Genomic DNA, 109,121 nt, shown 5'->3' on the forward strand with positions numbered 1-109,121 from the left:
TATAACCTCACCGATCCTTCCGTGAATCTGCCGGCGGTCATCAGTATCCAGAGTCAGAACAATGCCGTGCATTCGCCGACCGCTTGGAGGACCAAGGGCGACGACTACAACCGCAATCCTGTCGGCACCGGTCCCTACATCCTGAAATCATGGACCGCGGGCGACCGCATGGTGCTGGAGAAGAACCCGGACTACTGGAACAAGGGCCATCCCTATCTCGATCGCATTATCCTGAAGCCGCTGCCGGATGCGCAGTCGCGGTTCGCCTCGCTGCAATCGGGCGAAGCCGACATCATCTGGGACGACGAGAACGACGCCGACAACATCATGAAGGCGCAGAAGGACCCCAAGCTGACCGTGCACACCTACAAGGGTTCTGGCGCGCAGGTCTACGCCTTCAACACCAAGGTCGCTCCCTTCGACGACGTCCGCGTGCGGCAGGCGCTGGTGATGGCGATCGACCGGCCGAAGATGTCGCTGGCGATCAGCAACGGCCTGAGCCGGCCCGCGACCAACCCCTATGGCGACGGCTCCTGGGTCAAGTGCAAGGACGACGGTGCGCTGCCGTTCGACGTCGAGAAGGCCAAGGCGCTGCTCAAGGACTACGGCAAGCCCGTCGACTTCAAGGTGCTGGTCACGGCGACGCCGCGCGGCCGCATGATCGGGCAGGTGCTCCAGCAGTTCTGGAAGCGGATCGGCGCCAACATGGAGATCGAGCAGGTCGACCAGGCCACGATCCCGCCGCGCGCCTTCATGCGCCAGTTCCAGATGACGCCGTGGCGCATCGTCGACCTCGCCGATCCCGATCCGCAGATGTATGCGAACTTCCGCAGCGGCAGCCCGCTCGCGCTCGCCAGCTTTGCCGATCCGGAGCTCGACCGGTTGCTCGACCATTCGCGCGTCACCCCCGACACCGACAAGCGTATCGAGGACTATTGCGCGATCAGCCGCCTGATCAACAAGGAGGCGATCTGGTTCTGGACCTTCCAGAACACCTACTACGCGCTCTCAAGCGCGAAGCTGAAAGGCTTTCCGAAAATCTATAACGGCGTGATCGACGTTTCGGACACCTGGCTGGACTGAGCGCAAATGCTCGCCTTCGTCATTCGGCGCCTCGTTCATCTCCTGCCGGTGCTGGCTGCCGTCTCGCTGCTCACCTTCCTGATCGCCTCGCTTCTGCCTGGCGATCTCGCCTACGTCATCCTCGGTGACCAGGCGACGCCGGAGAAGGTCGCAGCACTCCGCCACGACATGGGGCTCGATCAGCCACTCTGGTGGCGATACCTGAGCTGGCTCGGCCACGTACTCCAGGGCGATCTCGGCCGCTCCTTCCGCACCGGGCAGACGGTGTTGCAGGCGGTCGCCGAGCGGGTGCCGGTGTCGATCGAGCTGATGCTGCTCGCCGAATTTCTGGGACTGTTGATCGGTTTGCCGCTCGCGATCGCCTGCGCCGCGCGCGCCGGCGGCCCGTTCGACCGCTTCATGACCGGCGGCGCGTTCGCTATGCTGTCGGTGCCGTCGTTCCTGTCGGCGATCCTCCTGATCTACCTGTTCGCGGTGGAGCTGCACTGGCTGCCGGCGACTGGCTACGTGCCCTTCACCGAGGACCCGGTCGCCAATCTGCGCTTCTTCGTCCTGCCGGCGCTGACGCTGGCGCTCGCGGAATGGCCGGGCATCATGCGCGTGCTGCGCTCCGACATGATCGCCACCTTGCAGGAGGACTACATCGCGCTAGCCAAGGCCAAAGGCCTGAAGCCCTCGCGCATCCTGTTCGTGCATGCGCTGAAACCCTCGTCGCTGACGCTGGTGACCGTGACCGGCATCAATATCGGCCGCCTGATCGGCGGCACGCTGATCGTGGAATCGATCTTTGCGCTGCCGGGCCTCGGCCGGCTCCTGGTCGGCGCGATCTATACCCGCGATCTCATCATCCTCCAGGGCGTGGTGCTGCTGGTCGCGTCCGGTTTCGTCATCGTGAACTTCATCGTCGACATGCTCTATGCCGTCCTCGATCCCAGGATCCGCCATGGCCACGCTTGAGCTCTCGCTTCAGGAAGAGGCGGCGCCGGAGCCGGTGCGCCGTAGGCGCCGGCTCGGCCTGTTGTTCTGGATGGCGATCACCTGGCTCGCCGTGGTATTTGCGCTCGCGATTCTGGCGCCGCTGCTGCCGCTGCAAAGCCCGACCGACATGGACATGCTGGAGCGCAGAGCCGCGTTCTCGGCCGAGCACTGGCTCGGTACCGATGGCCTCGGCCGCGACGAGCTCGCGCGCCTGGTCTTCGGCGCGCGCGTATCGCTGACGGTCGGGCTGTTTGCGCCGATGATCGGCCTCGCCGTCGGCGGCGGGCTCGGCCTGCTCGCCGGTTACCTCCGCGGCCGCTTCGAGACGCTGGTGGTCGGCAGCATGGACGTGCTGCTCGCGTTTCCGCCGCTGGTCTTCGCGCTCGCTGTAACTGCCTATCTCGGCCAGTCGATCCCCAATCTCACCTTCATCCTGGGCGTGCTCGGAATCCCTGCCTTCATGCGGGTGGCGCGTGCGTCCACGCTGACGCTGGCGCGGCGCGAATTCGTGATCGCGGCCGAGGCGCTCGGCGCCACGCATGCACGCATCCTGCTGCGCGAGCTGTTGCCGAACGTCATTCTGCCGCTGCTCGCGTTCTTCCTGCTCGCCGTCGCCGTGACCATCGTGGTCGAGGGTGCGCTGTCGTTCCTCGGATTGGGCGTGCCGCCGCCGATGGCGAGTTGGGGCAGCATGATCGGGGAGGGGCGCGAAAGCCTCGATATCGCGCCGCGGCTTGCCTTCCTACCGGCAACCGCGCTGTTCCTCACCGTGCTGGCCTTCAACCTGATCGGCGACACTTTGCGGGCGCTCACCGACCCGCGTCAGGGGGCGCTATGAGCGCACCGTTGCTGTCGATCGAGGACGTCGCGGTCGAGCTGCCGACACCGCGCGGCAATCTGCGTGCGGTGGACCATGTCGATCTTGCGCTGGAGGCGGGCCGCACGCTCGGCATCGTTGGCGAGTCCGGCTGCGGCAAGACCATGCTGTCGCGCGCCATCCTTCAGCTTCTGCCGAAGAAGGCGAAGCTTACCGGACGCGTCATGTTCGACGGCCAGGATCTGGTGCGGCTTGATGCGGAGAGCCTGCGGCGGCTACGTGGGCGCGACCTGGCTGTCGTGTTCCAGGATCCGATGACCTCCCTCAACCCTGTGCTGACCATCGGCACGCAATTGATGGAGACGATCCAGGAGCACCTCGAGCTCGACGCGCCGGCCGCGCGAAAGCGCAGCATCGAGCTGCTCGCGGCCGTCGGCATCCCCGCGCCGGAGCAGCGCCTTGCGCAGTATCCGTATCAATGCTCCGGCGGCATGCGCCAGCGCATCGCGATTGCCATCGCGCTGTCCTGCGAGCCAAAACTCCTGATCGCGGACGAGCCGACCACGGCGCTGGACGTGACCATCCAGGCGCAGATCCTCGATCTCCTGGCGCGCGAGCAGCGCCGTCGCCACATGGCGATGATCCTGATCACCCATGATCTCGGTGTCGTCGCCGGCCGCGCCGACGAGGTCGCGGTGATGTATGCGGGCAGGGTGGTCGAGCGCGCGCCGACGCCAGCGCTCTTCAAGCGGATGCACATGCCCTATACCGAGGCGCTGCTGGCCGCGATCCCGAAGCTCGAGACCGCGCCGCATACGCCGCTTCCGGCGATCTCGGGCCGCCCGCCCGATCCGACCCGACCCCTGCAAGGCTGCTCCTTCGCGCCCCGCTGCCGCTATGCCGCCGGCCGCTGCCATCAGGCGAAGCCGGAACTGACAGGCGCTGAAGTGCCCGGGCACCTCTACGCCTGCTTCCATCCGATCCAGATGGCCGAAGGTCTTGACGCATGATGCAGGTCGCCGCCCGCGCGAAGTCCGACGAGCCGCTGTTGAAGGTGGACAATCTGGTCGTTGAATATGGCCTCGGCAACAAGATTGTGCACGCGGTCTCTGGCGTCAGCCTGGACGTCGCGCGCGGCGAGACGCTGGGGCTGGTCGGCGAGTCCGGCTGCGGAAAGTCGACGCTCGGGCGCGCGGTGCTGCAACTGCGCCGCGCAACGTCCGGTCGTGTGCTGTTCGACGGCGAGGACCTGACGGCCATGCAGGGCGAGCCGCTGCGCAAAATGCGGCGCCGCGTCCAGCTCATCTTCCAGGATCCGATCGCCTCGCTCAATCCGCGCCGGCGCATCGGCGACATCGTCGCAGAGCCCCTGATCATCGCCGGCATCAAGGATGCGGAGAAGCGCAAGCAGCTCGTCCACGAGGTCCTGAGCGCGGTCGGCCTCGATCCCGATCTCGTGGTCGGCCGCTTGCCGCATGAGTTCTCCGGTGGCCAGTGCCAGCGCATCTCGATCGCGCGGTCGCTGGTGCTCAATCCCGAATTCATCGTCTGCGACGAGCCGGTCTCGGCGCTCGACGTGTCGATCCGCGCGCAGATCCTCAATCTGCTGGAGGAGATGAAGGCGCGGTTCGGCCTCACGCTGCTGTTCATCGCGCATGATCTGGCGGTGGTCAAAGCCGTCAGCGACCGCGTCGCAGTGATGTATCTCGGACGGCTCTGCGAGGTCGGGCCATCAGAGCAATTGTTCGCGAAGCCCGCGCATCCCTACACGGCGCTGCTGCTCGAGGCCATTCCGGTCCCCCATCCCGACGTGCGGCCCGCCGAGAGTGTCGCCACGGGCGAGCCCCCTTCGCCGATCGCGCCGCCGTCCGGCTGCCGCTTTCGCACCCGCTGTCCACGCGCGGATCAGCAATGCGCAGCGCAGATGCCAGAGCTGCGCGAAGTCGCGCCGGGCCAGCTCGCGGCTTGCCATCATCCGCTGACGTAACCCGGGACAGCGCCGTTTGTTTTGCGCCGCAGGACGTGGCAAGGTTGCGCTTGAAAACAAGAATTGAGCGGGAGAGACGCCATGAAGAGCTTCAAGGTCGCGGATTTCAAAGCGCCGCTGAAGGAATTCGATGAGCCGACACCGCAGCCCTCGGGCACGCAGGTGCTGATCAAGGTAAAGGCGGCCGGCGTCTGCCATAGCGACCTGCACATCTGGGAAGGCGGCTATGATCTCGGCCATGGACGCAAGCCGCTCTCGTTGAAGGACCGCGGCATCGCGCTGCCCCTGACGATGGGCCATGAGACGGTCGGAGAGATCCTGGCCTTTGGTCCCGACGTGAAACCGTCGGACCAGGGCGACCTGAACAAGGGCGACGTTGGTCTCGTCTATCCCTGGATCGGGTGCGGCAAATGCGCGACGTGTCTGGCCGGCGACGAGAACATGTGCCTGACGCCGCGCTCGCTCGGCGTCTATTGCGACGGCGGCTATTCCGATCACATGCTGGTGCCGCATCCGCGCTATCTGCTCAATCTCAGGGGGTTGGATCCTGCCACCTCCGCGCCCTACGCCTGCTCCGGCGTCACCACCTACAGCGCGCTGAAAAAGGTCGAGCAGCATTTCGATTCGCCGATCGTGATGTTCGGCGCCGGCGGCCTCGGCCTGATGGCGCTGTCGCTGCTCAAGGCCATGGGCGGCAAGGGCGCGATCATGGTCGATATCGATGCCAAGAAGCGCGAGGCGGCCGAGAAGGCGGGCGCCCTCGCCACCGTCGATCCCAAGGCGCCGGATGCGCTGGAGCAACTCGCCAGGAAGGCGGGCGGCCCGATCCGCGCGGTGGTCGATCTCGTCGGCAACGCGGCGACAACGCAGCTCGGCTTTGACTGCCTGACCAAGGGCGGCAAGCTCGTCATCGTCGGCCTGTTCGGTGGCGGCGCCACCTGGGCGCTGCCGCTGATCCCGATCAAGGCGGTGACGATTCAGGGCAGCTATGTCGGCAATTTGCGCGAGACCCAGGAATTGCTCGACCTTGTTCGGTCAAAGAAGGTGCCGCCGATCCCGGTGACGCCATTGCCGCTCAACAAGGCCAACGACGCGCTCGTGCAATTGCAGCAGGGCGCGGTGGTTGGACGCACAGTGCTGACGCCGTAGTGAACGCTCGTCCTTCGTCATTGCGAGCCAACGGGGCCGCGTCGAGGGCGGCCCGATGACAGGCTCCGCGAAGCAATCCAGACTGCCTCCGCGGATGCATTTCTGGATTGCTTCGCTTCGCTCGCAATGACAGTGTGGCTCCGGTCTTTGCTCAGGAAATCCCATGTCTGCAAACAACGCGTTCCACATTGCCGTGCTCGCCGGTGACGGCATTGGTCCCGAAGTCATGGCGCCGGCGCTGGAGGTGCTGCGCAAGGTCGGCGAGAAGGCAGGGCTCGGCTTCCGCTTCACCGAGGCGCCGGCCGGCGCCAACAACTATCTCGCCACCGGCAAGTCGATGCCGGATTCGACGATCAAGCTGTGCGAGGCGGCCGATGCGATCCTGCTCGGGGCCTGTGGCCTGCCGTCGGTGCGCTATCCCGACAATACCGAGATAATGCCTCAGGTCGAGCTGCGCTTTCACTTCGATCTCTATGCCGGCGTGCGCCCGGCGCGCCTCATTCCGGGCGTGCCGAGCCCGATCGTCGGTGCCGACGCGCGCGGCATCGATCTCGTCGTGATCCGCGAGTCCACTGAGGGCCTGTTTGCGTCGATGGGAAAGGGCATCGTCACGCATGAGGACGCACGCGAGACGCTGGTCATTACGCGCAAGACGTCAGAGCGTCTGTTCGAATTCTCCTTCCGTCTGGCCGAACGGCGCAAGTCGCGGGGTAAGCCGGGCGCGCTCACCTGTGTCGACAAGGCGAATGTGTTCAAGGCCTTTGCCTTCTTCCGCGACATGTTCGACGAGGCGGCGAAGCACCACCCCGCAGTGAAGGCGGATCGCCTCTATGTCGATGCCTGCTCGGCGATGCTGGTGAAGCGACCCTGGGATTTCGACGTCATGGTGATGGAGAACATGTTCGGCGACATCCTCTCCGACCTTACCGCTGGCCTGATCGGCGGCATGGGAATGGCGCCGTCGGCCGACATCGGCGACAAGTATGCCGTGTTCCAGCCTTGCCACGGCACCGCGCCCGACATCATGGGGCAGGGCAAGGCCAATCCCACCGGCATGATCCTGTCGGCCGCGATGATGCTCGACTGGCTCGCCGACAAGCACGGCGTGGAAAGCGCTGCGGAGGCCGGCGAGCAAATCGAACGCGCGGTGGATCAGGTCTATGCCGGCGGCATCAAGCCGATGGAATTCGGCGGCAGCAACGGCACCGCAGACATCGCGAAAGCGGTGCTTGCCGCGCTCTAGGCTTTTGTATCCAGAATTGTGTCCTGTGATGTCCGCTTGTTCGCGGACAGCGGCTTATTAGCCGATGTCGCTGGAGGTCGCCGAAGGGGTCACGCGCGGACATCCGGGATCACTCAATTCTGGTTCCGATTTACTCTCGGGAGCCGACGCCTCAGCATTGCTTTGGTCAGGGCCCAGAAGGCGACCTCTGGAGCTGCATCGCGGACGCTCGTTTAGATCAGCGAATGCAAAGCTCTGACTGCGGCCTCGCGGCTCTCCACAGGAACAAACAAATTTACCGAATGGGGGGACAGAACATATTTGTCGACGATGATTCCGTGCTGTTTCAGAATCTGAATCGCCTTAAATGGCAAGGCTGAAGAAACGGCGCCGAAGCAAGTGAGGCTCACCGAGCTTAAGGTCTCACGATGTTTACGCAAGTCGTTGCTCCGCTCGAGCGTGCGCAGCAGAGTGTCGAGAGACTCCGAATCGCTAGAAAGCATAATGCGCGTTTTTCCGGCGGCGAAAGCAGAGGCGAGGAGTTGTGGCCAGGACAAGTCGTGTTCTTTGAGATGCTGCGCGAATCTCTCAAAGCCCTGATTGAGATCCGTCGAATCGATCTCTACATGTTCAATGCGCGCCAACGAGTTGACCGCCAAGGCTTTTCCTGTTTCCATTCCGATGACCTCTTTGATCACTTGCGTGCTGTATTCGGCGCCGCCCCATTTCTTCAGACTCAAGACCACGTTTTGGCTTTGTGCCAGCTCCACGCTACGAAAATGCAAAACTTTGGCGCCCCAAAAGCACATTTCGGATAGACACGCGAAATCCAGCCGACGCAAGGGCTCTGCATTCGGCACGATGCGCGGATCGGCCGAGCAAACTCCATCGACCTCCTTGATGATTTCGCAGCACTCGGCCTTCAGCGCCGCGGCCATGGCGACCGCTGTGGTGTCACTGCCGCCGCGACCCAATGTGGTGATTTCTCTTGTCACCGGATTCACGCCCTGAAAGCCCGCCAAAACCACGATTCGTCCGCGACCGAGTTCGTCGAGCACGCGAGTGGGCCGCACATCCAAAATGCGCGCGGACGAATGGGAGTCGTCGGTCATCACTCCGGCCTGACTGCCGGTAAAGCTGATGGCCGGCACACCAAGGTCGGACAGTGCCATGCTCATCAAGGACATGCTGATGCGCTCGCCGGTCGTCAGCAACATATCCAGTTCACGGCGGTTGGGATGCGGGCTTACCTGATAAGCCATCCTGACCAGGTCGTCGGTGGCCTTACCCATCGCTGAAACGATCGCCACGACGCGATAACCACGGCTGCGCAAATCTGCCAGACTACCTGCCACCGCACGGATCTTTGCCGGTGTTTCAAGACAAACGCCGCCGAATTTTTGCACGATGATGGGATTGTTGAGCATGCCGGTTGCAGACAATAACGAGGCAGGACGCCGACGGGTAATCCAGGCTTCTCACTGGATCATAGCACATCTCGATTGGCAGGAGAGCACTGCCCCGCGGCGACGTAGTCAAATGCACGGTTCGGAAAGGCCGCTGAGTTGCTGCCGGCGCACACGCGCCGCATCGCCTGAGGTTAGGTTCAAGAGTTGGGCCAAACGGACCGTTTTCCTACGTCGGCTCCTGGAGCAACATCGAGAACGTTCATGACGGCGGGACCTGATCCCTATCGCGCCCAATAGGAACGATCTTCTTCCTCTGCCGTTACGGCGGCGAGGAGGAGTGCCAATGGATGACGACAAGAAGCTGCCGAGCGAGCAAGAGAATACAGAGCGCACAGACGAAGCGCGGAAGATCGTGGAAGAATACGCCGAATCGCAACGTCTGATCGCGGAAAGGCTCCGCAAGAAGATGAACTAGGACAGTCGCCTCAGGCGGGGGTCAACAAGGAAAAGGGGCCCGTTAGGCCCCTCTGTCGATCACCAGCGGCGCCAGTGACGGTGACCCCAGCCCCACGGGCGAGGTCCGAAGCGGCGCGGACCATAAAAGCCGTAGGCGCCATAAAAGTTCGGTCGCCAGAAGCAGCGGCCCCAGGGGTTACAGACCCAGCGCACCTGATCGACATTGGCAGCCGGGCCGCTGGCGATACGATCGGCCGGCGGAATGCCATTTGGCATTGCTGCAAGAGCCTGCCCCGACGCGAGCGCAACACCGCCCATGGCCGCCAGGCCAAGCACAGCAAACCTGAGTTTCATCACAATCTCCCTCGTTGGTGCCGAGAGAACCCTCGCGCGATTAGTTGGTTGCACTGTGCGCACAGGTCCGGGAGGAATTTAATCTTCCTGAATATCGGTTCACGTCATCTGACGTGTAGGCGGTTCCAAACCGCGATGCTCTCCACATCGGCAATGACGGAGGTTGGAGGCGAGCGCGAGTCCAACTCGCTCCAGGTGGGCGGCGGCTCCGACCAGAGAGGCAGTCGTCACCGCCCCCGGAACTGCGGCTTGCGCTTTTCCATGAAGGCCTGCCGGCCCTCACGAAAATCTTCGCTGTCCATGCAGGCGGTGCCGATGGCCTTGATTGCGTCCATGTCGCGCTGGCTCTCGTCCTTCAGCACCTGGGAAATGGTGATCTTGGCGGCCTTGATTGCGAGCGGTGCATTCTCGGAAATTGTCTTGGCGATCGCCATGGTCTCGCCCCAGAGCTCATCGTCGGGGATCACGCGTTCTACGAGCCCGATCCGCAGCGCTTCTGCCGCATCGATCCGCATGCCCGTGTACATCAGCAGCCGCGCCCAGGAAGGTCCGACCAGCGAGACCAGGTGGCGCAGGCCGTCATAGCCATAGGCGATGCCGAGCCTTGCCGCGGGGATTCCGAACTGGCTGCTCGCTGCAGCGATGCGGATATCGGCGAGCATTGCGACCTGCATGCCGCCGCCGAGGCAAAAGCCCTGGATGCAGGCGATCGTCGGCTTGGGGTAGTCCGCGAGCAGCGCCCGCTGCGCGGCGCTGCGCTTCGCGTAGTCTTCGGAGGCTGCCGCGTTGTGGCGCTGCTTCTCGAACTGGCTGATATCGGCGCCCGACACGAAAGCCTTGCCGCCGGCGCCGCGCAGGATCACCACGCGCACCGCGTCATCGTCGCGCAAGCTCGTCAGCGCCTCGCCAAATCCCTCCCACATCTCGAGCGACATCGCATTGCGCTTGTCGGGATTGTTGAAGATGATCACGCCGACGCCGTCGGTGGACGATTTTAGGATCTTGCCGTCGGCGTAGGACGTGTCAGTCGTGTTGGACGTATCCGGCATCGCTCACCCGCTTGTCGTTGGCGGGAGCAATGTGCGGCAGGCGCTGTGGCAAGGTCAACCGTCGCGGGCCCAGTCTTGGACAGGCCACGGTTGTCTTTTCGTGGATTGCGCGATGATCGACTATTGCCCCTGACTTGCCCGACGTGTCAAGCGCATTTCGCTAAATCCGTAGTCGATCGGCAGCCGCCCCGCTACTTTGCATGGGGTTGTTTTTCAGATTTTGGTTCGAGCGGCCATACCGCGCCTACTGCGCCATATGCGCGGTCAGCGGGTGGTTGGCGGCAATGCCGAAGAACGCAGCCTCCTCGGCGGTCGCCTCCAGCAATTGCTCGTCCTGGTTATAGACGTCGTTGCGGAACTGGATGGTCTGGTCCTTGGTCATCCATGCCGTGAGATAGATCCAGGCCACTGGCACCTTCTTGGCCATTGTGACTTCCAGGTGTTGCCCGGTGGCAATCTCGGCGTCGATCGCGGCGCGGTTCCACTTCGGCTGGTCCTTGAGCAGCCAGGCCGCGAGATCGCGGACATTGTCGACGCGCGAGCAACCGTGGGAATCGAAGCGATAGTCGTCGCTGAACAGATTGCGCTGGTTGGTGTCGTGCATGTAGACCGAATAGGAGTTCGGCATGTCGATCTTGACCGCGCCGAGCGCGTTGAACGTGCCGTTCTGCTGGCGCACGGTGAAGTTCGGCGTGTGCGTGCCCGACCAGTCGACCGAATGCGGATCGATCGGATTGTCGTGGCCGTCGAGCACCTCCATATGCATGCGCGACAAATAGGTCGGATCTTTCCGCATATGCGCGGAGATTTCGGTCTTGGCGATCGAGGAGGGCACGGTCCAGGTCGGATTGAGGACGACGCCGGTGATCTCGGCCGTCAGCGTCGGCGACGGCTTTTCGGTCTTGCCGACGATCACACGATAGCGCCGCACCACGACGTCGTTCTCGACTGCCTCGGCAAAGGCCGCGGGGATGTTGACCACGACATAGCGTTGCCCGAAGCCGAAGTTGGTGTTCTGGAGCCGCTCCAGCGACGCCTCGAGCTGCCGGATGCGCTTTTGCACCGAGACGTTCATGGCCGCGATCGTGCGCGGTGTCATCGTGCCGGTCGATGCCAGACCATGGCGCGCCTGGAAGCGCTTCACGGCCTCAGTCAGATCCTGGTCGAAGGCGCCGCTTGCCTTGTCGGCGGCGAGGTCGCCGGAGAGGATGAGGCGTTTGCGCAGCAGCTCGTCGTTGGGTCCTTGCGTGCCAGCCGCGAACTTCGCGTCTGCAGGAATCGTCGGCCAGCCGCCGCGCACGGCGAGGTCGGAGTAGCTCAGCGCGGCGTCCTTGATCCGCTGGGCCGAACCTTCATCGAAGGTCGGCTCATGCGACAGCGCAAGCGCGGCGGCTGAGCGTGACTCCGGGGTCGAGGCAGGCGTTGTAGCGGCCTTCGGCGCCGCCGTGTGGGCCGGATTGGCCGTCGCGGGCGTCGTGCCGGCCGGCGCTCCGGCAGCGGGCCTTGCGGGGCCGGCCTGGCCGGTGGTTTCGGTTTGCGCAAGAGCCGACGCGCTCGCGAACAGGCCAACCGCAACGATCATCGCTTGGCGCTTCAACATGTCTCTGATCTTCCCCTTGGAAAGTCGAGGCCCGGACGGGCGCTCGCGTGATGGTCTTGCAATAGTGCCGCGGGCGCGGCTTTCGGCGATTCGCGAGGCGGCGGCAGGCTAGGGCATGGGGATTATGGTCCGATTAAACGCAGGCGTCCCGGCCCATCCCCCTTCGATTTGGTCGTTCGACGGCTCGGATCGGTTCGTGAAAAACGCGCCGGAAACGGACGAAAAGCAGCAAGGGGACCCGTTCAGAAGGAGGCCCCAAAAAAGCAAAAGCCGCGCGTCCGGCGCGCGGCGAAGTCCCGTCCAATCCAGCCGCGCCCCCGCGACGCGGCGGATTGAACATCAAGTCCGATGGACGGCCGACTGCCCAGCCGTCGATCGCTCAGCTTTCGTTCGCCGCGATCGATTCCATCAGCGAGACGAGCTGACGCTGCACCGTCTGGTCCTTGATCTTGCTGTAGGCGCGCAGCAGCCGGAGGCTGAAGGCGCTGTCGAGGAACAGAAGGCTCTCGACTTCGCGCGCCTTGTTGTCGCCGTCATAGAAGAAGGTGACGGGCACGTCGAGCGCCGAAGCGATCTGCTGCAGACGGGCCGCGCCGACACGATTGACGCCCTTTTCATACTTCTGGACCTGCTGGAAGCTGACGCCCAGCTTCTCGCCAAGCTCAGCCTGCGAGATTTTCATCTCGACGCGCCGCAACCTGATCCGTTTGCCAAGCTCAATGTCCGGCTTGCCGGCACTGCGCTGCTTCATTCTCTTCGCCGCTGTTTTCATACTTTTTCTCACCGTTCTTCGGTTGAAAATCCCCCGAAGAGTTGGGTCAGGGGTTCGCCCATGTACACTTCCTTGAATTCGCGCGGATGCACGAATTCATCCTTGAACCACGGGAAGCGAGCCGGATTGAAGGCTTCGATCAGCCAGTCAATCATGTGCCGCACCCTTGGAATCCGGCCGCTACCTGGATGGTAGGACAACCAGATATCCAGCGGTCGGTTCAACGCGACCTCCAGTGGTATCAACTTCCCGCCGAGCGCGATGGCATAGCTCGGGAATACGCCGATTCCGGCACCGTTCGCGACAGCCCAGTAGTTGGCGCTTGAGACGTTGGTCTTCATGACCAGAAGGTCACGCTCCGCAACGCCCGGGAAGAAGCTCTCGAATGTTTCCTTGGCCGCGATCTGGTCGGCGAATTGCAGCACCAGGCGGTGCTTGATCAATTCGTGAGCCGTGCGCGGCGCGCCATGTTTCTGAATGTATCTTTCGGCCGCCCAGAACATCAGGTGCATGCGGCCGAGCCGCACCAGCTTGATGTCGAGCGCTGAGGGGCGCGACAGATGGATGGCGACGTCGGCCTCGTGCCGGGAGACATCGGCCGAGCGCATCGCGCAGTGCAGGTCGACGAGGATGTTGGGATAGCTCTGCTGGAATTCGACCAGCCGCGGCGCCAGCCAGAAGGTGCCGAGTCCCTCGGTGACCGCGACCCGAACCTCGCCGGACGTGCCGGCGAGCGTGTCGCTGGCGCGCAGCACGTCGAAGGTCGCGGCCTCCATCCGCTCTACGGCCGAGACCACCATCGCTCCTTCGTCGGTCAAACGGGTGCCGTGCACGTCCCGGGTGAACAGGGTGGCGCCGATCTGGCGCTCGAAATCGTCGATCTTCCGACGGACGGCATTGATGGAGAGCGAAAGGCGCTCGGCCGCTGAGCGGAAGCTGCCGCAACGTACGACCTCAAGGAATATCCTGGCCGCATCCCAATCCGAGAGGCCGCCGAGGAGTGCTTTCTGGCGTTCTTCCAGAGGAACGCCCCTTTCCGCCATGAGGTGCATACAAGTCCTTTCAGCTGGCTAAACTGGCAGAATCTTGGGCAAACCACAACCACGGCGGGTTGCGGGGGTGGCGAGTTTTTAACGCCATACTTACCGTGTCGTGGGAGGTATTGGAGTGCGCCAGGGGCTGGGAATCGGGCAGTCGATCGTCCGGATGAGGGGTGTCGCGTGCGTTCAGTTGCGAGCCTTGAGAACACTGCGTGGATATCGGGCTCTCCGAAATCGGAGGGCATGGGTCGCAAGTCCGGCTTGGCGCCCGTCTTTCGATTGTCCCTCGCAGAACCAACATTGCCGAAAAATCCAATTATGCTGACGCGCCGTGCTCTGGCGGTCACGCATAGCTTTTCTTGCAAGGGAACTGCGATTTTCGGGCCCGGACGCGCTGAAATCGTGTTCGAAGGCTTGGATTCGTCGTGCTATCTTCGCCCGCAACTAGGGGCCGCGGGGATCGTTGCCATTCATTCTCACAGGTTGAACTAACGAAAGAACTCCGGTGTCGCATTCAGATGAACAATTGCAGTCGGTGCTCGAAACGCTCCAGGAGTGCCGTCGGGTTCTCGGTGAGAACCAGGTCCGCGAGACGGTCGATTTGCTCTCGATCGCAATTCTCGATTTGCGGATGAAACTCAAAGGCGTCGACAATACCGAGCTTCGGGCGTTGTGCGACGAAATGCTGCGGGGCGCTGCCAGCGAATCCGCCTCCCGTTCCAAGCAGACGCAGGACCAGCCCCGGCGTCCGCTGCTCCGCGTGGTGAAATAACCGCGCCGCCATCTCTCGCATCCGCGAGATTTGTGCGTGTCCCGATGCCGCATCTGTGATCACAGGCGGCATCGGGAGGAGCCTTGGTTTCCCCCACCTCTGTTGCGCATTGCCCTGCATCGGTTACACCAAGGGCTGTTAGGCCCAAATTCCGGCGCGCTTCCCCTTGCGCGCGGTGCGGGCCTTGAGATGGCCCCGACTGCATCATGCAAAATGTTTCGATCACGGCGGCGCTGCTTGCTGGCCTCGTCAGCTTCCTCTCGCCCTGCGTTCTGCCCCTGGTTCCGCCCTATCTGATCTATCTGACCGGCGCCACGATCGAGCACGTCGAGAGTAACGAGCAGCCGTCCGCCTCCAGGCGCGCGGTCATGATGTCGGCGCTGCTGTTCGTGCTTGGCTTCTCGACCATCTTCATTGCGCTGGGCGCCAGCGCCTCCCTGATCGGCAGCGTGATCCGCGCCTGGTCGGCCGAGCTCTCGATCCTCGCCGGCGTCGTCATCATCGTGATGGGCCTGCACTTCCTCGGTTTGACGCGCATCAGCCTGTTGATGCGGGAAGGGCGGCTGCCGATCCCCAAGCCGGTCGGCCTGTGGGGCGCCTATATCATGGGGCTTGCCTTCGCCTTCGGCTGGACGCCGTGCATCGGGCCGATCCTCGCTGCGATCCTCTCGATCGCCGCTGCGGAGGCGACGGTGACCAAGGGAGCCGGCCTGCTAGCGGTCTATTCCGCGGGGCTCGGCATTCCCTTCCTGATTGCAGCACTCCTGATCGAGCAGTTCTCGGCGCTGTTCGCGCGCCTGAAGGGCCATCTCGTCAACGTCGAGCGTGCCATGGGCGTGCTGATGGTGATCACCGGAATTTTCTTTCTCACCGGAGCGATCAGCAACATGAGCATCTGGCTGCTCGAGACCTTTCCGGTGCTCCAGAGCATCGGCTAGGACCGGTCGCTACCGCGGCCGTCCAGCGCGCAGCTAATCGTGTAGACGACGCCGCGCGGCAGGAAGTCCACCGTCGCTTCGCCACCGAGCTGATCGCGTGCGCTGCGCTCGATCAGGCGGGAGCCGAAGCCGCGTTGCACGGGAGCCGACACAGGCGGACCGCCGCGCTCGGTCCAGATCAGCCGCAGCCGCGGCTTGGGCATAACCGCGGTGACCTCCCAGTCCAGCGCAACCGTTCCGGTCTCGTTGGACAGCGCGCCGTACTTGGCGGCATTGGTCGCCATCTCGTGCACGATCATCGACAGCACGACGGCTAGGCGCGGCGACAGCGGCACCGCTGGTCCGTTCATCCGGATGCGGTCCGGATTGTTCAGCAAGAACGGGTCCAGTGCGCGGGCAACGACCTCCTTCAGATCGGAGCCCTGCCACTTCTCCTGGCTGAGGAGATTGTGCGCTTCTGCAAGCGCGCCGAGGCGCCCCTCGAACTTGGTGCGCTCGTCGCGGCTTGCGCTGCGGAACGACTGCACCGCGATCGCCTGCATCAAGGCGAGGGTATTCTTGACGCGATGGTTGAGCTCTTCAATGAGCAAATTATGCAGCATTTCGCCGCGCGCGATGGTGGCGGCCATCCGCAGGGCAAAGCCAAGCCCGGTCAGGAGCAGCACGCCGCCGATCAGGCTCGTGATCGCGATGTTGCGCCAGAGCGGCGCGACCAGCGAGCTTTCGGCGACGCCGGCAGCAACCGTCCAGCCTGTCAGCCGCGACCGCGTATAGGCAGCACTGAGCGGAACGTTGTCGAGCGAGACCGCCGACAAGGACGCCTCGCCCTTGCGGAACATCTCGTCATAGAGCGACGACGTGGCGCGCTTGCCGAACGTGTCGCCCAGGTTGGGCGCGCGTGCGAACACGATGCCCTTGCTGTCCAGCAGCGACACCGTCCAGTGTTCGTCGGGCCGTTGCTTCTCGACCAGCGTCTGGAAGATGTCGAGCGGCGGGCTGAAGGTGAGAGCGTAGATCACCTCGCCGTCGCGCAGCACGGGGACTTCCACGGTGACGACCTGGCGCTGCTTGATCGCGCCGCGGAACAGGTCGGAATATTGCGGCAACCTGGTTGCGAAGACCTTCTCCACGATTTCGGTGTTGTTGCGCTGTGGCAGGTCCGCGGTGTCCTCTGTGACCGAGGAGAACAACAGCCGTCCCTGGCGGTCCGAGACCAGCACGACGCCATCCTTGCCGTACTGGTCGAGAAAGCCTGAGGCGATGCGGCGAAAGCCCTGGAAGTCGCCGCTGCGCAGCGCGTCGGTGAGCGCGAGCACCTGCAAGCCCCCGGTCATCCGCTGCACCTCGGCATCGAGCACCAGGCGTATGCTGCGCACCGTTTCCAGCACGCGGCGGTTCGCATCGCTGCGGTCCTGTGCGTAATTGTAGAAGACGATGCCGACGGCGAAGACGATCAAGGGCAGCATCGTCCCCATGACGAGGAGCGCGAGCCGTACGGGCAGTGTGAACTTTGACAACGCGGGCGCCCTGGTTCCGGCGCGACGCCGCCGGATCATGCAGGAGCATACGGGCAGCGTCCGCGTTGCGCCACGGGTTTTCCATTCTGTCGAGAAATCCTGGTCGAGCGATTTTGCACCGCATTCCGCGTCCAGATCGGAGATTGAACTTCGCGCTGCTGAACGTTCACGACGGTTCGTTCATTGCGAAATGATCCCTAGGGAAACATTGGCAAAGGAACGATCCGCCAGTTTTTCCTGTTGTCGAATTGCCGAAACCAAAAGGTTCGGCAATTGGAGGAGAGGAACAATGAAACTGAGGATCGCAACCGCGGCGGTGATGATCGCTGCCTTCGTCGCGCCGGCGTTGGCGGCCGACGGGTTCTACGTCGTCCAGGACGTCAAGACGAAGAAATGCACCGTCGTCGACAAGAAACCGACGGAATCGTCGATGACCGTCGTCGGTCCGGCCGGCACTGTCTACAAGTCGCGCACCGAGGCCGAGACTGGCATGAAGACCGTCAAGGTCTGCACGTCGAACTGAGGGAGGTCACGATGCCACCAGTCTTCATCCTCTGGGCCGTGCCCGCTGTTCTCGTGATCGGTGGCGGTATTTATCTGATTGGTCACATGCACTGAGGCCGACACGTCAGGGCCACGGCGAGAATTCGCCGAGGCCCTTTTCTCGTGACCAGGCAATTCTGCAGATTGCTCTCGGTGATTGCGCAGCGGCGGATGCCGGTGCGTCGGATTTTGCACCGCATTCTGTTTCGTCACTCGCGTGACACCGCGCCACTGTTCAGCCTGCCAAGGGCGTATTAGCCTGCGCTGGATTCCAACCTCGCTGATCGCGGCCAACGAGCCCAGGCCGGGTTTGGGAGCGAGCGCCAATGAAGCATTGGATCCACTGGCTGCCGGGGCTCGACACACTCCGTCGATATGAGGCAGCGTGGCTTCGGCACGATATCTTCGCCGGAATTGTCCTCGCGACAATGCTGGTCCCGGTCGGAATCGCCTACGCCGCGGCATCGGGGTTGCCCGGCATCTATGGTCTGTACGCAACGATCGTGCCGCTACTGGTCTACGCGTTGTTTGGCCCAAGCCGCATTCTCGTCCTTGGCCCGGACTCCGCTCTGGCAGGGGTTATCCTGGGCGTTGTCGCTCCGTTGTCCGGTGGTGATCCCCTGCGGGCCGCGACGCTCGCGGGCATGATGGCGATCGTTTCAGGGATGGTCTGCATTCTGGCGGGTCTCGCGCGCCTGGGCTTTGTGACCGAGCTTCTCTCCAAGCCGATACGCTACGGTTACATGAACGGAATCGCGTTGACCGTATTGATCAGCCAGCTGCCGAAGCTCATGGGCTTCTCGATTGAGAGCGAAGGACCTCTGCGAAGTCTGTTGGCGATCGGCGGCGCAATTCACGATGGGCGGACAAACTGGGTCGCGTTTGGGATCGGGCTCGGCACGTTGATCGTGATCCTGCTTCTCAGGAACAGCAAGCGGCTCCCGGGCATTCTGATAGCGGTCCTTGGCGCGACGGTTGTCGTCGGCGCGCTGGGTCTCGCAGCGCCTTATGACGTGAAGGTCCTGGGTCCCCTTCCTCAGGGGCTGCCGGGCTTCGTCGTTCCCTGGATCAGCTACGGTGACATGGTCCCTGTGCTGGTCGGAGGTTGCGCAATAGCGCTGATATCATTTGCAGATACCAGCGTGCTTTCACGGGCCTATGCGGCACGATTGGGGACGCCGGTCGACCCTAACCAGGAGTTGGTGGGCCTCGGCGTCGCCAATCTGGCGACCGGCTTTTTTCAGGGGTTCTCGATCAGCAGCAGCAGTTCGCGCACACCCGTTGCGGAAGCTGCCGGTGCGCGCACCCAGCTCACCAGCGTCGTTGGCGCGCTTGCCATCGTCGTGCTGTTGCTGGCGGCGCCAAACCTCCTTCAGCATTTGCCGAGCGCGGCATTGGCCGCTGTGGTCATCACCTCGGCGATCGGCTTGATCGAGGTGGCCGATCTGAAACGAATCTATCGCATTCAGCGGTGGGAGTTTTGGTTGGCGATCGTCTGCTTTGTCGGTGTGGCAGTGCTCGGGGTAATTCCAGGAATAGGGCTGGCAATCGCGATCGCCATTGCCGAGTTCCTCTGGGACGGTTGGCGCCCGCATTCTGCCGTATTGGGGCGCGCCCACGGCGTCAAAGGCTATCACGACATCACAAGATATCCGGATGCACGCCGAATCCCCGGGCTTGTCCTGTTTCGATGGGATGCGCCTCTGTTCTTTGCCAACGCCGAATTCTTCAAGGAACGCATTCTGCATGCCATAGCGACATCGCCGACGCCCGTACGCTGGCTGGTCGTTGCAGCAGAGCCGGTCACGAGCGTAGACGTCACAGCCTGCGACATGGTCGCCGAACTCGATGAAGCGCTGCACACGCAGGGGATCGAGCTGTGCTTTGCCGAGCTCAAGGACCCTGTCAAGGACAAGCTGAAGCGATTTGGCTTGTTCGCGCAGCTAGGCGAGAAATACTTCTTCCCAACCATCGGGGTCGCGGTGTCTCGTTATCTCGAGATCAACGACGTGGCGTGGGAGGACTGGGAGGACAAGGCCGAGGATGGAGCGAACGGGCCTCCGCGTTGAAGCGCCGAGGCCCGCCCAATGGTGCGGTTACAGATTGCTCTCGGTGATCGCCGCGTAGACCATGCTGCGCAGCTCGCGCCGGATCGGATAGGCGCTCGACGGCAGCACCTGCGTCATGAAGATCGTGATCAGCTCCTCGGCGGGGTCGATCCAGAACGAGGTCGTGGCCGCGCCACCCCAATTGTACTCGCCAGGGCTGCCGGCGATCAGCGTCTCTGCCGGCCGCATGGTCACGGCGAAGCCGAGGCCGAAGCCGATGCCATTGTAGGTCGCCTCAGAGAACAGCGAGCGGGACACGTCGGGCAGTGTGCGTCCGCCCGGAATGTGGTTGGTCGTCATCAACGCCAGCGTCTTCGGCCCGATCAGCCTGACACCGCCGAGTTCGCCGCCATTGAGCAGCGCGCGGCAGAAGGTGAGGTAGTCGGCGACTGTTGAGCACAATCCGCCGCCGCCGGAGATGAAGTCTGGGGGCGACAGGAACGAGCTCGTCATCGGGTCGTCCTGGAGCGTCAGGCCCTGGCGGCGTTGGCCGGCATGGAAGGTCATGCCGCCTTGCGGGTCAGCGGAATAGCAGGCCGCGAAGCGATGCGCCTTGGAGGCTGGCACGTGGAAATCGGTGTCGGTCATGCCGAGCGGATCGAGGATGCGCTGCTTCAAGAACTGCTCGAAGGGCACGCCCGAGATCTTGCCGATGAGATAGCCGATCACGTCGGTGGAGACGGAGTAGTTCCAGGCATCGCCAGGCGAGAACTCCAGCGGGATCTTGGTCAGCCCCTCGATCATGGTCTGCAGCGTGCCGGCCTTCTCGACCTCGCCGATCTTCTGCTCGCGATAGGCGGCATCGACATTGGAGCGCTGCTGGAAACCGTAGGTCAGCCCCGAGGTGTGCCTCAGGAGGTCGACGATCTGCATCGGCCGTGACGGCGGCCGGGTCAGGAACGCAGGGTTCGTGCCGGCAACGAAGACGCCGAGGTCCTTCCATTCCGGAATGTATTTGGCGACGGGCTCGTCGATCGCGACGAGGCCTTCCTCGACCAGCATCATGAAGGCGACGCTGGTGAGCGGCTTGGTCATGGAATAGATGCGGTAGATGGTGTCGTCCTTGACTGGCACCTCGCGCTCGACATCGGCACAGCCAAGCACCGAGCGGTGGGCGATCTTGCCGCGGCGATAGATCAGGAGCTGCGTTCCCGGGAAGCGGCCGGCATCGATATACCGGTTCCTCAGATGCGCATCGACGCGGTCGAGCGCGGCCTTGGACATGCCGACGGATTCGGGCGAGGCGGGGGTGGGGGCGAGCATCGGAAACGTTCCTCCGGAGTGTTCTTGTGAGGACGTGATAGCCGAAATGAGGACCCTATTCCAAGCCGGTCGCGCTTAACGCGGCCTCCCCGACTGGTGTAGGCTCCGCGGCGGAACGCCGTCAGGCCAAATAACGAGAAAATCGGACAGCGGGAAAGAGAAATGACCCAATTCAACGAGACCGAGCTCACGGAAGCCGTCGTCAATAGCTTCGACAACACGCCCAATCCGCGTGCAAAATTCCTGCTCCAGGAATTGGTGAAGTCGCTGCACGATTACGTGAGCAAGACCGGTCTCACCTTCGAGGAATGGGACTATGCGATCGATTTCCTGACCCGCACCGGCCAGAAGTGCACCGATACCCGCCAGGAGTTCATTCTGCTATCCGACGTGCTCGGCGTCTCCATGCTGGTCGACGCGGTGAACCACCGCGACCGCGACGGCGCCACCGAGACGACGGTGCTCGGTCCTTTCTATGTCGGTGAGCACAAGGTGACCGCACATGGCACCGACATCTCGCCTCATAACGTGACCGGCGAGAAGATGTTCGTTCAGAGCCGCGTCACGGATCTGAACGGCAAGCCCCTCGCGAACGTTCCCGTCGACGTCTGGCACGCCGACGACGATGGTTTCTACGATTCCCAGAAGCCGAACTACGACGAGATCGGCGCCTCGGCGCGGGCGCGCTTCGTCACCGATTCCGACGGTCGCTTCTTCTTCCGCACCATTCTGCCGTGCAGCTATCCGATTCCGACTGACGGCCCGGTGGGCGAGATGATCGTGCAGACCAACCGCCACCCGATGCGGCCCGCGCACGTGCACTTCCTGGTCAACGCCAAGGGCTATGAGCCCCTGATCACCCACGTCTTCATCGGCGGCGACAAATATCTCGATTCCGACGTGGTGTTCGGGGTCAAGGACGAACTGATCGCCAAGGTCGAGAAACGCGCTGATCCGGCGATGCCCGACGGCGGCAAGGCGGCCGCGCCCTGGCACCTGATGACCTATGAATTCCGCCTCAAGCCGGGTAGCGGTTTGGCCCCCAAGCCGCTCGGGGTGAAGGCCGCGGAGCACGCCTGAGCACGGCCTCTCCAGCGCCTGCCTAGTTTATGTGCGGCGCACAAAAGCTGTGCAGACCGCAAACTCCGCGTGCGGAACAGAGGCCTGCGACAATCTGTTCCCATGCTTTAATGCCTTGAGTTTTAAGACAGATTCGGCTCGTTCCGCTTGGCACAAAGCTTGAATAGTTTGTGTCTGTCTCTTATACACATCATGTGTATAAGAGACAGCACCGCTTCTGCAACGACGCAAAGGACGACACGACCTATGACCAAGCGCATTCGCCGCCCCTCCGAGAGCGGCCTCAGCCGCCGTCAACTGTTGAAGGCGACCGGCAGCACCGCCGCACTTCTCGCCACCGCCAAGCTGAATTTCCCCGCCGGTGCCTTCGCCCAAGATGCAGGCCCCGAGGTCAAAGGCGCCAAGCTCGGCTTCATCGCGCTGACCGACGCGACCCCGCTGTTCGTTGCCAAGGAGAAAGGCATCTTCGCCAAGTATGGCATGCCTGACGTCGAGGTGCAGAAGCAGGCCTCGTGGGGCACGACGCGCGACAACCTCGTGCTCGGCTCCGAAGGTAACGGTATCGACGGCGCGCACATCCTCACGCCGATGCCCTTTCTGATCTCCGCCGGCAAGGTGACGCAGAACAATCAGCCGACGCCGATGTACATTCTGGCGCGACTCAATCTGAACGGTCAGTGCATCTCGGTCGCCAAGGAATATGCCGACATCAAGGTCGGCATCGACACTGCGCCGTTCAAGGTCGCACTGGAGAAGAAGAAGGCCTCCGGCAAGGCCGTGAAGGCCGCGATGACCTTCCCCGGGGGTACGCACGACCTCTGGATCCGCTATTGGCTCGCCGCCGGTGGCATCGATCCCGACAAGGATATCGAAACCATCGTCGTGCCGCCTCCGCAAATGGTCGCCAACATGAAGGTTGGCACCATGGATTGCTTCTGCGTCTGCGAGCCCTGGAATCTCCAGCTCATTCATCAGGAGATCGGCTACACCGCCATCACCACCGGCGAGCTGTGGGACAAGCATCCGGAAAAATCGTTCGGCATGCGCGCCGCTTTCGTCGACAAGTATCCGAAGGCGACGAAGGCGCTGTTGATGGCCGTCATGGAAGCCCAGCAGTGGGCGGAGAAGATCGAGAACCGCGAGGAAGCAGCGACGATCTGCGCCAAGCGCCAGTGGATCAACTGCCCGGTCGAGGACGTCACCGACCGCATGAAGGGCAAGTTCGACTACGGCACCGGCCGTATCGTCGAGAACTCGCCGCAACAGATGCGCTTCTGGAAGGACAACGCGTCCTATCCGTTCCAGAGCCACGATCTCTGGTTCCTCACCGAGGATATCCGCTGGGGCAAGTACGAGCCTGGCTTCGACACCAAGGCGCTGATCGCCAAGGTCAACCGCGAGGACCTCTGGAAGGACGCCGCCAAGACGCTCGGGGTAGCAAGCTCCGACATCCCGGCCTCCACCTCGCGCGGCAAGGAGACCTTCTTCGACGGCAAGGTGTTCGATCCGGAAAATCCGGCCGCCTATCTGAAGTCGCTCGCGATCAAGCGCGTCGAAGTCTGATAGCTCCCGCGGCCGCCCATGGGCGGCCGCATTGCCATTGCAGCCGGAGAAAAATTTCGATGAACATGCCTGTGAAGAAGATCGGCGCTGAAGGTGTTGCGCCTTCCGCCGGCGCCACCGCGCCGGTCGTCGCGATGACGCCGAAGCGGCCGCCGCTCGCCGAGACCTCTGCGCGGATGGCAAGGGAGACCGCGGTCCGCGTCATCCCGCCGCTCGTCGTGCTCGCGCTGTTGATGCTGGTCTGGGAGCTCATCTGCCGCCGCGCCGGCTCGACGCTGCCGCCGCCGTCAAAAGTGTTCAAGGATACGAAGGAGCTGATTCTCGATCCGTTCTTCGACCATGGCGGCATCGACAAGGGCCTGTTCTGGCATCTCTCCGCCAGCCTCCAGCGCGTCGCCTATGGCTACTCGATCGCAGCCGTCGTCGGCATCGCGCTCGGCACGCTGGTCGGGCAATCGGTCTGGGCGATGCGCGGACTCGATCCGCTGTTCCAGGTCCTTCGCACCATCCCGCCGCTCGCCTGGCTGCCTCTCTCGCTCGCCGCCTTCCGCGACGGACAGCCCTCGGCGATCTTCGTCATCTTCATCACCTCGGTGTGGCCGATCATCATCAACACCGCGGTCGGCATCCGCAACATCCCGCAGGACTACCGCAACGTCGCGGCCGTCGTGCAGCTCAATCCGCTGGAGTTCTTCGGCAAGATCATGATCCCGGCGGCCGCGCCCTACATCTTCACCGGCCTGCGCATCGGCATCGGCCTCTCCTGGCTCGCGATCGTCGCGGCCGAGATGCTGATCGGCGGCGTGGGCATCGGGTTCTTCATCTGGGACGCCTGGAACTCCTCGCATATCAGCGAGATCATTTTGGCGCTGTTCTATGTCGGCATCATCGGTTTCGTGCTCGACCGCCTGATCGCGGGCCTCGGCAGGTTCGTCACCCACGGCACCGCGCAGAACTGAAGGAGAGGGCACATGACCGCCTATCTGAAGCTCGATCACATCGACAAGATCTTTACCCGCGGTGCTGCCACGACCGAGGTGCTGAAGGACATCAACCTCACCATCGAGAAGGGCGAGTACGTCTCGATCATCGGCCACTCCGGCTGCGGCAAGTCGACCCTGCTCAACATCATCGCGGGTCTGACCGGCGCCTCGACGGGCGGTGTGCTGCTGGAGAACCGCGAGGTCAACTCGCCCGGACCCGATCGCGCCGTGGTGTTCCAGAACCACAGCCTGCTGCCGTGGCTGACCGTGTTCGAGAACGTCAAGCTTGGCGTCGACAAGGTATTTACCAGGACCAAGACGCGGGCCGAGCGCGAGGCCTGGGTGATGCACAATCTCAACCTCGTGCAGATGGCCCATGCCAAGGACAAGCGTCCGTCGGAAATCTCCGGCGGCATGAAGCAGCGGGTCGGCATTGCCCGCGCGCTCGCGATGGAGCCGAAGGTGCTCCTGCTCGACGAGCCCTTCGGCGCGCTCGACGCGCTGACCCGCGCGCATTTGCAGGACTCGGTGATGGCCCTGCATCAGAAGCTCGGCAATACCATTTTGATGATCACGCACGACGTCGACGAGGCCGTGCTGTTGTCCGACCGTATCGTGATGATGACCAACGGGCCGAGCGCGCGCATTGGTGAAGTGTTGGATGTGCGGCTCACGCGTCCTCGCAATCGGCTCGAGCTCGCGTCGAATGCCACTTACTTGAAGTGCCGCCAGCGCGTGCTCGAATTCCTTTACGAGCGTCATCGCTTCGTCGAGGCAGCGTAGTCCAGATGAGTGACGCCGGAAGCATTGGTGTTGAACCAAAGCGCCGGCGCCGCGACCAACGGGTTTCTCTTTGCCACGTCATGAAGGAAGTTGAGATGAATCCGACGCAAATCAAATTGGTCCAGGACAGTTTTGCCAAGGTCGCACCGATCGCGGATACGGCCGCTGTCATTTTCTATGATCGTTTGTTCGAGGTCGCGCCTTCCGTGAAGGCGATGTTTCCGGCCGACATGACTGATCAGCGCAAGAAGCTGATGGCAACGCTCGCAATCGTCGTCGGCGGTCTTTCCAATCTTGACTCGATCCTGCCCGCCGCGAGCGCTTTGGCAAAGCGTCACGTCGCTTATGGCGCGAAGGCGGAGCATTATCCGGTAGTTGGCTCCGCACTGCTCTGGACGCTGGAAAAGGGCCTGGGCGAAGCCTGGACGCCCGAGGTCGCTGCCGCCTGGACCGCGGCCTTCGGCGTGCTCTCCAATTTCATGATCACTGAGGCCTATGGCCGGCCGCAAGCAGCCGAGTAGGAGCATCATCGGCAAAGGGCGTATGGCTCGCGCGAAGTGCGGCATACGAGCCTATGCGCGCGTCATCGTTTCGCTGAAGCCCGCGTAAACGCGTCGTTAACCTGTGCACGGCGCGCCCAAATAATCGACAGCTAGCTCAATCTTTGTGCGTCGCACAAGGATTGAGCGAATCGCAAAATTTGCATGCGAAAATGGCCTGCGAAGATTTCGGGCCGTACGAATAACTCGCTGAAATCCCTGTATTTCCTGACCGGGCGCAATTGGCATGGAATTTGAAATGTCATTTTGCGACGCCAACGACGACGTCCCCAGACATCATCAATCAGCATCGTGAACTCGCCACCGGGGATCGAGCCTCGGAGCGCACCTCCATGCCTGGAGGCTGAGCCTGCAACGACGCAGCGGTGAGACCAAGAGGGATTATCAATGACGACGAATCCGACGCGAAATCCGACGTGGATTTCAGACTGGCGCCCCGAGGACGAGGCGTTCTGGAATGCGACTGGCAAGACTATCGCGCGACGCAACCTGATCTGGTCGATCGTGGCCGAGCATATCGGCTTCTCGGTCTGGCTGATCTGGAGCATCGTCACCACCAAGCTGCCGCAGGCCGGCTTCCACTACACGACCGACCAGCTGTTCCAGCTTGTCGCCGTACCGGGCCTGATCGGCGCCTTGATGCGCTTCCCCTACACCTTCGCGGTCACGACCTTTGGCGGCCGCAACTGGACCATCTTCAGCGCGGCGATCCTTTTCATCCCGACGCTGTCGCTTGCCTATTTCGTGAGCCAGCCCGACACGCCGTTCTGGCTGATGCTGCTCGTTGCGTCGACCGCGGGTCTCGGTGGCGGCAATTTCGCCTCCAGCATGACCAATATCTCCTTCTTCTTCCCTGATCGGATGAAGGGATCGGCGCTCGGTCTCAACGCCGCCGGCGGCAATATCGGCGTCTCCAGCGTGCAGCTCCTGACGCCCATCCTGATGACGCTCGGTGTCATCAACCTGTTCCAGGCGACGCCCGTCGACGGCATCTTCCTGCAGAACGCCGGGCTGATGTGGGTGCTGCCGATCGCGATCGCCGTGTTCGGCGCCGTGTTCTTCATGAACAACCTGACCTCGGCCAAGTCGTCGGTGAAGAACCAACTCGCGATCGTCAAGCGCAAGCACACCTGGATCATGGCCTACCTCTATATCGGGACCTTCGGCTCCTTCATCGGCTACTCGGCGGCCTTTCCGCTGCTGATCAAGACCCAGTTCCCGCACATCACGATCGCGATCGCCTTCCTGGGTCCGCTGGTCGGCTCGCTGTCGCGGCCGCTCGGCGGCTGGCTTGCCGACAAGGTCGGCGGCTCCATCATCACCTTCTGGAACTTCATCGCGATGGCGGCCGCCACGATCGGCGTCCTCTATTTCGTTGGCCAGAAGGACTTCATCGGCTTCCTGGCGATGTTCCTGATCCTGTTCGTCACGACGGGCATCGGCAACGGCTCGACCTACCGGATGATCCCCTCGATCTTCCGTGAGGAAAATCTGTTCAAGGTGCGCGGCAAGGGCGATGCAGCGCGCGCGCTGGCGCTGAAGACGGCGAGCATCGAGAGCGGCGCGGCGGTTGGCTTCATCGGCGCGATCGGCGCCGTTGGCGGCTATCTGATCCCGACCGGTTTTGGCAAGTCGATCGCGCTGACTGGTGGGCCGCAGCTCGCGCTCGCGATCTACCTTGGCTTCTACGCCTCCTGCCTCGGGCTGACCTGGTGGTTCTACCTGCGTCGCGGCCCGCAGGCCGAAGGTGCGCCGAGCCTTGCCGAAGCACGGGTCTAGAGCATGATCCGGAAAAGTGTGCAGCGGTTTTCCGCGAAGATCATGCTCCAACAATAGAGACTTGGTACGAATCTCGCTTCTCCCCGTACGCGGGGAGAAGTTTTGCCGGAGAGTTTGACCCATGAACCTTATCCGCAATGGCGCGGACAAAGGCAGACTTCAAACCAGCAAGGAGACCAACTATGACGCCCGAACAGATCAACCTCGTCCAGCAGAGCTTCGCCAAGGTCGCGCCGATTTCGGAAACGGCCGCGGTGTTGTTCTACGATCGCCTGTTCGAGGTCGCACCATCGGTGAAGACGATGTTTCCTGCTGACATGACCGAGCAGCGCAAGAAGCTGATGGCGACGCTAGCCGTCGTCGTGAACGGTCTGACCAATCTCGATTCGATCCTGCCGGCGGCGTCAGCGCTTGCGCAACGTCACGTCGCTTACGGCGCCAAGCCCGAACACTATCCCGTCGTCGGCTCGACCCTGTTGTGGACGCTGGAGAAGGGTCTCGGCGATGCCTGGACGCCCGACGTCGCAGCGGCGTGGACCGCAGCCTACGGGCTGCTGTCGAATTTCATGATTTCCGAGGCCTATGGCGCGCGGCCGCAGGCCGCAGAATAGGAGAGCAAAGTGAGTGAGCCGCTCGTCATCGTCGGTAACGGTATGGCCGCCGCGCGTCTGGTCGATGAACTCGCCAAGACCGCGCTCGGCCGTTACGCAGTCGCTGTGATCGGCGAAGAGCCTCGGCTCGCTTACAACCGCGTGCTGCTCTCGTCCGTGCTTGCGGGCGAGACCGGCTCGCACGAGATCGAGCTCAGGCCGGCCGACTGGTGGCGCCAGCGTGGCGTCACCGTGCGCTACGGCTATCGCGTCACCGAGATCGATGTCGGCCGCCGCGAGCTGAAGATCGCGGGCGAGGAGAGCATGGAATATTCAAAGCTCGTCCTCGCCACCGGCTCGACGCCGCTGCGGCTGAACGTGCCGGGCGCCGACCTCACAGGCGTTCACACCTTCCGCGACAGCCGCGATGTCGATCTGCTCCTGACACTCGCGGCCGCCAAGAAGCGCGTCGTCGTGGTCGGCGGCGGCCTCTTGGGACTCGAGGCGGCCTACGGCCTTGCGAAGGCCGGCGCGCCGGTGACGCTGCTGCATCTCATGGACCGCCTGATGGAGCGCCAGCTCGATCTACCGGCGGCCGAGTTGCTCAAGACGCTGGTCGAGCGCAAGGGCATCCATGTCGTTCTGAACGCGAGCACCAAATGCATTCATGGCGACGGCCACGTCGAGGCGATCGAGCTTGCCGACGGCAGTCGCATCGAGGCCGATGCCGTGATCTTTGCGGCTGGGATCCGGCCGAACGTCGCAATCGCGAAGGAGGCCGGGCTTGCCGTCAATCGTGGCATCGTGGTGAACGATTGTCTCCAGACCAGCGAGTCCGACATCTTCGCGCTCGGTGAATGCGCCGAGCATCGCGGCACCGCTTACGGGCTCGTCGAGCCGGCCTATGAGCAGGCGCGCGTGCTGGCGCGGCATCTTGCCGGGAAGAGTGCCGCCTATCAGGGCAGCGTGGTCTCGACCAATCTGAAGGTGTCGGGCGTCAGCGTGTTCTCGGCGGGCGATTTCGTCGGCGGCGAGGGCAGCGAGAGCCTCGTGCTCTCCGATCGCAGGCGCGGCACCTACAAGAAGCTGGTCATCGCCGACGGCAGGCTCACCGGCGCCGTGCTGATCGGCGATACAGTGGACGCGCTCTGGTATCTCGAGCTGATCCGCAATCGCGAGGCGGTCGCCGCGATCCGCACCGACATGATGTTCGGCCGCGCGCTCGCGCTTCCGCCCAAAGCTGCTTGATGGATGCCGCCTGAATGACTGCGATCGATCCGACGCTCCGCACTACCCGAACGACGTGCCCCTATTGCGGCGTCGGCTGCGGCGTGCTGGCAACGCCCGACGGCGACGGTGGCGCTGCGATCGCCGGCGACCCCGAGCATCCTGCCAATTTCGGCCGGCTCTGCTCCAAGGGTTCGGCGCTCGGCGAGACCGTCGGACTCGAAGGTCGTCTGCTCTATCCGATGATCCGCTGCAAAGGTGTCCTGGAACGTGTTGCCTGGAGCGATGCGCTCGACCATGTCGCCCATCGCATGCAGCATATCGTGGCGCGCGACGGCGCGGATGCGGTCGCTTTCTATCTTTCCGGCCAGTTGCTGACCGAGGACTACTACGTCGCCAACAAGCTGATGAAGGGTTTTGTCGGCACGGCGAATGTCGACACCAATTCGCGACTCTGCATGTCGTCATCGGTCGCCGGCCATCGCCGCGCCTTCGGCGCCGACACCGTCCCCGGCTGCTACGAGGATCTCGACCAGGCCGACCTGCTCGTGCTGGCCGGCTCCAATGCGGCCTGGTGCCATCCGATCCTGTTCCAGCGCATGCGCAGGAACAAGGAGGAGCGCGGCGCCCGCATCATCGTCATCGATCCGCGCCGCACCGATACTGCGAGCGACATAGACCTGTTCCTTGGCGTGAAGCCAGGCACCGACACCGCGCTGTTCTCCGGCCTGTTCGTCCATCTCGCGGACAGTGGCGCTCTCGACAAGGACTACATCGCGAACAACACCTCGGGCTTCGACGATGCGCTCGCGCGTGCCCGCAGCATCGCCGGCAGCGTCTCGGCGACGGCGCTCGCGACCGGTCTGTCGGAGCAGGACGTCGCGGCATTCTTTGCGATGTTCCGCGAGACGGAGCGCGTCGTCACGCTGTACTCGCAGGGCGTCAACCAGTCGGCGCAGGGCACCGACAAAGTCAACGCCATCCTCAACTGCCATCTCGCCACTGGCCGCATCGGCAAGCCGGGGGCCTCGCCGTTCTCGCTCACGGGACAGCCCAATGCGATGGGCGGGCGCGAGGTCGGCGGGCTCGCCAACCAGCTCGCCGCGCACATGATGTTTACGCCGCCCGAGGTCGATCGCGTCCGCCGGTTCTGGAAGGCGCCGCGCATCGCAACCCATGAGGGGCTCAAGGCGGTGCAGCTGTTCGAGGCGATCAACCGCGGCGAGGTCAAGGCGTTGTGGGTGATGGGCACCAATCCTGCGGTGTCGCTGCCGGATGCCGATCTCGTACGCGAGGCGCTGAAGAAGCTCGAGCTGTTCGTGGTCTCGGAGAACGTACTCTCCAACGACACGGTCGAGGCAGGGCCGCATGTGCTTTTGCCTGCGCTCGCATGGGGCGAGAAGTCGGGCACGGTGACCAATTCCGAGCGCCGCATCTCCCGGCAGCGCTCGTTCCTGCCGGCGCCAGGCGAGGCGCGGCCGGACTGGTGGATTCTGAGCGAGGTCGCAAAGCGGCTCGGCTTCGGCGAAGGCTTCAACTACAAATCTGCCGCCGAGATCTTCCGCGAGCACGCCGCGCTCTCGGCGTTCGAGAACGATGGCAGCCGCGACTTCGACATCGGCGCGCTGCAATCGGTCTCCGACGAGGCCTATGATGCGCTGGTGCCGCTGCAATGGCCGGCGCGCGAGGGACAAGAGGGACCTGGCGCGCGCTTCTTTGCGGGCGGCGGCTTCTTCACCAATGACGGCAAGGGCCGTTTCGTCGCGCCGGAGGTGCCGGCGCTGCGCAGCGAGACCAATTCGGCGCGTCCGCTGCGGCTCAACACGGGACGCATCCGCGACCAGTGGCACACCATGACCCGCACCGGCCTCAGCCAGCGGCTCGGGGCACATCTGCCAGAGCCGTTCGTCGAGATCCATCCGGATGACGCCGGCAAATACGGCGTCGTCGACGACAGCTTTGCCCGCGTCACCACCGACTACGGCCAGTGCATCCTGAAAGCCGTCGTCAGCGAGCGCCAGCAGCGCGGCACGCTGTTCGTGCCGATTCACTGGAGCGCGATGAATACCTCGCATGGCCGCATCGGCGCGCTGGTGCAGTCGTTCAACGATCCGTTCTCGGGGCAGCCGGAAACCAAGGCAACTCCGGCCGCGATCGCGCCGTACGAGTACGTTTTCCGCGGCTTCGCGCTCTCGCGCAAGCAGCTCGCGCTGCCGCAGCATCTGTGGTGGGCGCGTGCCGCGATCGGTGGCGGCTATGGTTATCTTTTTGCCGACAACGCGGATCTGTCGCGCTGGCCGGCCTGGCTCCAGGGGATCGCGGGTGAGGATATCGCGGAGTACCGCGATTTCGGCGGCGGCGTCTATCGCGCCGCATCCTTCGTCGGCGATCGCATCGAGACCTGCCTGTTCATCGGGCCTGCCCATGATGCCGGCGACTGGGAGGTGGTGAAGAGCCTGTTCGCGGCAGACCGCGTCAGCGACGAGCAGCGCCGCCTGTTGCTGTCCGGCAAGTCGACCGAAGGCGTCGCCTCGACCGGTCCCGTGGTCTGCGCCTGTTTCGGCGTCGGGCGCTCTACCATCTGCGACACCATCGCCGCCGGCGCGCGCAGCGCGGCCGAGATCGGCGCAAAACTCAAGGCCGGCACCAATTGCGGCTCCTGCATTCCCGAGCTGAAGCGGCTGATTGCCGAGACGGGTGGGGCTGCGAAGGAGGCAAAGTTCGCCGGCGCTGCGGGTTAGCGCCACAACTCTCCGGCGTCATCGCCCGGCTTGACCCCGTGACGTCCGGGATAAATCGATAGGCCGCGGCGTACTGGACGCCCCGGTCAAGCCGGGCGACAGGGGGGATAGTCGCGACGGCCTTCCAGCATCTACCAGCTTGATCTAAATCATCGCTCCGCAGCGCACTCACTGTCATCCTCGCCGCCCGCGCAACCCGCCCGGCGTTTTTCGTGTCCGTGTCCGACGTTCCCATTCGGCCCTTTCTGATCGGCTTTCCCGCCGCCGGGCTCGTGTTCGGTTTCGTGCTGCGCGCATCCGGCTTTTCGGCGTGGGCGGATCTGGTCTGGGCGATCGCGACGCTGCCGGTATTGCTTGCACTCCTGGTCGAGATCGTGCGGAGCCTGAGGCGCGGCGATGTCGGGCTCGATATCGTGGCTGCGCTTTCGATGACGTCGGCACTGGTGGTCGGCGAGGAGCTTGCGGCCGCCGTGGTCGCGCTGATGTATGCCGGCGGGCAATACCTCGAGGACTTTGCCGAGGGCCATGCGCGGCGCGAGATGACGGCGCTGCTCGCCCGAGCCCCGCGCAAGGCGATGCGTCATTGCGACCATCGGCTCGAGGAGATCGACGTCGAGCTCGTCGCGACGGGCGACCGCCTGCTGATCCGCCAGGGCGAGATCGTGCCGGCCGACGGTACGCTCGCAAGCCCGCTCGCCGTGCTCGACCAGTCTGCGCTGACGGGGGAATCGCTGCCGGTACAGTGTAGGGACGGCGACGCCCTGATGAGCGGAGCCACCAATGCCGGCGAAGCCTTCGATATCATCGCCACGCGTCCGGCGGCGCAAAGCACTTATGCGGGTATCGTCCGCCTGGTCGAGGCCGCGCAGCGCGCCAGGGCGCCGATGGCTCGGCTCGCCGATCGCTATGCGATCGTGTTCTTGGTCGCAACGCTCGCGATCGCGGGCGCGGCCTGGGCCTGGACGCGCGATCCGATCCGCATGGTGGCGGTGCTGGTTGTGGCGACGCCATGCCCGCTGATTCTCGCTGTGCCGGTTGCCATCGTCGCCGGCCTGTCGCGCGCGGCGCATCACGGTATCCTGATCAAGGGCGGCAAGGCGCTAGAGACCATGGCGCGCATTTGTTCGCTCGTGGTCGACAAGACCGGCACGCTCACCGACGGCAGGGCTAGGGTGGTTGCGGTCCACGCCGCGGAAGGATTTGGCGAGGACGACGTGCTCCGGATCGCCGCATCGCTCGATCAGGCCTCCAGGCATGTCATCGCGCAGGCGCTGGTCGCCGAGGCGCGACGCCGCAAGCTTGCCCTGTCGATTCCGGCCGATGTCGCGGAGACGCCCGGCGAAGGCGTCAAGGGACGCGTGCAGGGGCGCTTCGTCGCCGTCGGCGGTCGCCGCTATGTGCGATCGCAACTGCCCGATCCGAGCCAGGGCGCGACTGAGCCCGCGCTGACCGCGCCGGGCGCCGTCGCCGTTTGGCTCGCGCTTGACGGCCGGCTTGCCGGCCGGATCGTGCTCGCCGACGAGTTGCGGGCCGGCATCGAAGGGCTGCTTGCCAAGGTGCGGCGCCTTGGCATCGAGCGCATCGTGCTCGCGACTGGCGACCGCCGCGACGTGGCCGAGGCCGTCACGGCCGGTCTCGGCCTCGATGCGGTTCGCGCCGAGCTGACGCCGGACCAGAAGGTCATGGTGGTGCTCTCCGAGCGCAAGGCGGGTCCAGTGATGATGGTGGGCGACGGTGTTAACGACGCCCCCGCGCTTGCGGCTGCCGATGTCGGCGTCGCCATGGGTGCGACGGGTGCTGCCGCGTCGGCGGAAGCAGCCGACGCCGTGCTGCTGGTCGACACGCTCGACCGCATCGTGCCCGCGATCGAGATCGCGCGCCGCGCACGCTTCATCGCGCTTCAAAGCGTCATTGCCGGCATCGGCCTGTCGACGCTCGGCATGATCGCCGCCGCCTTCGGCTACCTGACGCCGGTCGAGGGCGCGATCTTGCAGGAGGTGATCGACGTCGTCGTGATCCTGAACGCTCTGCGGGTGCTACGCGACCGGTGAAGGCCGTTGAAGAGTTCGTAGTCCCAACGTCATTGCGAGCGTAGCGAAGCAATCCAGAATCCCTCCGCGGCGAAAGTCTGGATTGCTTCGCTGCGCTCGCAATGACGGGCTTTGTGGAGACGTGATAAGCGATTTCTCCCCGCGTCGTCCCGATGAAGGGCTGGACCCATACCCGGGTCAGTGTCGTCGAAGCGCGCTGCGGCCACTGGCAGCGTGCTGGTCGCGGATATAAGTGAACTCTTAGCGCTCGATAATTGTTATGTGACGAATGCGAGCGGCGCCCGTTCGCCTCTCCCCGCGTGCGGGAGAGGGAGAATAGACATCGGAGCAAACATGAACAAAAAGCCCTTCGGCCGCACCGGCGCCAATGTTTCCGTGATCGGGCAGGGCACCTGGTATCTCGACCACGGCGACCGCAAGCGCGCGATTGCGGCGCTTCAGCGCGGGCTTGATCTCGGGATGACGCATATCGACACCGCCGAGATGTATGGCGATGCGGAGCTCGTCATTGCGGATGCGATTGCCAGCCGCCGCGACGAGGTGTTCCTGGTCTCAAAGGTGCTGCCGAGCAATGCTTCGCGCCGCGGCACCATCACCGCCTGCGAGCGCTCGCTCAAGCGGCTGAAGACGGACCGGCTCGACTGCTATTTGCTGCACTGGCGCGGCTCCTATGCCCTGGAGGACACCGTTGCCGCGTTCGAGGAGCTGGTGAAGGCCGGCAAGATTAAATCCTGGGGCGTCTCCAACTTCGATGCCGACGACCTCGACGACATCCTCGACGTCGCCGGCGAAGGCAAGATTGCCTGCAATCAGGTGCTGTACCATCTCAAGGAGCGCGCGATCGAGCATGCAGTGATCCCGTGGTGCGAGCGGCTCGGTGTCGCGGTGGTGGCCTATTCGCCGTTCGGCCATGACGATTTTCCGGCAGCGACGAGCAAGGGCGGCGCGGTGCTCGCGCGCATCGCAAAGGCGCACGGCGCGACGCCGCGTCAGGTTGCGCTCAGCTTCCTCGCCCGTGCAACTACGGTGTTCGCGATCCCGAAGGCGTCGTCCGCCGAGCATGCTGGCGAAAACGCGGCAAGCGGCGATCTCGTGTTGACCAGGGATGACATCGCCGCGCTGGACGCGGCGTTTCCGCGCGGGAGCAAGCCGCGCAGCCTGCCGATGCTGTAGTGCAAAAAAAAAGCGCATTTTATTAACGGAGCGTTCACATGCGTGCCCATCAGCGCATATCGGCTTCCTGTTTTCGGGCGTTGTGAACGCGTCGCAATTGTCGTTTTTATAGGCTCTTACGATTCGCATTTTCCCGAGTTCCAGCCGTGACACCGCCGCCCGCCGCAGCCGCAAGGCTCGACAGTATTTCCGTGCCTATGCCAGCGAAGAAGCAGGCCGCACGCCGCGCACCTGCGCGTGTCGACCATCCCTTCAAAGGCATTGCGCTGGTCCTGTTGTCGACAGTGTTCCTCGGCTGCTCCGACGTCACCGCGAAATACCTTTCGACGAGCCTGCCGTCGATCGAGATCACCTGGATCCGATTCCTGACCTTTGCGCTGATGTTCACGCCGGTGATGCTGCCGGCCTCGCCGCTCTATGCGATGCGTACCGAGCGGCTCGGCCTTCAGTTGATGCGCGGCGCCGCACTGCTCGGCTCCTCGCTGTTCTTCATCACCGGCTTGCGCTTTCTCCCCATCGCGGAGGCCTCCGCCACCGGCTTCGTCTCGCCGCTGTTCGTCACCGCGCTGTCGATTATCTTCCTGAGCGAGAAGGTCGGCCTGCGCCGCTGGCTCGCAACCGCGCTGGGCCTCGTCGGCGTTACGATCATCCTGCGGCCGGGCTCGAACGCGTTTCACGTTGCGGCGTTCTTCCCGATCGTCTCCGCGTTCTGCTGGGCTGCTGCGCTGATCCTGACGCGCATGATCAGCGGGCGGGAAGCCGTCCTCACCACGATGGCCTATTCCGCGCTGACCGGCGTTGCCATCCTCACCGCGATGGTGCCGTTCGTCTGGGTCACGCCGAGCTGGACTGCCATCGGGCTCGGCATCTTCATCGGCATTGCTTCCACGGTGGGGCAGTGGATCATCGTGCTCGCCTATCGTTATGGCGATGCCTCGGTGCTGGCGCCGTTCTCCTACACGCAATTGCTGTGGGTCAGCATTTTGGGCTTCTTCATCTTCGGTGAGCTGCCCGACGTCTGGACCATCACGGGCGCCGCGTTCATCGTCGCGAGTGGCCTCTATATCGCCCATCGTGAACGTGTCCGCCGCGCCCAGCTTTTGGTGCTGGAAGAGCGTTCGCCGAACGCCTGACGCCATATCTCAGGTCTGGCTCTGTGCTATCAACGGCTCCAACAAGAATGGGAGGAGCCGGATGCGGGCTGCGATTTTCAGGAACGGTGAGATTGTCGTCGACAAGATGCCGGAGCCGAAGCCGGGCCCTGGCCAGGTACTGGTGAAGACGCTCGCCTGCGGCATCTGCGGTTCCGATCTGCACGCGCGCCAGCACGCCCATCGCATGGTTGAGATGGCCAAGAAGGCCGGGCGTGCGCCGATGGACCTGTCGCGCGACGTCGTGTTCGGCCATGAGTTCTGCTGCGAGATCGTCGATTACGGTCCGGGCACCGAGCGCAAGCTGAAGTCCGGTACGCGCGTCTGCTCGCTGCCGGCGCTGCTGACGCCGGCGGGCATCCAGGGCATCGGCTATTCCAACGACAATATCGGCGGCTATGCCGAAGCGATGCTGCTGAGCGAACCGCTGCTGCTCGAAGTGCCGAACGGCCTCGCCGCGGAGCACGCCGCTCTCACCGAGCCGCTCGCGGTTGGCGTCCATGCCGTCGCCAAAGCAAACGTGCGCGGCGGCGAGGTGCCGCTGGTGATTGGCTGCGGCCCGGTTGGGCTTGCGGTCATTGCGGCGCTGAAAATCAAGGGCCTGCACCCGATCGTCGCCGCGGATTATTCGCCGGCGCGGCGCGCGCTTGCGGCAAAACTCGGCGCCGACATCGTCGTCGATCCCTGGGTGTCGCAACCCTATGCCACCTGGGCCGAGCATGCCCAGATGTCGGATGCTGAGAAAGCAGCGCGGCCGCCCCTTCAGGCCATGCTGCCGGCGCTGAAGCCTGCCCTCATCTTCGAATGCGTCGGCGTGCCCGGACTGCTCCAGCAGGTGTTCGAGGGCGCCCCGCGCGACGCCCGCATCGTCGTGGTCGGCGTCTGCATGGAGAGCGACAAGAGCGAGCCGATGCTCGGCGTCATGAAGGAGCTCAACGTCCAGTACGTGCTCGGCTACACGCCGGAGGAGTTCGCCTATTCGCTGCGCCTGATCGCGGAGGGGGAGGTGGACGCGGCGGCAATGGTGACGGCGACGGTAGGCATCGACGGCGTGGCGAAAGCCTTCGCCGACCTCGCCAATCCCGAGACGCATACCAAGATCATCGTGGAGCCGTGGCGATAGCACAAAGCCCCGACGAGCACCGAACCTGCACGACGGTAGCTGCGACCAATGGCTCGGAGTGGAGCAACAATGCGGGCTACCGAACTGTTAAGGGGCGAAGTGTCCGCCAGCATTGCGCTTGGCTTTGTCAGCGGCCTGATCTGGCTCCTGGTATTGGGCGGCGTCGCGGATCTGCACAGCGATCCGATCGGTCGGGGCTTGGCCGCCATCCATGTCGTTGCGCTCTGGTCCTTGCTGACGATCATGACTGCGATTGCGAGCCTGAAGGGCAACGCCCCGCGCTTGACGAAAGTTTTGGCCCTCGTGATCGTACCCGTATCCGGCTTTGTCGCGATGGCGGCAATGGATCTGCTCTGGCACGCTGATCGGTCGCCATTTCTCTGGCCAATCGTCATTCTTGTCGTCGTGCCACCCCTTGCCGTGACCTGGTGTTTTCTGGTCCTGCTAGGACGGTCCGGGATATCGCGCATCGTCGGCGCGCTTCCCGTCGCGATCCTGGCAGTGTGCTTGCTGATGGAGCCGTTGTCGCGGATGCGCAATACGGTGGAGAAGGGGGCGGCCGTGCGGCTCGCCCAAATTCAACGCGGATCTCGCGCGGGTGCCGGCCAATGCGCCGATCTGGGACTGGACGCCGTTTCTCTATACGCCCGACGGCTACAAGCGGTCGGAGGTGGTCCACAGCATCCGAAGCCTCGATCAGCGGCAGGCGCAGGCGGAAACGATGCTCGACCGCGGCGACTTTCCGATCGGTGATCTCAGCTCTTTCGATCTCGATCCGACGCCGGCCCTTTGCGACAAGGCGCGCAGCCTGCTGCGCAGGCGCGTTGCGCCGCTGGTGCTCAAGACCGCCGATAGCAGACCGTATTCGGATATCGCCCGGTCGGTGTCGGACGCGATTGATGCGATGACCTGGCTGGTAGGCTATGAATGTTCGTGCGACGCGGAGGCCGTGGCCTGGGAAACCATGGCGAAGGGATATCGCGACCCAAACTACGAGCTTTACCGGCTGGCGAAGTTGCGCGATCCCAACCTGTTGGGCCAGACGTTACGCGAGCGGCCCGCGCGTTTCTCGATGCTGGGTCCAAGATCGCATCTCAAGGCCTGGCTGAGATTTACCGACGACAACGCTCTGCGGGACCAAGCGCTTGCCGGCGCGCGCAAGCTCGACCGGCGCACCGACGAGGCCGTTGAAATCCTGTCGAGCAAATACGACGAGGACGTACGATGGAGGCTAGTCCGGTATCTCGGCGAGCTTGATCTCGAGGCGACGGCGCCATTATGCACGACGGCGCTGAGCGATTTGCACCGCCAGTTTACCCAGGTGTACCGGCCTGACCCGAACGATAAGCGTCTTTACTCCGAATTGCTCGAGCGTCTCGGCGGCAGTGCGCCGTTGCCGGCCTTGATTTGGCTGGCAGGGCACGGCTGTGCCGCGGACGCTGAACTGAAGGAGGCGATTGCACTGGTCGATGCCTATCGGGATTCGCCAGGCCGGGCAGAGATGCTCGCGACGCTGACGCAGTTGCAGCGCTGAGCGCGGTGACCCCACCTACACCGGCAGCGCGATCGAATATTTCACCTGGCTTAGAGCAAAGCTCGACTCGATCGAGGCGATGCCGTCGAGGCGCGTGAGCTTGTTCTTCAGAAATGCTTCATAAGACGAGAGGTCGGCGGCGACGACGCGCAAGAGATAGTCGCGGTTGCCGGTCATCAGATAGCACTCCAAAACCTCGTCCCATTTCGAGATCGCTCGTGCGAAGCGGTTGAGATCCTCCTCCTTCTGCCGAGCCAGCTTGATCGAGATGAAGACGCTGACATGCAGCCCCAGCGCCTTCTGGTCCACGGTCGCGATGTAGCGCGTGATGACGCCGCGCTCCTCCAGAAGCTTGACCCGGCGGTGGCAGGGCGAGACCGACAGCCCGACCTTGTCGGCGAGCTCCTGCATGGTCAGCCGGCTGTCGGTCTGGAGCAGGGCGAGGATCTTTCGGTCGATGGCGTCGAGCTCGGGCATTGGGATAGAACCTGTGTGGAGTGGCTATCTATTGGTAAAGTATCCCAATATTTACGGGCGTGGCGCGAAAAATTGAGAATTTTGCCGGCTCCCGCAGGCGTATCATAGGCCATCATTTACCGGAGCATTGCCATGCCCGTCGATTCCGCCCGCCTCGACACATTGTCCGCGCTCGCAACCAAGGTGCTGTGGCTGTCGTCCTGGACGATCCATCATGCCAATCACATCCGCGCCAATGCGGATGGCCTGAAGGTCGGCGGCCATCAGGCCTCGTCCGCCTCACTCGCGACCATCATGTCGGCGCTGTATTTCCACGTGCTCAGACCTGAGGATCGCGTCGCGGTGAAGCCGCATGCGAGCCCGGTGTTCCACGCCATCCAGTATCTGTTCGGCCGCCAGACCCGCGAGAAGCTGGAGAATTTCCGCGGCTTCAAGGGCGCGCAATCCTATCCCTCGCGTACCAAGGATATCGACGACGTCGATTTCTCGACCGGCTCCGTCGGCCTCGGCGTCGCGCAGACGCTGTTCTCTTCGCTGGTGCAGGACTACGTCAAGTCGCATGGCTGGATGAAGGATCGCCGCGAAGGGCGGATGATCGCACTCGTCGGCGACGCCGAGATGGACGAGGGGAATATTTTCGAGGCGTTGGCCGAGGGGTGGAAGCACGGCCTGCGCAACACCTGGTGGGTGGTCGATTACAACAGGCAGTCGCTCGACGCCGTCGTGCGCGAGGGGCTCTGGGAAAAATTCGAGACCATGTTCCGCAATTTCGGCTGGGACGTGGTGATCGTGAAATACGGCCGGCTGATGCGCGAGGCTTTTGCCGAGCCGGGCGGCGAAGCGCTTAAAGCATGGATCGACAACTGCCCGAACGCACTCTATGCGGCGCTGTGCTTCCAGGGCGGCGCGGCCTTCCGCAAGCATCTGCATGACGAGATCGGCGACCAGGGGCCGATCACCAAGCTGATCGACCGGCGCAGCGATGACGAGTTGCTGGCGCTGATGTCGAACCTTGGCGGCCACGACATGGCGAGCATGCTGGAGGCGTTTGAAAAGATCGATCACGATCGCCCGGTTTGCTTCATCGCCTACACCATCAAGGGCGTCGGCCTGCCGTTCCAGGGCCACAAGGACAATCATGCTGGCCTGATGACGGTCGCGCAGATGGAGAAGTTTCGCGAGAGCCAGAACATCCGCACCGGCCACGAGTGGGACAAGTTCGAAGGCATGGCGCAGGATACCGCCGGGCTCGAAGCCTTCCTCGCGCGCGTGCCCTTCAATCAGGACGGCCGCCGGCTGACCGCGCCCGTCGTCGAGGTGCCCTCGCAGCTCACCTTCAAGCCGTCGGCGCAGATGTCGACCCAGCAGGGTTTTGGGCTTGTGCTGAACGAGATCGCGCGCAGCGACAGCGAGCTTGCAAAGCGCATCGTCACGACGTCGCCCGACGTCACCGTCTCGACCAATCTCGGTCCCTGGGTGAACCGGCGCGGCCTGTTTGCCCGCGCCGAGAAGGCGGATTTATTCCGCAGCGAGAAAATTCCATCCACCTTCAACTGGGATGCATCGCCCAAGGGTCAACATCTCGAGCTCGGCATCGCCGAGATGAACCTGTTTATCATGATGTCGGCGCTGGGACTCTCGCATCACATCAATGGCGCGCGGCTGCTGCCGGTCGGCACGCTCTACGATCCCTTCATCGAACGCGGCCTCGATGCGCTGAACTACGCCTGCTATCAGGATGCCCGCTTCATGGTGGCGGCGACGCCCTCCGGCATCACGCTCGCACCCGAAGGTGGGGCGCATCAGTCGATCGCAACGCCTTTGATCGGCATGGCCCAGGACGGGCTCGCATCGTTCGAGCCGGCCTTCGTTGACGAACTTGCGGTGATCATGGGCTGGGGTTTTGACCACATGCAGCGCCAAGCAGGCGAGGGTGGCTCGGTCTACTTGCGCCTGTCGACGCGCACCATCGAACAGGCGCAGCGGATCATGACTCCGGAGCTTGAGCAGGGCATCACCGACGGCGCCTATTGGCTGCGCAAGCCGGGCCCCAATGCCGAAGTCGTGATCGCCTATACCGGCGCGGTGGCGCCGGAGGCGATCGAGGCAACCGGCTTCATCGGCGAGAGCCGCCGCGACGTCGGCCTGCTTGCGATCACCTCGGCCGACCGCCTTCATGCAGGCTGGACCGCCGCGCGGAAATTGCGGCGAGATCGCCGCGGCGTGCAGCATTTGAGCCATATCGAAAAGCTGCTTGCGCCGCTGCCGCGCGATTGCGGTCTCGTGACCGTGATCGACGGCCATCCGGCAACGCTTGGCTGGCTCGGCAGTGTCCGCGGCCACCGCGTCGAGGCGCTCGGCGTCGAGCAGTTCGGCCAGACCGGCACCATCGCCGACCTCTATCGCCACCACGGCCTGGACGCCAACGCCATCATCGATGCGGCCGAAAGCCTCACCACCGGCGCGCCGGTGCTGCATCGGAAGATGGCGGTGTGATGGAAGTAACCGAGGCGGTCTGACCGACCAAGGTCGACATTCCGGAGTAACTAGGGACGTCATGCCACGGCGATGCGAAGCATCGAACCCGGAATCTCGAGATTCCGGGTTCGGCTCTTTGAGCCGCCCCGGAATGACGTGGGGGTGCTTGCCAGTTCCCCGGCACGCGATCATATTCCACCGCGTCCGCCGCATCGCAGGTCAAGCATGGGGGCGGGTTCAACTCCCCCGGCTTTCGTGCAAGGATAGCCGCCGAAACGCCCCCTCCAATGCTCCCCAAGAAGAGGTCCACAATGGTCAATCGTATGCAATTCTACATCGACGGTGCCTGGGTCGATCCGGCCGTCAAGAAGTCCACTCCGGTCGTCAATCCTGCGACTGAAGAGGCGATGTACGAGGTTGCGCTCGGCTCCAAGGCCGATGTTGACAAGGCTGTCGCCGCCGCCAAGCGCGCCTTTGTCACCTATTCCCAGACCAGCCGCGAGGAGCGCGTCGCGCTGCTCTCCAGGGTCATCGAGATCTACAAGGGCCGTCTCAAGGAGATCGGCGCCGCGGTTTCCGACGAGATGGGCGCGCCGCTGCCGATGGCGGAGAAGCTCCAGGCCGGCGCCGGCCTCGGTCACCTCATGACCACGCTCGACGTGCTCAAGAACTATCATTTCGAGGAGCCGGTCGGCACCGCCATGGTGCTGCGTGAGCCGGTCGGCGTGGTCGGCATGATCACGCCCTGGAACTGGCCGCTCAACCAGATCGCCTGCAAGGTGGCGCCCGCGCTTGCCGCCGGCTGCACCATGATCCTGAAGCCGTCGGAGTTCACCCCGACCTCGGCGCTGATCTTCGCGGAAATCCTCCATGAAGCCGGCGTGCCGAAGGGTGTGTTCAATCTCGTCAACGGTCTCGGCCCCGAGGTCGGTGCCGCCATGAGCGAGCATCCGGACATCGACATGATCTCGTTCACCGGCTCGACCCGCGCCGGCATCGATGTGGCCAAGCGCGCAGCTCCCACCGTGAAGCGCGTCAGCCAGGAGCTCGGCGGCAAGTCGCCGAACGTGATCCTCGAAGGCGCCGACCTCACGAAGGCGGTGACCGGCGGCGTGATGCACATGTTCAACAACTCCGGCCAATCCTGCAACGCGCCCTCGCGCATGATCGTGCCGCTGTCCAAGATGAAGGAAGTGGCCGCGATCGCGAAGGCGGTCGCCGACAAGACGAAGGCGGGTGATCCGCGCGGCGAAGGCACCACCATCGGTCCCGTCGTCAACCGCGGCCAGTGGGACAAGATCCAGGCGCTGATCAAGAAGGGCATCGACGAGGGCGCAACGCTTGTCGCCGGCGGCCCGGGCCTGCCCGAGGGCGTCAACAAGGGCTTCTACGTTCGTCCGACCATCTTCGCCGACGTCACCAGCGATATGACGATCGCGAAGGAGGAGATTTTCGGACCGGTGCTCACCATCATCGGCGCCAAGGACGAAGCCGATGCCGTGCAGATCGCCAACGACACGCCCTATGGCCTGGCGGGCTACGTCTCGGCCGATACGGTGGAGAGCGCCAAGCGCGTTGCTCGCCAGATCCGCGCCGGCAACGTCAACCTCCAGGGCGTGCCCAACGATCGCAGCGCGCCGTTCGGTGGCTACAAGCAGTCCGGCAACGGCCGCGAGTGGGGCAAGTATGGTCTTGAGGACTTCCTCGAGGTGAAGGCGGTCGCCGGCTTCAACGCGGCGTAAGGACTTCCATCACAGTTGCAGCGTCGGAGCGGGTGACCGCTCCGGCGTTTCGCATCAGCAGGCAGGCATGCTTCGGTGTCGGCCCCGATCAGGCGCCGAGCGCGGCCGAGATTTCGCCAAGCGTTGCCTTCTCGGCGTCACTGACCAGGACGCCGCCGCCAAACAGGCCTCCACCCTCAGATGCAGCCTCGGCCGTTTTCTGGCTGATCTGGCGGAGCCAATCCTTGAACGCCGCGGCATCACCGGGCGCCTTGGCTGCGAGGATGGTCGAGACTTGCCGCAGCGAGTCGATGGCTTTGGTCTTGACTTCCGCCGGCTTGCTGTTCGCGAGTTCGGCTTTCAATCCGTCGCGAGCCACGCTTCTGCCGTCACCGGTCGTGAAATCCGCAACCACCGCCTTGACCAATGCGTTGGCGCTGGGGTCTGTGGCCGCCTGGCTCAGCGCTGCGCCACTCGCAAACGACTCCTTGAGCAGGCCCCACAAGCCGCTCGGTTCAGCCGCTGTGATGGCGATCCCTGCATTCATTGGACTTCTCAAGAGCAAGGCCCATTCGTCCTTCGTAAAACTTGCTTTGTCAGCCATAGATCCACTCCCTGGCACAATCCGCCGTGTGAAAACCGATCTGAGTACGGCGACAGTCCTGGGTCGCCGCACTCAGAAATTTCAAACTCGGGCCAGCGAATCGAGCTTTGCCCTGAGATCGTCGATCGCCGGTTTCGCGATCGGCCCGACGCCGGGAGCCGCCATGACCTTGTCGCACATCTGGTTGATGGCCGGCATCGCGGCGGCGATCAGTTTGGCGAGCGCAGTTCGTCCTTCGGGCGTGAGCTTTGCCGCGCGTGTGCCGACGTCGTCGAGCTGCGATATTGCCGCGTTGATTTTTGGTAGAGCCGCCTGCGCCCCGGTGGCATCGGTGATGCTCGGAAGCGCTGACTTCAAGGAGTCGATCGTCGTGTTGACCTGGCTGGCCAGGTTCACACCGTCGACAGTCAAGTTCGTAGGTGCCATGCCCACGGTGGTGGCGGGCCGCGCGGGAGCGGTCTGCTCAGCGACCGTCTGCTGGCCAGGACGGTCGAATGCGTACCATGCAAGACCACCCAGGACGACCAGGGCGGCGAGCCAATACGGCCATTGAGTGGTCTTGGTGGCTGTTGCGTAAGCGGAACTCGCACGTTCGCTTGCGCTCGCGATTCGACTTCCCGCGGCGGAGGCAGCGGCCATCCCGCTGCGTACTCCGGTACCCGCCTGGTCGATCAGACCCGCAGCGCTGAGCTGACTGGCAAGGCCTGCCGGGATGGCCGCGGAAATCTGGTCCTTCTGCGAGCGCAGCAGCGATGCCAAACCGTTTGCATCGAGACCAGTCTCGCGCTGGTGCTGCCCCAGCGCGCCCAGCACGATCGGGCCGAGGATGCCGAGCAGCGACGATCCGCCGCCGTCGCCCACGCCGGCAAACTTTCCGATAGCCTGGGCCATGGTCCCCATTGTTCCAGCGCCGAACAATCCGGACAGCATGCCCGTCCCGGTCTCAGCCAGTCGCTCAGGACTCGCGCCGCGCAAAATATCTGCAGGAGAGCCGGCTTGCTGTTGGGACAGCAGCTTTGATAATTGATTGCTTCCAGCGGGAGTACCGACAAGGTCTGCCAGCCCGGCTAGCAGTGACGGGACAGCTCCGGCTGTTGCCTTCTGGGCTGTGGTTCGATCGATTCCAAGAAATGAAGCGATTTGCGCCAGAACTTCGGGAGTCAGGAATTGCATCACAACGGACGTGAGATTGGCGGCCATGGCGTTCTCTCCGCATTGATTGTTGCAATGTTGCTTTGCTGGGGTAGCTCCTGATCTGCGGGTGGACGACGCCGTCGCACGATCTCGCAACTGCCTTGTCTTGGGAAATTTCTCTTGGGAAATTTCGGGGTGATGGTTTGGCGTTGGAAATTAGCCGGCGGGTTCCTCCCGATCGACGGAATGTCCGGCGAAATCTTCCAACTGTCCACTCACAACATGGGAATCGAACCCCAGTCGAATTCTGACAAAGCTCCATCTGACGCTGAATTGCGAAGGAAGTTCCCCTCAACACGAAAGGTCAGCCTGGCTTCATTTTCCGGATGAGCGGGTTCCGTGCGATCATCGTTCCATCTATTGTGGCCGCCATCGCGATTCTGATTGGCCGGATTCTGGTAGTCCTTATTCTCTGCACTCCTCTATCCGCCCAGCGCGCCCTGCGTGTTCACGTACAGTGCATAGATCGACTGGCTCGCCGCCATGAACAGGCGGTTGCGCATGACGCCTCCGAAGCAGAGGTTGGCGCAGCGCTCGGGCAGCGCGATGCGGCCGATCATGACGCCGTCGGGCGCGAACACCACGACGCCGTCGAGCTCGGGATCGCCCATGCCCCAGCCGCACCAGAGATTGCCGTCGATGTCGCAGCGCATGCCGTCCGGCGTCCCTGGTCCAGCATCGATGAAGACGCGCTTGTTGGAGATCGTCGCGCCGTCCGGCGAGACGTCATAGGCGAGGATCTTGCGGTTCGGCTGCCCGCGCGATTCCACGACGTAGAGGATCTTCTCGTCCGGCGAAAAACACAGCCCGTTCGGGCCGAGCACGCCCTCGGCCACGATCGTCGCCTTGCGGCTCACGGGATCGAGCCGGTAGACGTTGGGATCGATCTCGGATTCCGCCTTGTAGCCCTCGTAATTGCCGAGCAGCCCGAACACGGGATCGGTGAACCAGATCGAGCCGTCGGACTTCACGACGACGTCGTTCGGCGAGTTCAGCCGCTTGCCGCCAAACGAATCCATCAGCACCGTGATCGCGCCGTCATATTCGGTGCGCACCACCCGGCGGCCGCCATGCTCGCAGGTGATCAGCCGCCCCTGGCGATCCCTCGTGTTGCCATTGGCGAAGTTGGAGGGCTTTCGGAAAACGGAAACCACCCCGGTTTCCTCCTCCCATTTGATGATGCGCTGGTTGGGGATGTCGCTGCACAACAGATACCGCCCGTCTCCGAACCACACCGGCCCTTCGGCCCAGCGCAGGCCGGTGGTGAGGCGTTCCACAGCCGAGAGCTTCAGCCAGTATTTCTCAAACCTTGGGTCTAGTGCACTTATCGCCGGATCAGGGTAATAGGTCGCCGGCCGCCAGCCTTGGGACCAGCCTTGGGACGATCCTTGGGAAAGTGACGATGCATCGGACATGTGCAGTTCTCGTTGTTGCGTCCCCTCTGGTCAGGTCTGCTATCATTAGAGCCCAACGACCGCAAACCGGTCGCTACCTGCGAGGGAAGAAATGCCGCGTATTTTGATGACGGGAGCTTCGGGCGGAATCGGCAGCGCGATGCGCAAATTGCTGCCGCCGATCTATCCGGATCTCCTGCTCTCTGACATCAAGCCGCCCGCCGATCTCGGCGCCAACGAGAAGTTCAAGGCTGCGGACCTGTCGGATCTCGCGCAATGCGAAGCGATCTGCGAGGGCGTCGACGGCATCCTGCATTTCGGCGGCTATTCGGTCGAGGGACCCTGGGACGACATTCTCCAGGCCAATATCATCGGGGGCTACAATCTGTTCGAGGCGGCGCGCAAGAAGGGCGTCAAGCGCGTGGTCTTCGCGTCCTCGAACCACGCCGTCGGTTTCTATCCGCGTCACCACAAGATCGGCGCCGACGTCACCCCGCGCCCGGACGGCCGCTATGGCGTCAGCAAGGTGTTCGGCGAAGCCGTCGGTGCGCTCTATGCCGACAAGCACGGGCTGAAGGTCACCTGCCTCCGCATCGGCAATTTCGGCGAGAAGCCGCTCGATCAGCGCCGGCTCGCGATCTGGCTGAAGCCTGAGGATCTCGTCCAGCTCTGCCGCATTGGCCTGGAGCACCCCGACATCCATTTCGAGATCTTCTACGGTGCCTCGCTCAACGAGCGCGCCTGGTGGGACAACAGTCGCGCCTACGAGTTCGGCTACCGCCCGACCGGCCGCGCAGAGGACCATGTGCAGCACGCGATGGCGGAGCAGGCCAAGCTCAAGCCCGATCCGGTTGGCGACTACTACCAGGGCGGCGCGTTTTGCAGCATCGAGTTCGATGCGGATCCGAGCCGGATCATCGACTGGAGCAAACGCTAACGCGCGGGCTCGTCGCCCGCAATCCGCTTCAGATAATCCGACTTGCTGAACTGCATGTGATTGACGCAGAGCTGGGCCAGCGCCCAGCTGTCGCGGCCCTTCAGAAGCTCGATCATCAATTCGTGCTGGCGCCGCGACAGTGCCAGTCCCTCGCGGTCGGCGAGGTTCTTCGCGCGCATCGGCAGCGTCAGGTTCATGTAGTCCTGGAGCGAGCGCACCAAATAGGGATTGCCGCAGGCGGAGAACAGCGCGACATGGAAGGCGTCGTTGGCCTCGTGGATGCCGCGCAGGTCCTGCATCTCGGCCTTGGCGCAATAGTGTCGCTGCAACTCGGTGAGTTCGTCGATCAGGCCGTGCGGCGCGGGCAGGGGGATCATCAGCGCGGCTTGCCGCGTCAGCATCTCCCGGACCTCGTAGATCTGCCGGACCTCCTCGGCCGAGTAGAAGCGAACGGTGGCGCCGATGTTCTTCTCGCGCCGGACGATGCCGCGCCGCTCGGCCTCGACGAGAGCCTGCCGAACGAAGTGCCGCGAGGTGCCGTAGCGCGACATCAGCGCGTCCTCGGTCAGGCGCGCCGCCGGCGCGAAGCGGCCGAAGATGATGTCCTCCTCGAGCCGCGCGACCACGTCGTCCGGGTCCTCGCGCCGAAGTGCCGCCGGGCTCTCGCTTGCCGTCTCCGTCATCCGTTGGCCTCCCGAGGCCGGGCCCAGTGGTTCGCTCGCCTTGTGGAGCAGGAGGGGACGGATTGTCAATAATCTGCCCGCTGTGGCGCTGCAATGATCGGAAAAAAGTCGAAATGCGACCTCTGTTATTGACAATCAGGGGGCAGCCTGTACGACAATGGCAGTTGCGGAAGGGAGTAGCATCATGACGAGTGGCTTGCGCAAAGGGCTGACGAGCTATGGCGATGCCGGCTTCTCGCTGTTCCTGCGCAAGGCCTTCATCAAGGCGATGGGCTATTCCGACGATGCGCTCGAGCGCCCGATCGTCGGCATCACCAACACCTACAGTGATTACAATCCCTGCCAAGGCAACGTGCCGCAGATTATCGAGGCCGCGAAGCGTGGCGTGATGCTGTCGGGCGCGATGCCGTTCGTGTTCCCGACCATCTCGATCGCCGAGAGTTTTGCGCATCCGACCTCGATGTACCTGCGCAACCTGATGGCGATGGACACCGAGGAGATGATCCGCGCCCAGCCAATGGATGCGGTGATCGTGATCGGCGGCTGCGACAAGACGCTGCCCGCGCAGGTGATGGCCGCGATCAGCGCCGACCTGCCGACCGTGGTCATCCCCGTGGGGCCGATGGTGGTCGGCCATCACAAGGGCGAGGTGCTGGGGGCCTGCACCGATTGTCGGCGGCTTTGGGCGAAATATCGCGCGGGCGATATCGACGATGCCGAGATCGAGGCGGTCAACGGCCGGCTCGCACCATCGGTCGGCACCTGCATGGTGATGGGCACGGCCTCGACCATGGCCTGCATGATCGAGGCGCTCGGCCTTTCGTTGCCGATGAGCGCGACGATCCCGGCACCGCATGCCGAGCGTTTCCGTCTGGCTGAAGCGAGCGGCAAGGTCGCCGCCGAGATGGCCAAGACCAAGGGGCCGAAGCCGAGCGAATTGCTGACGCCGGCGTCTTTCAAAAATGCGCAGGTCGTGCTGCAAGCGATCGGCGGCTCGACCAACGGCCTGATCCATCTGACGGCGATGGCGCATCGTTCGCCACACCGGCTGGATCTCGATGCCTTCGACAAGCTCGGCCGCGAAGTGCCGGTGCTGGTCGACCTGAAACCGTCTGGCGAGCATTATATGGAGCATTTCCATCACGCCGGCGGCGTGCCGAAACTCCTGGCGCAGCTTGGCGATCTCATCGATCTCGACGCCAAGACGATTTCTGGACAGACCCTCCGAGACGTCGTTGCCAATGCGGAAGACGTGCCCGGACAGGACGCCATCCGTCCGCGCGACAATCCGATCAAGCCGGAAGGCGGTCTTGCCGTCCTGCACGGCAATCTCGCGCCGCGCGGTGCCGTCATCAAGCAATCCGCTGCAAGCCCCAAGCTATTGCAGCACACCGGGCGTGCGGTGGTGTTCGAATCCGTCGAGGATATGACCTTGCGGGTCGACGATCCCGATCTCGACGTCACTGCCGATGACGTGCTGGTGCTGCGCAATGCGGGGCCGAAGGGCGCGCCGGGCATGCCCGAGGCAGGTTACTTGCCGATCCCGAAGAAGCTGGCGCGTGGTGGCACCAAGGACATGGTGCGCATCTCGGACGCGCGCATGAGCGGCACGGCGTTCGGCACCATCGTGCTGCACATCACGCCGGAATCCGCGGTCGGCGGACCGCTTGCGCTGGTGAAGAACGGCGACATGATCCGGCTGGATGTTGCCAAGCGCAGCATCGAGCTTCTGGTTGACGATGCGGAGCTGGCGCGCCGGCGCACCGTCTTGAAGCTCCCGGCGACGTCGGACGAGGCCAGGCGTGGCTATGCCTGGCTGTTCAACGAGACCATCTTGCAGGCCGACGAGGGCTGCGACTTCGATTTCATGCAGAGGACTGGACCAAAGACCGGGAAGGGGTGAGCGACCACCCGCAAAACTGTTCAGCCGCAAAAGCGGCGAACCATAAAACAGGGGGAGACGATGATTGCACGATCCATGCTTGGGCTGGCGGCAACGGCCGCGATCCTGTTCGTCACGGGCGCATCGGCACAGGAGGTGAAGCATTATCGCTTCGCCTACGACCAGCCCAAGACCACGGGGTATGGAATCCTCGGTGACATCTTCAGCGAGAAGCTGAAGGCGCTGAGCAAGGGCACGATGCTCATCGAACAGTATCCCGGTGCGCAGCTCGGGCAGGAGCCGCAAGTCTTGCAACTTGTCAAGGCAGCCGACGTCGAATTCTGTATCTCCTCATCCGCAAATGCCGCGACGCTCTCGCCGCAGGCCGGCGTGATGTCGATGCACTACTTGTTCCGCTCGGAGGACCATCTCATCAAGGCGATGGCGGACCCCGCTGTCGCAGCGGCCGTCAAGGCGATGATTTCGGATACGGTTCAGGGCGCCCACGTCATTGCGCTCGCGACTCTTGGTTTGCGCAACATGTATTCCAAGCGGGAGATCAAAAAGGTCGACGACATGAAGGGCCTGAAGGTGCGGGTACAGGCGACGCCAACCGAGGACACCATGTTTCCGGCCTATGGCGCGCAGATCGTGCATATGCCGTTCGGTAGCGTCTACACCTCTCTGCAAACCGGCGTGGTCGATGTCGCCGAGAACGGCGTCAACGTCTATCTCGCCAACAAGCACTACGAGGTGGCGCCGGTGCTCTCGATGACCGAGCATGAGGCCAACAACAGTTTGGTCTGGGTCAGTGACAAGCTTTGGAACAGCCTCACTCCCGAGCAGCAGGGTTGGGTCCAGGCCGCCGCCGACGAGGTCAACAAGACCCAGCCGGCCAAGGCGATCGAGCTTGAGCATCAATCGCAAGTCAAGCTGAAATCGATCGGCGTCAAGGTTGTGACCGACGTTGACAAGTCCGGCTTCATCACGATTGCTGATCCCTATCTCGACAAGCTCGCCAAGGATCTCGGCCCGCACGCCGAGAAGATCAAGAACCTGATCCGGTCGATCAATTAGGCCGCAGATGCCACTGCCTCCACGAGTCGTCCCGGCGAAGGCCGGGACCCATACTCCGCGGCGGAGCTTGTGGCACGGTGGCAGTCTGCTTCTTTCAACAACGCGCAGCTGGGGTTATGGGTCCCGGCCTTCGCCGGGACGACGGAGTCGTTGATGCCCATTGCCGACAAGCTCGTCCTGACGCGGCAGCGTCACCTGAAGTGGCGCTCGCTCGACTGGCTCGAGTTGGCGCTGATGATGCTTTGCGGCGTGCTTTGCTTCGGCTTCTCGCTGTCGGTGACCGCCGACATCGTCACCCGTACCATCGGTCATCCCTGGCTGTGGCTCCAGGAGGTCACCTCGACGCTGTTCATCTACGCGATCTTCATCGGAACGGCGGCCGCGACCCGGCGCAACGATCATCTCTATCTCACCGCGATCTCGGAGGCGATGCACGGCACGCCGCGGCTGATCGTCGAGGTCGTCATCCGTATCGTCGTGCTCGGCGTTGCCGCCTGCCTGATCTGGTACGGCTATCTCAACTATCTTCGCGGCTTCGGCAGTTTTCGCCTGCCGTCGGGCACGCCGATTGCCTCGCTCTATGCCATCATTCCGGTGTCAGGCGTCCTGATCGGCCTTTTCACGATCGAGCAGCTCGTCAACGGCCTGCGCAACGGTTTTGATCATCCCGAACCGCCGGATGAGGGCGCTGCGACGCCAGGACCCGATGCCAATGCGCAGACGAGGGTGCAGCCGTGAGCGCACCCGTCGTCCTGGTGTTGATGTCGTCTTGCTTCCTGTTCTTCGGCTATCTCGGCGTGCCCGTGCCGTTCTCGCTGATGGCCGGTGTCTTCATCGGCGCGATCCTGTCCGACGTCTCGCTCGCCGCCATCATCCAGAAGATCTTTGACGGCGTGGATTCCGAGGCGCTGCTCGCAATCCCGTTCTTCCTGCTGGTCGGCGAGCTCATGAGCTCGGCGAATGTGGTGGTAAGAATCGCGAACCTCTCGGTGTCGCTGGTCGGGCATATCAGGGGTGGGCTGTCGCAGGTCGTCGTCGTCTTCAGCATGTTCTTCTCGGAAATGTCGGGCTCGACGACGGCCGACGTTGCCGTGATGAGCCGCGCGCTCGGCGGCCCGATGAAGCGGGAGGGCTACGAGCCCGCGTTCATCGCCGCGATCATTGCATCGGCCTCGACCATCGCGGCGCTGGTGCCGCCGAGCATCACCGCGGTGGTCTATGGCGCGGTCGGCAACGTCTCGATCGCCGGCCTGTTCATGGCCGGTGTCGTGCCCGGCCTGATGATCGGCTTCGGCCTGATGATCTACTGCTATTTCTTCGGCCCGTCCGGCCTCCGCAAGCCGCGCGCGCCGCTGCGGCAGGTGGTATTTGCCGCCGGCGATGCGGCCTTGCCGCTGATGATCCCGGTGATCCTGCTTGGCGGCATCTTGACCGGCTGGTTCACGCCGACGGAAGCCGGCGTGGTTGCCGTGGCCTGGATCATCCTTGTCGTGATCCCCGCACTGAACCGCGGCCACTTCAGGAAGATTCCGTACGACTTCTGCCTCGCCGGGCTGATCTTCTCGCTGCCGCTGATCACGATCGGCGCCGCCAACGCGTTCGGCTGGATGCTGGCTTATTTGCGCGGTGCGAACTACATCGCGGAATGGATCACCTCGATCGCCGGCAACGATCCGCACCTGATCATGCTCTTGATGGTGCTGCTGTTCACCGTGGTCGGCGACTTCATCGAGCCGGTGCCGACCATCATTATCTTCATGCCATTGGTGAACGCGCTGACGGAAGCCGGCGACATCAACGGCGTGCATATGGGCGTGGTGCTGATCGCAACACTCGCTTTCGGCCTGATCACGCCGCCCTATGGCCTCGTGCTGCTGATGGCCTCGAAATTCGTCGGCATCAGCTTTGCCAGGGCGCTGCGCGCCGCATTGCCGATCTATGTCGTGTTCTTCGCCACCATCGCCTTTGCGATCTATTTTCCGAGCGTGGTTTTGTGGCTGCCACGACACGTGCTTCCCGAGTCGGTCGGCTGCTTCAAGTCGCCGGCGGGCACGGGTTATATCTGCCCTCAGTAGCGAAGTTCCTCGACGCGCCATTCCTGCTGTGAGGGCAGGTAGCAAAAGGGCGCGCCGTGGCGGTTCTGGAAAAAGCCGCCGCACAGCGACCGCGCAAGCGCCTGCATCACTGCATCATGGCAGACGAACAGGATGTGGTCGTCGGGATGCCGTTCCAGCCACCCAGACACGCAGGCCAGCGACCGTTTGGTGACGACGTCCCAGGCTTCGCCATCGGCCGGCAGAATGGAGATGAGGCCTTCTGCCGATTTGACGCCGTGCTTCTCCATGGAGGCGCGGACGGATAATCCCTCGAAGCTGCCGAAATCGCACTCGATGATGCCATGGTCGGTCGTCAGAGGTACCGAGATCGTGGCTGCAATGATCTCGGCCGTTCTCGCCGCGCGCACCAGAGGGCTGGTGATGATGCGGCTGATGGCAGAGCCGCGTAGCAGATCTGCCGCTGCATGGGCCTGCGTGATGCCATCCGCGTTCAGCGGATTGTCGGTCCGTCCCTGGAAACGTCCCTCGCGATTCCAGTCGGTCGCGCCATGACGAAGGCCGTAGAATGAGCGTGGCGGCGTGAGCACGTTCATTTCGACTTGCTGGTGAATTTCTTCACGGCGACGCGGAAATCCTCCGTGTGCATCGCCATGATGATCTTGTGCTCTTCGGCATCGAGTTGCTGCCTCACCGGCGTCGTCGCGGCCTGGTAGACCAGCGACTTTGTTCCCGCGATCGCGGCAGGCGGATTTTGCGCGAGGCGCTCTGCGAGCTGCCGCGTGGCGGCCTTGAGCTCAGCCGCCGGAACGACCTTGGCGACGAGGCCCCACTCATGAGCCTGCTGCGCGGTAAAGCTGTCCTCGGCGAGGAAGATCTGCAGGGCACGTCGTGTGCCGACGGTTCCGACAATGCCGACCGTGCTGCCGCCGTCGGGCGACACACCTATCTTGGCATAGGCCGGCGTGAACTTGGCATCTTCCGCGGCGATGCAGAGGTCGGTGACGAAGGCGAGTCCCATGCCGGCGCCGGCGGCCGAGCCGTGCACACTCGACAGCGAGAGTTTTGGCATGCGCCTGAGTGTCTCGATGAAGGCATGATAATGCTTAAGGAGTTCGCCCACGACCGGCGTCACCGTGTTGGCTTCGGCTGCGGCACCGATGGTCTGCAAATCGCCGCCGGCGCAAAAGGCGCGGCCTTCGCCTTCGATGACGACGACCCGGATCGCGTCGGAGGTCTCGATCTCAGCGGCAAGCTGTTCGAGCCTCTGCGCGATCGCGAGGTTGATCGAATTGAACGCGGCGGGGCGGTTGAGCGTGATGGTGGCGACGGGACCGTCGATGCTCAGCAGGGCGGCGTCGTCGGAGGGGGAGGCGGCGGATGCGGACATGGCAAAATCCCCGGCAGGAGGTCTTTGTCGCAACTAAATCGCAGAAGGCGAGGGGAGACAATCCCTACCGCCGGATGCTCTTGCCTTACCGGGAACGATAGGGTCAAATGGTGGTGCCATCGATTAGGGACGGACACGAGCGCCGGCGCCTCGACCGACAAGGCCAGCAAGCCAAAATCAGTGAGAGAGAGGAGACGACATGGGTAGCGCTCGTGTCCAGAAAGTTGGGCTGTTCCGATGACGGACGGTTCGGTGATCATCGTCGGCGCGGGCCATGGTGGCTACCAGGTCGCCGCCTCCCTGCGTCAGTCCGGCTTTGCAGGCCGCGTCTGCCTTATCAATGACGAGGCGCATCTGCCCTATCAGCGGCCGCCTTTGTCCAAGGCCTATATCAAGGGCTCGGCTGGCCCTGAAAGCCTGATGTTCCGGCCGGAGAAATTCTATACCGACCAGAAGATCGAGCTGATCGCGGGCCGCGCGACATCGATCGATCGCGCCGGGCGCAAGGTTCATCTCGCCTCTGGCGACACGCTCGACTACGGCCATCTCGTGCTGGCGACGGGCGCGCGCAACCGGCTGCTCGATCTGCCCAACGCCAATCTGACCGACGTGAAATACCTGCGCATCCTCGATGAGAGCGAGGCGTTGCGGGCGATCATGCCGTCGAAGACACGGGTCGTCGTAATCGGCGCCGGCTTCATCGGCCTCGAATTCGCCGCCACGGCAAGGATCAAGGGGCTCGAGGTCGACGTGCTCGAGCTCGCGCCGCGCGTGATGGCGCGGGCGGTGACGGCGGAGGTCTCGGAGTATTTCCAGGAGCGCCATCGCGAGGCGGGCATCCGCATCCATCTCGGCGTGCAGGCAACCAGCATCGAGGCGGAGGGCGGCAAGGTCACCGGTGTCTCCTTGAGCGATGGCCGGCATCTGCCGGCGGATCTCGTCGTGGTCGGCGTCGGCGTGCTGCCGAATATCGAGCTCGCGGCGGAGGCAGGGCTGCCGGTCGCCTCCGGTATCATCGTCGACGAATATCTCTTGACGTCCGATCCGAACATCTCTGCCGTCGGCGATTGTGCGCTGTTCGCGAGCCCGCGCTTCGGTGGCTCTTTGCGGCTGGAGTCAGTGCAGAACGCCACCGATCATGCCCGCTGCGTGGCGGCGCGGCTGACCGGTGACAGGAAGATCTATGACGGCCAGCCCTGGTTCTGGAGCGATCAGGGCGACGACAAGCTGCAGATTGCCGGGCTGACGACGGGTTACGACCGCGTCGTGCTGCGCGGCGATCCCACGAAGAAGGCGTTCTCGGCCTTCTGCTACAGGGGCGACAAGCTGCTCGGTATCGAGTCCATCAACCGCGCCGGCGATCACATGTTCGGCCGTCGCCTGCTCGGCATGGACCGCTCGCTCGCGCCCGACAAGGCCGCTGACGAGACTTTCGATCTGAAGAGCGCGCTGGCCTGATCAGCTTCCGATGACGGCGGAAACTTCTTCCGCCGTCGGCATCGAGGGGCCGGCGCCCATGCGCTGCACGGAGATCGAGGCGGCGGCGTTGGCAAAGGCGAGCGCGTCGCGCAGAGGCGCGCCGTCGGCGAGCCGCGCGGCCAGCGCGCCGACGAAGCAATCGCCGGCACCGGTGGTGTCGATCGCCTGCACCACGCGGCCCGGCACGATCAGCTCCTCGCGGCCCGCGAGCGCGACAACGCCGCGCTTGCCGAGCGTGACGCAGATGGTCTGATCCGGGCTCGCTTGAAGCCGCCGCGCCGCATCGAGGATCCGCGCAACGTCATCGCTGTCGGACAACGCCACGTCGGCGAGCAGGCCAAGCTCGGTCTCGTTCAGCACGAGCACGTCGACCAGCTCGAGCAGGTCGCGGCTGAACTTCTGTGCCGGCGCCGGGTTGAGCAGCGTTCTCGCCTGTGCCGCACGGGCGCGCCCGAAGAAGGCGGCAATCGTGGGCAGCGGAATCTCGAACTGGCTGACGGCGACATCGCCCTTCAGCAGCGGCACGACGCCGACATCCTCGGCGCTGACCAGCGCGTTGGTGCCGGGAATGACGACGATGGTGTTGTCGGCCTTCGCGACCGTGATGATGGCGGTGCCGGTGTGGGCCTCCGCAGTCTCCTGGACATAGCTAGGATCGATGCCTTGACCTGCGAGGAACGCCTTCAGCTCCGCGCCGAAGGAGTCCTTGCCGAGCCGGCCGATCAGCGTGGTCGGCGCGCCGAGCCTTGAGGCTGCGACCGCCTGGTTCGCGCCCTTACCGCCGGGGAAATACAGCACCTGTTTGCCGGCGACGGTCTCGCCGACCCTGGGATGGCGATCGGCGGTTGCCACCACATCCATGTTGATGCTGCCAGCGACGAAGACGCGCCCCATATGTGATTCCCCAGCGAAGACTAAACCTTGACCTCGAATTCGTGCCTGACTTTGGCGATGTCGACAAGGGTCGGCAGGCCGGCTTCGTTGCCGAGGCGCTGGATCTTGTGGGTCGAGGCGGCGCGGGCGAAGTCGAAATGCTCGCGCCAGCTTTTGCCGGGATGAGCGAGGTAGGAATAGATGTAGGCGCCGTGGAACACGTCGCCGGCGCCGTTGGTGTCGATCACGCGCTCGCGCGGGATCGGCATCGCGGGCATGATGTCGACCGCCCCGGTCTCGTTGTACCAGAGCAGGCCTTTCTCACCCATGGTGACGCCGCCGATCTTGCAGCCGCGGCTCTTGAGATAATCGAGCATCTTGTCCGGCGTCAGATCCATCTGCTCGCACAGCCGCTCCGCGACGATCGCAACATCGATGAACTCCAGGAGTTCGTGTGTGTTGGTGCGCAGGCCGCCGCCGTCGAGCGAGGTCAAGATGCCGGCCTCGCGGCAGACTTTTGCGTAGTGGATTGCGGCGTCGGGCTGGTGGCCGTCGATATGCAGCGCGCGGCAGTTGCCGAGATTGAGGATCGGGAAGGGATGGATGTGGTGATCGTCGCGGCAGCGGACGATGGCCCGCTTGCCGTCCTTGGGCATGATGAAGGACAGCGAGGACTGGTTGACCTTCCGGTTGTGCAGCGAGATGGCGTATTTGGCGCACATGTCCTGGAACATGCGGCCAAGCCAGTCGTTCGCGACCGTCGCGATCAGGTCGGGCACGACTCCCAGCTTGGCGCAGCAGAATGCCGCCGTGACCGCATTGCCGCCGAAGGAGACCGCGTAGGCATCCGCCACGTGCTTCTCATCGCCGGTCGGCATGTGGTCGGTAATGAAGGTGACGTCGATATAGGTCTGTCCGATAAAGAGAGCCTGCATTGGTTGTCCGTGATGCGCTGGGTGGTCCCGGCCGGCAGCATTACATTAGCACCGCTTCCGCGGATGGAACGCGGAATTTATTCGCAAAGGCACCGCCCTCAGCGCTTGAGGTGAGCGTAGGGCCGGAATACGACCATCACCGGGCAATGCCAAGCCCGGACAAATGCCGAATTTCGACCCATTGTTCCGGGTCGATCAAAATGGGGGGAACATGATCACCGGCCTCGATCACGTGGTCGCCCTGGTCGGCGATATCGCCGCCGCCAGGGCCGCCTATCAGACCCTGCTGGCACGCGCACCGGCCTGGCAGAACTCCGGCGACGGCGCCGATCGCGTGCTGTTCACCCTCGACAACATGACGCTGGAATTGATGGCGCCGAGCGGCTTCAGCGTCACCGCCGACCGGATGCGCGCGCTGCTGGATGACCATGAGGGCATGCTCGCAAGCCTGTGCTTCCGTGTCGCAGACATCGGCAAGATGCACCGGCGGCTCGACCGGGTGGCGCTGAAGCCAGAGCCGATCGCGGAGGTCGAGAGCCGTGACGCCGAGAGTGGTGCGGTGCTGCACTGGAAGCGCACCCGCTCGGCTACCGAGCTCACGCGCGGCGTGCGCATGTTCTTTCTCGAACTCGCCGGGCAGCGTCCGATCTCTGATGTGACCGACATCGGCCCGATCGAAGGGCTCGACCACGTCGTGGTCGCGTCCGAGGATTCCGAGCGTGCCGCGGCGCTCTATGGCGCCCGGCTCGGGCTCGACATGGCGCTCGACCGCTCGCATCACGACTGGGGCCAGCTGATGTTCTTCCGCTGCGGCGATCTCATCGTCGAGGTGGTGCGCAGGCCGGTCGCGGGCGGCGACTTCAGCCATGACCGGCTCTGGGGCCTGAGCTGGCGCGTCGCCGACATCGAAGCGACCCGCGCCCGCCTGATTGCCGCGGGCGTCGACGTCAGCGAGGTGCGCAACGGCCGAAAGCCGGGCACGCGGGTGATGACGGTGCGCAGCCGTACCTGCGGCATCCAGACGATTTTGCTGGAGCGCTCACCGAAGCCGGTGGTGTGATCGCTCGCATTCTCAAATCCTTGAGCGCATGATACATGCAATCGGGACAAGCATTGGCGGGCAACCGATTTGGCGAAGGCAAAACGAACTCTCAAATGGCAGCGCGACCCGGAAGGGATGCGGCTTCGCATCCTCGAAGCCGCGAAGCAGGAGTTTTCGGCTCACGGCCTTGCGGGTGCCCGCGTCGACCGCATCGCGGCCAAGGCCGGCGCCAACAAGCGCATGCTCTACTACCACGTCGGCAAGAAGGACGAACTTTATCTCGCGGTGCTGGAGGGAGCCTATGAGAAGATACGCAACGAGGAGAGGGGGCTCGATCTCGAGCATCTCGATCCGCCCGAAGCCATCAAGCGGCTGATCGAGTTCACCTGGAATTACTTTCTGCGAAACCCTGAGTTCCTGTCGCTGCTCCAGACCGAGAACCTTGCGCGCGCAAAACATCTGAAGCGCTCGACCAAGGTCAAGTCGATGCACTCGCCCTTCGTCGAGATGATCCGTACCGTGGTCCGCCGCGGCGTCGAGAGCGGCGACTTCCAGGTCGCGGTCGATCCGGTGCAGCTCTACATCTCGATCGCGGCGCTCACCTTCTTCTATCTCTCCAACAGCGCCACGCTGAGCGTGATTTTCGGCCGCGACCTGCTCGCGAAAGACGCCAAGGAGGAGCGGCTCGCCCACATGGTCGGCCTCGTGCTGGCGGCGCTGACCGGGCGCTCGGCCGAATTGTTCGACATGGTCAAGGCGCCGAAGCCGCGCGTCCCGCAGCATCAGCCGGTCTAACCGGCGCAACGGCAAACCAAAGTCTCGAAAACAACCCCATGCAAAGTAGCCGGCAGTTGCCGGTCCAATGCCGTGCGCATTCCGCGAAGCCTTTGACATAGCGGACAAATCAGCGCCGCGAGGCCATCATCGACGTGCCGCTCGACCCATCCTGCGTACTGCTTCCATAACCCCAGCCGTCATCGCCCGCCTTGTGCGCAATTGCGCACTGGGGCGGGCGATCCAGTATTCCAGAGGCAGCGCGAGGATACGGAGAAACTGCGACGTACTGGATTCCCCGCTTTCACGGGGAATGACACTGAAAGTGTGACGCCTGTTCCGCGATCTAGACAAAGAAGCGGCAACAGGCGCCACAAAACGCCACACAGGAAAGCGCTGGACAGTATTTATCCAACGAGTTAATTTCTCCCAAGAATGAAAAAGAAGACGGGAGTGAGATGTGGCGGAGGCCAGACCGCAAAGCGCGCTGTCGAAGATGCTGAACGCGGCCTGGGTGCGGCCGTTCCTGTTCCTGGTGTTTGTCGTCATTGCCTGGGATCTCGCGATCCGGCTGTTCAGGATCCCCGCCTATCAGATCCCGGCGCCGGCCGACGTCGTCGCGGTGCTGCGTACCGACTGGCCGGAACTGTTGCGGCAGTGCTGGCCGACGACATATGCAACGGTCTGCGGCTTCCTTCTGTCCGCGCTGTTCGGCATTCCCGTGGCGATGCTGATCGCGGGCTCGAAGACGGTGGAGAGCTACGTCTATCCGCTGCTGGTGTTCTCGCAGTCCGTGCCGAAGATCGCGATCGCGCCGCTGTTCGTGGTCTGGTTCGGCTTCGGCATCATTCCAAAAGTGATTTCCGCATTCCTGCTCGGATTCTTCCCCGTGGTGGTCTCCGCCGTGCAGGGCTTCAAGTCGGTCGATCCTGACATGGTCGACCTCGCCCGCGCCATGCAGGGCAGCCGCTTCCAAGTGTTCCGCGCGGTGAACCTGCCGCATGCACTGCCGGCGATCTTCTCCGGCCTGAAAGTCTCGGTGACCCTCGCCGTCGTCGGTGCCGTGGTCGGCGAGTTCGTCGGTTCCAATTCCGGCATCGGCTACGTGATGCAGCGCTCGATCGGAACGTTCGACCTGCCGACGATGTTCGCAGCGCTGGTAATCCTGGCGCTGCTCGGCGTGGTGCTGTTCTGGATCGTCGACCGGATCGAGCGCCTCGTCATTCCCTGGCATGTCAGCCAGCGCGAGGACATCGTTTTCGCCTCATGAGCCAACCAACGGTCAGCAGCGGCCGAAGCCAAAAAAGGAATGGGAGGAGTAGCGATGAAGCGGTTGATGGGAGCTGTCTCGGTGGCGCTGATGGCGCTCGGCGTGGCGCCGGCGCAGGCCGCCGACAAGGTCGTGCTGATGCTCAACTGGTACGTCTATGGCGAGCACGCGCCGTTCTATTACGGCAAGGCGAAGGGCATCTATGCCGCCGAAGGCATCGATCTCGAGATCCAGGAAGGCCGCGGCTCGGCGGCAACGACGCAGGCTGTTGCGGCCAAGACAGCCGACTTTGGCTATGTCGACGTGCCCACCATGATGCGCGCCGCGATCAAGGGCGCGCCCGTGATCGCGACCGGCGTGCTGCTCCAGACCAGTCCGATGTCGGCGATGGGTTTCGTCGACAAGAACATCAGGAAGCCCGAGGACATCAAGGGAAAGACGGTGGCGATCACGCCGGCGGACTCCATGACGCAGATCTGGCCGCTGTTCCTGAAGAAGACGGGCCTCAAGGAGAGCGACTTCCAGACCGTTGCGGGTGACGGCCAGACCAAGCTCAACGCCGTCATCAACGGCCAGGCCGATCTCCTGCTCGGCTACGTCATGGACCAGTCGATGAAGATCAAGGATGCGACGGGCAAGGACGTTTACCCGATCAAGTTTGTCGACTACGGCATCAACATGGTTTCCTCGGGCATCATCGCCAACGCGGACTACGTGAAGGCCAATCCCGATCTTGTCCGTCGCTTCATGTCGGCGACGACGAAGGCGGTGGAAGCCGCCGAGAAGGACCCGAAGACGGCCGCACAGTCGATCCTCGACGCCAATCCGAAGGGCGGCAAGATCGACACGCTGACGCAGGGCTTCGAGCTGACCATTCCGCTCTACCGCACGCCGGAGACGAAGAACAAGCGCCCGTTCGAGGTCACCGACCAGAACATGACCGATACGGTCAACCTGTTGGTCGAATATGGCGGTCTCGACGCCAAGGCCAAGGCGAACCCGAAGGCATTCTACACCAACGATTACCTGCCGAAGGGCGACTAATGAAATCGGCTGCTAGACCAAGCGACGTCGTGCAGCCGGCCGCTCATCTGCGACTGGTGAGTGACCGGGCCGGCAGCGACACATCGGGCATCACACTGTCCGGCGTGTCGAAAACCTATCGCTCGCGCGATGGCGACGTGCCGTCGTTGCGGCCGCTCGACTTCCACATCAATGAGGGCGAGTTTTTCGTCGTTGTCGGCCCGTCCGGCTGCGGCAAGTCCACGCTGCTGAAACTGATCTCCGGGCTCTTGCCGCCGTCGAGCGGTGAGATCCTGGTCGACGGCGAGATGGTGACGAAGCCGCACGGCAATGTCGGCATCGTCTTCCAGAACGCGCTGCTGCTGCCCTGGCGCAACATCCTGTCCAACGTGATGCTGCCGATCGACATGCAGCGGCTGCCGCGGGCGAAATATCTCGAGCGCGCAAGGCAATTGTTGAAGCTGGTCGGCCTCGAAGGGTTCGAGAAGAAGCTGCCCTGGCAGCTCTCCGGCGGCATGCAGCAGCGCGCCTCGATCTGCCGCGCGCTGGTGCACGATCCCGGGATCATGCTGATGGACGAGCCGTTCGGCGCGCTCGATGCCCTGACGCGCGAGCGCATGAATGTGGAGCTGATGCGGATCCAGCGCGAGACCGGCAAGACGGTGCTGCTGATCACGCATTCGATTCCGGAGGCCGTGTTCCTCGCCGACCGCGTCCTGGTCATGACCGAGCGGCCGGGCGCGATCGCAGCGATCTACGACGTGCCGCTGCCGCGCCCGCGCTCGCTCGACGTGATGGCCGATCCCGTCTTTACCGAGCTCGTGCAACGCATCCGCAAGCACTTCTTTTCGCAGGGTTCGCTGGACTAAGGGCCATGCCGTTGCGCCTGAAGCTGCGAGATATAGCGTTCTTCGAACGTCCCGTGCGTTTCGCGCGGCCGTTCCGCTTCGGCGCGATCACGCTTCACGCGACACCGCAGCTCTTCGTGCGTGCCGAGATCGAGGTCGAGGGCAGGGGAATTGCGATCGGCGCCAGTGCCGAGCTGCTGGTGCCAAAATGGTTCGACAAGCGGCCCGAGCTCTCGCCGGCGCAGACGGTCGATGGCTTGCGACGGTCGCTTCAGATCGCGCGGGGGCTGTATCTTGCGCAGACCGGTTTCCTGACCGCGTTCGAGCTGCATGCCGCGTGCATCGGCGCGCAGGTGGCGGCCTGCGCCAAGGAGAACATTCCGCCGCTCGCTGCGGCCTATGGCCCCGCCGAGATTGACAAGGCGGTCCTCGACGCATTGCTGCGCGGCGTCGACACCAGTTTCTTCGACGGGATGGCCCAAAACATCGCCGGCATCGACGAGCGCCTGTCGCCTGATCTCAGTGAAGGCGATGTCGGCCGCTTTCTTGGGCTTGCCAACCAGCACCGGTCCCGGCGTATCGCGATCCGTCATACCGTCGGCCTTGAGGACAAGGTCGAGGGCGAAGGCGGTGTTGCCGATCCACGCGCAAATTCTGGCGCGCGTTACTTCAAGCTCAAGCTCGGCGGCGACCCGGAAGCGGACGCCGCGCGACTGATCCGGATTGGCGGCCAGCTTGCGACGTTGCCTCACCATTACAGCATCACGCTCGACGGCAACGAGCAGTACACCGACTTGAGCGCCCTTGAAGTGCTGGTTGACCGACTGGAGCGCGACAGCGCGCTCGCACCCATCACGGGCAGGTTGCAATATATCGAGCAGCCGCTGCCGCGCGATATTACCCAGCGGACGCCGCTCGGCGCTCTCCGTCGTCGCGACTTCATTATCGACGAGGCGGACGATTCCTATGACGCTTGGCCGACGGCTTTCAGGCTCGGCTATAGCGGCGTATCCTCGAAATCCTGCAAGGGCTTCTACAAGTCGATAGTGAACGCGTCCAGGATGATCGCGCGCGATATGGACGGGGCCGAATGTTTTGTCGCCGGTGAAGACTTGACCTGCCAGCCGGGGCTCGCCCTGCAGCAGGATCTTGCACTGAGCACACTGCTTTGCCTCGATCACGGCGAACGCAACGGCCACCACTATGTCGACGGCTTTGGCGATGCGCCCGCAGAGGAAGCGCAGGCCTTCGCGGCGGCGCATCCCGATCTCTATGCCGATTCTGGCCGGGGCATCCGTCTTTCCATTCACGGCGGCGACCTCCTGACGGGATCGCTCGCCACACCGGGCTTTGCGACGTCGGTCCATCCGGACTGGTCGGCGCTGGCACCCCTCAATCAGCCAGAATCCCTTCAGGAGCAATTGGCATGACCACGCAGCGCCTCGGCCTCATCATGAACGGCGTCACCGGCCGCATGGGGCTCAACCAGCATCTGATCCGCTCGATCGTCGCGATCCGCGACCAGGGCGGCGTCAGGCTGAAGAACGGCGACCGCGTGATGCCCGATCCGATCCTGGTCGGGCGCAGCGCCGACAAGGTCGAGCGGCTGGCAAAGCAGTTCAACATCACGCGCTGGACCACCGATTTCGATGCGGCGCTCGCCGACAAGAACGACAGCGTGTTCTTCGACGCCGCGACCACGCAGGCGCGGCCGAATCTGCTGACCCGCGCCATCAACGCCGGCAAGCACGTCTATTGCGAGAAGCCGATTGCGACCAATTTCGAGGAAGCTGTCGAAGTGGTGCGGCTCGCCAACGCCAAGGGCGTCAAGCACGGCACGGTGCAGGACAAGCTGTTCCTGCCCGGCCTGAAGAAGCTCGCGTTCCTGCGCGATTCCGGATTCTTCGGTCGCATCCTGTCGGTGCGCGGCGAGTTCGGCTATTGGGTGTTCGAAGGCGGCTGGCAGGAGGCGCAGCGGCCATCCTGGAACTATCGCAATGAGGATGGTGGCGGCATCATCCTCGACATGGTCTGCCACTGGCGTTACGTGCTCGACAACCTTTTTGGCGACGTCGAGAGCGTGGTCTGCATCGGCAATACCGATATTCCCGAGCGCTATGACGAGCAGGGACAGAAGTACAAGGCGACGGCCGACGACTCCGCCTACGCCACCTTCCAGCTCAAGGGCGGCATCATCGCCCATATCAACATGTCCTGGGTGACGCGCGTCTATCGCGATGATCTCGTCACCTTCCAGGTCGACGGTACGCTTGGCTCGGCGGTGGCGGGCCTCTCCGACTGCATGATCCAGGCGCGGCAGGCGACGCCCCGGCCGGTGTGGAATCCCGACGAGAAGCGGCTGCACGATTTCTACGGCGACTGGCAGAAGCTGCCGGACAACGTCTCCTACGACAACGGCTTCAAGGAGCAGTGGGAGATGTACATCCGGCACGTCTGCGAGGATGCGCCGTACAAGTTCACGCTGCTCGAAGGCGCCAAGGGCGTACAGCTCGCCGAATGTGCGCTGAAGAGCTGGAAGGAGCGACGCTGGATCGACGTCGCACCAATCAAGGTCTGAGAGGAGGGAGCCATGAACAAGCCAGTCCCGCAGATATCGTCGTTGTCGCTCAAGCTGCCCAGGGCGGATCGCTCGATCGAGACCTATCGGCTCGCGGCCTCGCGCAGCTTCCCTGCCAAGCTCGAGGGCACGCTGAACCGCGTTGCGTTCTCGGCCGCGCACATGGTGGCCGATCCGCTCGCCGACAACGATCCCTGGCTCGCGGCTGCCATCGACTGGGACAAGACCATTGCTTTTCGCGAGCATGTCTGGGATCTCGGCCTTGGTGTTGCCGAAGCCATGGACACCGCGCAGCGCGGCATGGGGCTGGACTGGCCGACCTCGCTGGAATTGATCACGCGTTCGGTTGCGGCCGCAAAGTCGCGCAATGCGCTGGTGTTCTCCGGCGCGGGCACCGATCACCTCGCAGTGGAGGATGCCAAAGGCCTCGACGATGTGATCCGCGCGTATGAAGAGCAGGTTGCGGCGGTCGAGAAGGTTGGCGGTCGGATCATCCTGATGGCGTCGCGCGCGCTGGCAAAGCTCGGCCGCAATGCCGACGACTACGCCAGGGTCTATGATCGCGTGCTGTCGCAGGTCCGCGAACCCGTGATCATCCACTGGCTCGGCGACATGTTCGATCCGGCCCTGACCGGCTATTGGGGTACCCAGGATCTGGACAGGGCGATGGATACCGCCGTCGCGATCATCAACGGCAATGCCGCCAAGGTCGATGGCGTCAAGATCTCGCTGCTCGACATGCAGCGCGAGATCGACATGCGCCGTCGCCTCGACAAGCGCATCAAGATGTACACCGGCGATGACTTCAACTATGCGGAGCTGATCGCCGGCGACGAACAGGGATTTTCGCACGCGCTGCTCGGCATCTTCGATGCCATCGCGCCGGCGGCCTCCTATGCGCTGTCGCGGCTGGCGGCCGGCGACGAGGCCGGCTTCCATGATGTGCTTGGGCCGACGGTGCCCCTGTCGCGTCACATCTTCAAGGTGCCAACGCGCTTCTACAAGACAGGTGTGGTGTTCATGGCCTATCTGAACGGTCATCACGATCATTTCACCATGGTCGGCGGTCAGGAGAGCGCGCGCTCGACGCTCCATCTGGCTGAGCTGTTCCGGCTCGCCGATCAGGCCGGGCTGCTTGCCAATCCGGAAGCCGCGACACAGCGGATGAAGACCGTGATGGCCTTACGCGGAATCGAGGGCTGATGCGCGACTTCTCTTCCGACCATCGCTGGCTGTCGCTGAACACGGCAACGGTCCGCAAGCAGGGCGACCTCGTCGCCATCATTGACGCCTGCGCGCGGCACGGCATCCGTGCCATCGATCCCTGGCGCGATCAGGTCGCGGCCGTCGGGCCGGATCGCGCCGCACGCGCGGTGCGCGACGCCGGGGTTGAGCTCTCAGGCTATTGCCGCGGCGGCATGTTCACGTCTGACGCTGCGCGCCGCGCGGAGGTGCGCGACGACAATCGCCGCTGCGTGGATGAAGCCAAGGCGCTCGGCGCCTCCTGCATCGTGCTGGTCGTCGGCGGCCTGCCGCAATATTCGCGGCCGGGCAGCGGCGCCTCGAAAGATATCGTCGCAGCGCGTGCGCAGGTCGAGGATGCTCTCGCTGAAATGCTCGATTATGCCAGGCAGGCAAAGCTGCCGCTAGCGATCGAGCCCTTGCATCCCGCCTATGCCGCGGACCGCGCCTGTGTGAACACGACGAAGCAGGCGCTCGACATCTGCGACCGGGTCGATCCAGGCCGCACTGGCACGTTGGGCGTCGCGCTCGACGTCTATCACATCTGGTGGGATCCGGAGCTGATGAGCCAGATCGCGCGCGCGGGCCGAGACCGCCTGCTGGCGTTCCACGTCTGCGACTGGCTGGTGCCGACCAAGGACATCCTCAACGACCGCGGCATGATGGGCGACGGCGTCATCGACATCAGATCAGTGCGCAAAGCGGTCGAGGCGCAAGGCTATGCCGGCTATTCCGAGATCGAGATCTTCTCCAACGACTGGTGGGACAAGCCGATGGATGAGGTGCTGCGCAGCTGCATCGAACGGCACCGGACCGTGGTCTAGAATCAAGTCTCAAGCAGCTGGTGGCAATCACTGGCTTGCCGTCCGGGGCATCGTGTTGAAGCGCGCCTTCTGCTCGCTGCTGAGCGTCGCGTAGAACTCGTCCAGCACCGGCTGCACCCAATTGGCCGCCTCCAGCATGGCTTCGAGTCGGTGCTGCATAGCTTCCAATCGCCCAATCGGCGTCAGCGGCACTTGATCCGGGCAGACAGCTTGCAGTCCTTTAACAGCCTGCTTGGTCGCGTCGCTCAGGCGGTCGAGCGCTTCCTTCTGCTTGCCGGCCGGCTGTACCACTGCATCGATCCGTTCGATCGGCAGCTCCGTCAGGCTTGATTTCGGATCGCCGCAGCTCTCGCCCTGAGCATTCGCCTGCTGCTGCTGGGGCTGCTGTTGCGAAGGCTCGCCGATATTGGGGCCGAGCGCATTGAAGCGTGCCTGCTGCTCGTCGCTGAGCGAGCCATAGAACTTCTCGAGCGCCGGCCGAACGATCTTCACCGCCTCGAGCGTGGCGCTGACGCGGTTCGTCATTGCGCGCAAGCGGCCGGGTGGCGTCAGCGCATAGGAATCGTTGCAGGACTGCTTGAATGCATCGGCAGCCTGTGCCGCCGCGGCCTTCAAGTCGTCGAGCAAGCCGCGCTGTTCGGGCGTCGGCCGGACCGCCTGCGTGATCGACTCGAACGGCCAGGCCGTCACGCCCTTGTCCGGAGCGTCACATAGTTGCCGTAGCGCCTGCTGGCTTGCGCTCGAGCCCCGCCTCGCGCGGTAGCCGCCACCGGTTTGCGGATAGTCATAGGGGTTGGTGCTGGCATAGGCTGAATAGGCGCCATCCCCGCCCCAGAACACGGTGTCGACGAAGTCGTCGTAGGCATAGGCCCAGTAGCCGGGGTCGTACCCGTAGGACCAGAACGTGTAGTCGAAAATGTCGGAATAGGCGTAAGGCCAGAACACTGGCCCCAGCCACGCCACGAAGACCGCAGGATGGCGGTGCTGCCAAGCCTCGCGGGGAGCCCAGCCGCTCTGGCGGGTCATGAGCGCCGCCTGGCTCAGCGGACTGGCCTGCTCGCGGAAACGTTCCGCAAATCGCCCGCGCTCGGCGGCCTGCATGGCGGCGGCTCGCCCGACTGCGGCTTGCGCAGGCCCCAACCGCTGCAGGCGCGCCTGATCGCGCTGCTGCATGCTCTGCTCGCGCTGCAGCAGGCGGTTCTGTGTTTGCAGCGTCCGCTCCTGTGCACGTTGCGCTCGCAGGCCTTCCGGCTTCTGCGACTGCAATTGTTGCACGCGCTGTTGCAGCCGATCGATGCGGGTTTGACGTTCCGTGCTCTGGCGCGACAGCGCGTCGCGCTGCCGTTGCTGTACCATTTGCTGGCGCTGCTGGATCTGCTGCTGGTGCTGTTGCGCGCGCTGTTGCACCTGCTCCTGTCGCGACGGCCGCGCGCTCACGGCGGGTGGCGCGCTTGGGCGAGAGGGGGCGGCGATATGCGGCGTCGGCCGCGGGGCCATGGCCGGACGTTGTGGCGCTGCTTGCGGGTGATGGAATTCAGGCCGGGGGGCCGCCACATGCGGGGCCGCTCGCGGCGGCGGCGCAGCGAAGTGTGGGGCCGGACGCGGTGGCGGCGAGGCGAAGTGAGGCGCAGGGTGCGGCGCCATCGCGGGGCGCTGTGGCATGGCCGGTGGATGGAACGCGGGTGCAGCGGGGCGTGCCATGGCTGGCGGCGCCGCCGGGCGGGCTATAGCAGGTGGTGCGGCTGGATGCGGCGCCGCTGCCGGTGGTCCACTCCTTCCATGGGGGTTCTGGGCGGACGCTCCCACGCTCGCCACGATCATCGAGACACCAACCAAAAATGCCGAAAGGCAAGTGCCACGCGGAAGCATGATCGCAACTCCACGCTCGTCCCCATCGCCCGCAATCGTTCAACGCGCTGGCGGCGATATCGTTCGTTCTTGACTGCCGCCGGTCTTGCGGTCTTCCGACGCAGGCAGCCTCAGGAGAAATCCCGCGTGAGGGTGGTGGCGAACCGTTCCAGCGCCCAGTCGACCTGATCGCTGGTGATCACCAGTGGCGGGGCGATGCGGATCGTGTGCTCATGGGTATCCTTGGCGAGGATGCCTTCAACCTGCAGAGCCTCACAGTAGCGGCGCGCGGGGCCGGCCTCTGGATGTAGTTCGACCGCCAGCATCAGCCCGCGTCCGCGCACGTCGCGGACGGTGTTGGCGCGGATGCTACTGAGGCCTTCCAGGAAGCGTTCACCCTGCACCGCGGCATTCTCGATCATTCCTTCCTCGACGAGCACGCGGAGCGCTGCCCGCGCCACAGCACAGGCGAGCGGATTGCCGCCGAACGTCGAGCCGTGCTGGCCAGGCTTCAGCGTGCCGAGGACTTCGTTGTTCGAAAGCACGGCCGAGACGGGGTAGAAGCCGCCCGACAAGGCTTTGCCGAGCAGCGTCACGTCCGCCTCGATGCCTTCGTGCTGTTCCGCGAGCAGCTTGCCGGTGCGGCCGAGTCCGGTCTGGATCTCGTCAAGGATGAGCATCACCTCATGCGTCGTGCAGAGCTCGCGGACCCCTGTGAAATAGCCGGCCGGTGGAATGATGACGCCCGCTTCGCCCTGGATCGGTTCGACCAGGAAGGCGACGGTGTTCGGCGTGATCGCCTCCTCGAGGGCTGCGGCATCGCCGAACGGAATGATCCTGAAGCCCGGCGCGAACGGTCCGAAGTGCCCGCGCGTTGCCGGATCCGTCGAGAAGCCGACCACACCAAGAGTGCGTCCGTGGAAGTTGTTGGCGCAGACGATGATCTCGGCTTGTCCGTCCGGCACGCCCTTCACCTCATAGCCCCATTTGCGCACCGACTTGATCGCGCTCTCCACCGCCTCGGCCCCGCTGTTCATCGGCAGCACCTTGTGGGAGCCCGTCAGTTCCGCAATCTCCTCGTAGAACGGGGCGAGCTGATCGTTGTGGAATGCACGCGAGGTTAGGGTCAGTCGGCTCGCCTGCTCGACCATGGCGGCCAGAATCTTGGGGTGACAGTGGCCCTGGTTGAGAGCCGAATAGGCGGAGAGGCAATCCAGATAGCGGTTGCCCTGGGTGTCCCATACGAAGACGCCTTCGCCGCGCGACAGGACAACGCCGAGCGGCTCGTAATTGCGGGCGCCGAAACGCGCCTCTCTCGCGATGAAATCAGCGACTGGCGGACTACTCATCCTTCGTCACTCCAGCTGGTCTGCCTTGTCCATTCTAGCCGAAAATGCGTGACACGTTCAAACTCACTCCTTGTCGCGGTGCTCGAGCTCCAGCGTCACCAGCCTCGCCAGCAGGGTGGCCGGATAGAGCTGTCCGAATATGGCTTCGAGATTGCAGAGGCTGCGAACGACGGGATGCACGGGTGCAACGTCGCCATAGCCGGTCGTCGTCATGGTTGCGAAGCTGAAATAGATCACCTGGCTTGCCAGCGCCGGACTATCCTCTACCTTCATGCCGGAAAAGGCTTCCGGCACGAGCGACCCGACGAACGTGAAAAGGGCTGCGAAGATCACGGCGACCGTGAAGTAGAGCAGGACGGCGCCGATGACGCGATGAAAATTGATGCGCCCAGGTGCAAAGGTCGCGCGTGCCACCGCCCACGCCATCGTGACGCCGAGGATGAACCATGAGCCGGCAAAGAGGTTGAGGTCGAGCAGCGAGGGCGAGTGGAATCGCAGGACGGCGCCGGTGACGATCATGACGAGTGCGATCAGCATCGCGCCGACCGCGATCGGACTCCCCGAGATGATGAAGATGCCGCAAACGAGCAGCAGGGCGAGCACGAGCTCGGACACCTGGAAGGCGAAGATCCCGAGTGCCTGCAGCGGCGCAATGACGAACATCATGACGACGAGGAGGCCCGTCAGCGCCGTCAGGAGGGGATCGGCCCAGCGGTCGCGCAAGCTCTTGATACTCATGGAATCCTCGCCACGCGTCAGCCGATGGAGCACGGCACGTTGAGGAAGCCGCGGAACCGGACGCGGCCACCGCGCACGGGCTTCCCGCTCAAGGCATAGTTCGGGAATTGCGCCAGGAAGCGCGAAATCGCGATCGCGCCTTCCAGCCGCGCCAGCGCCATGCCGGCACATTGATGCGCGCCGGTGGCGAAAGCGAGATGCCGGTTCGGCGTGCGCGCGATGTCGAAGATCTCAGGATCAGGAAATTGCACGGGATCGCGGTTCGCGGCGCCAATGCACAGCGTGATCGAGGTGCCGGCCTCCAGCATCACGCCGCCGAGCTCGACCGCTTCAGTGGTCATGCGGTTGCCGAGCTGGTTCGAGCTCTCATAGCGCAGCATCTCCTCGACCGCCGTCTTGATCAGGTCGGGGTTCTGGATCAGCCGCTGCTTCTGGTCCGGATGGCGATCGAGTGCCACGAGGCCATTGCCGATCAGATTGGTGGTGGTCTCGTGGCCGGCATTGAGCAGGAAGATGCAATTGTGCAGCAGCTCGGTCTCGGTCAGCCGCTCGCCGTTGTCCTCACCGCTGCCTTCTCCTTGGATCAGGCGAGTCAGCACGTCGCGCTCGGGATTGCCGGGCTTTTGCCGGCGGCGCGCGACGAGCGTCTGGAGATAGCTAAGGAAATCCTTCACCGCTTGATTGCCGCGCGCAAAAGCCTCCGGCGAGACGACTGGCTCGAGCGCGCCCAAGATCGCCAGCGACCAGCCGCGCAGCGGCTCGCGCTCGTCATGGGGGACGTCGAGCAGGTTGCCGATCACTTCGATGGGAATGGTGGCGGCGTAATCGCCGATTAACTCGCAGTCGCCTTTGGCAGCGATCGCATCGAGCAGCCGGTCAACCAGCGCGATGAGGTCGCCCTCCATGCTGGCGATCGCGCGCGGCGACAGCGCGCCCATGATCAGGCGCCGCACGCGGGTGTGCGCGGGCGGATCGTTGAACACGAGGCTCGTGGTGTGGTGCTCGTAGAGCAGGGAGGCGCCGTATTTCGGCGTGAACTCCTTCTTCTTGTCCGAGCTGAACGATCTCGTGTTCTTGTAGGTGGTGACGAGATCGTCATAGCGCGTCAGGAACACCGTGCCGTTCGGCAGGCGCTTGACCGGCTCGTTCTCCCGCAGTGCACGATAAGTCGGGTAGGGGTTGTCGTAGAACTCGGGCGTCAGCCGCTCCAGGTCGAAGCTCGCCGCCAGCTCTCTCGCGTGTGCGTTCATCCCGCTATACTCACCGGTTAAAGCCGATATGCCGTTATTGTTCTTCGAACGACGCATGCGTCCGTCTAGACTTCTTCCGACTTGCTAGCCGACTGGACACCAAAATGCACGCGCGCACTGATGCTGATGCCCCGCCGTCATGGCCCGACGAGATCTTCGCGGTCCTGGAGCGCTTCGAGGTCCGGCAGGTGCCTTATGTGCCCGATGCCGGTCACTCCCAACTCATCAAGCGCGTGCTCGCGTCATCTAGCATGCGCGGCATTCCGCTCACGACCGAGGAGGAGGGCGTGGCGCTGCTGGCGGGCGCCTGGACCGGCGGGCAGCGCGGCGTGCTGCTGATGCAGTCGAGCGGGGTCGGCAACTGCATCAACATGCTGTCGCTGATCCCGATCCTGCGCTTTCCGTTCCTCACGCTGGTGACGATGCGCGGCGAAGGGGGCGAGTTCAATCCCTGGCAAGTGCCGATGGGATCGACCACCCAAGGCGTCTTCGAACTCTCCGGCGTCCAGGTCCTGCGTGCATCGCATGCCGCCGAAGTGCCGGCCGTGTTGGAGGCCGCCGCAGCGCAGGCCTACAACGCGTTGACGCCGACCGCCGTCCTCCTGTCGCAGCGCCTGATCGGCGCCAAGGTTTTCACCAAATGAGCAAGACCAATCTCCTCGATCGCCGTCAGGTCGTCGCCGCGCTGCTTGCGAACCGCAGGGATGTGGTCGCGATCGGTGGCTTGGGCGCCTCGACCAACGACATCACTGCCGCCGGTGACCACGCGCGCAATTTCTATCTCTGGGGCGGCATGGGCGGCGCCGCGATGATCGGCCTGGGGCTGGCGCTGGCCCAGCCAGAACTGCCGGTGCTTGTCATCACCGGCGACGGCGAGATGCTGATGGGGATGGGCAGCCTTGCCACCATCGGCCTGCAGAAGCCCGCCAACCTCTCGATCGTGGTGCTGGACAATGAGCGCTACGGCGAGACCGGCGGCCAGACCAGTCATACCTCGGCCGCCGCCGACCTCGTCGGCGTCGCCAGGGCCTGCGGCATCGGGGATAGCCGGGCGATCTCCACCATGGCGGAGGTCGAGAGCTTCGCCGCGTCCGTCCATGACGTCAGGGGCGGCCCCCGCTTTGCCAACGTGAAGATCGACAGCGCCGAGCTGGCCCGCATCCTGCCCACCCGCGACGGCACCTACATCGTCAACCGGCTGCGCGGCGACCTCGGGTTCCCGCCGATCTAGCTCGGTCACTTCCCGTCCAGCTTGCGGACGTGAGCGGCGACGATGAGCACGCCCGACACGATCAGGACACCACCGATCGTCTGCATCCATGTCATCCGTTCGTCGAGGCCGACATAGCCTGAGATGACGGTTGCGGCCGGTCCCAGCGCGCTGATCATCGCGACGCGGCTCGCGCCGATACGACGCAGTGCCTCCGCCATCATGAACAGGGGCATCACGGTTGAGAACACCGCCATGGCAAGCGCGAGCTCGTAGACGCGAATGGGCAGCACGAGCGCGCCGAGCGGCCGCAGCAGCAGGAACTGCACGATGCAATAGACGCTGGCCGCGGCGGTCGCATAGGCCGTGAAACGGATCGATCCGAGCCTGGCAACGACTTCGCCACTGCCGACGAGATAGATCGAGAAGGTGACCGCGCTGAGCATCACCAGGAGAGCACCCAGCCAGAAGTTTGCGTTCGGCTTGTCGAACTGGGCGGAGAGTACGAGCGCGACGCCCGCATAGGTGATGAGCAGCGCAACGACTTCGCGCTGCGAAATCCGCTTGCCCAGGACCAGCGCGGAAATGATCACCACGATCGTCGGATACAGGAACAGCAGCAGGCGGCCGATCCCGGCGGCCACGAATTGCAGTCCAAACATGTCGAGAAAGCTCGACAGGTAGTAGCCGATGAAACCAAGCGCCGCGAGGGCCATCGCGTCGCATCTTGTGAGCGGGGCGGGAGCTGCCGAGGAACGGTGATGAAGCGCCAGCGCCGCGGCCAGGAACGGCAATGAGAAGATCATCCGCAGCGCCAGCAGCGTCACCGGATCGCTCATGTCCTCATAGGCAAGCTTGACGAAGATCGCACGCAGCGAAAACGCGATCGCCGCGACCGCCGCCAGGCCGACGCCGACGAGGTTGTGAGCGGCGGACACCGGGCGGGCGGTGCTGACCGCATCCGGCATCTCTTCGTCATCCGTGGTCGTCGTCATTCCTCACCTTCTTTCCCTGGAATACCGTTTTGGGATACCAAAATGAAGTTGAATGGGATACCAAAAAGGGATACCATTGTTCACAATTGCGAGCGGTATGACGCGCGCGGAAGGCTGGAGATTTCGGCGTGTCGCAGATGCTGCTGATCCACGATCAGCTCAGGGAAATGATTCTCTCGCTGGACCTCGGGCCCGGCGAGCGTCTGACCGAGCGCTGGCTGGAAGGTCGCTTCCAGAGCTCGCGCACGCCCATTCGCGCCGCGCTGGCGCGGTTGGAGGGCGAGGGCCTGGTGCAGCGGGAGGGGCGGAATTGGGCCGTGGCCCCGATCGATCTCGGCGAAATCGAAGCCCTGGCCGAATTTCGTGAGCCGCTCGAGGTGACCGCGGTGCGGCTTGCCTGCGCGCGAGCGGCGTCGGCGGATCTCGATGGCATCGAAGAAATGCTCAATGCCTGCCGTTCTGACGTGCCACGCGAGGAGTGGCACAAGATCGGTACCGACTTCCATGTCGAAATTGCCCGGCTCAGCGGCAACAAGTTTCTCGTCGCCGCGATCGACGGGGTGATGATCAGGCTCTCGCGAGCCCGCTGGCTCGAGGTCTGGACCGAGTCGTCACGCGAGCAGGCCTGGAGCGAGCACCGCCGAATCCTCGGCTATATCCGCAGCGGGCAGTCAGAGGAGGCCGCACGAGAGGCTTCTGCCCATGTGCGCGATACGCGGGATCGTCTGCTGCGCTCGCTGAACGCGGACCGGCGCGGCCTCCGCGCCCGGGGGTTTGCTATCGTCGGGGCGCGCTGAGCTTTGTCACCTCATCGAGGTTGCATCGCAGCACTCTACTTGACTTTTGCGTGGGTGAGTGCTTACTCACTAACATGAGCTCACTGCGTATGACGAGCGACCTGAGGAGGCAACTCATCCTCGGTGCCGCGAAACGTTGCTTTGCCCGTCACGGGTATACCGGCACCACGACCAAGAGCGTGGCGGCCGCCGCTGCCATTTCTGAAGCGCTGCTGTTCAAGCATTTCCCGTCCAAGGCCGCGCTGTACGCCGAGATCCTCAGCGACGAGTGCGAGGCTGATCCGGCACTGATGGAGCTTCTTGAGCGGGAGCCGTCAACAGCCACCCTGGTCGAGCTGATCCGGAGCATGGTCGAGCACTTCATGCAGATCGCAGACAGCCCGGATCAGGAGGAGGCGCAGCGCCTGCGGCTGATGGTTACTAGCCATCTGGATGATGGCGAATTCGCGCGCCTGCTATATGCCAAGATCGAGAATCTGATCGGAGCCGTTTTCGTCGCCTCGCTGGAGCGCGCGGTGGCGGCGGGCGACGCAAGGCCCTGCGCAACGGATCCGCTCAACCTGTTCTGGTTCGCGCACCATTCGGTGATGACGGCTGCGCTGACCAGGCTGCCGGCCACGCCTTGCCTCGCCTACGGCAAAGCGGGCGATCTGGGGCGGCAGCTCTGTGAGTTTCTCCTGAGAGGTATCGGACTTAACGACGCCGCAATTGCTTCGCATCTGGGCCACGTTTTGGCGCCGGGTGCCGGCGAGGCGGCGATTGCAGAAAGTGCATGACATGAACATCGTGGCTGAACACAAAATATCGGGCGAACCGATCGACAAGGCGCCCAAGCGCCCGGTGAAGCCGGTGCGCTGGTTCATCATTGTCGGTTTGCTGCTCGGCGCACTCGTCGGCGGGCTGGTCTGGTTCAATTCTTTCCGTGGCCAGATGATCAAGCAGTTCTTCGCCAACAACAAGCCGCCGCCGGTGAGCGTCAGCGCGGCCGAGGCGAAGTCCGAGGTGGTGCCGAACCTGTTGACCGCGGTCGGCGAGCTCGCCGCCGTGCATCAGGTCAACGTCACCGCCGACGTCAACGGCCGTGTCACCGAGATCAAGTTCGAGCCGGGCGCGCATGTCGAGGAAGGCACGCCGCTGGTGCAGCTCTTCGACGCGCCAGAGCAGGGTGACCTTGCCAACTTCAAGGCGCAGGCAACGGTGGCGCAGCTCTCCCTCGACCGCGCCAAGCAGCTCGCCTCACGCCAGTTCGGTCCGCAGGCGACCGTCGACCAGGCGCAGGCTTCCTACGATCAGGCGATGGCAGGCATCGCCAAGACGGAGGCGCTGATCTCGCAGAAGCTGGTGCGGGCGCCGTTCTCCGGCGATCTCGGCGTGCGCAAGGTCGAAGTCGGCCAGTATCTCACCGCGGGCACGGCCATCGTGTCGCTGACGGATCTGTCGGTGCTGTGGGCCAATTTCACGGTGACGGAGAAGGACTCAGGCAATCTGAAGGTCGGCCAGACCGTGCGGCTGAAGGTCGATGCCTATCCGGGCCGCGTCTTCGAGGGCAAGATCACCACCATCGAGCCGCAGATCGCGAGCGACACCCGCAACATCCGCGTGCAGGCGACGATCGCGAATCCGGACAAGATCCTGAAGCCCGGCATGTTCGTGACCACGACGGTGGTGCTGCCGGACAAGCCTCCGGTGATCACCGTTCCGGAGACGGCGGTCGACTACACGCTCTATGGCGACTCGGTGTTCGTCATCACGGAGAAGCAGGGAGAGGACGGCAAGACCAGCCTGAATGCCGTGCGCACTTTCGTGCAGACCGGCAATCGGGTCGAAGGCCGCGCCGAGATCCTCAAGGGCCTGAAGCCGGGTGACAAGGTCGTCGCCCTCGGCCAGCTCAAGCTGCAATCGGGCGCAGCCGTGGCGATTTCGCCCGATCCGGCGCCGGCCATTCCGGCGCAGCCGCCGCGCTACTGACAACGCGCTCGCGTGATCCGGCCTGACGCCGGATCACGCCACTCAAGCAAAACGAATTCGAGATCGCCGCGATGGCCTTTACCGATATCTTCATCAAGCGACCGGTCCTGTCGGTCGTCGTCAGCCTGCTGATCCTCCTGATCGGCCTACGTGCGGCGATGGTGCTGCCGATCCGGCAATATCCCAAACTGTCGAACACGGTCGTGAACGTCACGACCTCTTATCCCGGCGCGTCCGCGGACCTGATCCAGGGCTTCATCACGACGCCGATCGAGCAGGCGGTCGCGTCCGCCGAGGGCGTCGACTACATCACGTCATCGTCCGTGCAGGGCACGAGCACGATCCAGGTCTACATCAAGCTGAACTTCGATCCGAACCAGGCGCTCACCGAGGTGCTCGCCAAGGTGAATTCGGTCAAATATCTGATCCCGAAGGAATCGAACGATCCGATCGTCACCAAGACGACGGGCCAGACCACGGCGGTGATGTATATCGGCTTCTCCTCGGAGGAGCTCTCGGGCTCGGCGATCTCGGACTACCTGACGCGTGTGGTGCAGCCGGTGCTGTCGACCGTCGACGGCGTCGCGTCGGCCGACATCCTGGGCGGCCAGACCTTTGCGATGCGGCTGTGGCTTGATCCCGTGAAGATGGCCGGCCGCAATGTGTCGCCGGCCGATGTCGCGGCCGCGATCACCGCCAACAACTTCCAGTCGGCGGCCGGCCAGACCAAGGGCTATCTCATCGTCTCCAATATCAATACCAACACGGGCCTCACCGACGTCAATCAATTCAAGAAATTGATCGTCAAGGCCAAGGACGGCGGCTTCGTTCGGATGGAGGACATCGCGACCGTCGAGCTTGCCGCCCAAAGCACCGATGCGAGCGTCGCCTTCAACGGCGATCATGCCATCTTCATCGGCGTGAACGCGACGCCGCAGGGCAACCCGCTCACGCTGGTGAAGGGCGTGCGCGCGCTGTTCCCCGAACTGGAGCGCAATCTGCCGCCGTCGATGAAGATGAAGGTCGCCTACGACTCGACCAAGTTCATCCAGTCCTCGATCGACGAGGTCGAGAAGACGCTTGGCGAGGCCGTGATCATCGTCATCGTGGTGATCTTCCTGTTCCTGGCCTCGTTCCGATCGGTGATCATTCCGGTCGTCACGATCCCGCTCTCGATGATCGGTGTCTGCACCCTGATGCTCGCGATGGGTTTCACCTTCAACCTGCTGACGCTGCTCGCGATGGTGCTCGCCATCGGTCTCGTCGTCGACGACGCCATCGTGGTGGTGGAGAACATCCACCGCCATCTGGAGGAGGGCAAGACGCCGGTGCAGTCTGCGCTGCAAGGCGCGCGCGAGATCGTCGGGCCCGTCATATCGATGACGATTACGCTGGCCGCGGTGTATGCTCCGATCGGCTTCCTCGGCGGCCTGACCGGTTCGCTGTTCCGCGAATTCGCCTTCACGCTTGCAGGCTCGGTGATCGTGTCCGGCGTCATCGCGCTGACACTGTCGCCGATGATGTGCTCGGTGCTCCTGAAGAGTGCCGACGAAGGGCGCTTCGGCAAACTCGTGAACAAGGTGTTCGGCGCGGTGACGCGCTGGTACGGCCGCAAGCTCGACCGCTCGCTCGACTATCGTCCAGTCACGTTCCTCTGTGCGATGACCATTCTGGGATTGGTCGGATTCCTGTGGTTCCATACCTCGGCTGAGCTTGCACCCGAGGAAGATCAGGGCATCGTGTTCGCGGTGACCAAGGCGCCGAAATACGCCAACATCGACTATCTCGATTTCTATGGCGAGAAGCTCGACAAGAAGTTCCAAAGCTTCCCCGAGACCGACCTGCGCTTCGTGCTGAATGGCATCAACGGCCCGCAGAACGGCATCGCCGGTATGCTGCTAAAGCCCTGGGACGAGCGCAAACGCTCGTCGATCAAGCTGAAGCCGCTGGTGCAGGCTGAGCTCTCCAAGATCGAGGGCGTGCAGGCGTTCGCCTTCAACCTGCCGCCGCTGCCGGGCGGGCCGGGCGGTCTGCCGGTGCAGATGGTGATCAACTCGACCGCCGGTTTCCAGACCGTCTATGAGCAGATGGAGAAGCTGAAGGACGCCGCGCGCAAGAGCGGCATGTTCATCGTCTCCGACAGCGATCTCAACTTCAACCAGCCGACGGTGAAGGTGAAGATCGATCGCACCAAGGCGCAGGACCTCGGCATCAACATGCAGAACGTCGGCAGCGCGCTGGCGGTGCTCTTGGGTGGCAACTACATCAACCGCTTCAATCTCGAGGGACGCTCCTACCAGGTGATCCCGCAGGTGCCACGCGGCCAGCGGCTCTCGCCTGAGTTGCTCGGCGGCTACTACGTGACGACGAACACCGGTCAGCAGCTTCCGCTGTCGACGGTGGTGTCGATCGAGACCTCGACCGATCCGAACTCGCTGTCCCACTACAATCAGCTCAACTCGGCGACCTTCTCGGCCGTGCCGATGCCGGGCGTGACCATGGGACAAGCGGTCGACTTCCTCGAAGGCGAGGCCAAGAAGCTGCCGCAAGGCTTTAGTCACGACTATCTCTCCGAAAGCCGACAGTACGTGCAGGAGGGCAATCAGCTTCTCATTACGATGGGATTTGCGCTGATTATCATCTTCCTGGTGCTGGCGGCGCAGTTCGAGAGCTTGCGTGACCCGCTGGTCATCATGATCTCGGTGCCGATGGCGATCGTCGGCGCCCTGATCCCGCTCTATTTTGGCGTGGCGACCATGAACATCTACACGAAGGTCGGATTGCTGACGCTGATTGGCCTGATCACCAAGCACGGCATCCTGATGGTGGAGTTCGCCAACGAGCTCCAGATCAACGAACGGCTCGACCGCCGCTCGGCGATCGAAATGGCGGCCCGCATCCGTCTGCGGCCGATCCTGATGACGACAGCTGCGATGGTCACCGGCCTGATCCCGCTGCTGACCGCGACGGGCGCCGGCGCGGCCAGCCGGTTCTCGATCGGCCTCGTGGTCGTGGTGGGCATGTCGATCGGCACGCTGTTCACGCTGTTCGTGCTGCCGGCGGTCTATGTGGTGCTCGCGACCGACCACCGCGCCAAGACCGAATCCGAACGGAACAAGCAGATCGAGGCGCTGGATGTCGGCTCCAGCGCGCTGCGGCCGACCTGAGGCCGATCGATCGAAGATGCAAAGCGGCAATGGCCATCGCCATTGCCGCTTTTTTCTTGTCCCATGCTAGACTTGCGCGGTGCGCTGTTGCGCCAGAGCAGGGAAGACATGATGAGGCGGCGCGAATTCCTGGGAGGGCTTGGCTGCGTTTCGCTGCTTTGTTCGGGCTCGGTCGTGGCACAGGGCGGCAAGACCTACCGTCTCGGCACGCTGACACCGATCGTGCCCATTGCGGAGACGAGTCCGGGCGGCAAGATCCTGATCAAGGTGCTCGGCGAGCGTGGCTTCAGCCTCGGTCAGAATCTCAGTCTTGAGCCTCGCGGCGCGGCAGGCGATGTCGCCAAGCTCCCCTCGCTGATCGCGGATCTGAAATCCAGGAGCGTCGATGCCATTGTCATCATAGGCTACCCGACGGCCATGGCCGCAAAGGCGGCGGGCGTACCTACTGTTGCGGCAAGTGGCATCGGCGATCCCGTCGAGACCCGGCTCATCGAAAGCCTCGCTCATCCCGGTGGCAACATCACCGGCATTTCGGACGTCGCGGCGACGCTCAGTGCCAAGCGGCTGGCGTTGTTGAAGGAGATGTCGCCGAAGCTGACCAAGGTCGCCATGCTCTGGAACAAGGACGACCTCGGCATGACCACGCGCTACCAGGCATCGGCGAAGGCCGCCCAGGCGCTCGGGCTGACCGTGCAGGCGCTCGGCGTCCGCGAGCCCGACGATTTCGACGAGGCCTTCTCGGTGATGTCAGGCGATTTGCCGGATGGCATCCTGATGGTGGCGGATGCGCTCACCATTCTCAACCGCAAGCGGGTGTTCGAGTTTGCCGCCGTCCGGAAGCTGCCAGCAATCTACGAAAATGATGACTTCGCCCGCGACGGCGGGCTGATGTCCTACGGACCGGACGTGTCGGAATGTTTCGAGCGGGCAGCAGCACTGGTCGCCCGCATTTTCAGCGGAGCGAATCCCGGCGATCTGCCATTCGAGCAGCCGACCCGCTATCCCCTCGCGCTCAACCTGAAGACGGCCAAAGCGACTGGACTCGAGATTCCACCCACCCTGCTGGCGCTCGCCGACGAGGTCATCGAGTAGCGTTGTGCACTGCGGCAAGAGACAAGTCCGGGCCTTCTTGCTAGATTCGGCGGAATGAGTATTTCCCTCCATCCCGACACACCGCAGGGCCGGTCGCTGCCTGGTAGCGCAGGGGCAAGCGATGCCGCGTCCGGCGAGGGCCCGCGGCCCGGGATCCGGACCCGGCTGTTCACCAAGTATGTCGGGCTGTTCGTGGCCGTGGTGGCCGTTGCGCTGCTCGCCAACGGGCTCTTCGAGGTGTTCTTCTATTATCGTGAGCACAAGGCCGCGCTGATCCGCGTTCAGCGCGAGCAGGCCGAGGCGGCCGCCGCCAAGATCGGCCAGTTCGTCAAGGAGATCGAGAGCCAGCTTGGCTGGACCACGCAACTGCCGTGGTCGGCCGGCTCGATCGAGCAGCGCCGCTTCGATGCGCTGCGGCTTCTGCGCCAGGTTCCGGCCATCACCGAGCTCGCCCAGGTCGATTCGACTGGCAAGGAGCGCTTGCGCGTCTCGCGCCTGGCGATGGACGTCGTCGACAGCGGGATCGATCTCTCCAAGGATGCGAAATTCACCGAGGCCGTTGCGCACAAGGTCTATTACGGGCCTGTCTATTTCCGGCGGGAGTCCGAGCCGTACATGACGCTGGCGCTGGCCGGCACGCGCAAGGACGCCGGCGTCAGCATCGCGGAAGTCAATCTCAAGCTGATCTGGGACGTCGTCTCGCAGATCAAGGTCGGCGAGCACGGGCATGCCTATGTGGTGGGCTCGCAGGGCCGGCTGATCGCGCATCCCGACATCAGCCTGGTGTTGCGCAACACCGACATGTCCAGGCTCGAGCAGGTGCGCGCCGCGCAGGCCGGCGGCGGGACCATGCCTGACTCGTTGCAGGAGGCGACGAATATCCAGGGACAGAAGGTGCTGACGGCGTCTGCGCCGATCGCGCCGCTGGGCTGGACCATGTTCGTGGAGCTTCCGGTCGAGGAAGCCTATGCCTCGCTCTATGCCTCCCTGCAACGTCTCGCCATCGTGCTGCTCGCAGCATCCATCTTCGCAGTGCTCGCAGGGATTTTCCTGGCGCGGCGCATGGTCGGCCCGATCCAGGCACTGCGCACCGGCGCCGAGCGCATTGGCGGCGGCGACTTCTCGCAGCGCATCTCGATCAAGACCGGCGATGAGCTGGAAGGGCTCGCCAACCAGTTCAACGACATGGGCGCGCGGCTGCAGGAATCCTATGCGGACCTCGAGAACAAGGTCGAGCAGCGCACGGCGGAACTGAGCGAATCCCTACAGCAGCAGACTGCGACCGCCGACGTGCTCAAGGTGATCAGCCGTTCCGCGTTCGATCTGAAATCCGTGCTGACGACGCTGACGGAATCAGCGCAGGCGCTGTGCGGCGCCTCGCTCGGCATCATCTGCCTGCGCGATGGCGAGGTGATGCGGCTCAAGGCCGAGTCGGGCTGCACGCAAGCCTTCATCGATTTCATGGAGGCTCACCCGATCAGGCCGGGACGTGAGACCATCACCGGCCGCGTCTTCATGGACGGCAAGCCGGTTCACGTTCCCGACATTCGCGAGGACTCCGAATATAATTTCGGACAGGCGCCTGTGATCGGCCTCTATCGTGCCGTGCTCGCCGTGCCGCTGATGCGCGACAAGGCGGTTGAAGGTGTGCTTTTGCTGGGACGGCCTGATCCGGGCCCCTTCAGCCAGCGCCAGATGGACCTCGTCCAGACCTTCGCCGACCAGGCGGTCATTGCGATCGAGAATGTGCGCCTGTTCGAGCAGGTCCAGGAGCGCACCAAGGAGCTCTCCCAATCCCTCGACGAGCTGCGCACTGCGCAGGACCGCCTGATCCAGACCGAGAAGCTGGCGTCGCTGGGGCAGCTTACCGCCGGCATCGCGCACGAGATCAAGAACCCACTCAACTTCGTCAACAACTTCTCCTCGGTATCGACGGAGTTGATCGACGAACTCAACGAGGTCCTGCAATCGGTAGGCCTTAACGACAAGACCAAGGAGGAGGTCGCCGAGCTCACCCACATGCTCAAGGGCAATCTTGAAAAGGTGGTACAGCACGGCAAGCGCGCCGATTCCATCGTCAAGAACATGCTCTTGCATTCGCGCGAAGGCTCGGGCGAGCGGCGGGCGGCGGACATCAACACGCTCGTTGAGGAGAGTCTCAATCTTGCCTATCACGGCGCGCGCGCCGAAAAGCCGGGCTTCAACATCACGCTCAAGCGCGACCTCGATCCGGCCGCCGGCATGCTCGACATCTATCCGCAGGAGATCACCCGCGTCTTCCTCAACCTGATCTCGAACGGCTTCTATGCCGCGACCAAGCGCAAGGAGAGCGAGGGCGGCGCTTTCGAGCCGACGCTGAGCGCCTCAACCAGGAACCTCGGCAACAGGGTCGAAATCAGGATCCGCGACAACGGCACCGGCATCCCGCCCGAGGTGAAGGAGAAAATGTTCAATCCCTTCTTCACCACCAAGCCGGCCGGCGAGGGAACCGGGCTCGGCCTGTCCATGAGTCACGACATCGTGGTGAAACAGCATGGCGGCACGGTCGACGTAAATACAGAGCCGGGCGCTTTCACTGAATTCATCATTACGCTGCCGCGCATGCTGGCAGAAGGCAATACCGGAGGCAGGAATTGAACGTCTACATCCTTGTCGTCGACGACGAGCCCGACGTTGAGGCGCTGTTTCGTCAGCAGTTCCGGCGCGACCTGCGCGCGGGCCGTTTCCAGATGGAGTTTGCCCCGTCCGCGCCGGTGGCGATCGAACGCGCCGTCGAAGTGCGCGATCCCTCGCTGATCCTGATCCTCTCCGACATCAATATGCCCGGCATGAGCGGGCTCGACATGTTGCCGAAAGTGCGCGCAGAACGCCCGGATGTGCCCGTGATCATGATCACGGCCTACGGCGATGCGGAAACACGGCGGAAGGCGATCGAGCGCGGCGCGGTCGGGCTTCTGACCAAGCCGATCGATTTTGCGCTGCTGCGGCAGGAGATCGACACAAGGCTCGAGCAAGCAGCATGACATCCACGATTCTCGTTGTCGATGATGAGCCCGATCTGGAGGCGCTGGTCCTCCAGAAGTTTCGCGGGCAGATTCGCGAGGGACTCGTCAGCTTCTTGTTTGCCCATGATGGCGTCGAGGCGCTGCAATTGATCGAGCTGCATCCGCATGTCGACCTGGTGGTATCAGACATCAACATGCCGCGGATGGACGGATTGTCGCTGCTCCAGAAGCTCCAGGAGACCGAGGACAAGAAGTCGACGATCATCGTCTCGGCCTATGGCGACATGAGCAACATCCGCACCGCGATGAACCGCGGCGCCTTCGACTTCCTCACCAAGCCGATCGACTTCGCCGATCTGGAGACCACGATCCAGAAGACCATCCGCCACGTCGAGACGCTGCGCGAGGCGCGGCGACGGCAGGCGGAGGCCGAACGCGCCCATGCCTCGCTGTCGCGCTACTTCTCGCCCGAGATCGCCAAGCGCCTGGCCGCGGCAAGCGGCGAGAGCGACGGCATGGAGGTGCAATGGCGCGACGTCGCGACCATTTTCACCGACATTACCGGCTTCACGACCCTGGTCGAGAGCGCGGCGCCGGAGACGCTGGGCGAGCTCCTCAACGCCTATGTGGGCGGCATGACCGACATCGTGTTCGAGCACGAGGGCACGGTTGCAAAGATCATCGGCGATGCCATCCAGGTGCTGTTCAACGCGCCCGGCGATCAGCCAGATTTCGCAACGCGTGCGGTCGCCTGCGCCCACGATCTCGATAAATGGGCCGAAGACTTTCGCCTGCGCTGGAAGGACAAGGGCGTCAATTTCGGCACGACGCGCATCGGCGTCCATGCCGGGCCCGCGCTGGTCGGTAATTTCGGCGGGAGCCGATTCTTCGATTACACCGCCTATGGCGATACCATCAACACGGCGGCGCGGCTGGAAGCCGCCAACAAGTATCTGGGCACGCGCATCTGCGTCAGCGCCACCATCGCCAAGGGAGCCTCGAATTTTCGGGGCCGGCCCGTGGGCGACCTCATGCTGCGCGGCCGCAGCGAGCCGCTGCGCGCCTTCGAGCCGCTGCCGCCGGCAAGATTCGAAACACCTCTGACGACGCAGTACTCCGAAGCCTTCGCCAAGCTTGAAGCCGGCGACGTCGCGGCCATGCCGGCCTTCGCCGCGCTGGTCGGCATGCACGCCGACGATGCGCTGGCCGGCTTCCACCTCAAGCGCCTGCTCAACGGCGCCAAGGGCGTCCGCATGCAACTGGAATAGGGATTGGAAAATGACCCGCGAATTCGCCGCCGGCAACTATCGCTTCATTCCGTCCGTATTCCAGTATTCGGCGGGCGCCGCCGCCGATCCCGGCTACGAGATCGAGCGGGTTCGCTTCGATCGTCTGGTGCCGCTGGCGGAGGGATTTTCGCTGGCCGCCAAATTCATCCGGGAGGCGGGGAGGCCGCTAACGGCGTTCTGCGCCGGCGAGCTGCGCTCGCCGGCCGCGTTTACGGAAGAAGGCTTCCGCAACTTCAATCTGCACTACGTCAAGACGCTGTCCGAATGGGGCATTTTCGACGGCACCACCAATCCGGTGGCACGCAGCAATGTCTGTCCCGAGATTGATCCGCCCGCCGAGCCATCCTTCCAAGCGTTCTCCTTCACGCGGCCGACGCGATCGAGCACGCCGACCTTCGTGATCGCCGGCGGCGCCGAGGCGCGGGAGGGTAGCGGCAGCTATGTCGAGCGCACCGTGCGCTATCGCGACCTCAGCCCGGAGGGGATCACGGAGAAGGTCCGCTTCACCACCGCGCAGATGGAGAGCCGCCTTGCGGCATTCGGCTTCGGTTGGAAGGAGACGACCGCCGTGCAGGCCTATTCGATCCGCAATTTCCACCACGCGCTGGGCGACGAGCTAGTCCGCCGCGGCGCTCTACGCTCGGGGCTCACCTGGCATTTCGCGCGGCCGCCGGTCGTCGATCTCGAATTCGAGATGGATTGCCGCCGCGTGGTGCGCGAGGTCGTGATCTAGCTTCTGGCGCCGCGTGCACTGCCCCATCTCTCCCAAGGGGAGAGGTCGGCGCGAAGCGCCGGGTGAGGGGTTACGCTCTATCGATGGACCTGACCCCCTCACCCGAATTGCTGCGCAATTCGACCTCTCCCTCCGGGAGAGGTGCTCGGACCGGCGACGACTTTGTCACTTCACCTTAGCGCTGGCGCGGATCGAGCGCGTCGCGCAGGCCGTCGCCGAGCAGGTTCAGGGACAGCACCACCAGGAAGATCGCGAGGCCAGGCCAGATCGCCATCCACGGCGCCTGCGTCAGGAAGCGCTGGGCGGCGTTGAGCATGCTGCCCCAGGACGGCGCCGGCGGCTGCTGGCCGAGGCCAAGGAACGACAGCGCGGCCTCCGCGATGATGGCCGCGGCGATCGACAGCGTCGCCTGGACCAGCAGCGCCGGCAGGATGTTGGGCAGGATGTGGGCGAACGCGATCCGCCAGGAGGGGTTGCCGAGGGCGCGCGCCGCCTCGACATAGTCCTCGGCCTTGACGCTCAGCACCTGCCCGCGGGTGAGGCGAATGAATACCGGAGTAGCCGAGATGCCGATCGCGATCATGGCGTTACCGAGGCTCGGGCCCAGGAACGCCGCGAGCGCGATAGCGAGGATCAGGAACGGGCATGCGAGCATCGCATCGGTGATCCGGCTGATCAGCGCGTCGGTGAAGCCGCCGCGGTATCCGGCAAGCAGGCCGAGCGGTACGCCGATGCCAAGCGCGATCGCGACCGAGATGGCACCGGCGAGCAGCGAGGCGCGCGCGCCGTAGACGACGCGACTCAATATGTCGCGGCCGAGCTCATCGGTGCCGAACCAATGTAGCGCGGTGGGGGCTTTTCGCACGAGGCTCCAGCTCGTGGCAACGGGATCATACGGAACGATCAACGGCGCCAGCAGAGCCAACAGGATGAACGCCGTCATCACGACGAGCCCCGCGACCGCCGCCTTGCGCTTGAACAGGCGCCGCCGCGCGCGGCGTGCGGGGCTGTCGAGCTCGCTCGTATCAGTGGCGGGATTGGTTGAAAGCACCGCGTCGGCCATGGCCTAGCCCCTCAGCCGCGGATTGACGAGGATATAGGCGATGTCGGCGATCAGGTTGAGCGTGATGTAGATCGTCGCGGTGACCAGCACGACACCTTGGACGACTGCATAGTCGCGGTTGAACACCGCGTCGACGATCAGCTTGCCGAAGCCGGGAATGGAAAAGATCTGCTCAGTCAGCACCGCGCCCGACAGCAGCGTGCCGAGTTCGAGCGCACCAAGCGTGATCACCGGCGTCAGCGCATTGCGCATGGCGTGCTTGAGGATGACCGTCCGCTCCAGGAGGCCCTTGGCGCGCGCGGTGCGGACATAGTCGCTCTCCAGCACCTGGAGCATGGCGCTGCGCGTATGCCGCATCAGGATCGCGGCGATGGCGTTGCCGAGCACGAAGGCCGGCATGATCGTGGCGGCAAGGCTCGCGCGCCAGTCCTCCGTCAGCGGCACATAGCCGGAGGCCGGCAGCCAGCCGAGCTCGATCGAGAACAGGAAGATCAGCATGATGCCGAGCCAGAAGTTCGGCGTCGAGATGCCCCACAGCGCAAACAAATTGGCGCCGTAGTCCCAGGCGGTACCTTTCTTGACCGCCGAGACGATGCCCGCGGGAATGCCGATCAGGAACGCGATCAGGATCGCCATCGACGCAAGCTGCAGCGTCACCGGAAGCTTTTGCGCGATCAGCGCGCGCACCGGCATCTTGTTGCGCAGGGACTCGCCGAAGTCGCCGGTCAGAACCCCTTTTACCCAATAGGCGTATTGGACGGGGATGGGCTGATCGAGCCGGTATTGCTTGCGGATCTGCGCGATCACGGCGGGATCACGCTCCTCGCCGGCCATCACCAGCGCCGGATCGCCCGGCAGGAGTTGCTGCAGCGAGAAGATCAGCACCGACACGAAGAACAGCGTCGGTATGATCTGCGCAAGACGGCGGGCGAGGAAGTTCAGCATGGACGCTCCCATGTCCCGGGCGCGGCGCAACATGCAATGTTGCGACGCTGAACCGGGATCCATGCGTCATTGTTTGGGGCTCTGGGTCCCGGCTCTGCGGTGCGGCGCTCGCGCGCCGCGCCGCGTCCGGGACACGAGAGGGTAGCCAAGCGCGTCACTTCAGCTTGAGGCCGACGACGCGAACGAGGCCGTCCGGCATCTGCTTGTAACCTTCAAGCCTGGTGGTGTGGGCGATGATGATGCGGCGGTGGTAGAGATAGAGGATCGGCTCCTCCTCCTGGACCAGCTTCGCCAGAGTCTCGTAGATCGCCTTGCGCTTGTCGGGATCGCTGACGAGGCGGGCCTCCTCGAGCGCCTTGTCGGCCTGTGCATTGTTCCACGCGCCATAGTTCTGCGGGGCATCACTGTGCAGGAAGATGTAGGAGTTGCCGTCGGGATCGACGCGGCCGCTCCAGGCGAGCATGAAGGCCTGATAATCGCCGGCCTCGGCCTGCTTGAGCCCGGTCGCAAACTCAGTGACACGGATCTTCATGTCGAAACCGGCTTCCGCCACCATCGACTGGATCACCTGCGCCGGCGTTTCGGTTTCCGCGCCTTTCGGCACCAGGAAATCGACGCTGACGGGCGGCGTCACGCCGGCCTCCTTCAACAGCGCCTTGGCCTTCTCCACATTGCGGGCGCGGACCGGAACGGCCTTCTGATAGAAGGGATGATCGGGATTGACCCATTGGTTGCCGACCTGAAACTCGCCGTTGAAGACGACCTGGTTGATCGCCTCGCGGTCGATGGCAAGGTCGAGCGCCTGGCGCACCTTGGCGGACTGGCTGAGCGGCCCCTTGGCCTTGTCCTTGCCGATGTTGAGCGTGACGCCCTGATAGCCGAGCTCGATGGCAGTGGCGACCTTCAGCCGCGAGTCGGCCCGCACGTCCTTCAGATCGGTCGCGAGCACGCGCTCGATCAGATCGAGCCCGCCGGATTTCAGATTGGCAAGCCGCACGGTGGAATCGACGATCGGCTGGAACACGACGCGGTCGATGAAGACATTATCCTTGTTCCAATAGTCGGCGAACTTCTCGAACACGATGCGGTCCTGCTGCACGCGCTCGACGAACTTGTAGGGTCCGGCGCAGACCGGATGCAGGCCGAACTTGTCGCCTTCGGCTTTCGCAGCCTTCGGCGAGACCATCATGCCGGCGCGGTCGGTGAGCTGCGCGAGCAGCGGCGAGAATGGCGCCTTCAGCACCAGCCTGATCGTGAGGGGATCGACCACCTCGACATGGTCGACCGAGGCGAGCTCGGGCTTGCGGAACGAACCCGGGAAGGTGAGGTGTCGCTCAAGCGAGAACTTTGCGGCCTCCGCGTCGAACGGCTCGCCATCATGGAATTTCACGCCGGGCCGAAGCTTGATCACGAGCGCCTTGCCGTCGTCTGCGGTCTCGCTGGACAACGCGAGCTGCGGCACGATGTTGAGCTTCTCGTCGATGTCGAACAGCTTGTCGCAGAATGCGGCGAACACGATGCGACCGACATAGGTGCGCGCCATGGTCGGATCGAGGATATCGGGGTCCTCGGCAAGGCCGATGCGCAGCGTGGTCTGGGCCTGGGCGGCGCCGAGTGACACCAGCAAGGTGGCGGCGGTCGCCGCGAGACGGAACATCTTCATTGCATCACCTTCATGGCTATCGGCTATCTCGGTGTGACCGGTGCATCTTGTATACCAACCCCGGAGGGGCCAGCGCCTTCCGTCTTTCGGCTGAAGGCTGCGACCAATTTCGCGAGCTCCGGCGACATAGCGTGCGGGGCGGGCAGGATGGCATCGGCCGGTGGCAGCTCCGCGACGCGGTGACATGCCGTGGCATGGCCGCTGCTATCAGCCAAAAGTTGCGGTGCCTCGCTACGGCAGCGGTCGACCACGAACGGGCAGCGGGTGTGGAAGCGGCACCCCGTCGGCGGATTGAGCGCGCTCGGCATCTCGCCCTTGAGCAGGATGGTGCTTCGCTTTGCGTGCGGCTGCGGCAGGGGAATCGCCGACAACAGCGCGCGGCTATAGGGATGGCGCGGCGCGGCGAACAGTGCGTCGGCGTCGGCCGTCTCAACGATGCGACCGAGATTCATCACGGCGACGCGGTCGGCGATGTGCTTCACCACGGCAAGATCGTGCGACACGAAGATGTAGGCGAGGCCAAGGCGATCCTGCAACTCGCGCAGCAGGTTCAGGATCTGCGAGCGGATCGACACGTCGAGCGCCGAGACCGGCTCGTCGCAGATGATCAGCCTGGGCTCGACCGCCAGCGCCCGCGCAATCGCGATGCGCTGACGCTGCCCGCCGGAGAATTCGTGCGGATAGCGGCGCGCGAGCCTCGGCTCCAGCCCGACCAGCCGCAACAACTCGGCAGCGCGCTCGCGGCGGCACGATGGCGGGACCAGGTCATGCAGCGCGAGCGGCTCGGTCAGAATCTGGCCGACGGTCATGCGCGGGTTGAGCGAGGCGTAAGGATCCTGAAAGATGATTTGCGCCTTTCGGCGGAAGGTGCGCAGCGCATTGGCGTCGAGCGCGAGCAGATCACGACCCTCGAAACGGACGCTGCCGGCATCCGGCTCGATCAGCCGCAGCACCAGCCGGCTGACCGTCGATTTGCCGCAGCCGGATTCACCGACCAGCGCGAGCGTCTTGCCGGTTTCGAGCGCAAAGCTGACCCCGTCGACGGCCTTGACGAGGGCCTTGGGCCTGCCGAGCAACGAGCGCTCGGCAACGAAATGCTTGACCAGATTTTCGACCTCGAGCAGCGCCATCACGACACCAGTTGCTCGAGCGGCGCGCGGATGCAGCGCGAGAGGTGGCCGGGGCTGACTTTCGCGAGTGGCGGCGGCGCCTTGGTGCAAGCCTGAAGCACGAACGGGCATCTCGCCGCAAAGCGGCAGCCGGCCGGCGGCTGCGCCATGTTCGGCACCATGCCTTCGATCGTTGCAAGCTGCTCGGCGCGGTGGTCGAGGCGCGGGATCGAGCCGAGCAGCCCGACGGTGTACGGATGCTGCGGCGAGGCAAACAATTCGTCCACCGGCGCGCGCTCGACGATCTCGCCGGCATACATCACCGCCACCTCGTCGCAGACCTCGGCGACGACGCCGAGATCATGGGTGATCAGGATAATGGCAGCGCCGCTTGCCGCCTTCAATTCGCGCATCAGCTCCAGGATCTGTGCCTGCAAGGTGACATCGAGCGCGGTGGTCGGCTCGTCGGCGATCAAAAGGCGGGGGTCGCAGGCGAGCGCCATCGCGATCATCACGCGCTGGCGCATGCCGCCGGAGAGCTTGTGCGGATATTCGTCGATGCGCCGCTCGGGCGAAGGGATATGGACGCGGCGGAGCAGCTCGATCGCCCGCTCGCGCGCACTCTTCCTTGTGCCGCCGCGGTGGCGCAGGATCGCCTCGATGATCTGGTCGCCGATGGTGAAGCTCGGATTGAGCGAGGTCATCGGCTCCTGGAAGATCATCGCGAGCCGGTTGCCGCGCAGGTCGCGCAGGCTCTTGTCGGAGCTTTGCAGGAGATCAACGCCATCGAAGCGGATGTTGCCGGTGACCTCGCTGGTCTGCTTCGGCAACAGTCCCATGATCGCAAGCGACGTCACGCTCTTGCCGCAGCCGGATTCGCCGACGAGACCGAGCGTCGCGCCATTGGCGACACTGAGATCGACGCTGTCCACCGCGTGGGTGATGCGGCCATCGTCGCCGTGGAAGCGGACGCGCAGGCCCTCGATCTCGATGAGGGGCGCCGCGCTCATTGCTCGGTCGCGCGGGCGGCCGCGATGCGGGCGTCGATCACCGCGCGATCGGTGATCCCCGCGGGGTTCCGGCGCGTCGGCAGGGAGTCGCGGAAGTGTACCCAGAGTTCGTTGCTGACCTGCTCGAGCCGTGCCAGCTCGGCGAGCGGATCGGGATGATCGTCGACGCGCAGGTCGAGCGCGGACCATTCCTCCTCGCCATGGATCAAGAGCGCAGCAGACTGCTTGCCACGCTTGTCGCCGCCTGCGGCTTCGCCGGCGCGCATCGCCGCCAGCAGGCGGCGCGGGAAGGGCAGGCTGTCATTGGCGATGTAGGTCTTCGCCGTCTCGCTGAGGACATCAGGACCGGCAAGCATGTTGCCGGCAATGGAGAAGCCGCTTCCCGCCGTGTGTCCGCACCAGTCGATGCAGTCGCGGCCGGTGTGCGCCGCGACCTCGCCACTGGCGTCCATGATGTGGACCTGGCGGCTTTCACGGCCATCATCGGTCGCCAGCAGTGCCGCGAGCACGTCATGCGCATTCAGGGCTTCGCGCAACAGCTTGATGCCGTCGATGCCATAATAGGGATTGACGAAAGCCTGCGTCGCGATGGCGCCAAGGCCAGCGGCGATGAAGGGGACGCGCGCGCCGACGGCGAAGAAGCGCGTCGCAACCGCGATGCCGAATTGGCCGGTGGCAGGATCTCGGGCGATGATCGACCAGGTCATGTCGTGCTCGTCAGCCCTTCAGCGTCCTGCCGCGTAACCCTGCATGCCGCGCGGATTGGCGGCGGCGCGTCGGCGCACCCCGACCCGCGAGGCGGCCGTGAGGCGGCCCTCGGACCAGTCGGGGCCGACCTCCACGATATGCCCGCGCTCGCGCAAATTCGCGATCGTCGCCTTGGGCACGCGGTTCTCCACCACGAGCACGCCGGGGCGCGCGGTGCGCGGCCAGAACGAGATCGGGAAATGCTCGGAATGCCAAGCCGGCGCGTCGATCGCCTCCTGGAGATTGAGGTTGCAATGGACATGCCGCAGGAAGAACTGCGTGATCCACTGATCCTGCTGGTCACCGCCCGGGGATCCCCAGGCGAGATACGGCTCGCCGTCACGCAGCGCCATGGTCGGCGACAGCGTGGTGCGCGGACGCTTGCCCGGCGCGAGCGAGGCGGGGTGACCTTCCTCCAGCCAGAACATCTGGGCGCGGCTGCCGAGACAAAAGCCGAGTTCCGGAATGACCGGCGAGGATTGCAGCCAGCCGCCCGATGGCGTCGAGGACACCATGTTGCCGGCCTTGTCGATGATGTCGAAATGAACTGTGTCGCCGCGCACTTCGCCGAAGCGTCCGACTGTGGGCTCGCCGGCGCCGAGCGCGCCGACCGCCTCGCGCTGGCCTTCGGCGCGGCGCAATTTGACGACCCCGCCAAAGCCCTCGACCGAGCCGGGTCGGAAGTCGAGCGAGGCCTTTTCGGTGACCAGCTTGCGGCGCTCGTCGTTATAGGCATCCGACAAGAGCGTCGCGATCGGGATCTCGTTGAACTTGGGATCGCCGTAGAACTTTTCGCGATCAGCGAAAGCGAGCTTGGCGCATTCGATCTGGAGATGGATGAATTCGGGGCCCGTCGGATCGAGCCCGTCGAGCGCAAAGCCCTTGAGCAGCGCGAGTTGCTGGAGCGTCACCGGACCCTGGCTCCAGACACCGGCCTTGCAGACGGTGTAACGGCCATAATCGTAGGTGAGCGGCGCCTCGATGGTCGGCTGCCAGCGCGCCATGTCGTCGGCCGAGAGCACGCCGCGATGCGGCGAGCCGCTGACGTCCATCACCTCCTGCGTCCGGCAGAACTTGTCGATGGCCTCGGCGACGAAGCCTTGCGACCAGGCGTTCCGCGCGCGCTCGATCTCGGCGTCGCGGCCACCGCCGCCACTTTCGGCTTCGCTAAGGATGCGGGCGTAGGTCGCCGCGAGTGTCTTATTGGTGAAGAGCGTGCCGGGCTTCGGCACCTCGCCGTTCGGAAGATAGACGGCGGCCGAAGTCGGCCAGTGCTTGCGAAACAGCTGCTCGACGGTCTTGATCGTCGCGCAGGCGCGTTCAACCAGCGGATAGCCGTCGCGTGCGTAGGAAATGGCGGGTTCAAGCACGTCGCGCACACGCATCGTGCCGTAGTCACGGAGCAGCAGCATCCAGGATTCGAAGGTGCCGGGGACGCAGGCCGCGAGCAGGCCGGTGCCGGGCACCATGTCGAGCCCTTCGCTCTTGTAGTGCGCGATGGTGGCGCGCGCAGGTGCCGGGCCCTGGCCGCAGATCACCTCGGTGCGGCCGCGTTTGACGTCATGCACGATGATGGGCACGTCGCCGCCGGGGCCATTGAGATGCGGCTCGACCACCTGAAGCGTGAAGGCGGTCGCGACGCCGGCGTCAAACGCGTTACCGCCTTTTTCGAGGATGGCCATGCCGACGGCGGTCGCGATCCAGTGCGTGCTGGCAACGACCCCGAACGTGCCTTCGATCTCGGGCCTCGTCGTGAAGGGATCCGGATTGATGTTGCTGGCCATGGGAGATCACTTTTCTTGTTTGCGCCGGGCGCAATTGATCACAGGCAAGACCCGCTGCCAATTGCGCGGGCGGCATGGCACGCGCGCGTCACGCCGGTACCGGCGCGGCGTTGACGGCGTGGCAGGCGACGCCGTCGATCAGTTGCGGCGTCTCCTTTCGGCAGAGATCGAAGGCGAGGGGACAGCGCGGATTGAACGCGCAGCCAGGCGGCGGATCGATCGGGTTCGGGATCTCGCCCTTGACCGGAATACGCTGACGGCCGGACATCGCCAAATCCGGCACCGCACCGAGCAGCATCTTGGTGTAGGGCATGCGCGGGCGCGCAAACAGCTCGCGGCCTTCGGCGATCTCGACGATGCGGCCGAGATACATCACGCCGACGCGGCTCGCCATGTGGCGGACGACCGCAAGGTTGTGGCTGATGAACATGTAGGTGAGGCCGAACTTATCCTGGAGGTCGCGCATCAGGTTGAGGATCTGCGCCTGCACGGACACGTCGAGCGCCGAGGTCGGCTCGTCGCAGACGATAAACTCGGCGTCGGACGCCAGCGCGCGCGCGATCGCGATGCGTTGGCGCTGTCCGCCGGAGAATTCATGCGGATATTTCAGCCGGTCGTCGGGATGCAGCCCCACCAGGCTCAACAATTCGCCGACGCGGGCCTGGATGTCGCGCTCGCCCTGGATCAGGTCGAAGGCGCGGATCGGCTCGGCGATGATGGCGTCGACCCGGAAACGCGGATTCAGACTCGCATAGGGGTCCTGGAAGATCATCTGGATGCGGCGGCGCAAGCGGCGGCGTGCCGGCGCCTGCTTCGGATCGGTCATCGAGACGCCGTCGATCTGGACCTGGCCCGAGCTCGGCGGCAGCAGCCCGACGATCATTCGTGCGACCGTCGTCTTGCCCGAGCCTGATTCTCCGACCAGCGCAAAAGTCTCGCCCTTGTTGATGTCGAAGGTGACGCCGTCGACGGCCTTGAGATATTCGAGATGGCCGCCTTCGAGCACCCGGTTCAGCCACGGTTTCGAGACGTCGAAGACGCGGCGCAGATTTTTGGCCTGGACGAAGGGCGCGCTCATGCTGCGCTCTCCGCAGGAACGTTGTCATAGAGGTGGCAGGCGACTGATTGCGCGCCTTGGACCAGCGGCTCGGGCCGCTCGACCCGGCAGCGGTCGAACGCAAAAGCGCAGCGCGGATTGAAGGAGCAGCCGCGCGGGATCGCCGACAGGCGCGGCATGGAGCCCGGGATCTGAACCAGGCGCTTGTCCTCGCCGGCGAGCGTCGGGATCGCGCCCATCAGGCCCTTGGCGTAGGGGTGCAGCGGATTCTTCACGACGTCCTGCACCGGGCCGATCTCGGCGACGCGACCGGCATACATCACCGCAACGCGGTCGGAGGCCTCCGCGATCACACCCATGTCGTGGGTTACCAGCATCACCGCGGTACCGTGGTCGCGCCCGAGCCGCTTGATCAGCGAGATGATCTGCGCCTGCACGGAGACGTCGAGCGCGGTGGTCGGCTCGTCCGCAATGATCAGCTCGGGCTCGGCACAGATCGCGAGCGCAATCACCACGCGCTGGCGCATGCCACCGGAGAATTCATGCGGGTAGCCGTCGATGCGCTTCTCCGGCGCGGGGATGCCGACCTCGGCGAGGAGATCGATGGCGCGGCGGCGCGCGGCCTGCTCGGACAGGTTCAGATGGGTGCGGATCGTTTCCACGATCTGGTCACCGATCTTGTAGAGCGGGTTCAGCGAGGTCAGCGGATCCTGGAAGATCATGCCGATCCGCTTGCCCCGGACGCGGCGCATCTCTTCCGGCGGCAGATTGTCGATGCGCGTGCCGGCGAGATGGATTTCGCCGCCGGAAATACCGCCGGGCGGGTCGATCAGGCCGATCACCGCGAGCCCGGTGACCGACTTGCCGGCGCCGGACTCGCCGACTACGCCCAGCACCTCGCCCTTGGCGATATCGAAGGAGACGCCGTCGATCGCGCGCAGCGTGCCGCGACGGGAGGCGAACTCCACCTGAAGGTTACGCACGGAGAGAACTGTTTCGGTCATGAACGAGGTGGACTCACCTGAGCTTTGGATTGAGCGCGTCGCGCAGCCAGTCGCCGAGCAGGTTGATGGAGAGAATCAGCGCAGCGAGCGCGAGGCCGGGGAAGGCGACGATCCACCATTCGCCTGCGAACAGATAGTTGTTGCCGATGCGGATCAGCGTGCCGAGCGAAGGCATGGTTTCGGGCATGCCCGAGCCGAGGAACGACAGCGTCGCCTCGGTGATGATGGCGAGCGCCAGGTTGATGGTGGCAATCACAAGGATCGGCCCCATCGTGTTCGGCAGCACATGGCGCAGCATGATCACGGGCGCGGGCAGGCCGATGAGCTGCGCGGCGGCGACATAGTCCTTGTTCTTCTCGACCATCACCGAGCCGCGCACGGTGCGGGCATATTGCACCCAGAAGCTCAGGCCGATGGCGAGCACCAGCACGCCGAGCATGCTCATCTCATCCAGCTTGTTGCCAAGCACCGACTTGGCGATGCCGTTGATCAGAAGCGCGATCAGGATTGCGGGGAAGGAGAGCTGCACGTCGGCCACGCGCATGATCAGGCCGTCGACGGCGCCGCCGAAATAGCCCGCGGTCAGGCCGAGCAGGATGCCGAGCGCGCCGGACAAGACGACGCCGAGAACGCCGACGAGGAGTGAGATCCGCAGGCCGTAGAGGATCGCGGAGAGCACGTCGCGGCCCTGCTCGTCGGTGCCGAGCAGGAACGGGCTCTGGCCATCGGCGGTCCACAGCGGCGAGATGCGCGAGTTCATCAACTGGAGCTGCGCTGGGTCGAAGGGATTTTGCACGGAGAGGAGCGAAGCGAAGATCGCGAGCAGGAAGAACAGCAGCGTCACCGCCGCCGCGATCATCGTGATCCTGGAGCGGCGGAACGAATAGAACAGGTCGCTGTCGAGCGCGCGCTTGAACCAGCCCGTCTGCGCCGCGCCGCGCGCGACGGGCTCTTCCGCCTTGTGCTGAACGACGGCCTCACTCATCTCAATGTGCCCGGCTGACCGTCGAGCGCAGGCGCGGATCGACGATGGTATAGAGGATGTCGACGACGAGATTGATGGTGACGAAAATCAGGGACACCATCATCAAATAGGCCGCCATGATCGGGATATCGACGTTCTGCACGGCCTGCACGAACAGGAGGCCCATGCCGGGCCATTGGAATACGGTCTCGGTGATGATCGCGAATGCAATTACCGAGCCAAACTGCAGGCCGGCCACCGTGATAACGGGAATCAGCGTGTTGCGCAGCGCGTGCCCGAAATGGATTGCCCGTGTCGTCAGCCCACGGGCGCGGGCGAAGCGGATATAGTCGGTGCGCATCACCTCCAGCATCTCGGCACGCACCAGCCGCATGATCAGCGTCAACTGGAACAGGCCGAGCGTGATCGAGGGCATGATGAGCGCCTTCAATCCGGAGAGCGTGAGCAGCCCCGTCGTCCACCAGCCGATACGCACGACCTCGCCGCGGCCGAACGAGGGCAGCCAGCCCAGCGTCACCGAGAACAGGTAGATCAGCAGGATGCCGATCAGGAAGGTCGGCAGCGAGATGCCGATCAGCGAGATCGCCTGGAATGCGTGAGCCAGCAAGGAGTCGCGGCGGAGCGCCGAATAGACCCCCATCAGGATGCCGCCGACCATCGCGAAGATGGTGGCGCAGATCGCGAGCTCCAGCGTCGCCGGCATCCGCTCCATCAACAGGTTCGTGACCGGAAGGCGGAACTGGTAGGAGATGCCGAACTTGAACTGCGCGGCATTGGCGACGTAGCGGCCGAACTGCACGATCACGGGATCGTCGAGGCCAAGCGATTGGCGGATCGCGGCACGTTCGGCACCGGAGGTGTCGATCGACACCATCTGGTTCACGGGATCCCCGGCGAAGCGGAACATCGAAAACGCAATGACGCCTACGGCGATCATGACGCCGACGGCCTGGAGTGCCCTGCGAAGCGTGAAAGCGAGCATTTGGTACCTTCACGTCTCTTCAGCGGTGCGCATCATTGCGTGACCCTAAACGGCAAGTCCCGGAAGCCGAGGCTTCCGGGACTTCACAACTCGTCGACACTTACTCTTCCTGCTTGGTGGCCCAGTAGAGCAGGACCTGGTTGTCCGCGCGCTGAACCAGTTTCACCTTCTTCGATACGCCCCAGGCCAGCGCCTGCTGATGCAGCGGAATATAGGCATAGTCCTTGTTGGCGATCTCGAAGGCCTGTTTGATCAGCAGATTGCGCTTGTTCGCGTCGGGCTCGACCAGAATCTGGTCAGTGAGTGCGTCGACCTGCTTGTTGCAGTAGCCGCCGAGATTGGCTTCGCCGCGGTTGGGATCCTTCGGATCGTCACGACAGCCCATGATGTCGTGCAGCACGTTCTGGGAGTCCATCGTGGCCGGCGTCCAGCCCAGCATGAAGAAGGAGGTCTTGTAGCCGCCGGGCTTCAGCACCTTGGCGAAATACTGCGCCTTGGGCTGCGCCAGCAGGTTCACCTTGACGCCGATGCGCGCGAGCATGCCGACCACGGCCTGGCAGATTGCAGCGTCATTGACGTAGCGATCGTTCGGGCAGTCCATCGTGACCTCGAAGCCATCGGGATAGCCGGCCTCGGTCAAGAGCTTCTTGGCGCCATCGAGATCGAATTTCGGCCGCGTGAACTCCTTCGACAGCGGATAGAGCTCCGGTGCGACCATCAGGGCGGACGGCGTCGAGAGCCCGCGCATGACGCGATTCTTGATCAGCTCGACGTCGATCGCCTTGTAGAAAGCCTCGCGGACGCGGATGTCCTTGAACGGGTTCTTGCCCTTGATGTTCGAGAACAGGAGCTCGTCGCGCGACTCGTCCATGCCGATGAAGATCGTGCGCAGTTCCGGCCCGGAGAGCACCGTCGCATTGGGGCTCGCATTGACGCGCTGGATGTCCTGGATCGGAACCGGCTCGATGACATCGACCTCGCCCGACAACAGCGCCGCGACGCGCGTCGCGTCCGAGGCGATCGGCGTAAAGATGATCTCCTTGAGATTGTGTTCCGGCTTCCTCCAGTAGTTCGGATTAGCCTTGAATACGGTCTTCACGCCGGGCTGATGGCTCTCGATCGTGAAGGGGCCGGTGCCATTCTCGTGCAATGAGGCGTAGCTCGGGGTCGTGGCGGCGACCGGCGTCGGTGCCACCGCATTGTTCGCCTCAGCCCATTTCTTGTCCATGATGTACCAGACGTCCCACTGCCCGTGGAGGATGGGGTTGGGCGAGCTGAGGACGAAATCGACGGTGTAGTCGTCGACCTTGACGACTTTGGCGTCGGCGGGGAGACGGTTCTGCAGGTTCGAACCCTGGGCGCGCACGCGTTCGGCCGAGAACACCACGTCGTCGGCGGTGAAGGGGTCGCCATTGTGGAATTTCACGCCCTTGCGCAGGTGAAAGCGCCACCGGGTCGGCTCCGGTATTTCCCAGCTTTCGGCCAGGGCCGGGATGATCTTCAGGTCCTTGTCCCGCTCGACAAGGCCCTCATAGACGTGGCCGAGATGGGCGTGGGTAGTACTTTCATTGAGCGTGTAGGGGTCGAGCGATTTGAGCTCGCCTTGGTTGGCGTAGCGCAGCGTCTGGCTCATGGCCGGTGAGACCGCCAACGCAAGCGCTGAGGCAAGCGTCATCGCTAAAAGACCCTGACGTACCGACATTCTTGACCCTCTCCACTCCGCCGTGCCGTGATTTTTGATTGTTCGGCCGGCTCATGATTCCATGTTGCCCAGAGTTTTTGCACCGTGCAAGCGCCATTCCAGCAAGGAACGCGCCAACTTCCGCCGCTGTGCAGCAATGCTGACCGATAGTCCGACAGATCGCCCGCCCGCGACATTCGACTTTTGATTGACCATATTGACCGAATGCGGGAGAGGCCATGTGGCGCCCGCATCAGGTCGCTTGCGTCGTACCACAACTCGCGGTGATACTGCGGCAAGGCCGCCCGAATCCGATCAGGAGGGGACATGAAGGTTAACATCGAAATCGACTGCACCCCCCTGGAGGCTCGCCAGTTCTTCGGATTGCCCGACGTGGCGCCGATGCAGACTGCGGTGATGGACAAGTTGCAGCAGCAGGTGCTGAGCAACATCGAGAAGATCTCGCCGGAATCGCTGATCCAGAGCTGGTTCACCTTCGATCCGAAGATCGCCGAGCAGTTTCAGAACATGTTCGTGACGATGGCCGGTCTCGGCGGGCCGCGCAGCGGCGACAAGAAGAAGTAATGAGGCTCGGACAGGATGGAGCGGAGGCGTCGTCCCGGCTTCGTCCGCCGGGCCTTGGTCTCCTGCTCGCGGAAGCGCGCGGCCTGTTCGAATTCAACGCCAGCCTCCTGTTGTCGCCGCTTCTGATGCGGGCGCCGAGGGGCGACGGCCATCCGGTGCTGGCGTTGCCCGGCTTTCTCGCCAGCGACCTGTCGATGGCGCCGATGCGCCGCTATCTGCACGAACTCGGCTATGACGCCCAGGCCTGGCGGATGGGCCGCAATCTCGGCGGGCTGGCGCGCGTTCGCGACGCGCTGCGTGTCCGTCTGACGGAAATTCATGCCGCGACCGGGCGCAAGGTGAGCCTGGTCGGATGGAGCCTCGGCGGCGTCTATGCCCGCGACCTCGCGCTCCAGGCACCCGACATGGTCCGCTATGTCGTCACGCTCGGCAGCCCCTTCGCCAATGACGTGCGGGCGACCAATGCGACGCGGCTCTATGAGACGCTGTCGGGCGAACGGGTCGAGGACTTTTCCGAGCTGCGCGAGGCCATCGCCGGTGACCTGCCGGTGCCGAGCAGCTCGATCTTTTCGCGGAGCGACGGGATCGTGCACTGGCGTACCTGCCAATGCCGGCCTTGCGAGCGTGCCGAGAACATCGAGGTCTATTTCGCGAGCCATATCGGGCTCGGGGTCAACGCCGCAGCGCTCTGGGCCGTGGCCGATCGGCTGGCGCAACCGGAAGGGGAGTTCTGGCCATTCGACCGGGCGGGGCCGTTTGCCATTGCATATGCCCCGCCGGACCCTACAGTAGCGGCCTGACAAGAAGCGCCGGTAAGGCGCCTGTCCAAGATGAGTCGGAGGGAACTATGGGTGACGGTAAGAAGCTGTCGTCGCTGGACGCGTCGTTTCTCTATCTCGAAACGCCGGAAATGCCGATGCATGTCGGCAGCATGGCGATCTTTCGCCTGCCTGACGACTACAAGGGCGACTTCTTCGAAGACTTCAAGGCGATGATCGCCTCGCGGTTGCACATCGCGCCGATCCTGAAAGCGCGCCTCGAAAAGGCGCCGCTCGACATCGACCATCCCTCCTGGGTCGAGGACGACCAGTTCGACATCGACCGTCACATTTTCCGCGCCAGCCTGCCCGCGCCGCGCGACCGCGCGACGCTGGAGCGCATCGTCGGCTGGATGCATGCCAAGCTGTTGAACCGCGCCCGTCCGCTCTGGGAGTTCTACGTCTTCGAGGGCATGAAGGACAACGAGGTCGGCCTTTATTCCAAGATGCACCATGCCGCGATCGACGGCGGCGCCGGCGCTGCCTTGACCAACATGATCTACGACATCTCGCCGGTCCCGCGGACGGTCGATCCGCCGGTGGCCGGCGCGAAGCCGGGCCAGGAGCCGCGCGACATCGCCGCCAATCTGCTCGATTCCTACCAGCAGCTCTTCACCCAGCCACTTGATGCTTCGCAAGCCGCCAAGAACCTGCAGTTGCCGCGCACGGGCAAGAGCGATATCGGCTCGATCCTGTTCGACAATGCGATGTACCAGATCGAAAGCGCGGTGCGCTTTGCCGGCAACATCCCGACCGTGCTCAAGAGCGTCTCCGACGTGCTCGGCAAGATCTCCGATCCGAACTCGCGCGAGAGCCTTGCCAGCATGGTGTCGCCGCCGACCATGTTGAACAAGTCGATCTCCTCCGAGCGCAGCTTTGCCGGCGTCTCGATCCCGCTGTCGCGGGCGAAGGCGCTCGCCAAGCAGGCCGGCGGCAAGCTCAACGATGTCGTGCTCGCGCTCGCCTCCGGCGTAGTGCGGCGCTATCTCCAGCAATACGGCACACTGCCCGCGAAATCGCTCACTGCAGCGGTGCCGATCTCGCTCCGCGAGGAGGGCAACACCGAGGCCAACAACCAGGTGTTCGGCATGATCTGCTCGATCGCCACCAATGTCGACGATCCCAAGGGACGGCTGGAGGCGATCATCGCGCAGTCGACCAAGGCCAAGGAGATGTCGCATCCGCTGCGCGCGCTGATGCCGCAGGTCTCCAACATCTCGATGCTGGGCGCACCGATGATGGTGCAGATCCTGGCGCTGCTCTACAGCCGCTCGAACCTGTCGGACGTGCTGCCGCCGGCGGCCAACATCACGGTCTCCAACGTGCCCGGGCCGCGGCAAACACTTTATGCCGCGGGTGCCGAGCTGCTGCATATCTATCCGGTGTCGATCTCCACCCACGGCCAGGCGCTCAACATCACCGTGCAGAGCTATCGCGACCAGCTCGATTTCGGCTTCATCGTCGGCGCCAACATCATCCCGCATGTGCAGGTGATGTGCGACATGCTGCCGGAGGAGTTCGCCGCGCTGGAAGCGGCCTACGCGCCGCCTGCGGCAGAGGTCAAAGGCGCCGCCGAATAGGAAGTTTGCCAGGACATTTGCAATGATCGACATGCCGCCCCTCAAGTTCGTGCAGACGAACGGAATTCGCATGGGCTACTACGAGGCGGGCCCGACGACCGACAAGCCGCCGATGGTGCTGTGCCATGGCTGGCCGGAGCTCGCCTTCTCCTGGCGTCACCAGATCAAGGCGCTGAGCGAGGCCGGCATCCGCGTGATCGCGCCGGACCAGCGCGGCTATGGCGCGACCGACCGGCCCGAACCGGTCGAGGACTACGACATGGAACATCTGACCGGCGATCTCGTCGGGCTCCTTGATCATCTGAACATCGAAAAGGCGGTCTTCGTCGGGCACGACTGGGGCGGCTTCATCGTCTGGCAGATGCCGCTGCGGCACCTCTCGCGCGTCGCCGGTGTCGTCGGCGTGAATACGCCGCATTGGGACCGTGCGCCGGCCGATCCGATCGAACTGTTCCGCAAGCGGTTCGGCGATCAGATGTACATCGTGCAGTTCCAGGACCCCGCGCGCGAGCCGGACAGGATTTTTAGCAGCCGTGTCGAAGAGACCTTCGATGCCTTCATGCGCAAGCCGGCAGCGCGTCCTCCTGGCGCGCTAGCGGAGGAGCCGATCGCGGGCGTCGGGGCTTCAGCCCGGATCAATCTGGCATTTCCGCAGATGATTGCGAATTACGATGCCAGGCATGATCCGCGCACGCCGATCCTGTCGGCGGAGGAGAAGAAGGTATTCGTCGACACCTTCACCGAGACCGGCTTCACCGGCGGCATCAACTGGTACCGCAACTTCACCCGCAACTGGCAGAATTCGAAGGGGCTGGATCATCACGTGCGCGTGCCGTCGCTGATGATCATGGCCGAGAACGACGCGGTGCTGCCACCGTCCGCCGCCGACGGCATGGAAAAGCTGGTGCCGGATCTGGAGAAATATCTGGTCAGAGATAGCGGCCATTGGACGCAGCAGGAAAAGCCGCAAGAGGTCAGCGCCAAGCTGATCGAATGGCGTAGAAGGCGGTTTGGCTAAGCCGTCGTTGCGGGTCCGTCATTGCGAGGAGCGAAGCGACGAAGCAATCCAGATCTGTCACCGTGGATGCATTTCTGGATTGCTTCGCTTCGCTCGCAATGACGACGTTGAATACCGAGGCAGGGGGTAAACGCGTCAATGTCATCCAAGAATCGTCTGGACCCGATCCCGCAGCCGCCGACCAAGCCGGTGGTCGGCAACATGCTGTCGCTGGATCCGGCCGCGCCCGTGCAGCATCTGACGCGTCTCGCCAAGGAGCTCGGCCCGATCTTCTGGCTCGACATGATGGGGTCGCCGATCGTCTTCGTCTCCGGCCATGATCTCGTCGACGAGCTCTCCGACGAGAAGCGCTTCGACAAGGTGGTGCGCGGCGCGCTGCGCCGGGTGCGCGCCGTCGGTGGCGATGGCCTCTTCACGGCCGATACCAACGAACCGAACTGGAGCAAGGCCCACAACATCCTGCTCCAGCCCTTCGGCAACCGCGCCATGCAATCCTATCACCCGAGCATGGTCGATATCGCCGAACAGCTCGTCAAGAAATGGGAGCGGCTCAACGCCGACGACGAGATCGACGTCGTCCACGACATGACTGCGCTGACGCTTGATACGATCGGTCTCTGCGGCTTCGACTACCGCTTCAATTCCTTCTACCGGGGCGACTATCATCCCTTCGTCGAGTCGCTGGTGCGCTCGCTCGAAACCATCATGATGACTCGCGGCCTGCCGTTCGAGCAGCTCTGGATGCAGAAGCGGCGGAAGACACTCGCCGAAGACGTCGCCTTCATGAACAAGATGGTCGATGAGATCATCGCCGAGCGGCGCAAGAGTGCGGAAGGCTCGGACGACAAGAAGGACATGCTCGCGGCCATGATGACCGGCGTCGATCGTACCACCGGCGAGCAGCTCGACGACGTCAACATCCGCTACCAGATCAACACGTTCCTGATCGCAGGCCACGAGACTACCAGCGGCCTTCTGTCCTACACGATCTATGCGTTGCTCAAGCATCCGGACATTCTCAAGAAGGCCTATGACGAGGTCGATCGCGTCTTCGGTCCTGACGCCAATGCCAAGCCGACCTATCAGCAGGTAACGCAGCTCACCTACATCACGCAGGTCCTGAAGGAGGCGCTGCGGCTGTGGCCGCCAGCGCCTGCCTATGGCATCTCGCCGCTGAAGGACGAGACCATCGGCGGCGGCAAGTACAAGCTGAAGAAGGGCACCTTCACCACGATCCTGGTGACGGCGCTGCAGCGCGATTCCAGCATCTGGGGACCCAACCCCGATGCCTTTGATCCCGAGAACTTTAGCCGCGAGGCGGAGGCCAGGCGCCCCGTCAATGCCTGGAAGCCGTTCGGCAACGGCCAGCGCGCCTGCATCGGTCGCGGCTTTGCCATGCACGAGGCCGCGCTTGCGCTCGGCATGATCCTCCAGCGCTTCCGTCTGATCGACCACCAGCGCTACCAGATGCACCTGAAGGAAACGCTGACCATCAAGCCGGAAGGATTCAAGATCAGGGTCCGTCCGCGCGCCGATCGCGAGCGCGGCGCCTATTCCGGCCCTGCGACTGCGACCACGAGTGTCGGCGCGGCTGCGCCACGCGCCACCACGCGGCCCGGGCACAATACGCCGCTGCTGGTGCTGTATGGCTCCAATCTCGGCACCGCCGAGGAACTGGCAGCGCGCGTTGCCGATCTTGCACAAGTCAACGGCTTTGCCAGCAAGCTTGCGTCGCTGGACGAGTACGCCGGCAAGCTGCCGGAGGAGGGCGGTGTGCTGATCTTCTGCGCCTCCTACAACGGCGCGCCGCCGGACAATGCCACGCAGTTCGTCAAATGGCTCCATGGCGACATGCCGAAGGACGCGCTCTCAAGATTGCGCTACGCCGTGTTCGGTTGCGGCAACAGCGACTGGGCCGCCACCTATCAATCCGTACCGCGCTTCATCGACGAGCAGCTTTCGGCTCATGGCGCGCGCAGCCTCTATGCGCGCGGCGAGGGCGATGCGCGGAGCGATCTCGACGGCCAGTTCGAAAAATGGTTCGCCGCCGCGGCGCCCGCGGCCGTGAAGGAGTGGGGGCTGACGGCGGATTTCAGCCGCAACGCCGACGACGAGCCGCTCTACAAGGTCGAGCCCGTCGCACCCGGCGCCGTCAACGCGATCGCCGCGCTCGGCGGCATGGCGGCGATGAAGGTGCTGGTCAATGACGAGCTCCAGAGCAAGAGCGGTCCCAACCCGTCCGAGCGCTCGACGCGTCATATCGAGGTGCAGTTGCCGCAAGGCGTGAGCTACCGCGTCGGCGACCATCTCAGCGTGGTCCCGCGCAACGATCCGGCGCTGGTCGATGCCGTGGCGCGCCGCTTCGGCTTCCTGCCGGTCGACCAGATCAAGCTGGCGGTGGCCGAAGGCCGCCGCGCGCAATTGCCGGTCGGCGAGAGCGTGTCGGTCGGTCAGCTCCTCACCGATTTCGTCGAGCTCCAGCAGGTCGCGACGCGCAAGCAGATCCAGATTATCTCGGAACACACGCGCTGTCCGGTGACCAAGCCCAAGCTGCTTGCCCTCGTCGGCGACGACGCGGAGGCTGGCGAGCGCTACCGCACCGAGATCCTGGCGAAGCGCAAATCGGTATTCGATCTTCTGGTCGAGTATCCGGCCTGCGAGCTGCCGTTCCACGCCTATCTCGAAATGCTCTCGCTGCTGGCGCCGCGCTATTACTCGATCTCGTCTTCGCCGTCGGTCGATCCCGCAAGATGCAGCGTCACCGTCGGTGTGGTCGGCGGGCCGGCCGCATCGGGCCGCGGCATCTACAAGGGCATCTGCTCGAACTATCTCAGCGATCGTCGCGCTGGCGATACGATCTACGCCATGGTGCGTGAGACCAAGGCCGGCTTCCGCCTGCCGGATGATTCTTCGGTGCCGATCGTCATGATCGGCCCCGGCACGGGCCTTGCGCCATTCCGCGGCTTCCTCCAGGAGCGCGCCGCACGGAAAGCCAAGGGTGCGGCGCTGGGGCCGGCAATGCTGTTCTTCGGCTGCCGCCACCCCGACCAGGATTTTCTCTATGCCGATGAATTGAAGGCATTGTCGGCGAGCGGTGTCACCGAGCTGTTCACTGCATTCTCGCGTGCCGAGGGACCGAAGACCTATGTGCAGCACCTGCTGGCCGCGCAGAAGGACAAGGTCTGGGGCCTGATCGAGCAGGGCGCGATCATTTATGTCTGTGGCGACGGCGGCAAAATGGAGCCCGACGTGAAGGCGGCGCTGGTGGCCATCTATCGCGAGAAGAGCGGCAGCGATGCCGCCGCCGGCGCGGGCTGGATCGAGGAGCTGGGCGCAAAGAACCGCTACGTGCTCGACGTCTGGGCGGGCGGGTAGCCGCCGAATGTGGATTGTAGGGTGGGTTAGTACTACTGAGTCAGTTGGTCGCGGCGGCTTAGGTGTGAGAATCAAGTATCTGTAGGGATTCAGAATTTGG

At 64.0% G+C, this 109,121-nt stretch carries 94 protein-coding genes; 59 read left to right on the top strand and 35 right to left on the bottom strand.

Annotated features, from left to right (window positions below; all coding sequences use genetic code 11):
• From Q2941_RS15475 to Q2941_RS15505, 7 genes are all read left to right on the top strand, one after another.
• On the top strand, positions 1–1,083 hold a 1,083-nt coding region (locus tag Q2941_RS15475), incomplete at its 5' end, for an ABC transporter substrate-binding protein (RefSeq protein WP_458193006.1).
• Positions 1,084–1,089: 6 nt separating this feature from the next.
• A complete protein-coding gene (locus Q2941_RS15480; protein WP_458193007.1) occupies positions 1,090–2,040 on the top strand; it encodes an ABC transporter permease in 951 nt (316 codons plus the stop codon).
• Positions 2,027–2,899, top strand: coding sequence for an ABC transporter permease (locus tag Q2941_RS15485; RefSeq protein WP_458193008.1), 873 nt, complete (start codon positions 2,027–2,029; stop codon positions 2,897–2,899). The genes Q2941_RS15480 and Q2941_RS15485 overlap by 14 nt, the downstream gene beginning before the upstream one ends.
• On the top strand, positions 2,896–3,888 hold the full coding sequence (locus Q2941_RS15490; RefSeq protein ID WP_458193009.1) for an ABC transporter ATP-binding protein: 993 nt from the start codon (positions 2,896–2,898) through the stop codon (positions 3,886–3,888). Before Q2941_RS15485 ends, Q2941_RS15490 begins: the two co-directional genes overlap by 4 nt.
• Entirely contained in the window at positions 3,885–4,865 is a 981-nt protein-coding gene (locus Q2941_RS15495; protein WP_458193010.1) for an ABC transporter ATP-binding protein, read from the top strand. Before Q2941_RS15490 ends, Q2941_RS15495 begins: the two co-directional genes overlap by 4 nt.
• 81 nt (positions 4,866–4,946) lie before the next feature.
• Positions 4,947–6,014, top strand: a complete 1,068-nt coding sequence (locus Q2941_RS15500; protein WP_458193012.1) for an alcohol dehydrogenase — start codon at positions 4,947–4,949, stop codon at positions 6,012–6,014.
• 163 nt (positions 6,015–6,177) lie between these two features.
• Complete coding sequence (locus tag Q2941_RS15505) at positions 6,178–7,257, top strand: isocitrate/isopropylmalate dehydrogenase family protein (RefSeq protein ID WP_458193013.1); 1,080 nt, start codon at positions 6,178–6,180, stop codon at positions 7,255–7,257.
• A gap of 212 nt (positions 7,258–7,469) precedes the next feature.
• On the opposite strand, the gene Q2941_RS15510 is transcribed toward Q2941_RS15505, so the two are convergent.
• Positions 7,470–8,663, bottom strand: a complete 1,194-nt coding sequence (locus Q2941_RS15510) for an aspartate kinase (RefSeq protein WP_458193014.1) — start codon at positions 8,661–8,663, stop codon at positions 7,470–7,472.
• Between the two features lie 325 nt (positions 8,664–8,988).
• Between Q2941_RS15510 and Q2941_RS15515 the strand changes: the two genes are divergently transcribed.
• Positions 8,989–9,120: a hypothetical protein gene (locus Q2941_RS15515; RefSeq protein ID WP_256375313.1), complete on the top strand. Its 132-nt coding sequence runs from the start codon at positions 8,989–8,991 to the stop codon at positions 9,118–9,120.
• 59 nt (positions 9,121–9,179) lie between these two features.
• Here the strand turns inward: Q2941_RS15515 and Q2941_RS15520 are convergent, their stop codons facing one another.
• The 6 genes from Q2941_RS15520 to Q2941_RS15545 form a co-directional block, all read right to left on the bottom strand.
• Entirely contained in the window at positions 9,180–9,455 is a 276-nt protein-coding gene (locus tag Q2941_RS15520) for a hypothetical protein (RefSeq protein ID WP_458193015.1), read from the bottom strand.
• 227 nt (positions 9,456–9,682) lie between these two features.
• The gene (locus Q2941_RS15525) at positions 9,683–10,504 is read right to left on the bottom strand and encodes an enoyl-CoA hydratase (RefSeq protein ID WP_027525558.1); all 822 of its coding nucleotides are present in this window, start codon (positions 10,502–10,504) and stop codon (positions 9,683–9,685) included.
• Positions 10,505–10,748: 244 nt separating this feature from the next.
• On the bottom strand, positions 10,749–12,104 hold the full coding sequence (locus Q2941_RS15530) for a L,D-transpeptidase family protein (RefSeq protein ID WP_458193016.1): 1,356 nt from the start codon (positions 12,102–12,104) through the stop codon (positions 10,749–10,751).
• 379 nt (positions 12,105–12,483) lie between these two features.
• Positions 12,484–12,855 (bottom strand): helix-turn-helix domain-containing protein, encoded by a 372-nt coding sequence (locus Q2941_RS15535; RefSeq protein WP_020608151.1) that lies wholly within the window; start codon positions 12,853–12,855, stop codon positions 12,484–12,486.
• A 29-nt stretch (positions 12,856–12,884) separates the two neighbouring features.
• Positions 12,885–13,928: a LysR family transcriptional regulator gene (locus Q2941_RS15540; protein WP_027525556.1), complete on the bottom strand. Its 1,044-nt coding sequence runs from the start codon at positions 13,926–13,928 to the stop codon at positions 12,885–12,887.
• A 502-nt stretch (positions 13,929–14,430) separates the two neighbouring features.
• Positions 14,431–14,760: a hypothetical protein gene (locus Q2941_RS15545; protein ID WP_458193017.1), complete on the bottom strand. Its 330-nt coding sequence runs from the start codon at positions 14,758–14,760 to the stop codon at positions 14,431–14,433.
• Between the two features lie 134 nt (positions 14,761–14,894).
• Between Q2941_RS15545 and Q2941_RS15550 the strand changes: the two genes are divergently transcribed.
• Positions 14,895–15,626, top strand: coding sequence for a cytochrome c biogenesis CcdA family protein (locus tag Q2941_RS15550; protein ID WP_254107075.1), 732 nt, complete (start codon positions 14,895–14,897; stop codon positions 15,624–15,626).
• Here Q2941_RS15550 and Q2941_RS15555 read toward each other — a convergent pair.
• Positions 15,623–17,092, bottom strand: coding sequence for a sensor histidine kinase (locus Q2941_RS15555; RefSeq protein ID WP_458193064.1), 1,470 nt, complete (start codon positions 17,090–17,092; stop codon positions 15,623–15,625). The two genes, Q2941_RS15550 and Q2941_RS15555, sit on opposite strands and share 4 nt — an antisense overlap.
• Positions 17,093–17,432: 340 nt before the next feature.
• Here Q2941_RS15555 and Q2941_RS15560 point away from each other — a divergent pair, with 340 nt between their 5' ends.
• Complete coding sequence (locus tag Q2941_RS15560) at positions 17,433–17,666, top strand: hypothetical protein (RefSeq protein WP_254107074.1); 234 nt, start codon at positions 17,433–17,435, stop codon at positions 17,664–17,666.
• Between the two features lie 346 nt (positions 17,667–18,012).
• Positions 18,013–19,755 carry a SulP family inorganic anion transporter gene (locus tag Q2941_RS15565; RefSeq protein WP_027525551.1) on the top strand — a complete coding sequence of 581 codons (1,743 nt, stop codon included), beginning with the start codon at positions 18,013–18,015 and terminating at the stop codon, positions 19,753–19,755.
• A gap of 27 nt (positions 19,756–19,782) precedes the next feature.
• On the opposite strand, the gene Q2941_RS15570 is transcribed toward Q2941_RS15565, so the two are convergent.
• A complete protein-coding gene (locus Q2941_RS15570; protein WP_458193018.1) occupies positions 19,783–21,057 on the bottom strand; it encodes a serine hydrolase domain-containing protein in 1,275 nt (424 codons plus the stop codon).
• 162 nt (positions 21,058–21,219) lie between these two features.
• Here Q2941_RS15570 and Q2941_RS15575 point away from each other — a divergent pair, with 162 nt between their 5' ends.
• The 15 genes from Q2941_RS15575 to Q2941_RS15645 all read left to right on the top strand — a co-directional run bounded on the left by Q2941_RS15575 (position 21,220) and on the right by Q2941_RS15645 (position 39,395).
• Complete coding sequence (locus tag Q2941_RS15575) at positions 21,220–22,137, top strand: intradiol ring-cleavage dioxygenase (protein WP_027525549.1); 918 nt, start codon at positions 21,220–21,222, stop codon at positions 22,135–22,137.
• A gap of 246 nt (positions 22,138–22,383) precedes the next feature.
• Positions 22,384–23,700: a CmpA/NrtA family ABC transporter substrate-binding protein gene (locus Q2941_RS15580; protein WP_458193020.1), complete on the top strand. Its 1,317-nt coding sequence runs from the start codon at positions 22,384–22,386 to the stop codon at positions 23,698–23,700.
• A gap of 59 nt (positions 23,701–23,759) precedes the next feature.
• Positions 23,760–24,659, top strand: a complete 900-nt coding sequence (ntrB, locus tag Q2941_RS15585) for a nitrate ABC transporter permease (protein WP_458193021.1) — start codon at positions 23,760–23,762, stop codon at positions 24,657–24,659.
• 12 nt (positions 24,660–24,671) lie between these two features.
• Positions 24,672–25,466, top strand: a complete 795-nt coding sequence (locus Q2941_RS15590) for an ABC transporter ATP-binding protein (protein ID WP_458193022.1) — start codon at positions 24,672–24,674, stop codon at positions 25,464–25,466.
• Between the two features lie 95 nt (positions 25,467–25,561).
• Complete coding sequence (locus Q2941_RS15595; protein WP_027525545.1) at positions 25,562–25,987, top strand: globin family protein; 426 nt, start codon at positions 25,562–25,564, stop codon at positions 25,985–25,987.
• Between the two features lie 426 nt (positions 25,988–26,413).
• Positions 26,414–27,805, top strand: a complete 1,392-nt coding sequence (locus tag Q2941_RS15600) for an MFS transporter (protein WP_027525544.1) — start codon at positions 26,414–26,416, stop codon at positions 27,803–27,805.
• Positions 27,806–27,987: 182 nt separating this feature from the next.
• Positions 27,988–28,416, top strand: a complete 429-nt coding sequence (locus tag Q2941_RS15605; RefSeq protein ID WP_458193023.1) for a globin family protein — start codon at positions 27,988–27,990, stop codon at positions 28,414–28,416.
• A gap of 9 nt (positions 28,417–28,425) precedes the next feature.
• Complete coding sequence (locus tag Q2941_RS15610; RefSeq protein WP_458193024.1) at positions 28,426–29,643, top strand: NAD(P)/FAD-dependent oxidoreductase; 1,218 nt, start codon at positions 28,426–28,428, stop codon at positions 29,641–29,643.
• Positions 29,644–29,657: 14 nt separating this feature from the next.
• Positions 29,658–32,363 (top strand): nitrate reductase, encoded by a 2,706-nt coding sequence (locus tag Q2941_RS15615; protein ID WP_458193025.1) that lies wholly within the window; start codon positions 29,658–29,660, stop codon positions 32,361–32,363.
• Positions 32,364–32,575: 212 nt separating this feature from the next.
• Positions 32,576–34,414 (top strand): heavy metal translocating P-type ATPase, encoded by a 1,839-nt coding sequence (locus Q2941_RS15620; RefSeq protein ID WP_458193026.1) that lies wholly within the window; start codon positions 32,576–32,578, stop codon positions 34,412–34,414.
• A gap of 333 nt (positions 34,415–34,747) precedes the next feature.
• Positions 34,748–35,587: an aldo/keto reductase gene (locus Q2941_RS15625; RefSeq protein WP_458193027.1), complete on the top strand. Its 840-nt coding sequence runs from the start codon at positions 34,748–34,750 to the stop codon at positions 35,585–35,587.
• A 191-nt stretch (positions 35,588–35,778) separates the two neighbouring features.
• Positions 35,779–36,720 (top strand): DMT family transporter, encoded by a 942-nt coding sequence (locus tag Q2941_RS15630; protein WP_027525539.1) that lies wholly within the window; start codon positions 35,779–35,781, stop codon positions 36,718–36,720.
• Between the two features lie 61 nt (positions 36,721–36,781).
• Positions 36,782–37,861 (top strand): zinc-binding dehydrogenase, encoded by a 1,080-nt coding sequence (locus tag Q2941_RS15635; RefSeq protein WP_458193028.1) that lies wholly within the window; start codon positions 36,782–36,784, stop codon positions 37,859–37,861.
• Between the two features lie 153 nt (positions 37,862–38,014).
• Positions 38,015–38,614 carry a hypothetical protein gene (locus tag Q2941_RS15640; RefSeq protein ID WP_458193029.1) on the top strand — a complete coding sequence of 200 codons (600 nt, stop codon included), beginning with the start codon at positions 38,015–38,017 and terminating at the stop codon, positions 38,612–38,614.
• Positions 38,583–39,395, top strand: coding sequence for a hypothetical protein (locus Q2941_RS15645; RefSeq protein ID WP_458193030.1), 813 nt, complete (start codon positions 38,583–38,585; stop codon positions 39,393–39,395). Before Q2941_RS15640 ends, Q2941_RS15645 begins: the two co-directional genes overlap by 32 nt.
• A 15-nt stretch (positions 39,396–39,410) precedes the next feature.
• On the opposite strand, the gene Q2941_RS15650 is transcribed toward Q2941_RS15645, so the two are convergent.
• On the bottom strand, positions 39,411–39,872 hold the full coding sequence (locus Q2941_RS15650) for an Lrp/AsnC family transcriptional regulator (protein WP_027525536.1): 462 nt from the start codon (positions 39,870–39,872) through the stop codon (positions 39,411–39,413).
• Positions 39,873–40,004: 132 nt separating this feature from the next.
• Between Q2941_RS15650 and Q2941_RS15655 the strand changes: the two genes are divergently transcribed.
• Positions 40,005–42,368, top strand: coding sequence for a transketolase (locus tag Q2941_RS15655; RefSeq protein ID WP_254107060.1), 2,364 nt, complete (start codon positions 40,005–40,007; stop codon positions 42,366–42,368).
• A 293-nt stretch (positions 42,369–42,661) separates the two neighbouring features.
• Complete coding sequence (locus tag Q2941_RS15660; RefSeq protein ID WP_254107059.1) at positions 42,662–44,092, top strand: aldehyde dehydrogenase family protein; 1,431 nt, start codon at positions 42,662–42,664, stop codon at positions 44,090–44,092.
• A gap of 88 nt (positions 44,093–44,180) precedes the next feature.
• Here Q2941_RS15660 and Q2941_RS15665 read toward each other — a convergent pair whose 3' ends face one another.
• The 3 genes from Q2941_RS15665 to Q2941_RS15675 form a co-directional block, all read right to left on the bottom strand.
• Entirely contained in the window at positions 44,181–44,675 is a 495-nt protein-coding gene (locus Q2941_RS15665) for a hypothetical protein (protein ID WP_254107058.1), read from the bottom strand.
• 81 nt (positions 44,676–44,756) lie between these two features.
• The gene (locus Q2941_RS15670) at positions 44,757–45,965 is read right to left on the bottom strand and encodes a DUF937 domain-containing protein (RefSeq protein WP_458193031.1); all 1,209 of its coding nucleotides are present in this window, start codon (positions 45,963–45,965) and stop codon (positions 44,757–44,759) included.
• A gap of 326 nt (positions 45,966–46,291) precedes the next feature.
• Entirely contained in the window at positions 46,292–47,284 is a 993-nt protein-coding gene (locus Q2941_RS15675) for an SMP-30/gluconolactonase/LRE family protein (RefSeq protein WP_458193032.1), read from the bottom strand.
• Positions 47,285–47,375: 91 nt separating this feature from the next.
• Here Q2941_RS15675 and Q2941_RS15680 point away from each other — a divergent pair, with 91 nt between their 5' ends.
• Positions 47,376–48,200: an NAD-dependent epimerase/dehydratase family protein gene (locus Q2941_RS15680; protein ID WP_458193033.1), complete on the top strand. Its 825-nt coding sequence runs from the start codon at positions 47,376–47,378 to the stop codon at positions 48,198–48,200.
• Here Q2941_RS15680 and Q2941_RS15685 read toward each other — a convergent pair.
• Positions 48,197–48,883, bottom strand: coding sequence for a GntR family transcriptional regulator (locus Q2941_RS15685; protein WP_458193034.1), 687 nt, complete (start codon positions 48,881–48,883; stop codon positions 48,197–48,199). The genes Q2941_RS15680 and Q2941_RS15685 overlap by 4 nt on opposite strands.
• A gap of 184 nt (positions 48,884–49,067) precedes the next feature.
• Between Q2941_RS15685 and Q2941_RS15690 the strand changes: the two genes are divergently transcribed.
• The 4 genes from Q2941_RS15690 to Q2941_RS15705 all read left to right on the top strand — a co-directional run bounded on the left by Q2941_RS15690 (position 49,068) and on the right by Q2941_RS15705 (position 53,917).
• Entirely contained in the window at positions 49,068–50,786 is a 1,719-nt protein-coding gene (locus tag Q2941_RS15690) for an IlvD/Edd family dehydratase (RefSeq protein ID WP_458193035.1), read from the top strand.
• A 60-nt stretch (positions 50,787–50,846) separates the two neighbouring features.
• Complete coding sequence (locus tag Q2941_RS15695; RefSeq protein ID WP_458193036.1) at positions 50,847–51,842, top strand: TRAP transporter substrate-binding protein; 996 nt, start codon at positions 50,847–50,849, stop codon at positions 51,840–51,842.
• Between the two features lie 153 nt (positions 51,843–51,995).
• Entirely contained in the window at positions 51,996–52,580 is a 585-nt protein-coding gene (locus Q2941_RS15700; RefSeq protein WP_458193037.1) for a TRAP transporter small permease, read from the top strand.
• Positions 52,577–53,917: a TRAP transporter large permease gene (locus tag Q2941_RS15705; RefSeq protein WP_027525525.1), complete on the top strand. Its 1,341-nt coding sequence runs from the start codon at positions 52,577–52,579 to the stop codon at positions 53,915–53,917. Before Q2941_RS15700 ends, Q2941_RS15705 begins: the two co-directional genes overlap by 4 nt.
• Here Q2941_RS15705 and Q2941_RS15710 read toward each other — a convergent pair.
• Together Q2941_RS15710 and Q2941_RS15715 are read right to left on the bottom strand one after the other, a co-directional pair.
• The gene (locus tag Q2941_RS15710) at positions 53,911–54,492 is read right to left on the bottom strand and encodes a histidine phosphatase family protein (RefSeq protein WP_458193038.1); all 582 of its coding nucleotides are present in this window, start codon (positions 54,490–54,492) and stop codon (positions 53,911–53,913) included. The genes Q2941_RS15705 and Q2941_RS15710 overlap by 7 nt on opposite strands.
• Entirely contained in the window at positions 54,489–55,286 is a 798-nt protein-coding gene (locus Q2941_RS15715) for an enoyl-CoA hydratase/isomerase family protein (RefSeq protein WP_458193039.1), read from the bottom strand. Before Q2941_RS15715 ends, Q2941_RS15710 begins: the two co-directional genes overlap by 4 nt.
• Positions 55,287–55,523: 237 nt before the next feature.
• Between Q2941_RS15715 and Q2941_RS15720 the strand changes: the two genes are divergently transcribed.
• Positions 55,524–56,744 carry an NAD(P)/FAD-dependent oxidoreductase gene (locus Q2941_RS15720; RefSeq protein WP_458193040.1) on the top strand — a complete coding sequence of 407 codons (1,221 nt, stop codon included), beginning with the start codon at positions 55,524–55,526 and terminating at the stop codon, positions 56,742–56,744.
• Here the strand turns inward: Q2941_RS15720 and rbsK are convergent, their stop codons facing one another.
• Together rbsK and Q2941_RS15730 are read right to left on the bottom strand one after the other, a co-directional pair.
• Positions 56,745–57,659 (bottom strand): ribokinase, encoded by a 915-nt coding sequence (gene rbsK / locus Q2941_RS15725; protein ID WP_458193041.1) that lies wholly within the window; start codon positions 57,657–57,659, stop codon positions 56,745–56,747.
• Between the two features lie 20 nt (positions 57,660–57,679).
• The gene (locus Q2941_RS15730; protein ID WP_027525520.1) at positions 57,680–58,573 is read right to left on the bottom strand and encodes a sugar kinase; all 894 of its coding nucleotides are present in this window, start codon (positions 58,571–58,573) and stop codon (positions 57,680–57,682) included.
• Positions 58,574–58,784: 211 nt separating this feature from the next.
• On the opposite strand from Q2941_RS15730, the gene Q2941_RS15735 reads away from it, so the two are divergent.
• From Q2941_RS15735 to Q2941_RS15775, 9 genes are all read left to right on the top strand, one after another.
• Positions 58,785–59,633 carry a VOC family protein gene (locus Q2941_RS15735; RefSeq protein WP_458193042.1) on the top strand — a complete coding sequence of 283 codons (849 nt, stop codon included), beginning with the start codon at positions 58,785–58,787 and terminating at the stop codon, positions 59,631–59,633.
• A 69-nt stretch (positions 59,634–59,702) separates the two neighbouring features.
• On the top strand, positions 59,703–60,410 hold the full coding sequence (locus Q2941_RS15740; protein WP_198031844.1) for a TetR/AcrR family transcriptional regulator: 708 nt from the start codon (positions 59,703–59,705) through the stop codon (positions 60,408–60,410).
• 439 nt (positions 60,411–60,849) lie between these two features.
• Positions 60,850–61,659: an ABC transporter permease gene (locus Q2941_RS15745; RefSeq protein WP_027525517.1), complete on the top strand. Its 810-nt coding sequence runs from the start codon at positions 60,850–60,852 to the stop codon at positions 61,657–61,659.
• 54 nt (positions 61,660–61,713) lie between these two features.
• Positions 61,714–62,703: an ABC transporter substrate-binding protein gene (locus tag Q2941_RS15750; protein WP_027525516.1), complete on the top strand. Its 990-nt coding sequence runs from the start codon at positions 61,714–61,716 to the stop codon at positions 62,701–62,703.
• On the top strand, positions 62,703–63,551 hold the full coding sequence (locus Q2941_RS15755; protein WP_458193043.1) for an ABC transporter ATP-binding protein: 849 nt from the start codon (positions 62,703–62,705) through the stop codon (positions 63,549–63,551). The genes Q2941_RS15750 and Q2941_RS15755 overlap by 1 nt, the downstream gene beginning before the upstream one ends.
• A 5-nt stretch (positions 63,552–63,556) precedes the next feature.
• Entirely contained in the window at positions 63,557–64,960 is a 1,404-nt protein-coding gene (locus tag Q2941_RS15760; RefSeq protein WP_027525514.1) for an enolase-like domain-containing protein, read from the top strand.
• Positions 64,957–66,108, top strand: a complete 1,152-nt coding sequence (locus Q2941_RS15765) for a Gfo/Idh/MocA family protein (protein WP_254107046.1) — start codon at positions 64,957–64,959, stop codon at positions 66,106–66,108. The genes Q2941_RS15760 and Q2941_RS15765 overlap by 4 nt, the downstream gene beginning before the upstream one ends.
• Positions 66,109–66,120: 12 nt before the next feature.
• Positions 66,121–67,311 (top strand): dihydrodipicolinate synthase family protein, encoded by a 1,191-nt coding sequence (locus tag Q2941_RS15770; RefSeq protein ID WP_458193044.1) that lies wholly within the window; start codon positions 66,121–66,123, stop codon positions 67,309–67,311.
• On the top strand, positions 67,311–68,174 hold the full coding sequence (locus Q2941_RS15775) for a sugar phosphate isomerase/epimerase family protein (protein ID WP_254107044.1): 864 nt from the start codon (positions 67,311–67,313) through the stop codon (positions 68,172–68,174). Before Q2941_RS15770 ends, Q2941_RS15775 begins: the two co-directional genes overlap by 1 nt.
• 27 nt (positions 68,175–68,201) lie before the next feature.
• Here Q2941_RS15775 and Q2941_RS15780 read toward each other — a convergent pair whose 3' ends face one another.
• The 4 genes from Q2941_RS15780 to Q2941_RS15795 all read right to left on the bottom strand — a co-directional run bounded on the left by Q2941_RS15780 (position 68,202) and on the right by Q2941_RS15795 (position 73,359).
• Positions 68,202–69,611, bottom strand: coding sequence for a Spy/CpxP family protein refolding chaperone (locus tag Q2941_RS15780; protein WP_458193045.1), 1,410 nt, complete (start codon positions 69,609–69,611; stop codon positions 68,202–68,204).
• Between the two features lie 542 nt (positions 69,612–70,153).
• Positions 70,154–71,371, bottom strand: a complete 1,218-nt coding sequence (gene rocD / locus Q2941_RS15785) for an ornithine--oxo-acid transaminase (RefSeq protein WP_458193046.1) — start codon at positions 71,369–71,371, stop codon at positions 70,154–70,156.
• A 63-nt stretch (positions 71,372–71,434) separates the two neighbouring features.
• Positions 71,435–72,109 carry a potassium channel family protein gene (locus tag Q2941_RS15790; RefSeq protein ID WP_254107042.1) on the bottom strand — a complete coding sequence of 225 codons (675 nt, stop codon included), beginning with the start codon at positions 72,107–72,109 and terminating at the stop codon, positions 71,435–71,437.
• A 17-nt stretch (positions 72,110–72,126) separates the two neighbouring features.
• Positions 72,127–73,359: a cytochrome P450 gene (locus Q2941_RS15795; protein WP_458193047.1), complete on the bottom strand. Its 1,233-nt coding sequence runs from the start codon at positions 73,357–73,359 to the stop codon at positions 72,127–72,129.
• A 104-nt stretch (positions 73,360–73,463) separates the two neighbouring features.
• On the opposite strand from Q2941_RS15795, the gene Q2941_RS15800 reads away from it, so the two are divergent.
• Both Q2941_RS15800 and Q2941_RS15805 read left to right on the top strand, forming a co-directional pair.
• Positions 73,464–74,003, top strand: coding sequence for a phosphonopyruvate decarboxylase (locus Q2941_RS15800; RefSeq protein ID WP_458193048.1), 540 nt, complete (start codon positions 73,464–73,466; stop codon positions 74,001–74,003).
• The gene (locus Q2941_RS15805; RefSeq protein WP_027525505.1) at positions 74,000–74,590 is read left to right on the top strand and encodes a thiamine pyrophosphate-dependent enzyme; all 591 of its coding nucleotides are present in this window, start codon (positions 74,000–74,002) and stop codon (positions 74,588–74,590) included. Before Q2941_RS15800 ends, Q2941_RS15805 begins: the two co-directional genes overlap by 4 nt.
• 5 nt (positions 74,591–74,595) lie before the next feature.
• On the opposite strand, the gene Q2941_RS15810 is transcribed toward Q2941_RS15805, so the two are convergent.
• Positions 74,596–75,564 (bottom strand): DMT family transporter, encoded by a 969-nt coding sequence (locus Q2941_RS15810; protein ID WP_458193049.1) that lies wholly within the window; start codon positions 75,562–75,564, stop codon positions 74,596–74,598.
• Between the two features lie 128 nt (positions 75,565–75,692).
• Here Q2941_RS15810 and Q2941_RS15815 point away from each other — a divergent pair, with 128 nt between their 5' ends.
• The 9 genes from Q2941_RS15815 (at position 75,693) to cnbZ (ending at position 87,615) form a co-directional block, all read left to right on the top strand.
• A complete protein-coding gene (locus Q2941_RS15815) occupies positions 75,693–76,361 on the top strand; it encodes a GntR family transcriptional regulator (protein WP_027525503.1) in 669 nt (222 codons plus the stop codon).
• 74 nt (positions 76,362–76,435) lie between these two features.
• Positions 76,436–77,137 (top strand): TetR/AcrR family transcriptional regulator, encoded by a 702-nt coding sequence (locus Q2941_RS15820; protein ID WP_027525502.1) that lies wholly within the window; start codon positions 76,436–76,438, stop codon positions 77,135–77,137.
• Between the two features lies 1 nt (position 77,138).
• Entirely contained in the window at positions 77,139–78,329 is a 1,191-nt protein-coding gene (locus Q2941_RS15825; protein WP_027525501.1) for an efflux RND transporter periplasmic adaptor subunit, read from the top strand.
• Between the two features lie 71 nt (positions 78,330–78,400).
• Positions 78,401–81,496 carry a MexW/MexI family multidrug efflux RND transporter permease subunit gene (locus tag Q2941_RS15830; protein WP_027525500.1) on the top strand — a complete coding sequence of 1,032 codons (3,096 nt, stop codon included), beginning with the start codon at positions 78,401–78,403 and terminating at the stop codon, positions 81,494–81,496.
• A gap of 111 nt (positions 81,497–81,607) precedes the next feature.
• Positions 81,608–82,588, top strand: coding sequence for an ABC transporter substrate-binding protein (locus Q2941_RS15835; RefSeq protein WP_198031843.1), 981 nt, complete (start codon positions 81,608–81,610; stop codon positions 82,586–82,588).
• Positions 82,589–82,642: 54 nt separating this feature from the next.
• Positions 82,643–85,225 (top strand): ATP-binding protein, encoded by a 2,583-nt coding sequence (locus tag Q2941_RS15840; RefSeq protein WP_458193050.1) that lies wholly within the window; start codon positions 82,643–82,645, stop codon positions 85,223–85,225.
• On the top strand, positions 85,222–85,611 hold the full coding sequence (locus tag Q2941_RS15845) for a response regulator (RefSeq protein ID WP_027525497.1): 390 nt from the start codon (positions 85,222–85,224) through the stop codon (positions 85,609–85,611). The genes Q2941_RS15840 and Q2941_RS15845 overlap by 4 nt, the downstream gene beginning before the upstream one ends.
• The gene (locus tag Q2941_RS15850) at positions 85,608–86,861 is read left to right on the top strand and encodes an adenylate/guanylate cyclase domain-containing protein (protein ID WP_458193051.1); all 1,254 of its coding nucleotides are present in this window, start codon (positions 85,608–85,610) and stop codon (positions 86,859–86,861) included. The genes Q2941_RS15845 and Q2941_RS15850 overlap by 4 nt, the downstream gene beginning before the upstream one ends.
• Before the next feature lie 10 nt (positions 86,862–86,871).
• Positions 86,872–87,615: a 2-amino-5-chloromuconate deaminase CnbZ gene (gene cnbZ, locus Q2941_RS15855; RefSeq protein WP_027525495.1), complete on the top strand. Its 744-nt coding sequence runs from the start codon at positions 86,872–86,874 to the stop codon at positions 87,613–87,615.
• 175 nt (positions 87,616–87,790) lie between these two features.
• Here the strand turns inward: cnbZ and Q2941_RS15860 are convergent, their stop codons facing one another.
• The 12 genes from Q2941_RS15860 to Q2941_RS15915 form a co-directional block, all read right to left on the bottom strand.
• Positions 87,791–88,678, bottom strand: a complete 888-nt coding sequence (locus tag Q2941_RS15860; RefSeq protein ID WP_458193052.1) for an ABC transporter permease — start codon at positions 88,676–88,678, stop codon at positions 87,791–87,793.
• A 3-nt stretch (positions 88,679–88,681) separates the two neighbouring features.
• Entirely contained in the window at positions 88,682–89,623 is a 942-nt protein-coding gene (locus Q2941_RS15865) for an ABC transporter permease (RefSeq protein ID WP_027525493.1), read from the bottom strand.
• A 154-nt stretch (positions 89,624–89,777) separates the two neighbouring features.
• A complete protein-coding gene (locus Q2941_RS15870) occupies positions 89,778–91,286 on the bottom strand; it encodes an ABC transporter substrate-binding protein (protein WP_458193053.1) in 1,509 nt (502 codons plus the stop codon).
• Positions 91,287–91,309: 23 nt separating this feature from the next.
• Positions 91,310–92,416 carry an ABC transporter ATP-binding protein gene (locus Q2941_RS15875; protein ID WP_458193054.1) on the bottom strand — a complete coding sequence of 369 codons (1,107 nt, stop codon included), beginning with the start codon at positions 92,414–92,416 and terminating at the stop codon, positions 91,310–91,312.
• Complete coding sequence (locus Q2941_RS15880) at positions 92,416–93,405, bottom strand: ABC transporter ATP-binding protein (protein WP_027525490.1); 990 nt, start codon at positions 93,403–93,405, stop codon at positions 92,416–92,418. Before Q2941_RS15880 ends, Q2941_RS15875 begins: the two co-directional genes overlap by 1 nt.
• A complete protein-coding gene (locus tag Q2941_RS15885) occupies positions 93,402–94,112 on the bottom strand; it encodes a DUF1028 domain-containing protein (protein ID WP_027525489.1) in 711 nt (236 codons plus the stop codon). Before Q2941_RS15885 ends, Q2941_RS15880 begins: the two co-directional genes overlap by 4 nt.
• Before the next feature lie 18 nt (positions 94,113–94,130).
• Positions 94,131–95,936, bottom strand: coding sequence for a gamma-glutamyltransferase family protein (locus Q2941_RS15890; protein ID WP_458193055.1), 1,806 nt, complete (start codon positions 95,934–95,936; stop codon positions 94,131–94,133).
• A gap of 88 nt (positions 95,937–96,024) precedes the next feature.
• A complete protein-coding gene (locus Q2941_RS15895; RefSeq protein ID WP_458193056.1) occupies positions 96,025–97,014 on the bottom strand; it encodes an ABC transporter ATP-binding protein in 990 nt (329 codons plus the stop codon).
• Positions 97,011–97,997: an ABC transporter ATP-binding protein gene (locus tag Q2941_RS15900; protein WP_458193057.1), complete on the bottom strand. Its 987-nt coding sequence runs from the start codon at positions 97,995–97,997 to the stop codon at positions 97,011–97,013. Before Q2941_RS15900 ends, Q2941_RS15895 begins: the two co-directional genes overlap by 4 nt.
• A 13-nt stretch (positions 97,998–98,010) precedes the next feature.
• Entirely contained in the window at positions 98,011–98,982 is a 972-nt protein-coding gene (locus tag Q2941_RS15905) for an ABC transporter permease (RefSeq protein ID WP_027525485.1), read from the bottom strand.
• Between the two features lies 1 nt (position 98,983).
• Complete coding sequence (locus Q2941_RS15910; RefSeq protein WP_458193058.1) at positions 98,984–99,964, bottom strand: ABC transporter permease; 981 nt, start codon at positions 99,962–99,964, stop codon at positions 98,984–98,986.
• Positions 99,965–100,064: 100 nt separating this feature from the next.
• On the bottom strand, positions 100,065–101,666 hold the full coding sequence (locus Q2941_RS15915) for an ABC transporter substrate-binding protein (RefSeq protein WP_458193059.1): 1,602 nt from the start codon (positions 101,664–101,666) through the stop codon (positions 100,065–100,067).
• 306 nt (positions 101,667–101,972) lie between these two features.
• On the opposite strand from Q2941_RS15915, the gene Q2941_RS15920 reads away from it, so the two are divergent.
• The 5 genes from Q2941_RS15920 to Q2941_RS15940 all read left to right on the top strand — a co-directional run bounded on the left by Q2941_RS15920 (position 101,973) and on the right by Q2941_RS15940 (position 109,021).
• Complete coding sequence (locus Q2941_RS15920) at positions 101,973–102,230, top strand: DUF6489 family protein (protein WP_027525482.1); 258 nt, start codon at positions 101,973–101,975, stop codon at positions 102,228–102,230.
• On the top strand, positions 102,230–103,030 hold the full coding sequence (locus Q2941_RS15925; protein WP_458193060.1) for an esterase/lipase family protein: 801 nt from the start codon (positions 102,230–102,232) through the stop codon (positions 103,028–103,030). The genes Q2941_RS15920 and Q2941_RS15925 overlap by 1 nt, the downstream gene beginning before the upstream one ends.
• Before the next feature lie 47 nt (positions 103,031–103,077).
• On the top strand, positions 103,078–104,628 hold the full coding sequence (locus Q2941_RS15930) for a wax ester/triacylglycerol synthase family O-acyltransferase (protein ID WP_458193061.1): 1,551 nt from the start codon (positions 103,078–103,080) through the stop codon (positions 104,626–104,628).
• A gap of 22 nt (positions 104,629–104,650) precedes the next feature.
• Positions 104,651–105,646 (top strand): alpha/beta fold hydrolase, encoded by a 996-nt coding sequence (locus Q2941_RS15935; RefSeq protein ID WP_458193062.1) that lies wholly within the window; start codon positions 104,651–104,653, stop codon positions 105,644–105,646.
• Positions 105,647–105,784: 138 nt separating this feature from the next.
• Positions 105,785–109,021, top strand: coding sequence for a bifunctional cytochrome P450/NADPH--P450 reductase (locus Q2941_RS15940; protein ID WP_458193063.1), 3,237 nt, complete (start codon positions 105,785–105,787; stop codon positions 109,019–109,021).
• Positions 109,022–109,121: the final 100 nt, after the last annotated feature.

This window comes from Bradyrhizobium sp. UFLA05-153 (assembly GCF_054185185.1).

Excerpts from the sequence above, each read along its gene's own strand:
- Q2941_RS15480 (WP_458193007.1), top strand. The coding sequence starts at position 1,090 with ATGCTCGCCTTCGTCATTCGGCGCCTCGTTCATCTCCTGCCGGTGCTG.
- Q2941_RS15485 (WP_458193008.1), top strand. The coding sequence starts at position 2,027 with ATGGCCACGCTTGAGCTCTCGCTTCAGGAAGAGGCGGCGCCGGAGCCG.
- Q2941_RS15490 (WP_458193009.1), top strand. The coding sequence starts at position 2,896 with ATGAGCGCACCGTTGCTGTCGATCGAGGACGTCGCGGTCGAGCTGCCG.
- Q2941_RS15495 (WP_458193010.1), top strand. The coding sequence starts at position 3,885 with ATGATGCAGGTCGCCGCCCGCGCGAAGTCCGACGAGCCGCTGTTGAAG.
- Q2941_RS15500 (WP_458193012.1), top strand. The coding sequence starts at position 4,947 with ATGAAGAGCTTCAAGGTCGCGGATTTCAAAGCGCCGCTGAAGGAATTC.
- Q2941_RS15505 (WP_458193013.1), top strand. The coding sequence starts at position 6,178 with ATGTCTGCAAACAACGCGTTCCACATTGCCGTGCTCGCCGGTGACGGC.
- Q2941_RS15510 (WP_458193014.1), bottom strand. The coding sequence starts at position 8,663 with ATGCTCAACAATCCCATCATCGTGCAAAAATTCGGCGGCGTTTGTCTT.
- Q2941_RS15515 (WP_256375313.1), top strand. The coding sequence starts at position 8,989 with ATGGATGACGACAAGAAGCTGCCGAGCGAGCAAGAGAATACAGAGCGC.
- Q2941_RS15520 (WP_458193015.1), bottom strand. The coding sequence starts at position 9,455 with ATGAAACTCAGGTTTGCTGTGCTTGGCCTGGCGGCCATGGGCGGTGTT.
- Q2941_RS15525 (WP_027525558.1), bottom strand. The coding sequence starts at position 10,504 with ATGCCGGATACGTCCAACACGACTGACACGTCCTACGCCGACGGCAAG.
- Q2941_RS15530 (WP_458193016.1), bottom strand. The coding sequence starts at position 12,104 with ATGTTGAAGCGCCAAGCGATGATCGTTGCGGTTGGCCTGTTCGCGAGC.
- Q2941_RS15535 (WP_020608151.1), bottom strand. The coding sequence starts at position 12,855 with ATGAAGCAGCGCAGTGCCGGCAAGCCGGACATTGAGCTTGGCAAACGG.
- Q2941_RS15540 (WP_027525556.1), bottom strand. The coding sequence starts at position 13,928 with ATGCACCTCATGGCGGAAAGGGGCGTTCCTCTGGAAGAACGCCAGAAA.
- Q2941_RS15545 (WP_458193017.1), bottom strand. The coding sequence starts at position 14,760 with ATGCCGCCTGTGATCACAGATGCGGCATCGGGACACGCACAAATCTCG.
- Q2941_RS15550 (WP_254107075.1), top strand. The coding sequence starts at position 14,895 with ATGCAAAATGTTTCGATCACGGCGGCGCTGCTTGCTGGCCTCGTCAGC.
- Q2941_RS15555 (WP_458193064.1), bottom strand. The coding sequence starts at position 17,092 with ATGCTGCCCTTGATCGTCTTCGCCGTCGGCATCGTCTTCTACAATTAC.
- Q2941_RS15560 (WP_254107074.1), top strand. The coding sequence starts at position 17,433 with ATGAAACTGAGGATCGCAACCGCGGCGGTGATGATCGCTGCCTTCGTC.
- Q2941_RS15565 (WP_027525551.1), top strand. The coding sequence starts at position 18,013 with ATGAAGCATTGGATCCACTGGCTGCCGGGGCTCGACACACTCCGTCGA.
- Q2941_RS15570 (WP_458193018.1), bottom strand. The coding sequence starts at position 21,057 with ATGCTCGCCCCCACCCCCGCCTCGCCCGAATCCGTCGGCATGTCCAAG.
- Q2941_RS15575 (WP_027525549.1), top strand. The coding sequence starts at position 21,220 with ATGACCCAATTCAACGAGACCGAGCTCACGGAAGCCGTCGTCAATAGC.
- Q2941_RS15580 (WP_458193020.1), top strand. The coding sequence starts at position 22,384 with ATGACCAAGCGCATTCGCCGCCCCTCCGAGAGCGGCCTCAGCCGCCGT.
- ntrB (WP_458193021.1), top strand. The coding sequence starts at position 23,760 with ATGAACATGCCTGTGAAGAAGATCGGCGCTGAAGGTGTTGCGCCTTCC.
- Q2941_RS15590 (WP_458193022.1), top strand. The coding sequence starts at position 24,672 with ATGACCGCCTATCTGAAGCTCGATCACATCGACAAGATCTTTACCCGC.
- Q2941_RS15595 (WP_027525545.1), top strand. The coding sequence starts at position 25,562 with ATGAATCCGACGCAAATCAAATTGGTCCAGGACAGTTTTGCCAAGGTC.
- Q2941_RS15600 (WP_027525544.1), top strand. The coding sequence starts at position 26,414 with ATGACGACGAATCCGACGCGAAATCCGACGTGGATTTCAGACTGGCGC.
- Q2941_RS15605 (WP_458193023.1), top strand. The coding sequence starts at position 27,988 with ATGACGCCCGAACAGATCAACCTCGTCCAGCAGAGCTTCGCCAAGGTC.
- Q2941_RS15615 (WP_458193025.1), top strand. The coding sequence starts at position 29,658 with ATGACTGCGATCGATCCGACGCTCCGCACTACCCGAACGACGTGCCCC.
- Q2941_RS15625 (WP_458193027.1), top strand. The coding sequence starts at position 34,748 with ATGAACAAAAAGCCCTTCGGCCGCACCGGCGCCAATGTTTCCGTGATC.
- Q2941_RS15635 (WP_458193028.1), top strand. The coding sequence starts at position 36,782 with ATGCGGGCTGCGATTTTCAGGAACGGTGAGATTGTCGTCGACAAGATG.
- Q2941_RS15645 (WP_458193030.1), top strand. The coding sequence starts at position 38,583 with ATGCTCGACCGCGGCGACTTTCCGATCGGTGATCTCAGCTCTTTCGAT.
- Q2941_RS15650 (WP_027525536.1), bottom strand. The coding sequence starts at position 39,872 with ATGCCCGAGCTCGACGCCATCGACCGAAAGATCCTCGCCCTGCTCCAG.
- Q2941_RS15655 (WP_254107060.1), top strand. The coding sequence starts at position 40,005 with ATGCCCGTCGATTCCGCCCGCCTCGACACATTGTCCGCGCTCGCAACC.
- Q2941_RS15660 (WP_254107059.1), top strand. The coding sequence starts at position 42,662 with ATGGTCAATCGTATGCAATTCTACATCGACGGTGCCTGGGTCGATCCG.
- Q2941_RS15665 (WP_254107058.1), bottom strand. The coding sequence starts at position 44,675 with ATGGCTGACAAAGCAAGTTTTACGAAGGACGAATGGGCCTTGCTCTTG.
- Q2941_RS15675 (WP_458193032.1), bottom strand. The coding sequence starts at position 47,284 with ATGTCCGATGCATCGTCACTTTCCCAAGGATCGTCCCAAGGCTGGTCC.
- Q2941_RS15680 (WP_458193033.1), top strand. The coding sequence starts at position 47,376 with ATGCCGCGTATTTTGATGACGGGAGCTTCGGGCGGAATCGGCAGCGCG.
- Q2941_RS15685 (WP_458193034.1), bottom strand. The coding sequence starts at position 48,883 with ATGACGGAGACGGCAAGCGAGAGCCCGGCGGCACTTCGGCGCGAGGAC.
- Q2941_RS15690 (WP_458193035.1), top strand. The coding sequence starts at position 49,068 with ATGACGAGTGGCTTGCGCAAAGGGCTGACGAGCTATGGCGATGCCGGC.
- Q2941_RS15695 (WP_458193036.1), top strand. The coding sequence starts at position 50,847 with ATGATTGCACGATCCATGCTTGGGCTGGCGGCAACGGCCGCGATCCTG.
- Q2941_RS15700 (WP_458193037.1), top strand. The coding sequence starts at position 51,996 with ATGCCCATTGCCGACAAGCTCGTCCTGACGCGGCAGCGTCACCTGAAG.
- Q2941_RS15710 (WP_458193038.1), bottom strand. The coding sequence starts at position 54,492 with ATGAACGTGCTCACGCCGCCACGCTCATTCTACGGCCTTCGTCATGGC.
- Q2941_RS15715 (WP_458193039.1), bottom strand. The coding sequence starts at position 55,286 with ATGTCCGCATCCGCCGCCTCCCCCTCCGACGACGCCGCCCTGCTGAGC.
- Q2941_RS15720 (WP_458193040.1), top strand. The coding sequence starts at position 55,524 with ATGACGGACGGTTCGGTGATCATCGTCGGCGCGGGCCATGGTGGCTAC.
- rbsK (WP_458193041.1), bottom strand. The coding sequence starts at position 57,659 with ATGGGGCGCGTCTTCGTCGCTGGCAGCATCAACATGGATGTGGTGGCA.
- Q2941_RS15730 (WP_027525520.1), bottom strand. The coding sequence starts at position 58,573 with ATGCAGGCTCTCTTTATCGGACAGACCTATATCGACGTCACCTTCATT.
- Q2941_RS15735 (WP_458193042.1), top strand. The coding sequence starts at position 58,785 with ATGATCACCGGCCTCGATCACGTGGTCGCCCTGGTCGGCGATATCGCC.
- Q2941_RS15750 (WP_027525516.1), top strand. The coding sequence starts at position 61,714 with ATGAAGCGGTTGATGGGAGCTGTCTCGGTGGCGCTGATGGCGCTCGGC.
- Q2941_RS15755 (WP_458193043.1), top strand. The coding sequence starts at position 62,703 with ATGAAATCGGCTGCTAGACCAAGCGACGTCGTGCAGCCGGCCGCTCAT.
- Q2941_RS15760 (WP_027525514.1), top strand. The coding sequence starts at position 63,557 with ATGCCGTTGCGCCTGAAGCTGCGAGATATAGCGTTCTTCGAACGTCCC.
- Q2941_RS15765 (WP_254107046.1), top strand. The coding sequence starts at position 64,957 with ATGACCACGCAGCGCCTCGGCCTCATCATGAACGGCGTCACCGGCCGC.
- Q2941_RS15770 (WP_458193044.1), top strand. The coding sequence starts at position 66,121 with ATGAACAAGCCAGTCCCGCAGATATCGTCGTTGTCGCTCAAGCTGCCC.
- Q2941_RS15775 (WP_254107044.1), top strand. The coding sequence starts at position 67,311 with ATGCGCGACTTCTCTTCCGACCATCGCTGGCTGTCGCTGAACACGGCA.
- rocD (WP_458193046.1), bottom strand. The coding sequence starts at position 71,371 with ATGAGTAGTCCGCCAGTCGCTGATTTCATCGCGAGAGAGGCGCGTTTC.
- Q2941_RS15790 (WP_254107042.1), bottom strand. The coding sequence starts at position 72,109 with ATGAGTATCAAGAGCTTGCGCGACCGCTGGGCCGATCCCCTCCTGACG.
- Q2941_RS15795 (WP_458193047.1), bottom strand. The coding sequence starts at position 73,359 with ATGAACGCACACGCGAGAGAGCTGGCGGCGAGCTTCGACCTGGAGCGG.
- Q2941_RS15800 (WP_458193048.1), top strand. The coding sequence starts at position 73,464 with ATGCACGCGCGCACTGATGCTGATGCCCCGCCGTCATGGCCCGACGAG.
- Q2941_RS15805 (WP_027525505.1), top strand. The coding sequence starts at position 74,000 with ATGAGCAAGACCAATCTCCTCGATCGCCGTCAGGTCGTCGCCGCGCTG.
- Q2941_RS15810 (WP_458193049.1), bottom strand. The coding sequence starts at position 75,564 with ATGACGACGACCACGGATGACGAAGAGATGCCGGATGCGGTCAGCACC.
- Q2941_RS15820 (WP_027525502.1), top strand. The coding sequence starts at position 76,436 with ATGAGCTCACTGCGTATGACGAGCGACCTGAGGAGGCAACTCATCCTC.
- Q2941_RS15825 (WP_027525501.1), top strand. The coding sequence starts at position 77,139 with ATGAACATCGTGGCTGAACACAAAATATCGGGCGAACCGATCGACAAG.
- Q2941_RS15830 (WP_027525500.1), top strand. The coding sequence starts at position 78,401 with ATGGCCTTTACCGATATCTTCATCAAGCGACCGGTCCTGTCGGTCGTC.
- Q2941_RS15835 (WP_198031843.1), top strand. The coding sequence starts at position 81,608 with ATGAGGCGGCGCGAATTCCTGGGAGGGCTTGGCTGCGTTTCGCTGCTT.
- Q2941_RS15840 (WP_458193050.1), top strand. The coding sequence starts at position 82,643 with ATGAGTATTTCCCTCCATCCCGACACACCGCAGGGCCGGTCGCTGCCT.
- Q2941_RS15850 (WP_458193051.1), top strand. The coding sequence starts at position 85,608 with ATGACATCCACGATTCTCGTTGTCGATGATGAGCCCGATCTGGAGGCG.
- cnbZ (WP_027525495.1), top strand. The coding sequence starts at position 86,872 with ATGACCCGCGAATTCGCCGCCGGCAACTATCGCTTCATTCCGTCCGTA.
- Q2941_RS15860 (WP_458193052.1), bottom strand. The coding sequence starts at position 88,678 with ATGGCCGACGCGGTGCTTTCAACCAATCCCGCCACTGATACGAGCGAG.
- Q2941_RS15865 (WP_027525493.1), bottom strand. The coding sequence starts at position 89,623 with ATGCTGAACTTCCTCGCCCGCCGTCTTGCGCAGATCATACCGACGCTG.
- Q2941_RS15870 (WP_458193053.1), bottom strand. The coding sequence starts at position 91,286 with ATGAAGATGTTCCGTCTCGCGGCGACCGCCGCCACCTTGCTGGTGTCA.
- Q2941_RS15875 (WP_458193054.1), bottom strand. The coding sequence starts at position 92,416 with ATGGCGCTGCTCGAGGTCGAAAATCTGGTCAAGCATTTCGTTGCCGAG.
- Q2941_RS15880 (WP_027525490.1), bottom strand. The coding sequence starts at position 93,405 with ATGAGCGCGGCGCCCCTCATCGAGATCGAGGGCCTGCGCGTCCGCTTC.
- Q2941_RS15885 (WP_027525489.1), bottom strand. The coding sequence starts at position 94,112 with ATGACCTGGTCGATCATCGCCCGAGATCCTGCCACCGGCCAATTCGGC.
- Q2941_RS15890 (WP_458193055.1), bottom strand. The coding sequence starts at position 95,936 with ATGGCCAGCAACATCAATCCGGATCCCTTCACGACGAGGCCCGAGATC.
- Q2941_RS15895 (WP_458193056.1), bottom strand. The coding sequence starts at position 97,014 with ATGAGCGCGCCCTTCGTCCAGGCCAAAAATCTGCGCCGCGTCTTCGAC.
- Q2941_RS15900 (WP_458193057.1), bottom strand. The coding sequence starts at position 97,997 with ATGACCGAAACAGTTCTCTCCGTGCGTAACCTTCAGGTGGAGTTCGCC.
- Q2941_RS15905 (WP_027525485.1), bottom strand. The coding sequence starts at position 98,982 with ATGAGTGAGGCCGTCGTTCAGCACAAGGCGGAAGAGCCCGTCGCGCGC.
- Q2941_RS15910 (WP_458193058.1), bottom strand. The coding sequence starts at position 99,964 with ATGCTCGCTTTCACGCTTCGCAGGGCACTCCAGGCCGTCGGCGTCATG.
- Q2941_RS15915 (WP_458193059.1), bottom strand. The coding sequence starts at position 101,666 with ATGTCGGTACGTCAGGGTCTTTTAGCGATGACGCTTGCCTCAGCGCTT.
- Q2941_RS15920 (WP_027525482.1), top strand. The coding sequence starts at position 101,973 with ATGAAGGTTAACATCGAAATCGACTGCACCCCCCTGGAGGCTCGCCAG.
- Q2941_RS15925 (WP_458193060.1), top strand. The coding sequence starts at position 102,230 with ATGAGGCTCGGACAGGATGGAGCGGAGGCGTCGTCCCGGCTTCGTCCG.
- Q2941_RS15930 (WP_458193061.1), top strand. The coding sequence starts at position 103,078 with ATGGGTGACGGTAAGAAGCTGTCGTCGCTGGACGCGTCGTTTCTCTAT.
- Q2941_RS15935 (WP_458193062.1), top strand. The coding sequence starts at position 104,651 with ATGATCGACATGCCGCCCCTCAAGTTCGTGCAGACGAACGGAATTCGC.
- Q2941_RS15940 (WP_458193063.1), top strand. The coding sequence starts at position 105,785 with ATGTCATCCAAGAATCGTCTGGACCCGATCCCGCAGCCGCCGACCAAG.